General features: G+C 66.8%; 101 protein-coding genes, 6 pseudogenes and 2 riboswitches (2 of these 109 cut by a window edge). Of the genes and pseudogenes, 55 read left to right on the top strand and 52 right to left on the bottom strand.

The features are described 5' to 3' along the window. The 3 genes from ahcY to GO999_RS16225 form a co-directional block, all read right to left on the bottom strand. Positions 1-506, bottom strand: partial view of an adenosylhomocysteinase gene (gene ahcY / locus GO999_RS16235; RefSeq protein ID WP_011000060.1) — the start only. The gene continues 919 nt to the left of window position 1, outside the view; only the first 506 of its 1425 coding nucleotides appear in the window; its start codon is at positions 504-506; its stop codon lies beyond the left edge, outside the window. A gap of 123 nt (positions 507-629) precedes the next feature. Further along, positions 630-705, bottom strand: a riboswitch (S-adenosyl-L-homocysteine riboswitch). A gap of 49 nt (positions 706-754) precedes the next feature. After that, positions 755-1306, bottom strand: coding sequence for a hypothetical protein (locus GO999_RS16230; RefSeq protein ID WP_011000061.1), 552 nt, complete (start codon positions 1304-1306; stop codon positions 755-757). Then, positions 1303-1614 (bottom strand): L,D-transpeptidase, encoded by a 312-nt coding sequence (locus GO999_RS16225; protein WP_016722591.1) that lies wholly within the window; start codon positions 1612-1614, stop codon positions 1303-1305. Before GO999_RS16225 ends, GO999_RS16230 begins: the two co-directional genes overlap by 4 nt. 486 nt (positions 1615-2100) lie before the next feature. Here GO999_RS16225 and GO999_RS16220 point away from each other — a divergent pair, with 486 nt between their 5' ends. The 5 genes from GO999_RS16220 (at position 2101) to GO999_RS16200 (ending at position 7128) form a co-directional block, all read left to right on the top strand. Further along, positions 2101-3552, top strand: a complete 1452-nt coding sequence (locus GO999_RS16220) for an alkaline phosphatase (RefSeq protein WP_028852446.1) — start codon at positions 2101-2103, stop codon at positions 3550-3552. Positions 3553-3571: 19 nt separating this feature from the next. Further along, positions 3572-4975: an alkaline phosphatase gene (locus GO999_RS16215; RefSeq protein WP_211906405.1), complete on the top strand. Its 1404-nt coding sequence runs from the start codon at positions 3572-3574 to the stop codon at positions 4973-4975. 81 nt (positions 4976-5056) lie between these two features. Beyond that, positions 5057-5755, top strand: coding sequence for a hypothetical protein (locus tag GO999_RS16210; protein ID WP_211906404.1), 699 nt, complete (start codon positions 5057-5059; stop codon positions 5753-5755). A 70-nt stretch (positions 5756-5825) separates the two neighbouring features. Further along, entirely contained in the window at positions 5826-6731 is a 906-nt protein-coding gene (thiD, locus tag GO999_RS16205; RefSeq protein WP_011000067.1) for a bifunctional hydroxymethylpyrimidine kinase/phosphomethylpyrimidine kinase, read from the top strand. A 34-nt stretch (positions 6732-6765) separates the two neighbouring features. Next, the gene (locus GO999_RS16200; RefSeq protein WP_211906403.1) at positions 6766-7128 is read left to right on the top strand and encodes a hypothetical protein; all 363 of its coding nucleotides are present in this window, start codon (positions 6766-6768) and stop codon (positions 7126-7128) included. Between the two features lie 201 nt (positions 7129-7329). Here GO999_RS16200 and GO999_RS24785 read toward each other — a convergent pair whose 3' ends face one another. Both GO999_RS24785 and GO999_RS16180 read right to left on the bottom strand, forming a co-directional pair. Further along, entirely contained in the window at positions 7330-14205 is a 6876-nt protein-coding gene (locus tag GO999_RS24785; protein ID WP_408004889.1) for a beta strand repeat-containing protein, read from the bottom strand. 512 nt (positions 14206-14717) lie between these two features. Beyond that, complete coding sequence (locus GO999_RS16180) at positions 14718-15536, bottom strand: hypothetical protein (RefSeq protein WP_211906402.1); 819 nt, start codon at positions 15534-15536, stop codon at positions 14718-14720. A gap of 722 nt (positions 15537-16258) precedes the next feature. Between GO999_RS16180 and GO999_RS16175 the strand changes: the two genes are divergently transcribed. Beyond that, positions 16259-17866 (top strand): tetratricopeptide repeat protein, encoded by a 1608-nt coding sequence (locus GO999_RS16175; RefSeq protein ID WP_249215042.1) that lies wholly within the window; start codon positions 16259-16261, stop codon positions 17864-17866. Positions 17867-18037: 171 nt separating this feature from the next. Here GO999_RS16175 and GO999_RS16170 read toward each other — a convergent pair whose 3' ends face one another. The 6 genes from GO999_RS16170 to thiC all read right to left on the bottom strand — a co-directional run bounded on the left by GO999_RS16170 (position 18038) and on the right by thiC (position 23901). Continuing rightward, the gene (locus GO999_RS16170; protein WP_211906401.1) at positions 18038-18517 is read right to left on the bottom strand and encodes a VOC family protein; all 480 of its coding nucleotides are present in this window, start codon (positions 18515-18517) and stop codon (positions 18038-18040) included. Positions 18518-18643: 126 nt separating this feature from the next. After that, entirely contained in the window at positions 18644-19795 is a 1152-nt protein-coding gene (locus GO999_RS16165) for a thiamine phosphate synthase (protein ID WP_211906400.1), read from the bottom strand. Further along, entirely contained in the window at positions 19792-20619 is an 828-nt protein-coding gene (locus tag GO999_RS16160; protein ID WP_211906399.1) for a thiazole synthase, read from the bottom strand. The genes GO999_RS16165 and GO999_RS16160 overlap by 4 nt, the downstream gene beginning before the upstream one ends. A 9-nt stretch (positions 20620-20628) precedes the next feature. After that, positions 20629-20856: a sulfur carrier protein ThiS gene (thiS, locus tag GO999_RS16155; protein WP_013213874.1), complete on the bottom strand. Its 228-nt coding sequence runs from the start codon at positions 20854-20856 to the stop codon at positions 20629-20631. Next, entirely contained in the window at positions 20853-21992 is a 1140-nt protein-coding gene (locus GO999_RS16150) for an FAD-dependent oxidoreductase (protein ID WP_028860054.1), read from the bottom strand. Before GO999_RS16150 ends, thiS begins: the two co-directional genes overlap by 4 nt. Positions 21993-22005: 13 nt before the next feature. Beyond that, on the bottom strand, positions 22006-23901 hold the full coding sequence (gene thiC, locus GO999_RS16145) for a phosphomethylpyrimidine synthase ThiC (RefSeq protein ID WP_019717361.1): 1896 nt from the start codon (positions 23899-23901) through the stop codon (positions 22006-22008). Positions 23902-23994: 93 nt separating this feature from the next. Next, a riboswitch (TPP riboswitch) is annotated at positions 23995-24096 on the bottom strand. A gap of 222 nt (positions 24097-24318) precedes the next feature. Between thiC and GO999_RS16140 the strand changes: the two genes are divergently transcribed. Beyond that, the gene (locus GO999_RS16140; protein WP_211906398.1) at positions 24319-25509 is read left to right on the top strand and encodes an NAD(P)H-dependent flavin oxidoreductase; all 1191 of its coding nucleotides are present in this window, start codon (positions 24319-24321) and stop codon (positions 25507-25509) included. A gap of 39 nt (positions 25510-25548) precedes the next feature. Here the strand turns inward: GO999_RS16140 and GO999_RS16135 are convergent, their stop codons facing one another. Further along, positions 25549-30567: a putative Ig domain-containing protein gene (locus tag GO999_RS16135; RefSeq protein WP_211906397.1), complete on the bottom strand. Its 5019-nt coding sequence runs from the start codon at positions 30565-30567 to the stop codon at positions 25549-25551. A 503-nt stretch (positions 30568-31070) separates the two neighbouring features. Here GO999_RS16135 and GO999_RS16130 point away from each other — a divergent pair. The 7 genes from GO999_RS16130 to GO999_RS16100 all read left to right on the top strand — a co-directional run bounded on the left by GO999_RS16130 (position 31071) and on the right by GO999_RS16100 (position 36625). Further along, a complete protein-coding gene (locus tag GO999_RS16130) occupies positions 31071-31619 on the top strand; it encodes a phage tail protein (protein ID WP_071011961.1) in 549 nt (182 codons plus the stop codon). Positions 31620-31628: 9 nt separating this feature from the next. Continuing rightward, positions 31629-32162, top strand: a complete 534-nt coding sequence (locus tag GO999_RS16125; RefSeq protein ID WP_016722568.1) for a phage tail protein — start codon at positions 31629-31631, stop codon at positions 32160-32162. Positions 32163-32176: 14 nt separating this feature from the next. Beyond that, positions 32177-32698, top strand: a complete 522-nt coding sequence (locus GO999_RS16120) for a phage tail protein (protein WP_071011959.1) — start codon at positions 32177-32179, stop codon at positions 32696-32698. Between the two features lie 74 nt (positions 32699-32772). Next, positions 32773-33075, top strand: coding sequence for a DUF6916 family protein (locus GO999_RS16115; RefSeq protein WP_211906396.1), 303 nt, complete (start codon positions 32773-32775; stop codon positions 33073-33075). 20 nt (positions 33076-33095) lie between these two features. Beyond that, the gene (locus GO999_RS16110) at positions 33096-33590 is read left to right on the top strand and encodes a GNAT family N-acetyltransferase (protein WP_019717366.1); all 495 of its coding nucleotides are present in this window, start codon (positions 33096-33098) and stop codon (positions 33588-33590) included. An 86-nt stretch (positions 33591-33676) separates the two neighbouring features. Next, the gene (locus GO999_RS16105) at positions 33677-35350 is read left to right on the top strand and encodes an acyl-CoA dehydrogenase family protein (RefSeq protein WP_211906395.1); all 1674 of its coding nucleotides are present in this window, start codon (positions 33677-33679) and stop codon (positions 35348-35350) included. A gap of 375 nt (positions 35351-35725) precedes the next feature. Next, positions 35726-36625: an amino acid ABC transporter substrate-binding protein gene (locus GO999_RS16100; protein WP_016722564.1), complete on the top strand. Its 900-nt coding sequence runs from the start codon at positions 35726-35728 to the stop codon at positions 36623-36625. Between the two features lie 18 nt (positions 36626-36643). Here the strand turns inward: GO999_RS16100 and GO999_RS16095 are convergent, their stop codons facing one another. Continuing rightward, positions 36644-38368 (bottom strand): GMC family oxidoreductase, encoded by a 1725-nt coding sequence (locus GO999_RS16095; protein ID WP_211906394.1) that lies wholly within the window; start codon positions 38366-38368, stop codon positions 36644-36646. 460 nt (positions 38369-38828) lie between these two features. Between GO999_RS16095 and GO999_RS16090 the strand changes: the two are divergent. From GO999_RS16090 to relB, 4 genes and pseudogenes are all read left to right on the top strand, one after another. Then, a pseudogene (locus GO999_RS16090) lies at positions 38829-39193 on the top strand (type II toxin-antitoxin system RelE/ParE family toxin). After that, positions 39186-39275 (top strand): annotated as a pseudogene (locus GO999_RS25045) (helix-turn-helix domain-containing protein); the annotation flags it as partial. The pseudogenes GO999_RS16090 and GO999_RS25045, both read left to right, overlap by 8 nt. A gap of 63 nt (positions 39276-39338) precedes the next feature. Continuing rightward, on the top strand, positions 39339-40358 hold the full coding sequence (locus GO999_RS16080) for an IS110 family RNA-guided transposase (RefSeq protein ID WP_019719041.1): 1020 nt from the start codon (positions 39339-39341) through the stop codon (positions 40356-40358). Positions 40359-40638: 280 nt separating this feature from the next. Continuing rightward, positions 40639-40872, top strand: a pseudogene (gene relB, locus GO999_RS16075) (type II toxin-antitoxin system RelB family anti-toxin transcriptional regulator); the annotation flags it as partial. 120 nt (positions 40873-40992) lie between these two features. Here the strand turns inward: relB and GO999_RS16070 are convergent. The 3 genes from GO999_RS16070 to GO999_RS16060 all read right to left on the bottom strand — a co-directional run bounded on the left by GO999_RS16070 (position 40993) and on the right by GO999_RS16060 (position 43656). Then, positions 40993-41214 (bottom strand): hypothetical protein, encoded by a 222-nt coding sequence (locus GO999_RS16070; protein ID WP_211906393.1) that lies wholly within the window; start codon positions 41212-41214, stop codon positions 40993-40995. Between the two features lie 226 nt (positions 41215-41440). Then, complete coding sequence (locus GO999_RS16065; protein WP_111375310.1) at positions 41441-42889, bottom strand: lactonase family protein; 1449 nt, start codon at positions 42887-42889, stop codon at positions 41441-41443. A 308-nt stretch (positions 42890-43197) separates the two neighbouring features. Further along, a complete protein-coding gene (locus tag GO999_RS16060; protein WP_011000095.1) occupies positions 43198-43656 on the bottom strand; it encodes an Lrp/AsnC family transcriptional regulator in 459 nt (152 codons plus the stop codon). Positions 43657-43797: 141 nt separating this feature from the next. Between GO999_RS16060 and GO999_RS16055 the strand changes: the two genes are divergently transcribed. Beyond that, the gene (locus GO999_RS16055) at positions 43798-44406 is read left to right on the top strand and encodes a glutathione S-transferase (RefSeq protein WP_016722558.1); all 609 of its coding nucleotides are present in this window, start codon (positions 43798-43800) and stop codon (positions 44404-44406) included. A 13-nt stretch (positions 44407-44419) separates the two neighbouring features. On the opposite strand, the gene GO999_RS16050 is transcribed toward GO999_RS16055, so the two are convergent. Further along, positions 44420-45556, bottom strand: a complete 1137-nt coding sequence (locus GO999_RS16050) for an HPP family protein (protein ID WP_011000097.1) — start codon at positions 45554-45556, stop codon at positions 44420-44422. A 253-nt stretch (positions 45557-45809) separates the two neighbouring features. On the opposite strand from GO999_RS16050, the gene GO999_RS16045 reads away from it, so the two are divergent. Next, entirely contained in the window at positions 45810-47783 is a 1974-nt protein-coding gene (locus GO999_RS16045) for an acid phosphatase (protein WP_211906392.1), read from the top strand. A 20-nt stretch (positions 47784-47803) separates the two neighbouring features. Here GO999_RS16045 and GO999_RS16040 read toward each other — a convergent pair whose 3' ends face one another. Then, the gene (locus GO999_RS16040) at positions 47804-48685 is read right to left on the bottom strand and encodes an AraC family transcriptional regulator (RefSeq protein ID WP_071091699.1); all 882 of its coding nucleotides are present in this window, start codon (positions 48683-48685) and stop codon (positions 47804-47806) included. A gap of 264 nt (positions 48686-48949) precedes the next feature. Here GO999_RS16040 and GO999_RS16035 point away from each other — a divergent pair, with 264 nt between their 5' ends. The 3 genes from GO999_RS16035 (at position 48950) to GO999_RS16025 (ending at position 50664) form a co-directional block, all read left to right on the top strand. After that, on the top strand, positions 48950-49540 hold the full coding sequence (locus tag GO999_RS16035) for a hypothetical protein (RefSeq protein ID WP_231137498.1): 591 nt from the start codon (positions 48950-48952) through the stop codon (positions 49538-49540). Further along, entirely contained in the window at positions 49521-50126 is a 606-nt protein-coding gene (locus GO999_RS16030; protein ID WP_231137497.1) for a hypothetical protein, read from the top strand. Before GO999_RS16035 ends, GO999_RS16030 begins: the two co-directional genes overlap by 20 nt. Positions 50127-50370: 244 nt before the next feature. Next, positions 50371-50664 carry a GYD domain-containing protein gene (locus GO999_RS16025; RefSeq protein ID WP_011000100.1) on the top strand — a complete coding sequence of 98 codons (294 nt, stop codon included), beginning with the start codon at positions 50371-50373 and terminating at the stop codon, positions 50662-50664. Between the two features lie 72 nt (positions 50665-50736). Here the strand turns inward: GO999_RS16025 and metK are convergent, their stop codons facing one another. Further along, positions 50737-51927: a methionine adenosyltransferase gene (gene metK, locus GO999_RS16020; RefSeq protein ID WP_011000101.1), complete on the bottom strand. Its 1191-nt coding sequence runs from the start codon at positions 51925-51927 to the stop codon at positions 50737-50739. Between the two features lie 240 nt (positions 51928-52167). Between metK and GO999_RS16015 the strand changes: the two genes are divergently transcribed. The 4 genes from GO999_RS16015 to GO999_RS16000 all read left to right on the top strand — a co-directional run bounded on the left by GO999_RS16015 (position 52168) and on the right by GO999_RS16000 (position 55766). Further along, complete coding sequence (locus GO999_RS16015) at positions 52168-53016, top strand: lysophospholipid acyltransferase family protein (RefSeq protein ID WP_016726803.1); 849 nt, start codon at positions 52168-52170, stop codon at positions 53014-53016. A gap of 17 nt (positions 53017-53033) precedes the next feature. Further along, complete coding sequence (locus tag GO999_RS16010) at positions 53034-53927, top strand: lipid A biosynthesis lauroyl acyltransferase (protein WP_016726804.1); 894 nt, start codon at positions 53034-53036, stop codon at positions 53925-53927. A 78-nt stretch (positions 53928-54005) separates the two neighbouring features. Then, positions 54006-54884 carry a diaminopimelate epimerase gene (gene dapF / locus GO999_RS16005; protein WP_211906391.1) on the top strand — a complete coding sequence of 293 codons (879 nt, stop codon included), beginning with the start codon at positions 54006-54008 and terminating at the stop codon, positions 54882-54884. 54 nt (positions 54885-54938) lie between these two features. Further along, on the top strand, positions 54939-55766 hold the full coding sequence (locus GO999_RS16000; RefSeq protein ID WP_011000105.1) for a polyphosphate kinase 2 family protein: 828 nt from the start codon (positions 54939-54941) through the stop codon (positions 55764-55766). 118 nt (positions 55767-55884) lie between these two features. On the opposite strand, the gene pyrE is transcribed toward GO999_RS16000, so the two are convergent. Beyond that, entirely contained in the window at positions 55885-56565 is a 681-nt protein-coding gene (pyrE, locus tag GO999_RS15995; protein ID WP_016722549.1) for an orotate phosphoribosyltransferase, read from the bottom strand. A gap of 31 nt (positions 56566-56596) precedes the next feature. On the opposite strand from pyrE, the gene GO999_RS15990 reads away from it, so the two are divergent. The 4 genes from GO999_RS15990 to GO999_RS15975 all read left to right on the top strand — a co-directional run bounded on the left by GO999_RS15990 (position 56597) and on the right by GO999_RS15975 (position 59921). Continuing rightward, entirely contained in the window at positions 56597-57382 is a 786-nt protein-coding gene (locus GO999_RS15990; protein WP_011000107.1) for an exodeoxyribonuclease III, read from the top strand. 136 nt (positions 57383-57518) lie between these two features. Then, positions 57519-58019, top strand: a complete 501-nt coding sequence (gene yiaA / locus GO999_RS15985; RefSeq protein ID WP_011000108.1) for an inner membrane protein YiaA — start codon at positions 57519-57521, stop codon at positions 58017-58019. Positions 58020-58154: 135 nt separating this feature from the next. Continuing rightward, positions 58155-59168, top strand: coding sequence for an N-acetyl-gamma-glutamyl-phosphate reductase (gene argC, locus GO999_RS15980; RefSeq protein WP_016722548.1), 1014 nt, complete (start codon positions 58155-58157; stop codon positions 59166-59168). 225 nt (positions 59169-59393) lie between these two features. After that, positions 59394-59921: an SRPBCC domain-containing protein gene (locus GO999_RS15975; protein ID WP_237180284.1), complete on the top strand. Its 528-nt coding sequence runs from the start codon at positions 59394-59396 to the stop codon at positions 59919-59921. A 20-nt stretch (positions 59922-59941) separates the two neighbouring features. Here GO999_RS15975 and GO999_RS15970 read toward each other — a convergent pair whose 3' ends face one another. The 7 genes from GO999_RS15970 to GO999_RS15940 form a co-directional block, all read right to left on the bottom strand. Further along, on the bottom strand, positions 59942-60907 hold the full coding sequence (locus GO999_RS15970; RefSeq protein WP_011000111.1) for a LysR family transcriptional regulator: 966 nt from the start codon (positions 60905-60907) through the stop codon (positions 59942-59944). Continuing rightward, on the bottom strand, positions 60880-61098 hold the full coding sequence (locus tag GO999_RS15965; RefSeq protein WP_020830898.1) for a hypothetical protein: 219 nt from the start codon (positions 61096-61098) through the stop codon (positions 60880-60882). The genes GO999_RS15970 and GO999_RS15965 overlap by 28 nt, the downstream gene beginning before the upstream one ends. Continuing rightward, complete coding sequence (locus GO999_RS15960; RefSeq protein WP_028860075.1) at positions 61095-62003, bottom strand: prohibitin family protein; 909 nt, start codon at positions 62001-62003, stop codon at positions 61095-61097. Before GO999_RS15960 ends, GO999_RS15965 begins: the two co-directional genes overlap by 4 nt. Before the next feature lie 285 nt (positions 62004-62288). Further along, on the bottom strand, positions 62289-63044 hold the full coding sequence (locus GO999_RS15955) for a YdcF family protein (protein WP_071011947.1): 756 nt from the start codon (positions 63042-63044) through the stop codon (positions 62289-62291). Between the two features lie 78 nt (positions 63045-63122). Then, positions 63123-63479, bottom strand: coding sequence for a hypothetical protein (locus GO999_RS15950; RefSeq protein WP_011000114.1), 357 nt, complete (start codon positions 63477-63479; stop codon positions 63123-63125). A gap of 99 nt (positions 63480-63578) precedes the next feature. Beyond that, positions 63579-64187: a DUF6630 family protein gene (locus GO999_RS15945; RefSeq protein WP_071011943.1), complete on the bottom strand. Its 609-nt coding sequence runs from the start codon at positions 64185-64187 to the stop codon at positions 63579-63581. Between the two features lie 27 nt (positions 64188-64214). After that, entirely contained in the window at positions 64215-64727 is a 513-nt protein-coding gene (locus GO999_RS15940) for a MarR family winged helix-turn-helix transcriptional regulator (RefSeq protein ID WP_211906390.1), read from the bottom strand. Positions 64728-64839: 112 nt separating this feature from the next. Between GO999_RS15940 and GO999_RS15935 the strand changes: the two genes are divergently transcribed. Both GO999_RS15935 and GO999_RS15930 read left to right on the top strand, forming a co-directional pair. Continuing rightward, positions 64840-65484 carry a nitroreductase family protein gene (locus tag GO999_RS15935; RefSeq protein WP_211906389.1) on the top strand — a complete coding sequence of 215 codons (645 nt, stop codon included), beginning with the start codon at positions 64840-64842 and terminating at the stop codon, positions 65482-65484. Between the two features lie 20 nt (positions 65485-65504). Then, a complete protein-coding gene (locus GO999_RS15930) occupies positions 65505-66434 on the top strand; it encodes an EamA family transporter (RefSeq protein ID WP_211906388.1) in 930 nt (309 codons plus the stop codon). On the opposite strand, the gene GO999_RS15925 is transcribed toward GO999_RS15930, so the two are convergent. Both GO999_RS15925 and GO999_RS15920 read right to left on the bottom strand, forming a co-directional pair. Further along, complete coding sequence (locus GO999_RS15925; RefSeq protein ID WP_211906387.1) at positions 66435-67184, bottom strand: hypothetical protein; 750 nt, start codon at positions 67182-67184, stop codon at positions 66435-66437. Positions 67185-67300: 116 nt separating this feature from the next. Continuing rightward, positions 67301-68245, bottom strand: a complete 945-nt coding sequence (locus GO999_RS15920) for a M48 family metallopeptidase (protein ID WP_197369709.1) — start codon at positions 68243-68245, stop codon at positions 67301-67303. Positions 68246-68340: 95 nt separating this feature from the next. Here GO999_RS15920 and GO999_RS15915 point away from each other — a divergent pair, with 95 nt between their 5' ends. Next, positions 68341-69621: a muropeptide transporter gene (locus tag GO999_RS15915; RefSeq protein ID WP_016722536.1), complete on the top strand. Its 1281-nt coding sequence runs from the start codon at positions 68341-68343 to the stop codon at positions 69619-69621. Here the strand turns inward: GO999_RS15915 and GO999_RS15910 are convergent. Continuing rightward, positions 69613-70806 carry a class I SAM-dependent methyltransferase gene (locus GO999_RS15910; RefSeq protein WP_011000122.1) on the bottom strand — a complete coding sequence of 398 codons (1194 nt, stop codon included), beginning with the start codon at positions 70804-70806 and terminating at the stop codon, positions 69613-69615. The genes GO999_RS15915 and GO999_RS15910 overlap by 9 nt on opposite strands. Positions 70807-70823: 17 nt before the next feature. Between GO999_RS15910 and GO999_RS15905 the strand changes: the two genes are divergently transcribed. Further along, positions 70824-71627, top strand: coding sequence for an SDR family oxidoreductase (locus GO999_RS15905; protein WP_016726809.1), 804 nt, complete (start codon positions 70824-70826; stop codon positions 71625-71627). Between the two features lie 16 nt (positions 71628-71643). After that, complete coding sequence (locus GO999_RS15900) at positions 71644-72036, top strand: dihydroneopterin aldolase (protein ID WP_011000124.1); 393 nt, start codon at positions 71644-71646, stop codon at positions 72034-72036. 12 nt (positions 72037-72048) lie between these two features. On the opposite strand, the gene GO999_RS15895 is transcribed toward GO999_RS15900, so the two are convergent. Both GO999_RS15895 and rocD read right to left on the bottom strand, forming a co-directional pair. Continuing rightward, positions 72049-72978, bottom strand: a complete 930-nt coding sequence (locus GO999_RS15895; RefSeq protein WP_028852471.1) for an arginase — start codon at positions 72976-72978, stop codon at positions 72049-72051. Between the two features lie 41 nt (positions 72979-73019). Further along, on the bottom strand, positions 73020-74246 hold the full coding sequence (gene rocD / locus GO999_RS15890) for an ornithine--oxo-acid transaminase (RefSeq protein ID WP_211906386.1): 1227 nt from the start codon (positions 74244-74246) through the stop codon (positions 73020-73022). A gap of 140 nt (positions 74247-74386) precedes the next feature. Here rocD and GO999_RS15885 point away from each other — a divergent pair, with 140 nt between their 5' ends. Continuing rightward, positions 74387-75313 carry a LysR family transcriptional regulator gene (locus GO999_RS15885; RefSeq protein WP_016722531.1) on the top strand — a complete coding sequence of 309 codons (927 nt, stop codon included), beginning with the start codon at positions 74387-74389 and terminating at the stop codon, positions 75311-75313. Here GO999_RS15885 and amaB read toward each other — a convergent pair. Further along, positions 75310-76821, bottom strand: a complete 1512-nt coding sequence (amaB, locus tag GO999_RS15880; protein WP_071011935.1) for an L-piperidine-6-carboxylate dehydrogenase — start codon at positions 76819-76821, stop codon at positions 75310-75312. The two genes, GO999_RS15885 and amaB, sit on opposite strands and share 4 nt — an antisense overlap. A gap of 110 nt (positions 76822-76931) precedes the next feature. On the opposite strand from amaB, the gene GO999_RS15875 reads away from it, so the two are divergent. The 5 genes from GO999_RS15875 to GO999_RS15855 are packed head-to-tail and all read left to right on the top strand — an operon-like array spanning position 76932 to position 82223. Continuing rightward, positions 76932-77684 carry a TetR/AcrR family transcriptional regulator gene (locus GO999_RS15875; protein WP_016726814.1) on the top strand — a complete coding sequence of 251 codons (753 nt, stop codon included), beginning with the start codon at positions 76932-76934 and terminating at the stop codon, positions 77682-77684. 13 nt (positions 77685-77697) lie between these two features. Next, a complete protein-coding gene (locus GO999_RS15870; protein ID WP_211906385.1) occupies positions 77698-78669 on the top strand; it encodes an HlyD family secretion protein in 972 nt (323 codons plus the stop codon). Then, entirely contained in the window at positions 78666-79631 is a 966-nt protein-coding gene (locus tag GO999_RS15865; RefSeq protein ID WP_019717387.1) for an ABC transporter ATP-binding protein, read from the top strand. The genes GO999_RS15870 and GO999_RS15865 overlap by 4 nt, the downstream gene beginning before the upstream one ends. Continuing rightward, the gene (locus tag GO999_RS15860) at positions 79628-80773 is read left to right on the top strand and encodes an ABC transporter permease (protein WP_016726817.1); all 1146 of its coding nucleotides are present in this window, start codon (positions 79628-79630) and stop codon (positions 80771-80773) included. The genes GO999_RS15865 and GO999_RS15860 overlap by 4 nt, the downstream gene beginning before the upstream one ends. A gap of 7 nt (positions 80774-80780) precedes the next feature. Then, positions 80781-82223: an efflux transporter outer membrane subunit gene (locus GO999_RS15855; RefSeq protein ID WP_211906384.1), complete on the top strand. Its 1443-nt coding sequence runs from the start codon at positions 80781-80783 to the stop codon at positions 82221-82223. A gap of 81 nt (positions 82224-82304) precedes the next feature. Here the strand turns inward: GO999_RS15855 and GO999_RS15850 are convergent, their stop codons facing one another. From GO999_RS15850 to panE, 8 genes are all read right to left on the bottom strand, one after another. Continuing rightward, positions 82305-82730, bottom strand: a complete 426-nt coding sequence (locus GO999_RS15850; RefSeq protein ID WP_011000134.1) for a GtrA family protein — start codon at positions 82728-82730, stop codon at positions 82305-82307. Then, positions 82727-84010: an NAD(P)/FAD-dependent oxidoreductase gene (locus GO999_RS15845; RefSeq protein WP_016722525.1), complete on the bottom strand. Its 1284-nt coding sequence runs from the start codon at positions 84008-84010 to the stop codon at positions 82727-82729. The genes GO999_RS15850 and GO999_RS15845 overlap by 4 nt, the downstream gene beginning before the upstream one ends. 13 nt (positions 84011-84023) lie before the next feature. Continuing rightward, complete coding sequence (locus GO999_RS15840; RefSeq protein ID WP_011000136.1) at positions 84024-84962, bottom strand: NAD-dependent epimerase/dehydratase family protein; 939 nt, start codon at positions 84960-84962, stop codon at positions 84024-84026. Positions 84963-85043: 81 nt separating this feature from the next. Further along, on the bottom strand, positions 85044-86747 hold the full coding sequence (locus GO999_RS15835; RefSeq protein WP_111375097.1) for a hypothetical protein: 1704 nt from the start codon (positions 86745-86747) through the stop codon (positions 85044-85046). Positions 86748-86760: 13 nt separating this feature from the next. Then, entirely contained in the window at positions 86761-87501 is a 741-nt protein-coding gene (locus GO999_RS15830) for an SDR family oxidoreductase (RefSeq protein WP_011000138.1), read from the bottom strand. Next, positions 87498-88814 carry an FAD-binding oxidoreductase gene (locus GO999_RS15825; protein ID WP_019717391.1) on the bottom strand — a complete coding sequence of 439 codons (1317 nt, stop codon included), beginning with the start codon at positions 88812-88814 and terminating at the stop codon, positions 87498-87500. The genes GO999_RS15830 and GO999_RS15825 overlap by 4 nt, the downstream gene beginning before the upstream one ends. 3 nt (positions 88815-88817) lie before the next feature. Next, positions 88818-90242 carry a UbiA family prenyltransferase gene (locus GO999_RS15820; RefSeq protein WP_011000140.1) on the bottom strand — a complete coding sequence of 475 codons (1425 nt, stop codon included), beginning with the start codon at positions 90240-90242 and terminating at the stop codon, positions 88818-88820. 198 nt (positions 90243-90440) lie between these two features. Beyond that, entirely contained in the window at positions 90441-91382 is a 942-nt protein-coding gene (gene panE, locus GO999_RS15815) for a 2-dehydropantoate 2-reductase (RefSeq protein ID WP_211906383.1), read from the bottom strand. 159 nt (positions 91383-91541) lie between these two features. On the opposite strand from panE, the gene ttcA reads away from it, so the two are divergent. Continuing rightward, positions 91542-92480, top strand: coding sequence for a tRNA 2-thiocytidine(32) synthetase TtcA (gene ttcA, locus GO999_RS15810; protein WP_011000142.1), 939 nt, complete (start codon positions 91542-91544; stop codon positions 92478-92480). Positions 92481-92564: 84 nt separating this feature from the next. Here ttcA and GO999_RS15805 read toward each other — a convergent pair whose 3' ends face one another. After that, entirely contained in the window at positions 92565-93464 is a 900-nt protein-coding gene (locus GO999_RS15805) for a DUF6279 family lipoprotein (RefSeq protein ID WP_249215041.1), read from the bottom strand. A 255-nt stretch (positions 93465-93719) separates the two neighbouring features. On the opposite strand from GO999_RS15805, the gene glmU reads away from it, so the two are divergent. The 4 genes from glmU (at position 93720) to GO999_RS15785 (ending at position 98613) form a co-directional block, all read left to right on the top strand. Beyond that, entirely contained in the window at positions 93720-95087 is a 1368-nt protein-coding gene (gene glmU / locus GO999_RS15800) for a bifunctional UDP-N-acetylglucosamine diphosphorylase/glucosamine-1-phosphate N-acetyltransferase GlmU (RefSeq protein WP_028852482.1), read from the top strand. A gap of 113 nt (positions 95088-95200) precedes the next feature. Further along, the gene (gene glmS, locus GO999_RS15795) at positions 95201-97039 is read left to right on the top strand and encodes a glutamine--fructose-6-phosphate transaminase (isomerizing) (RefSeq protein WP_211906381.1); all 1839 of its coding nucleotides are present in this window, start codon (positions 95201-95203) and stop codon (positions 97037-97039) included. Between the two features lie 512 nt (positions 97040-97551). Next, positions 97552-98349: a hypothetical protein gene (locus tag GO999_RS24780; protein WP_249215040.1), complete on the top strand. Its 798-nt coding sequence runs from the start codon at positions 97552-97554 to the stop codon at positions 98347-98349. A 72-nt stretch (positions 98350-98421) separates the two neighbouring features. After that, positions 98422-98613: a hypothetical protein gene (locus GO999_RS15785; RefSeq protein WP_141638701.1), complete on the top strand. Its 192-nt coding sequence runs from the start codon at positions 98422-98424 to the stop codon at positions 98611-98613. A gap of 381 nt (positions 98614-98994) precedes the next feature. Here GO999_RS15785 and GO999_RS15780 read toward each other — a convergent pair whose 3' ends face one another. Beyond that, complete coding sequence (locus tag GO999_RS15780) at positions 98995-99897, bottom strand: LysR family transcriptional regulator (RefSeq protein WP_011000172.1); 903 nt, start codon at positions 99895-99897, stop codon at positions 98995-98997. 221 nt (positions 99898-100118) lie between these two features. On the opposite strand from GO999_RS15780, the gene GO999_RS15775 reads away from it, so the two are divergent. Further along, a complete protein-coding gene (locus GO999_RS15775; RefSeq protein ID WP_011000173.1) occupies positions 100119-101147 on the top strand; it encodes an alpha/beta hydrolase in 1029 nt (342 codons plus the stop codon). 61 nt (positions 101148-101208) lie between these two features. After that, positions 101209-102435 (top strand): MFS transporter, encoded by a 1227-nt coding sequence (locus GO999_RS15770; RefSeq protein WP_020830934.1) that lies wholly within the window; start codon positions 101209-101211, stop codon positions 102433-102435. Positions 102436-102513: 78 nt separating this feature from the next. Here GO999_RS15770 and GO999_RS15765 read toward each other — a convergent pair. The 4 genes and pseudogenes from GO999_RS15765 to GO999_RS15755 all read right to left on the bottom strand — a co-directional run. Next, positions 102514-102663 (bottom strand): annotated as a pseudogene (locus GO999_RS15765) (AraC family transcriptional regulator); the annotation flags it as partial. A 45-nt stretch (positions 102664-102708) separates the two neighbouring features. After that, entirely contained in the window at positions 102709-102852 is a 144-nt protein-coding gene (locus tag GO999_RS15760; RefSeq protein ID WP_020830935.1) for a hypothetical protein, read from the bottom strand. Between the two features lie 5 nt (positions 102853-102857). Further along, positions 102858-103004 (bottom strand): annotated as a pseudogene (locus GO999_RS25105) (3-oxoacyl-ACP reductase); the annotation flags it as partial. 256 nt (positions 103005-103260) lie between these two features. Beyond that, the gene (locus GO999_RS15755; protein ID WP_011000176.1) at positions 103261-103674 is read right to left on the bottom strand and encodes a DoxX family protein; all 414 of its coding nucleotides are present in this window, start codon (positions 103672-103674) and stop codon (positions 103261-103263) included. A 93-nt stretch (positions 103675-103767) separates the two neighbouring features. Between GO999_RS15755 and GO999_RS15750 the strand changes: the two genes are divergently transcribed. Then, a complete protein-coding gene (locus tag GO999_RS15750) occupies positions 103768-104163 on the top strand; it encodes a winged helix-turn-helix transcriptional regulator (RefSeq protein ID WP_011000177.1) in 396 nt (131 codons plus the stop codon). A 167-nt stretch (positions 104164-104330) separates the two neighbouring features. On the opposite strand, the gene GO999_RS15745 is transcribed toward GO999_RS15750, so the two are convergent. From GO999_RS15745 to GO999_RS15735, 3 genes are all read right to left on the bottom strand, one after another. After that, positions 104331-104912 (bottom strand): hypothetical protein, encoded by a 582-nt coding sequence (locus tag GO999_RS15745; RefSeq protein WP_211906380.1) that lies wholly within the window; start codon positions 104910-104912, stop codon positions 104331-104333. A gap of 266 nt (positions 104913-105178) precedes the next feature. Further along, complete coding sequence (locus tag GO999_RS15740) at positions 105179-105868, bottom strand: aspartate/glutamate racemase family protein (RefSeq protein WP_111374978.1); 690 nt, start codon at positions 105866-105868, stop codon at positions 105179-105181. 40 nt (positions 105869-105908) lie between these two features. Further along, entirely contained in the window at positions 105909-106643 is a 735-nt protein-coding gene (locus GO999_RS15735) for a glutamine amidotransferase (protein ID WP_249215039.1), read from the bottom strand. A gap of 70 nt (positions 106644-106713) precedes the next feature. On the opposite strand from GO999_RS15735, the gene GO999_RS15730 reads away from it, so the two are divergent. Then, on the top strand, positions 106714-107580 hold the full coding sequence (locus GO999_RS15730; protein WP_058908325.1) for a LysR family transcriptional regulator: 867 nt from the start codon (positions 106714-106716) through the stop codon (positions 107578-107580). A 75-nt stretch (positions 107581-107655) separates the two neighbouring features. On the opposite strand, the gene GO999_RS15725 is transcribed toward GO999_RS15730, so the two are convergent. After that, positions 107656-108483: an SDR family oxidoreductase gene (locus tag GO999_RS15725; RefSeq protein WP_011000182.1), complete on the bottom strand. Its 828-nt coding sequence runs from the start codon at positions 108481-108483 to the stop codon at positions 107656-107658. Between the two features lie 435 nt (positions 108484-108918). Between GO999_RS15725 and GO999_RS15720 the strand changes: the two genes are divergently transcribed. The 4 genes and pseudogenes from GO999_RS15720 to GO999_RS15705 all read left to right on the top strand — a co-directional run bounded on the left by GO999_RS15720 (position 108919) and on the right by GO999_RS15705 (position 112045). After that, a complete protein-coding gene (locus GO999_RS15720) occupies positions 108919-110106 on the top strand; it encodes a multidrug effflux MFS transporter (protein ID WP_211906793.1) in 1188 nt (395 codons plus the stop codon). After that, positions 110103-110666 (top strand): annotated as a pseudogene (locus GO999_RS15715) (aldo/keto reductase); the annotation flags it as partial. The gene GO999_RS15720 and the pseudogene GO999_RS15715, both read left to right, overlap by 4 nt. A 463-nt stretch (positions 110667-111129) precedes the next feature. Further along, positions 111130-111573 (top strand): DUF4430 domain-containing protein, encoded by a 444-nt coding sequence (locus tag GO999_RS15710; protein WP_011000185.1) that lies wholly within the window; start codon positions 111130-111132, stop codon positions 111571-111573. 112 nt (positions 111574-111685) lie between these two features. Further along, positions 111686-112045 (top strand): acylphosphatase, encoded by a 360-nt coding sequence (locus GO999_RS15705; RefSeq protein ID WP_197343392.1) that lies wholly within the window; start codon positions 111686-111688, stop codon positions 112043-112045. 33 nt (positions 112046-112078) lie between these two features. Here GO999_RS15705 and GO999_RS15700 read toward each other — a convergent pair whose 3' ends face one another. Further along, positions 112079-112428 carry the 3' portion of a cupin domain-containing protein gene (locus tag GO999_RS15700; protein WP_021155918.1) on the bottom strand. 121 nt of this gene lie beyond the right edge of the window, so 350 of the gene's 471 nt are visible here — the last part of the coding sequence; its start codon lies off the right edge, out of view; the stop codon is at positions 112079-112081.

Raw genomic sequence — 112428 nt, 5'->3', positions numbered from 1 at the left:
AACAGGAAGGTTTCTTCCTCGCTGCCCGGCTTGGCGATCACCGAGGCGTCCTGCTCAGCCTTGGCGCCCAGGTGCAGCAGCAGCGTGGCGTCGCCGCCGTCGTCCAGGATCATGTTGGGTGTGCCGCCGTCGGCCCATTCGAAGATGCGGTGCGTGAAGTCCCAGTATTCCTTGAGCGACTCGCCCTTGAACGCGAACACCGGCGTACCCGATGCAGCGATGGCGGCGGCGGCGTGGTCCTGCGTCGAGAAGATGTTGCACGAGGCCCAGCGCACGTCGGCGCCGAGCGCCTTGAGCGTCTCGATCAGCACGGCGGTCTGGATGGTCATGTGCAGCGAGCCGGCGATGCGCGCGCCCTTGAGCGGCTGGCTCGCGGCAAATTCGTCGCGGATCGCCATCAGGCCCGGCATTTCGGTCTCGGCGATGGCGATTTCCTTGCGGCCCCAGTCGGCCAGCTTGATGTCGGCGACGAGGTAGTCGTGTTTCAGATCGGTCACAGCGTTCATGGATCACTCCGGAAAAAAGGTGACCGCACGCTGGGGAGATCGCCCGGCCGCGGGTTGCGCGGGTGCCGGTGGAACGGGGCCGATGCCCCGGATGGATACGCTCTCGCCATCGTGTCAGCCACGATAGTGCGAGCGCCGTTTGAACTTCCGAGCCTGGCGGCCGGGCGGATGCCGGTCCGTTGCAACGCTCCTCGGAATGGGCTGGATTGTAGCGGAATCCCGCGCTGTGCGGCAGGTGCCGGAGCGTGTCAGTGGCGTTGAGCGCATAGGGCTTCCAGCTTTTGGAAATCGATCGGTGCAGCGACCTCGAAGGCCATTCCGGAGAAAACCGCCAGGACGGCGCTATTCGCCGCGGTGGTGCGGAATTCCACTGGTGAGATGAGCTCGACTGTCTCTCGATTCCTGAACTCCAATCTGCCAAGCGGTTTCGGAAATGCCACGGCAACCTGATCCAATGGAATTTGCCGTTTTGCAGTCAGCGTTGCCATGCCTGGCAACAGCCCGTTCAGCATTGGCGAGGCGATGCACTGCCGGGCAGGCGAACCGTCCGAAAATGTCACCTGGACGGCAAATCGATCGGCAGGTTTCGTTCTTTGCGCCGTCACCGTCAGGCGATGTGTCGCGTATGTGATGGACATGATTTCCTCGTCAAGGATGCTGAGGGCATCCGTCCCCGGATCGATAACATGCGACGTGGGATGGGCGGCACTGAATGCCCAATGGGCGACCCCTGCGCCGATCAGGCATCCCACCAGCAAGGCAACGCCAATCATGAGAAATCGCTTCATGGCGGTGATCATGAAACCTGGACGATGGTGCCGATGGATGCCCATGCAAACAGGGCTTTGGCGTCTGCCTCGGCCAATCGAACACAACCGTGCGAGCCGAACCATTCGCTGATGTTGCCGCGAGCTGCGCGTATCAGGGCGAGCGGGGCAACGCCATGGTATTGGTGCAGGGCTTTGCCGTCATTTGTGAAAAACAATGCGTAGTCCATTTGAACGTCGTATGCGCGGCTGCGATGGGACTCGGCCTTCCAGAGCACTCTGAAGATACCCCGGTCGGTCGGATGATCCCGATCGCCGCTGACGCATTCAAACCGAAACACCCGATTGTTGGAATCAAATGCCTCAACGATCTGCGATGTCAGATTAACTTTGATGGTTTTTAGCGTCCTTGGCGCCTTCGGCCGAGATTTGGTGCTCGGCTTTTTTGTTGGCGTGGGTATGGATTTTCTTTCGGCGCATTTGTTTGTGGGCGAAGGATTTTACGTCGCTGAATGGGGGTGAATAATGATTGTTGTGAAATGATAATGGTGGACGATTTTTTGTTTCATCAACTTCGATCGCGAGAGGTTCGCCCGCAGCGAGGCGTGGTGCTGGTCATGAGAAGGCAGCCGGTTTCGCCCATGGAGGCGCCGAGAATTGACCGCGAATCGCGCATGCAGGCTCGGGCGTGGTGCCCTTGCTTTATGGATCTGTCAATGAGCAGTTGCCGCGCAGACCTTTCGATCCGGTTAGGAAGCGGCGAACCACCATCACGGTGGTGCCACATGCATTGACCACAGTGGCGCCCATTGCAACGGGAGCCAACGATGCACCGACTTTCCCTTCTGTCCGTCGCCGCGCTGGCCGCGCTTGCCCTCGTGGCATGCGGCAGCGACGGCACTTCCACCGGCGTCGCCACGCCGGATGCCGGCGCGATCACCACCGGCCCGACCAGGAACGTGGTGTTCTTCCTCGGCGACGGCATGGGCCTGGCCACCATGACCGCCGCGCGCATCTACAAGGTGGGCGAGGATGGCGAGCTGACCATGGACACGCTGCCCGAGACCGGCTTCGTGCGGACCTTCTCCAACAACGCGCAGGTGACCGACTCCGCGCCGTCGATGTCGGCCTACATGACCGGCGTGAAGATGAACAACGAGGTCATCTCCATGTCGCCGGACACGGCGGCGTTCGATGCGGGCGGCAAGGACTACGTGTCCGGCGCCGACAGCACCTGCCCGGCCGGCGGCAACGGCAAGCCGGTGACGACGCTGCTGGAGCTGATGAAGGCCGCGGGCTACGGCACGGGCGTGGTCACCACCACGCGCGTCACGCATGCCACGCCGGCGGCCACCTACGCGCACATCTGCCACCGCGACGGCGAGAACACCATCGCCGCGCAGCTGGTGCCGGCCGGCGCGGGCTACAACGCCGCGCTGGGCGATGGCGTGGACGTGGTGTTCGGCGGCGGCCGCAAGCACTTCCAGCCGTCCGCCGCGGGCGGCGCGCGCACCGACGGCCGCGACCTGGTGGCCGAGCTGAAGGCGGCCGGCTACCGCTACGCCGGCAACAAGGCCGAGTTCGATACGCTGTCGGCCGGCGACAGCAAGGTGGTGGGCCTGTTCACCAGCAGCCACATGGCCTATGACCTGGACCGCGATGCGGCCAAGGAGCCGAGCCTGGTCGAGATGACCACCAAGGCCATCGACGTGCTGGCCGCCAAGAAGAAGGGCTTTTTCCTGATGGTGGAAGGCGGCCGCATCGACCACGCGCTGCACGAGACCACGGCGCGCAAGGCCCTGCAGGACACGGTGGCGTTCGATGCCGCCATTCGCGGCGCGCTGGACAAGCTCAGCACGATCGACCCGGGCCTGAAGAACACGCTCGTCGTCGTCACCGCCGACCACGACCACACGCTGGTGCTCAACGGCTACGCCAAGCGCACCGGCCCCACCAGCGACAGCAATCCGGGCGTTCTCGGCCTGCTCAAGAGCTACGTGAACGGCGCCACCGCCACCGACGTGGGCGGCAATCCGTACACCATCCTCGGCTTCGGCACCGGCGAGAACCGCCCGGCCGCGCGCACCGCGCTCACCGACGCGGCCGTCTACGACAAGGCCTACCACCAGGAAGCCGTGATCCCGACGTCGGCGGGCGGCGAGACGCACGGCGGCACCGATGTCTTTGTCGGCGCGCGCGGCCTGGGCGCGGAGCGCTTCACGGGCGTGATGGACAACACCGAGGTCTTCGGCCTCATCAAGCAGGCCGTCGGCCTGTGACACTCGACGGAACACTGCCATGACCAAGCAATCGAACCGCATCCTCCGCGCCGGCGCGCTCGCGCTGGCGGCGGCCGCAGCGTTGCCCGTGCTCCCGGCCCGCGCGGCCGGCGAGGCCAGGAACGTGATCTTCTTCCTGGGCGACGGCATGGGCCCGACCACCGTCACCGCCGCGCGCATCTACAAGGCGGGCGAGGCCGGCCAGCTGACCATGGAGTCGCTCAAGCGCACCGCGCGCATCAAGACCTACTCCAACGACGCGCAGACCACCGACAGCGCCCCATCGATGTCGGCCTACATGACCGGCGTGAAGATGAACAACGAGGTCATCTCGATGTCGGCCGACACCAAGGCCAGCGACAGCGCCGGCAAGGGCTACGTCAGCGGTGCCGATACCACCTGCCCCGCCGGCAACGGCACCCCGGCGACCACGCTGCTGGAGCTGGCGAAGGCCGCCGGCAAGTCGGTCGGCGCGGTGACCACCACGCGCGTCACGCATGCCACGCCGGCCGCCACGTATTCGCACCTCTGCCACCGCGACGGCGAGAACCAGATCGCCGCGCAGGGCGCGCCGGGCAACGCGCTGTACAACGCCGCGCTGAAGGACGGCCTGGACGTGCTGCTGGGCGGCGGCCGCCGCCACTTCCTGCCGCAGGGCACGGCCGGCAGCAAGCGCACCGACACCACCGACCTGATCGCCCAGTTCCAGGCCGCCAGCTACACCTACGTGTCGACCGGCACGCAGCTGGCGGCGGTCGACCCGGCCGCGACCACCAGGCTGCTCGGCCTGTTCAATCTCGACCACATGAACTATGAGCTGGACCGCGTGAACAAGCGTGTGGACGAGCCCAGCCTGGCCGACATGACGGAGAAGGCCATCCGCATCCTGCAGAAGAACGGCAACGGCTACTTCCTGATGGTCGAGGGCGGCCGCATCGACCACGCGCTGCACGGCACCAACGCCAAGCGCGCGCTGGAAGACACCGTCGCCTTCGACGAGGCCATCAAGCGCGCGCTGTCGCTGGTCGACCGCGGCAACACGCTGATCGTCGTCACGGCCGACCACGACCACACCATGACGATCAACGGCTACGCGCATCGCGGCAATCCGATCCTCGGGCTGTCCACCGACCTCAAGACCCGCCAGCCGCAGCTGGCCGCCGACGGCCTGCCCTACACCACCCTGGTGTTCGGCAACGGCGGCAACACGCGCAAGGCGACGCGCGACAACCTCGCGGCGGTCGACACCACGGCGGACGATTACTTGCAGGATGTCGGCGTGCAGCTCGGTAACCCCGGCTCGGAAACGCACGGCGGCGGCGACGTGATGCTGTTCTCCTCCGGCCCTGGCAGCGCGCCGCTGAAAGGCACGCTGGACAACACGCGGGTGTTCGGCGCGGTCCGGTCGGCCATGGGTCTCTGACGCTTGCGTTTCCTTTCGCGCGCATGCCGGCATAGGGTGGCATGCGCATGTTTTTCCTTTCCGGCGGTTGAGTTCCGAGCGATGCATCCGATCCGTCTGACCATCCTGCCGCTGCTGCTGGCCGCGAGCCTCGCGCATGCCGCCGACAATGCACCCGTGGCCCCCGCCGCACCGATGACCGCGCTGCGCGTGGAGCACCATCTCGCCTCGCTCGGCGCCGACGGCGTGCAGCGCGACGTCCGCTTCGCCGAGCGCGTCTACCGCCAGGGCGGCCGCGTGTGGATCGCACGCGAACTGCCGGCCGCGGCCCTCCACGCCGATCCCGATCACGACAGCCCGCATGCCGGCCACAAGCACGTCGAGACCGACACCGCGCCGCGCTGGATCGAGCGCGGCGCCGACGGTGCGCTGACCGTGCGCGTCGTCAGCGAGGCGCAGCAGAAGGCCTATCGCGTGGAGCCGGCCGAGTATGGCAACATCGGCTTCGACGGCGCGTGGGCGACCGCGTACCACCTGCTCGATCCGGCCTCGCTCAAGGCCATGCGGGCGGAGGGGCCGGTGCACAAGGGCGTGCAGACTTACCGCGCCCGCCAGGGCGAGCGGACCGTCACGGTGGACTGGGACGTCGCCGGGCAATACCCGCGCCGGGTGGAGTCGCGCAACGCCGACGGGACACAGCGCAAGCTCACGCGCGTCTCGGTGCTGCCCGCGCCTGTCGTCGCGCCGTGGACGCGCGCGCAGCGCTATCCCTCGGCGGACTACACTGACCTGATGGATTGACGCATCGGCGGAGCCACCGGTGGGACCGCGTCGGCGCTATAGTGCGGGTATCCCCAAGCCCGCCTCCGCCATGACGATCACCGACCCGACGCTCGCCATTGTCGCTCCCGCTTCGCACGTGCCGCGCGTGCTCACCATTGCCGGCTCGGACAGCGGCGGTGGCGCCGGCATCCAGGCCGACCTGAAGACCTTCGCCGCGCTCGGCTGCTACGGCATGTCGGCCATCACCGCCGTCACGGCGCAGAACACGCTGGGCGTGGCGGCGGTCGAGTCGCTCACGCCGGACATCGTCGGCGCGCAGATCGATGCCGTGGCACAGGACATCGGTGTCGATGCCGCCAAGACCGGCATGCTGGGCTCGCCGGCGGTGGTCGAGGCGATCGTCTCGGCGCTGGCGCGCCATCCGATCGCCGCGCTGGTGGTCGATCCCGTGATGGTCAGCACCAGCGGCGCCCAGCTCGGCAGCGATGCCACCGCGCAGGCCATGGCGAAATGGCTGTTTCCGCGTGCGCTGCTGATCACGCCCAATCTGCCCGAAGCGAGCGCGCTGCTCGGCCGCGCGGTCCGCACCGCCGACGACATGCTGCCCGCCGCGCGCGATCTGCTGACACTGGGGTCGCGCGCCGTGCTGCTCAAGGGCGGCCACCTCGCCGATGTGGCCATCCCCGGCGAGGACGGCGTGCTGCAGGATGTGCTGGTCACCGCCGACGGCATCGAGCGCATCTACACGCACACCCAGATCGACACGCCGCACACGCACGGCACGGGTTGCACGCTGTCGGCGGCCATCGCCGCGCACCTGGCGCGCGGCGAGCCGCTGGAGGCGGCGGTCGAGCTGTCGCTGGATTACCTGCTGCACGCCATCGGCGCCGGCCGGCACCTGGCCCTGGGCCGTGGCGCCGGTCCGCTGAATCACGGCTTTGCGCCGCGCCCGCTGGCCGCGCCACGCGCGGTGGACGTGGGCGACGCGGACTGATTCCGCCGATGCCGCGGGCAGCGATGGAGGCACCATGACATCCGCCCCGGTCACGTTTTCCCGCTGCCTTGCCGGCACCGCGCTATGCCTGCTGGCGGGCGCCTGCGACGTCGGCTTTGTCGCCGTCATCGGCAGCACGCTGAGCATCGGCGGCACCGTGACCGGCCTGCCCGCCAACCAGTCGCTGGTGCTGCTCGACAATGGCCGCGATGCGTTGACGATCACGGCCAACGGTTCGTTCGTGTTTGCCGCGACGCTCCCGTTCAATGGCGGCTATGCGGTGACGATCGGCACGCAGCCGTCGTCGGCGTCCTGCGCGGTGAGCAACGGTAGCGGCATCGCGACGGCCGATGTGACCAGCGTGGTCGTGACCTGCCAGCCGGTGGGCAGCGCTTAGGCGCGGGCGACCTGCGCGCACGGGCGGATGCGGCGGCGGCCATCCGGCTGGGCGGCATCGCGAACGCTGCAGGAAAGAAGAGAACGGGCGCGAGCGGGCTTGCCCGCGCCCCGGTGAGTCAATGCCTCAGGCCGTAGCGCCCGCCTGCTCCTGCGTCCACTTGTCCATGCGCCGCCGCATCGGGTGGCCGGCAATGTGGCTTCAGTGCCAGTTTGCGGCGATCACTGGCGCCAGCTTGTCCTGTAGCTCTGGCGTCAACGTGGTCTGGCCTGCGGGCGGCGCCGAGAACTGTGCCATCGCCTGCACCAGTGCATCGACCTGCTGACCGGTCAGCGATAAGCCATCTGTTGCGCGCAACTGCAGGTTCTGGTGAGTTGACATGCTGTACCAGTCCGTGAAGTCGGCTACGTCGTGGCTGCCGATGACGGACACAAGCAGATCATCGTCCTGCCGTTCAAACCACAGTTGGCGACTATTCGCCGTCTTGAAGTTGATGACGTCGGCCAATGGCTTATCGTCAAAGCCGGTGAGTGCCTGGATCTTGGTGGTACCGCTTGAGGCGTTGACGTTATAAGTGGCGACGAGACCGGTGGCGTCAATGGTCGTGCCGTCTGCGAACATCAGGTTGCGCAGACGATATTGCCCGCTTTGGAACCAGTTGGTGATGGTGATGGCATCGCCATTGGCGCCGATATTCAGGACCATGTCGTCGCCGACGCGGGTAGCGGAGAGGTTGGCTGCGGTGATGCCGCTGCCGAAGACGATGGTCTTGTTGTCGGCGTTGGCGGCGGAGGAGACGGTGTCATGGCCGTCGCCGCGGTTGAAGTGCAGGGTGGCGCCGTAGTAGCCGAGGCTGATCTGGTCGTCGCCAGTGCCACCGGTGATGTCGGCGCCTTGAGAGGCACCGTAGGTGTCGATCTTGATGATGTCGTTGCCGGCGCCGCCATCGATGGTGCTCCGGAAGGACCAGGCACCGATTTGGACGATGTCATCGCCGTTGCCGGCAGAGATGGTGGAGGTGGTGCCGCTGTCGGCGGAGATGGTGTCGTTGCCGTCGCCACCGTCGACAGAGGCGGTGGCGTTGTCGTTGACACGCAGGGAGTCGTTGCCGGCGCCGCCGTAAAGTTGGTCGTTACCGCCATTGGCGACTAGGGTGTCGTTGCCGTCACCACCGATGAGGATATCGTCGCCCTGCCAGCCGTTGATGGTGTCGTCACCGGCGGTACCGGTGACGGTGGTGACGAGGTGGCGGAAGTTGTTCTGGTCCCACTGGGTGCCGTCCGCAAAGGTAGCGTGGTCAATCCGGTAAGCGTCACCTTGGAACCAGTTGGTGACGGTAATGGCGTCGCCGTTCGTGCCAATGTTCAGGACTATGTCGTTGCCGAGGCGGGTGGCGGAGAGATCGGCAGCGCTGATGCCGGGGCCGAAGACGATGGTCTTGTTGCCGGCGTTGGCGATGGACGAAACGGTGTCATGGCCGTCGCCACGGTTGAAGTGCAGGGTGGCGCCGTAGTAGCCGAGACGGATCTGGTCATCGCCGGAGCCGCCGGTGATGTCGGCGCCCTGCGAGGCGCCGTAGGAATCGATGTTGATGATGTCGTTGCCGTTGCCAGCGTCGATGGTCGTGCGCATAGCCCATGCGCCGATCTGGACGGTGTCGTCGCCGTTGCCGGCGGAGATGGTGGAGGTGGTGCCGCTGTCGGCGGAGATGATGTCGTTGCCGTCGCCACCGTCGACGGAGGCGGTGGCGTTGTTGTTGACACGCAGGGAGTCGTTGCCGCCGCCGCCGTAAAGTTGGTCGTTACCGCCGTTGGAGATGAGGGTGTCGTTGCCGTCACCACCGATGAGGATATCGTCGCCCTGCCAGCCGTTGATGGTGTCGTCGCCGGCGGTACCGGTTACGGTGGTGACGAGGTGGCGGAAGTTGTCGGCATTCCATCGGGTGCCATCGGCAAAGACGGCAGTGTCGATGCGCTTCGAGCCATCCAACTGGAACCAGTTGGTGACGGTGATGGCATCGCCATTGGAGCCGACGTTCAGGACCATGTCGTCGCCGACGCGGGTGGCGGAGAGATCGGCAGCGCTGATGCCGGGGCCGAAGACGATGGTCTTGTTGCCGGCATTGGCGGCGGAGGAGACGGTGTCATGGCCGTCGCCACGGTTGAAGTGCAGGGTGGCGCCGTAGTAGCCGAGACGGATCTGGTCATCGCCGGAGCCGCCGGTGATGTCGGCGCCCTGCGAGGCCCCGTAGGAGTCGATGTTGATGATGTCGTTGCCGTTGCCAGCGTCGACGGTCGTGCGCATAGCCCATGCGCCGATCTGGACGGTGTCGTCGCCGTTGCCGGCGGAGATGGTGGAGGTGGTGCCGCTGTCGGCGGAGATGATGTCGTTGCCGTCGCCACCGTCGACAGAGGCGGTGGCGTTGTCGTTGATGCGCAGGGAGTCGTTGCCGGCGCCGCCGTAAAGCTGGTCGTTACCGCCATTAGCGACTAGGGAGTCGTTGCCGTCACCACCGATGAGGATATCGTCGCCCTGCCAGCCGTTGATGGCGTCGTCGCCGGCGGTACCGGTGACGGTGGTGATGAGGCGGCGGAAGTTGTCGGCATTCCATCGGGTGCCATCGGCGAAGACGGCAGTGTCGATGCGCTTGGAACCATCCAACTGGAACCAGTTGGTGACGGTGATGGCATCGCCATTGGAGCCGACGTTCAGGACCATGTCGTCGCCGACGCGGGTGGCGGAGAGATCGGCAGCGCTGATGCCGGGGCCAAAGACGACGGTCTTGTTGCCGGCGTTGGCGGCGGAGGAGACGGTGTCATGGCCGTCGCCGCGGTTGAAGTGCAGGGTGGCGCCGTAGTAGCCGAGACGGATCTGGTCGTCGCCGGTGCCGCCGGTGATGTCGGCGCCCTGCGAGGCGCCGTAGGAATCGATGTTGATGATGTCGTTGCCGTTGCCAGCGTCGATGGTCGTGCGCATAGCCCATGCGCCGATCTGGACGGTGTCGTCGCCGTTGCCGGCGGAGATGGTGGAGGTGGTGCCGCTGTCGGCGGAGATGGTGTCGTTGCCGTCGCCACCGTCGACGGAAGCGGTGGCGTTGTCGTTGACACGCAGGGAGTCGTTGCCGCCGCCGCCGTAAAGCTGGTCGTTACCGCCATTAGCGACTAGGGAGTCGTTGCCGTCACCACCGATGAGGATATCGTCGCCCTGCCAGCCGTTGATGGTGTCGTCACCGGCGGTACCGGTGACGGTGGTGACGAGGTGGCGGAAGTTGTTCTGGTCCCACTGGGTGCCGTCCGCAAAGGTAGCGTGGTCAATCCGGTAAGCGTCACCTTGGAACCAGTTGGTGACGGTAATGGCGTCGCCGTTCGTGCCAATGTTCAGGACTATGTCGTTGCCGAGGCGGGTGGCGGAGAGATCGGCAGCGCTGATGCCGGGGCCGAAGACGATGGTCTTGTTGCCGGCGTTGGCGGCGGAGGAGACGGTGTCATGGCCGTCGCCGCGATTGAAGTGCAGGGTGGCGCCGTAGTAGCCGAGACGGATCTGGTCATCGCCGGTGCCGCCGGTGATGTCGGCGCCCTGCGAGGCCCCGTAGGAATCGATGTTGATGATGTCGTTGCCGTTGCCAGCGTCGATGGTCGTGCGCATAGCCCATGCGCCGATCTGGACGGTGTCATCGCCGTTGCCGGCAGAGATGGTGGAGGTGGTGCCGCTGTCGGCGGAGATGATGTCGTTGCCGTCGCCACCGTCGACAGAGGCGGTGGCGTTGTTGTTGATGCGCAGGGAGTCGTTGCCGGCGCCGCCGTAAAGTTGGTCGTTACCGCCATTGGCGACTAGGGTGTCGTTGCCGTCACCACCGATGAGGATATCGTCGCCCTGCCAGCCGTTGATGGTGTCGTCACCGGCGGTACCGGTTACGGTGGTGACGAGGTGGCGGAAGTTGTTCTGGTCCCACTGGGTGCCGTCCGCAAAGGTAGCGTGGTCAATCCGGTAAGCGTCACCTTGGAACCAGTTGGTGACGGTAATGGCGTCGCCGTTCGTGCCAATGTTCAGGACTATGTCGTTGCCGAGGCGGGTGGCGGAGAGATCGGCAGCGCTGATGCCGGGGCCGAAGACGATGGTCTTGTTGTTGGCGTTGGCGGCGGAGGAGACGGTGTCATGGCCGTCGCCGCGATTGAAGTGCAGGGTGGCGCCGTAGTAGCCGAGACGGATCTGGTCATCGCCGGTGCCGCCGGTGATGTCGGCGCCCTGCGAGGCCCCGTAGGAATCGATGTTGATGATGTCGTTGCCGTTGCCAGCGTCGATGGTCGTGCGCATAGCCCATGCGCCGATCTGGACGGTGTCGTCGCCGTTGCCGGCGGAGATGGTGGAGGTGGTGCCGCTGTCAGCGGAGATGGTGTCGTTGCCGTCGCCACCGTCGACGGAGGCGGTGGCGTTGTCGTTGACACGCAGGGAGTCGTTGCCGCCGCCGCCGTAAAGTTGGTCGTTACCGCCATTGGCGACTAGGGTGTCGTTGCCGTCACCACCGATGAGGATATCGTCGCCCTGCCAGCCGTTGATGGTGTCATCGCCGGCGGTGCCGGTGACGGTGGTGAGGAGGCGGCGGAAGTTGTCGGCATTCCATCGGGTGCCATCGGCAAAGACGGCAGTGTCGATGCGCTTCGAGCCATCCAACTGGAACCAGTTGGTGACGGTGATGGCATCGCCATTGGCGCCGACGCTCAGGACCATGTCGTTGCCGACGCGGGTGGCGGAGAGGTCAGCAGCGCTGATGCCGGGGCCGAAGACGATGGTTTTGTTGCCGGCGTTGGCGATGGACGAAACGGTGTCATGGCCATCACCGCGGTTGAATCGTAGGGTGGTGCTGTAGTAGCCGAGGCTGATCTGGTCGTCGCCGGTGCCGCCCATGATGTCGGCACCTTGAGAGGCCCCGTAGGGATCGATTCTGATGATGTCGTCGCCAGCGCCACCATCGATAGAGGCCATGCCGCCGCCGCTGACCCGGATCGTATCGTTGCCTATCCCGCCATCGATGAGGCTGACGGCGTCGGCGTTCGACGTGATGGCGTCATCGCCACCGCCGCCGGAGAAGATGTTCAGCCCCGTGCCACCGATCATGGTGTCGTTGCCCTTGCCGCCCGTAAATGTGCCGGCTGATCCGAGGTGGCCATCCATCCACATGTCTCCGGCGCCGCCCTGGAAGCGGTTGGCTCCGGTGCCGCCAATGAACCGGCTTGGGCCATCGCCGCCGAAGAACTGCTGGTTGTCCCCCTTACTGGCATCCACGGTGGTGTTGCCGTGCAGCGCGAAGAACACGTTGCCTTGGCTGCCCTGTCCCGCGCTGGCCTGGACGGGGTCGGCTTTCTGGGTGGGACCGGTCAGAATGAACAGGCCGTTCAGTTCGCCAGTCTTGCCGATAGCGGCGGCTTGGCCGGGGGCCGTGTAGTGGATGCCCGGGTTGTCGGCGAGCCAGGTCGAGAGCAGGCCCCGGCTGTCCAGGTCTTGCGCCATGGACTGGAGCGTCGGCGCCAGGGAGACGCCGGCCTTGTCCAGCGCGGCGCGGCCATACTTGAGCAGGTCGATCGCATCCGATGCGCCGTTGACTGGATTCCGGTCATACGCGGCTTGTAGTGCAGCGAGTACATCTGCCGGGTGGTCGGACTGGAGGATGCGGACGTATTTGTCCAGGCGGGTCTGCAGGACCAGGCCGCCGTAGACAGAGTCCAGCAGGGCATCGTAGCTTTGCTGCAGGCGTGCCATCTGCTGGTCGGAAAGGGATATCTGCAGCACGGTGGCTTGGAGCAGCGCACCAGCCTGCGGGCTGGCACCGTTATAAGCACTGGTCGATCCGTCCGTGTTGACGGCGGACACGAAGGCACGGTTATGGCCCCACATCCAGCCGGAATCGACGGAAAACAGCGTCTGGCCGTTGAACTTCTCCAGGATGTCGACCAGATGGGTCCACTTGCTGTATTCGGCGGTCCAGTTGCTTTTGGCTATCAGCGCGTCATAGCCCAGGGTGGTCGACTGGTAGTGCGCAACACCTGCGAATGCGTATTCATAGTTGACGCTGTCATTGGCGTAGGTGTTGCGCTGCATGAGCGACTTGAACGAGCTGGTGGCTGCCCATGCATCGATCAGCGCAGGCAGCAGCGCGAGTTGCTCGGCACGGGTGTTTGCGGCGGCGTACTGCTGCAGCATCGCCGAGAAATCTGGGGAGCGTGCGGCAGCCTGCCGGGTATCCCGGACTTGTCCGCTGCCGCGAACGAAGGGCAGCGCGGCCTGTTCTGGTGTGAGCGTCACGTTATCGGTGAAGACCGTGTAGAAGCCGTTGGTGACGAGGTTGGCTTCGACGATGTCGGTCTGGTGGCCGTCGGCCCAGGTGATCTTCGCCTTGCCGGTGACGACGTTGCCGCCGCCGATGTTCTGGAAGGTGCTGGTCTCGCTGGTCAGGTCGATGTCTTGGATGCCGAGCTTGCTGAGCAGAAACACTTCGTCGGCTTGCTCGATGCCGTCCTGGTTGGTATCGGTCCAGATCGCGAGCTTGCCGAAGGCGGTGTCGCTGGCGTTGATGTGGCCGTCGGCGTTGCTGTCCAGCGGGGCGAGCGCCTGGAAGCCGTTGGCGGCGAGCGATCCGTCGGGCAATGCGCGGGCATCGCCAAAGAGTTGGGCGCCGCTGGTGACCGGGCCATCCGCAGTGTTGACGAGGAAGCCGCCGGAGGCGATCCATCCGACCGCTTCCTTCTGGCCGGCGTTGGCGAGGTCGAACAGGACCTTGCTGTCATCAACGCCGGTGGCTCGGATGCCCTTGCCCAGATCGACCACGAGCGGGTCGCGGCCGCTGTCGAATTGCACGCTGCGGAAGAGCTGGTTGACCAGATCGTCGATGGCGTTCAGTGTGGATTTGACGTCGGGAAGTCTGAGCAGCACCTTGATGCTGCGCATGAACTGCTCGGAACTATAGATGCCAGGTACCAACTCCATCCAGTTTCTGGCGAGTTTGCTGATGGCGGGGTCGGCGCTGTCGATGCTTTCGTGCATGTTGTACATCGTGCGGATGTTCAACAGCGTGGCCATCATCCCTTCGCCTTGGGTGTCGCGCAGGCTTTCCCAATAGGCTTCCAGTGCGTCGTCGCCTTGGGTCTGCTGGATGATTTTGAAGACGGAGTCTAGGGTCCAGTTTTCTATGCCTAGGCCGTTGTTTTTAAAAACTTCCTTGTGAAAATCCCAGACCTCCTGTGCCTGAATGTCTCGGCCGGCTTCGTAATTTCCAGTAAGTCTTTTATTTTCTTGTGCAATGGTGTCTAGGCGGTTTAGATATGCCTCTGCCATTTCCTGCTTGATCTTGTCTGATTTCCATTGGGAAATATTCCAGCAAGCTTCGCCACCCATGCCCATCAGGGCTGAGCCGGTCAGGTAGTCGATGGCAGAAATTCCTGCGATACTGTTTTCACGCGCAACTCCGCCTCCCCAGCCAGCATAGCTATAGCCTCGATCTTGTAGGTAAAAATAAAATTCGCTCACCTGTCCGTGGGCTAGCAAATCTTTTAGGTGAGTAAAGTCGTCTTTCCTGATTTTTTCTGGCATGGCTTCTAATTATTTTGATTGTTGGTTGTCTTGAATCCGAATATGATCTTTGATATCGAGGATTGGATTTCGCGCCAATCTTTCAATAGGCCTCGTCGATAGCTGACAGTTACGCTGGCCTTCATATCAGGAAAGAGATTGAAATGCTGCCGACAAACAGCCGCCTCATGTGTCACGTTGCTGCAGGTGATGTAGGCATCGATTCGGCCAGATGAGTTGCGGTAGTAATAGATGTTGTAATCAAACATATTGGCTGCCCCGCCCCCCTTTTTGCGTGCCTCTTGGTCAACGTTGATCGGGATATAGGTTTCCAAGCCGTGTTCACTTGCGCTGATCCGTTCGTACTTGTAGTGCCTATTGTCTATGCCTAGTACCTGGCCTTCCGGGTAATACTGCCCGGGATAATCATTGTTTGAGCTAATGCCAACGGTTAGCCACGTAGTTGTATAAATGCTCTCGTGCTTCTGCTTGTCTAGATTCGTTATGGATGCCACCTCCATATCCGGGTAATGCACCTCAAATCCAAAGCTTCGGATACCGGACTCAAACGTGCGCTCAGGTCGCGGTCCTTTCCGCGGTTCGGTAAAGCCCGGATCCCCGTCGTACTCCAGGAAATGGGCATAGGGCCGGGGAATGGAGACTGGAGTCCCCCCAAGATGGCCGATAGCCGGATCGGTCCGACGCTCCTCCTGGATCATCCAGTCCGCGAACAGGTGGCGTTGAATGGGCTTGGGCAGCAGCCGAGGCTTGAAGAGGGCCGTCCAGGCGGTTGCCAGCAGCAATACGATGAACAGCGGGATGACGACTTTCTTCTTCAGCTTCATTGGCGAGCGTTCCTGTTATTCAAGGTGCGATGGGAAGGGATTGGTGCAACGGGTTGTGTATCGAGGGCGTGGATTTCAGGCAGTGTCTTATACACGACGCTCAGCGAGGCTGATATGCCTCAAATGGCGTGGTGTTGATTTTTTGAAGTTTTGTTAATCATCCGATGGCGCATTCGTGTTCTGCGGCGGTCCGGCGGGAGTCCCAGTCGTCCATCGGGGTGGCGCTGGCTCTGCTGGTCAGGTCGATGTCGGGGATGTGCTCCCCTCAATGCAGAGCCGGCCAAGCGGTCGATGGCGGAAATATCAGCAACACTATCTTCCGCTTAGTTGCGTTGATCCTGAGTGTTGGTCGTCTTGAATCCAAAGATGCCCATACCTTGCGGATTGGATGAAGAATCGTCACCGCACACTCGTGATGGGGCGAGATGATCGGAGGAGTCACGCTTTCAGTCGATGTGTTTTCTTAGGGTTTCCTTTGTGCCGAGTCGATTCTGGAAGCGCCAGTGATAGGGGATGGAGCATTAAGGTTTGATAACAGAGGGACGGTTTTCGATCGGCTCGTTGTTTGCCAAAATACGCATATACCAGCGAAGGATTTTTGGAGCGATGCTGTATGAATCTCTCGTGAAGTCGGTGGGTTTTCGGGTTTTTTTTGGGCCATGAGCTGCAAATGCAAAAAATCTAGATAGAAATCGAGTTTTGATGTCGATGATTGCTGTGAGGTGGGTGATGGAATCGAAATTAAGTATTGTGAATTATATTCGATTGTTCATGTAAATAATCCAGTCGGCAACGACTTAGCATGTTTGTTGGGAGTTCAGGTGAAGAATTCAGTGCCGATGTGGGTCCCCATGTTGTTTGGTTCGTGTACTATCGCCATCGCACTTTCGTGCATGGCGGAATCTGCGCCGGTCAAGCCAAACAATGTCGAATCACTAATCCACAGGAACAAATGGAAGGAGGCGTCGCGAGCGATTTTTCTGGAAGCCAGGTCGGTAGATAAGTTTGAGTGGAGCATCCCCGCAGGGCAGGCACGGGCCGGCTTTCTCGAAGATGCCCTCGATACAATTGCTGACGTGGCGCCGAACTCACAGCCCGGGGCACTTCTAGCACTTGTTGCTGACGTTCCGTCAATTCCGCCGGAGAAGAAGGCTGAGTTGGTCAAGGCAGCACTCGATATGGCAAGGAAAGGATCCGGAAAGTCTTCGAACTATTCGAGGTCTGGAGACCTAACCGGGGTGGCGCTTTTCTATGCGCGGACAGGTGCGGTGCCTGAATCCCGCGTCGTCTTTGAAGAAGCACTAAGATGTGCCGAGAGCGGTATCGGTGAAAAAGGTAGTGGTGCGTATCGGCGGGTTACTGAAACCATGGCGCGCGAATCGACAGGTAACCAGGATTGGATGATCCAGCTAGCCATGCAGCACCTCCAGCGTGCAGGGAAAACCGCTGATTCTGCATATTCTTACCTAGACTTGGCCCAGGTTGCCGTGCGGCTCCAAAGAAAAGAGCTGGCCTCAGAACTTGTTGATCTGGGTATCTCGGCTGCGAAGGCTATCGATCGGGCGCTTATGCGGAAATCGGCGCTTGAACAATTGGCGAATGTTGCCATGGAGGCTGGATACACCAAGAGGCTGCCGGAGCCATCCCCTTCTACCTTGGCCGTTCAAGAGGCAAGATCCGGTCATCCTGAAAAGGCCCTCGCCATCGCTTCAGGGCTTTCGGAGACTTTATACGTTGATTCCGGGTTGGAGGCATACCGGCGCGTTTTCGACGATGCTGTGAAGCGCGAAGACCTGGAAACGGCCCGCTACTTTGCCGAGCATCCGATAAAAAAGCTTGCGTCAATGAAAATCGTTGTCTGGCGGCGGGTTGCTGAGTTGCAGGTAAAGAAGGGATTGCAAAAGGATGCTGCGAATAGTTACCGGCGGGCAACGGCCACGATCTTGGATGACCTGGGAACGACTCGCTACGTTACGGAAGTCGAGGCGATAGCGGCGCTTGGCGAGTCCATGCGTCAGAATGGATTTGACGCAGAAGGCCGCAAAGCAATCCTTGAGGCAGTGTCCATGATTGACCAGATTCCGGAAAGGCAAGCGGACGGCCGCATCCAGGCTGGCATACTGCTGTCAAAGACCCTTTGGCGTTCGGGAATGCACGCCGATGCAAAGCAGCAGATTCTTCGGGCCTACCGTGCTGCCAATACATATAGCGACAAGGTTGGTATACGGAAAGGTGATTTGCTATCCGCAATCGGACAAACCACCTCCATATTTATTTCCGAAGTCAGTGCCAACGAGCCTACGAAGACACCTCGCAAGAGTCGGTTGTAGCGTGCGGAGCATACCTTCCAACAGTAGCGAGGAAACTCGAAGCGGCTGATGTTTCAGCATGAGGGGCTTGTGGCGCCCCTCTCGGATTTCTCGCTGCACGTCGGCCATTTCCCCAAAAAGAAGCGCGAGCCAAGCGCTCGCGCTTAAGTCAATGCGTGCCGTGCTGGAATGTCAGGCCGTAGCGCCCGCCTGCTCCTGCGTCCACTTTTCCATGCGCCGCTTCATCTCGTCCGGCGCCACGTCTTCCACATGGGTGGAGATCGTCCACACGTGGCCGAACGGGTCTTTCAGCGTGCCGGAGCGGTCGCCGTAGAACTGGTTCTGCACCGGCCGCACTTCGGTGGCGCCCGTCTTGATGGCGTTGGCGAAGACCGCATCGACATCCTTCACATAGATCATCAGGCCGACCGACGTGCTCTGCAGCGTGTCGGGGCTGGCGCAGCTCATGTTAGGCATTTCGTCGGCCATCATGACCGGCGAATCGCCGATGCGGATCTCGGCGTGCGCGATGGCGCCGTTCGGGCCGGCCATGCGCATGATCTCGGTGGCGCCGAAGGCCTGCTTGTAGAAATCGAGGGCCTTGTCGGCGCCTTTGATGCTCAGGTACGGGGTGACGCTGTGGTAACCCTCGGGGATGGGTTTGACCGCCATGTCTGCCTCCTGCAGCGTGGTTGGGGATGCGTCGCCGCAACGACCGCTGCGGCGGCGCATGCAACAGGATAGGTCAGGCGGATGACCGTTGCGCGATGGGGCCGGGGGGCGTGGCGCGGGCGGTGCTCAGGCGCGCGCGTGCGCCGCGAACGTCGCCCGCAGCGCCTGCACGGCGGCGAGCACATCCTCCGCCTGGGTGATGGCGCGCACCACGGCCACGCCGCCGACGCCGCTCTCCAGCACGCGCGGCATCGCAGCCAGGTCGATGCCGCCGATGGCGACGAGCGGCGGTGCCGGCACGCGCGAGCGCATCGCCGCCGCATGGGCGAACAGCCGGCCCAGGCCCTGCGGCACGGTCGGCATGGTCTTGGTGGGCGTGGCGAAGACCGCGCCCAGCGCGAGGTAGCTCGGGTTCAGCGCGGCGACGCGCAGCATCTCGGCGTAGCCGTGCGTGCTGATGCCCAGGCGCAGGCCGGACGCGCGGATGGCCGCGAGATCCGCATCGTCGATGTCTTCCTGGCCGAGGTGGATGCCGTAGAGGCCGTTGTCGGGCGTCTGCGCATGCACGTCGAGTGCAATGCGCCAGTGGTCGTTGATGAACAGGCGCGTCTGGCTGCCGCGCGCGGCAGCGGCGGCGCGGCGCACCTGCCCGGCGACGGCCCGCGCGTCGTCCGATTTGACGCGCAATTGCACGGTCGGCACCTTGAGCGCAACGAGGCGCTCGACCCATTCCGCGTCCGGCACCACGGCATACACGCCGAGCCGCGCCGGGCAGGGCGCGAAGGCGAGGTCCGGTGAGGCCGCGCACGGCAGCGCAGGTTCGAGTACGCGGGGCAGCGCGTCGAAGCGGGCGGGCCACGCCAGCGCATCGGCGGCGGCCTCGGCGATCCACGCACGCGCCACGCACAGCGCGTCGCGCGGCTCGAAGGCCAGCGCCAGTGCAGCGCCGAACATGGCGACGAAGCGTTCGTCGAACACCGCGCCCGTCGCCGGGGCGGCGAAGCGGTAGGTGCCGAGGCGGTCGTGCACGGTGTCGATGCGCTCGCCGTTGCGCGCCTCGCTCAGCACGACGGCGGCGCCGGCGGCGCGGGCGCGGTCGGCCTGCGCGGCGTCGGTGGTCAGCAGGACGGCGGCGGTCGCGGCGTCATCGGCGCGGTCGGTCACGCTCCAGGCGTGCGGCGCGCGGCCGAAGGCATCGGCGTGGCGATCGATGAGGCGGTCGGCCAGCGCGGCGGCATCCGGCCAGGCGCTGGCAAAGCGCGGGGCGGATGCGCTCATGCGCTGTTCTTGTCGGCATGCCAGAACGGCAGGCCGACCACCGGCGTGCTCGCCTGCGCGACATCGCGCTCCGGCATCGGGCCCGACAGCCGCGCCAGGCGGCCGGCCTGCGTGGCCATCGCGAACGCGCGCGCCATCGCCACCGGATCGCCCGCCTGCGCGACGGCGGTGTTGAGCAGCACGCCGTCGTAGCCCCACTCCATCACCTGCGTGGCGTGCGACGGCACGCCCAGGCCGGCATCGACGATCAGCGGCACGTCGGGCAGGCGCTCGCGCAGCAGGCGCAGGCCGTACGGGTTGGTCGGCCCACGCCCGGTGCCGATGGGGGCGGCCCACGGCATCAGCGCCCGGCAGCCGACGTCGAGCAGGCGGCGGCACAGCACGAGGTCTTCGGTGCAGTACGGCAGCACCTTGAAGCCGTCGCGGATCAGGCGTTCGGCGGCCGCCGGCAGCGCCAGCGTGTCGGGCTGCAGCGTGTAGTCGTCGCCGATGACTTCGAGCTTGATCCAGTCGGTCTCGAACACTTCGCGCGACATCTGCGCGAGCGTGTAGGCCTCGTCGGCGGAGTAGCAGCCGGCCGTGTTGGGCAGCACGGGCACGCCCAGCACGCGCAGCATCTTCCAGAAGCCCGCGCCGCCTTCGGGTGTGCCGGCGCTCTGGCGGCGCAGCGCCACGGTCAGCATGGCCGGGCCGCACGCGCGCACCGCGTCTTCCAGCGATTGCGGCGACGGATAGCGTGCGGTGCCCAGCAGCAGCCGCGAGCCGAAGACTTCGTCATACAGCCGCAGCGGATCGGCCAGCGCGGAAAGATTCGTAGTGGTCATCAGGGACTCCTAGCCGCCCACGACGGGCTGCACCAGCGCAATGCGGTCGCCGCTGCGCAGCGCGTGCTGCGCGTGCCGTGCCTTGGGCACGAAATCGCCGTTGACGGACGCGGCGAACGGCGGCGCGATCTGCAGTTGCGGCGCGGCCGTCGTGGTAACGAAGGCGATGGCGTCGGCCAGCGTGCTGCCGGCGGGCAGCGCGAGCGACAGGTCGTTGAGGGTGACGTTGAGCGTCATGGCAAAACAGGTTCGGGCGATGCGGGCGCGGCGAAGAGTCCGGGCCACGCGCTCGCGGGGGCATCGATGGCGCGGCCGTCCAGCAGCGCGTGCGCGGCGGCCACGGCCGCCTGCGCTACGGCGGGCGCGATCATGTAGCCGTGCCGGTACAGGCCATTGACCGACAGCGTGCCCGCGCCATCCCAGCGGATCGCCGGGCGATGGTCGGGCAGTGTCGGGCGGCACTGCGTGCACAGCTCCAGCACGCGCGCTTCGCCAAAGGCCGGGTGCACCGCATACGCGGCGGACAGCAGCTCCAGCGTCGAGCGCACGCTCACGGGCGACATGTCGTCGCTTTCGATCTCCGTGGCGCCGATCACATAGACATGGCCCGGCTTGGGCGCGATGTAGATCGGATAGCGCGGATGCAGCATGCGCACCGGCCGCGTGAGCGTGACATCGGGCGCATGGATGCGCGCCACCTCGCCGCGCAGGCCGCGCAGCTGCGGCCATTGCGGCTTGGCGCCGAGGCCCCGGCAGTCGAGCACGAGGCGCGCGCCGAGTCCGGCGGCGGCCAGCGCTTGCGGATGCGGATCGGCAACCGCCGTGTTCCAGCGCAACTGCACGCCCAGGGCCTCCAGCTCGGTCGCCAGCGCATCGAGCACGGCCCGGTTGTCCAGCTGGCCTTCGCCCGCCAGATACAGCCCTTGCGAGAAGCGCTGCGCCAGCGCCGGCTCCAGCGTGCCGATGCCTTCCGCGTCCACGGCCCGCAGATCGGCGGCGATGCGCTCGGGCGGGGTCGCGGCCCGCACGTGGTTGGCGAACAGCGACGCCTCGCCGCGGTCCGCCGGATGCCACACCACCAGCGTGCCGGCCTGCTGGAAGAACACCGGCGTGCGCAGCATCGGCAGCCAGTCGCGCCACAGCGTCAGGCTCGCCAGCCCCAGTTCGACGACGAAGCGGTCGGCCACCGCGGCTTCGGCCAGCGGCGCCAGCATGGCGGCGGCGACATACGCGGCGCTGCCGCTGCCGTCGCGCGCGCCGCGCTCCACCACGGCAATGCGCGCCGGCGGTACCCCCGTCTGCGCGAGTTGCCATGCACACAGGCGGCCAGCGAGGCCGCCGCCGAGGATCGTTACGTCAAATGGGGTTGGCATTGCATCGGTTGTGTCAGCTGTAAATCTTTGCGCCGGCCTTGCGGAACTCGATCGACTTTTCTTCCATGCCATGCTCCGCGGCGGTGGCGTTCGCGTCGAGCGAGGCGGCGTAGTCGCGCACTTCCTGCGTGATCTTCATCGAGCAGAATTTCGGCCCGCACATCGAGCAGAAGTGGGCGATCTTGGCGCCTTCGGCCGGCAGGGTCTCGTCGTGGAAGGCGCGCGCCTTTTCCGGGTCGAGGCCGAGGTTGAACTGGTCTTCCCAGCGGAACTCGAAACGCGCCTTCGACAGCGCGTTGTCGCGCAGCTGCGCGCCCGGCCAGCCCTTCGCAAGGTCGGCCGCATGCGCGGCGATCTTGTAGGTGATGATGCCTTCGCGCACGTCTTCCTTGTCCGGCAGGCCCAGGTGCTCCTTGGGCGTGACGTAGCACAGCATGGCCGTGCCGTACCAGCCGATGTTGGCCGCGCCGATGCCGCTGGTGATGTGGTCGTAGCCCGGAGCGATGTCGGTCACCAGCGGGCCCAGCGTGTAGAACGGGGCCTCGAAGCAGTGCTTGAGCTCTTCGTCCATGTTGGCCTGCACGCGCTGCAGCGGCACGTGGCCCGGGCCTTCGATCATGACCTGCACGTCGTGCTCCCACGCCTTCTTGGTCAGCTCGCCCAGCGTGTACAGCTCGCCGAACTGCGCGGCGTCGTTCGAGTCGGCGATGCAGCCCGGGCGCAGGCCGTCACCCAGGCTGAACGACACGTCGTACGCCTTCATGATTTCGCAGATCTCGTCGAAGTGCGTGTACAGGAAGTTTTCCTTGTGATGCGCCAGGCACCACTTGGCCATGATCGAGCCGCCGCGCGAGACGATGCCGGTGATGCGGTCGGCCGTGAGCGGCACATAGCGCAGCAGCACGCCGGCGTGGATGGTGAAGTAGTCCACGCCCTGCTCGGCCTGCTCGATGAGGGTGTCGCGGAACATCTCCCACGTCAGGTCTTCGGCCACGCCGCCGGTCTTGTCCAGCGCCTGGTAGATCGGCACCGTGCCGATGGGCACCGGCGAGTTGCGCAGGATCCATTCGCGCGTCTCGTGGATGTGCTTGCCGGTGGACAGATCCATGATCGTGTCGGCGCCCCAGCGGATCGACCACACCATCTTTTCCACTTCCTCGGCCAGCGACGAGGTGACCGCCGAGTTGCCCAGGTTGCCGTTGATCTTCACGCGGAAGTTGCGGCCGATGGCCATCGGCTCCAGCTCCACGTGGTTGATGTTGGCCGGGATGATGGCGCGGCCGGCGGCGATTTCCTGGCGCACGAATTCCGGCGTGATGTCTTCCGGGCGCTGCGGCAGGTTGGCGCCGTACGAGAAGCCCGGATGCTGCTTGAGCAGCTTGCGGTACTCGGGCTTGTCTTGCAGCGCCTGCAGGTTCAGCGATTCACGCAACGCGACATATTCCATCTCGGGCGTGATGATGCCGCGGCGCGCGTAATGCATCTGGCTCACGTTCGCGCCCGGCTTGGCGCGGCGCGGGTTGGTCAGTTGCGCAAAGCGCAGGTGGGCCGTGGCCGGGTCATGCGCGCGTGCCTGGCCGTATTCCGACGACAGGCCCGGCAGCACCACGGTGTCGCCGCGCTCGTCGATCCACTTGGCGCGCAGCGGGGCAAGGCCCGCCTTCAGGTCGATGTGCACGTCGGGATCGGAGTACGGGCCCGAGGTGTCGTACACGGGAATCGGCGGGTTCAGCATCTCGCCCTGGTCGGTGCGCGTGGCGGTCTGCTTGATGGTGCGCATCGGCACGCGCAGGTCCGGGCGGCTGCCGGCGATGTAGGTCTTGCTGGAGGCCGGGTAGGCGAATTTCTGGTCGAGCTCGGTCTGCAGCGAGTCGAATGAGGCGGCGGGGGCGTTTTTGGCTTGGGGCATGGTCTCGTCCTTGATTCTGTGGCCTGGCGGGGCAGGCTGTGGACGAAACCGGGAGGGAGCGGCGAGGCCCGGAAGGACGGGCTGCCAAGTACACGGTGTTCTGAAGAAACTTCCCACGCCGGTACGAACCGGATCGGGTGCGAAGGGACTCTCTCAGCCGCGCGGCCCATCCGCACGGCACCCCTGTTTCATCCAACGAGCCTGAATTTAAGCACAGGCTGGCAAACGGTGCCAAGGTAAAAACCCCGATGCCACCCGCGACGCCGGGTCACTTCTGACCTGACCGCGCTGCAATGTGCCCTTTGGTGCACCGAGGCGACGTGCCTTGACTTGGCGCAACCCCGCACCGTTTCACCTGTGCGACGCTCACTCCCATTTTCTTAGTGCAATGCGGCAGCGCCGCGAGGGAGTTTTGTCATGCTGAACCGTCGGTTCACACTCGCGGGGCGCAGCCTCGTACCCATCGTGCAGGGCGGGATGGGCGTGGGCATTTCGGCACACCGGCTGGCCGGGGCCGTGGCACGCGAGGGCGGCGTCGGCACCATCGCCAGCATCGACCTGCGCCACCACCATGCCGACCTGGCCGCCGCCACCGAGAAGTCGCACGACAAGGCGGCCATCAATGCCGCCAACCTGGTCGCGCTGGACCGCGAGATCCGCGCTGCGCGCGAGGGTAGCCAGGGCAACGGCCTGATCGCCGTGAACGTGATGAAGGCCGTGGAATCGCATGCCGCGCTGGTGCGGCAGGCGTGCGAGAGCGGCGCCGATGCGATCGTCATGGGCGCGGGGCTGCCGCTCGATCTGCCGGAGATGACGGCCGAGCATCCCAAGGTCGCGCTGATCCCGATCCTGTCCGATGCGCGCGGCGTGGGCGTGGTGCTCAAGCGCTGGATGAAGAAGGCGCGGCTGCCCGATGCCGTGGTGATCGAGCACCCCGCGCACGCGGGCGGGCACCTGGGCGCGGCGCGTATCGAGGATCTGAGCGACGAGCGGTTTTCGTTCTCGCGTGTGCTGGACGAGTGCCGCGAGCTGTTCGTCAAGCTGGGGCTGGCCACGGAACAGATTCCGCTGATCCTCGCGGGCGGCATCGATTCGCATGCCAAGGTCCGGCACTGGCTCGACAAGGGCGCCGCCGCCGTCCAGCTCGGCACCGCGTTCGCGGTGACGGAAGAGGGCGATGCCCACCCCCGCTTCAAGCGCGTGCTGACCGGCGCGGAGGACGGCGATATCACCGAGTTCATCAGCGTGGCGGGACTGCCGGCGCGCGCCGTGATGACGCCCTGGCTGTCGCGCTACCTGTCGCGCGAGACCGCGCTGCAGGCCAAGGCCAAGGTGCGCGATTGCCTGCAGGGGTTCGATTGCCTGCAGACCTGCGGCTTGCGCGACGGGCTCGGCAAGGTCGGGCAGTTCTGCATCGACCTGAAGCTGGCGCAGGCGCTGCGCGGCGACGTGGAGCGCGGGCTGTTCTTCCGCGGCGCCGGGAAGCTGCCGTTCGGCCAGGCGATCCGGCCGGTGCGGGAGCTGATGCATTACCTGCTGACCGGCGAAAAGACGTTCGCCGAGTCGCAATCGCAATCGCAATCGCAAGAGCCTGCCGTGGCAGGCTGATCCGGCGCCGGCGGCCCTGCGCGCCGGCGCCGGGGCGCCTCAGAACGGCGCCGCGAAGGTCAGCCGCACGCCCTGCTGCAGCCCACCCATGCCGACCATCACGCTGTAGTCCAGGCCGAACGTGAGCGGGCCGGTGCGGAACTTGGTGCCCAGGCCCACCTGCATGCGGTCGCGGCCGTACGGGCTGCCCATCACATAGTAGGCGGGGCCCGCCGATGCCAGGTCCGCATAGGCGAGGCCGGCGTTGCTCTGGCCGTTGAAGTCGTGCTGATACTCCACGCGCGCATAGGGCAGGAACGTGCCCCAGCGCGTTTTCTGCGCGTATTCCGTGCGCAGGCCCAGGGTGCCGGACACGGTCGTCACCGTCTGCTGGAAGTACGTCAGCGCGTTGAGCCCGGCGCTGGTCTCGCTGAACGGGTCCAGCGTCGATTCCGACACCGACAGGCGTCCGTATGGCGAGAACAGCCAGACGCTGTCGCGGTGCTCATACCCCGCCGAGACCGAAGCGAAGACCTGATGCCCGTTGCGCGAGCCCATCGCGTAGTCATTGGCATCGCTCACCCAGCGGCGCGAATCGAAGCTCAGCGTGCCGAAGCCGGCCACGCCATCGACGAACAGCGTGGGCAGCGGACGATAGCTGCCGTAGAGCGCGACGCTGTAGCTGTCGCCGGTGCTCTTGGTGCCGGCGTTGCCGATGTCGGTCGAATCGCGCCCGTAGCCGAAGCCCGCGCCCACGGAGAGCCGATCGGATACGCGGTAATCGGCGCCCGCCGTGATGCCGCCGGTCGTGAAGCGGAAGCCCGAGCGCTGCGCGCTGGTGTTGGCGAAGCCGAAATCGAGCGTGCCGGCGGTCCAGAAGGCGAGGTCCGGCTGGCTGGCGTCGGCGGTGGCGTCGGCTCCCGGCAAGTCGGGGCCGGCATCCGCGTCGCCCCGACTTGCCTGGAGGTCGGCGTTGCGCTTGCCGCGCGTGAAGGCCGGTTTGCCGGCGGTGCTGTCGCCGCGCAGGCAGGCGTCGCGGGCGGCAATGCCGAAGACGTCCTGGCAGCGCGCCTGCGCATCGCCGCGCGGGCCCGGCAGCGCCACCGTGAGGCCGTTGCCCGACGGTGCGCGGCCGGTGCCGTGCAGGGCTTCGAGCCGCTGATGGTAGTTGGCGATCTGGGTGGTGGCGAAGCGGCGCGCGGCCTGGATCTGCGCGTTGATCAGGCCGTTGACGTCCGGATCGGTGGACGGATCGCGCCGCGGTGCCACGCTCACCTGCACGACGGCCGGCGTGGAGGTGGAGACGGCGTTGGACAGCGTGTAGGTCAGGGTGGCCGTGCCGCTGAAGGCGCTCGCCGGCGTAAAGCTGAGCAGGTAGACCGGTGCGGCCGCCGCGAGCGCCTTGACGCCCGCCGTCGTCTGCGATGTCTGCTGCATGATGGTCGCCGTGCCGGCATTGGCCGGTACCACCGACACGATGGCCGCGCCGGTGAACGGCCCGCCGGTGGCGCCGTCCGTGAGGTCGACATTCACGGCCTGGCCTGCCGCCGTGCTGGCCGTCTTCTGCGCCACGGCGATCGGCACGGCATTGACGGTCACCGTCGCCTGGATCGGCGCGGAGGTGCCGGCCGTGTTGACCAGCGCGAAGGTGAAGGCGACGTTGCCCGAGGTGGTCGGGGTGGGCGTGTAGACGATGTCCATGCCGTTGACCACGGCCGTGCCGCTCGCGGGCGCGGCGACGATCACCACCGACGAGAACGGCCCGCCGGTCGCATTGGCCGTGGGGTGCAGCGTGACCGGCGCGGTGGATGTGGTGGTCGCGGTCACGGGCGGCGCGGTCCCGATGGTCTGCCCGACCACGAGCGTGTAGCCGCGCGTGCCGGTGTAGGGCGCGCCGGCGCCGGTGCTGCTGTCGGTTGCCCGGATGCTGAAGGTGCTGCTGCCCAGGGCGGTGGGCGTGCCGCTCAGTACGCCGGTGGTGCTGTTCAGGCTCACGCCGGCCGGCAGCGTGCCGGAGGCCACGGCGTAAGTGTACGGACCGATGCCGCCGCTGGCCGTGAACGTCTGGCTGTAGGCCGTGTTGAGCGTGGCGCCCGGCACGGTGGCCGGATTCAGCGCGACGGTCGCGGCGCCGATGGTGATGCTGTAGGCGCGGCTGGCGGTGAAGCTGTTGGCATCCGTTGCCGTGATGGTGAAGCCGAAGCTGCCGCCCGCCGTCGGCGTGCCCGACAGCACGCCCGCGCTGCTCAGCGACAGGCCGGCCGGCAGCGCGCCGCTGGTCACGGCATAGGTGTACGGCGCGGTCCCGTTGCTGGCCGTGATGGACTGGCTGTAGGCCGTGCCGATGGCCGGGTTGGGCAAGGTTGCCGGGGCCACGGTCAGCGTGGGGGCGCTGACCGTCAGCGTGTAGGTGCCGGACACGGCATAGGGGCCCGCGCCCGAGCTGCCGTCGGTGGCGGTGACGGTGAAGCTGACCGTCCCGGCCGTGGTCGGCGTGCCGGACAGCGTGGCCGAGGCCGCATGGAACGACAGGCCGGTGGGCATCGTGCCGGTGTTGACCGTCAGCGCGTAGGTGTAGGGGCTGACGCCGCCGCCGGCGCTGAAGCTCTGGCTGTAGCTCGTGCCGGCCATGGCGGTCAGCCCGGCGGTGGAGGCCGGCGAGATGGTCAGCGTGGGCGAGCCGACCGTCAGCGTATAGGCCCGGCTGCCGGTGAACGGACCCGAGCCCGTGGTGCTGTCGGTGGCGCTGATCGTGACGCTGAAGCTGCCGCCCGCGGTCGGCGTGCCGGACAGCACGCCGGCGCTGCTGAGCGACAGACCCGCCGGCAGGGCGCCGCTGGTCACGGCATAGGTGTACGGCGCGGTGCCGCCGCTGGCTGCCACGCTCTGGCTGTAGGCCGAGCTGACCGTGGCGCCGGCGAGCGTGGTCGGCGTCAGCGCGATGGTGGGCGCGGCCACGGTGAGGCTGTAGCTGCGGGTGCCGCTGAAGGCGTTGGCGTCGGTGCCGCGCACCGTGAAGCTGAACGTGCCGGCGGCGGTCGGGGTGCCGGTGAGCGCGCCGGTGCCGGTATTCAGGCTGAGCCCCGCCGGCAGCGCGCCGCTGGTGATGGCGTAGGTGTACGGCGTCGCGCCGCCGCTGGCCGTCACGCTCTGGCTGTATGCCGTGCCGACCGTGGCGCCGGTCAGCGTGGCGGGGGCGAGCGAGATGGTCGGCGCGGAGGTGGTCAGCGTGTAGGTTGCCGAGACCGTGTAGGGGCCGGTGCCGGTGCTGCTGTCGGTGCCCGTGACGGTGAAGTTGGCCGTGCCGGCCGTGGTCGGTGTGCCGGACAGCACGCCGGTGGCGGTGTTGAACGACAGGCCGGTCGGCAGCGCGCCGGAGTTGACCGACAGCGCATAGGTGTACGGCGCCGTGCCGCTGGCCGCGACGAACGCCTGGCTATAGGCGACGCCGCTGGTCGCGCTCAGGCTGCCCGCCGCGGGCGTGATCGACAGTGTCGGGGCGTTGACCGTGAGCGTGTAGCTGCGGCTGCCGGTATAGGGGCCCGTGCCGCCGGTGCTGTCGGTGGCCGTTGCCGTGAAGCTGAACGCGCCGCCCGCCGTGGGCGTGCCCGACAGGGTCCCGGCCGACGACAGGCTCATGCCCGCCGGCAGCGCGCCGGCCGTGACCGCATAGGTGTAGGGGGACGTCCCGCCGCTGGCGCTGACGGACTGGGAGGAGGCCGCCCCGACCGTCGGGCTCGTCAGCGTGCTGGGCGATACGGTGATGGTCGGCGCTGCGATCGTCAGGCTAAGCGTGCCGCTGGTGGCCGAGAACGGCCCCGTGCCGGTGCTGCTGTCCGTGGCCGTGACCGTGAAGCTGAAGGTGCCGGCGGAGGTGGGCGTGCCGCTGAGCGTGCCGCCGGTGCTCAGGGTCAGGCCCGGCGGCAGCGAGCCGGACGCGAGCGCATAGGTGTAGGGCGAGGTGCCGCCGCTGGCGGAGGCCACCGACTGGCTGTACGCCGTGCCCACCGTGCCGGCCGCCGGTGATGCGGGCGCATAGCTGACCGTGGCGCTGGACACCGTGATCGTCACCGTTGCCGCCGCGGACGTGCCGCCGGCATTGCTGGCCGTGTAGGCAAAGGTGTCGGTGCCCGAATACGAGGCCGTGGGCGTGTAGGTGATCGACGTGCCGCTGGCGGTGGCCGTGCCGTGGCTGGCGGCCGTCGAGACGGCCACGCTGGTGGGCGTGCCGCCGCTGATGCTCAGCGTGATGGCGTTGCTGCTGCTGCCGTGGGCGACGGTGGCGCTGCTCGCATTGGCCGTGGGCGGGGCGACATAGGTGAACTGGTCGGCGGAGCTGGTCGCGCTGGTGCCGCCGGAGGTGGTCACGGTGAGATCGACCGTTCCCGCCGAGCCGGCGGGCGAGGTGGCCGTGATCGATGTGGCGCTGTTGACCGTGAAGCTGCCGGCGTTCGTCGAGCCGAACTTGACGGCGGTCGCGCCGGTGAAGCCGGTGCCCGTCACGGCGACGCTGGTGCCGCCGCCGGTGCCGCCCGAGGACGGCGAGATGCCCGTCACGGTCGGCGCGGTGCTGGTCACCGTGATGGACACCGTGCCGTTGGGCAGCCAGGTGACCCCATCGTTGCTGGTGTAGAAGGTGGCGGTGTCGGTGCCGGAGAAATTGGTGGGCGGGGTGTAGACGAAGCCGTTGGTATTGGGGTCGCCCGACGGCGGCACCGAACCGTTGTAGATCGCGATCGTGCCGCCCTGCGACGTCGCTGTGTTGAAGACCGGCCCGGTCGAGCTGTTGGCGTCGCCGGCCGAATCGTAGGCGATGCCGATCAGGAACGGGTCGCAACTGGATGTGTTGCCGCTCGTGAAGACGTAGGACTTCTGCGTATTGGCGGTGGTCGAGAAGGAGACCGTACACGCCGCCGCCCATGCCGGGGACGACAGCATCATCTGACAAGCCCCCAGCGCCAGCATCGCCAGCACACCCTGGCGGGTCCGGGCGCACGGGCGCGCCATGAGGTGTCCGAGCATCGGCAGCCCGGCAAGCAAGCGCCAGCCGAGCAGGATCGTTTGTATCAGCTTGCGCATTTTCTCCCTCGTGGCGCCCATTCTGGAGGGCGCTTTATCGTTGGCGTTTCTGGAAAATCAGCCCGGATTGCCGACGGGCTTCCCGTGATGCTGGGGAGAAATGGGTGTGGATAATTGGCGCCGGTGTTTTTTGGCGCAGGGGAAACCCTGTGCGGCTCGCTGGCGTAAACCCGTGTAAATACTCCCTCCGTGAAGCGACATGGCCATTTTGTTGATTTGGGCTGCCATGTCGATTTCGATGCGATGCTAGGAAAAGCCGATCGCACCGTCAAGGCCACTGTTTGTACGTGTCTGGCTTCAGGTAAGGATCGATGCGTGCTCGATTGCCATGACATCAGGTTTTCACGGGCGCTGGAAAAAATCATGGCCATCCGTGTCTGATTCACGCAACGAGGCCGGCGACGGAATCAAATTGCAGTATCAAACCTGTCGGTGGTAAAAATGCCGGCAGCCGCTGCAAAAAAATCCAATATCGTGGCACCGCCACATTGCGAGGAGAAGCTGTGGATCAATATCTCGGCGAAATTCGCTTATGCGCGTTTTCATATCCACCAAAAGGATGGGCGGCATGCAACGGTACACTGTTGCCGATTGCGCAAAACACAGCGTTGTTTTCGCTGCTGGGCACGCAATATGGCGGCGACGGTGTTCGCACCTTCGCGCTGCCGGATCTGCGGGGCCGCACCCCCTTGCACCGTGACTACGTCAACTCGGTCGTGGGTAGCGTGGGCGGCGCGGAGACCGTGACGCTGGTGTCCTCGCAGCTGCCGGTGCACAGCCATCTCTTCAACGCATCGTCCAGCCCGGCCACCTCGACGAACGTGGGGGCGACGCAGAACCACGTGCTCGCCGCCAGCAACCTCTACAGCTCGACCGATCCCACCATCAGCGGCCCGGGCACCGCGCTCTATGCCGTGCCCGGCCCCGTGGCCGCGCTGTCCGGCGAGGCCTGCGGCAGCACGGGCGGCGCGCAGCCGCACGAGAACATGCAGCCGTCGCTGGTGCTGAACTACATCATCGCGCTGACCGGCATTTTCCCGTCGCGCAACTGAGGACGCATCATGGAACCCTTCATCGGCGAGATTCGCCTGTTTGCCGGCAACTATGCCCCGCAGGGCTGGCTGCTGTGCCAAGGCCAACTGATCGACATTTCCAGCAACGAGATCCTCTACGCGCTGCTCGGCACCACCTACGGCGGCGACGGCCGGACAACGTTCGCGCTGCCCAACCTGCAGGGCGCGCTGCCGGTCGGCCAGGGACAGGGCCCCGGCTTGACCGCCCGCACCATCGGCCAGCACCTGGGCGTGGAAAACGTGACGCTCACCCAGGCTCAGATGCCGGCGCACAGCCACGCCCTGTTCGCGACCAGCGATACGGCGACCACCATCACGCCGGGCCCCGGCGCGATGCTCGCCACCGTGCCGAATCCGCAGGGCTTCTACGATGCCGGTACGGCCAATCCGCCGACCAAGGCGGCGTTTTCCAGCCAGGCCGTCGGCGTGGCCGGCGCCAACCTGCCGCACTCGAACCACATGCCGACCGCGTCCATCAACTACATCATCGCCATCACGGGCATCTACCCGTCACAGAACTGAACAGGGGGAGACACATGTCAGATCAATTCATCGGCGAGATCCGGATTTTCGGCTTCAATTTCGCCCCCGTGGACTGGGCGGCCTGCGATGGCGCGCTGATGCCGATTTCGCAGAACGCCGCGCTGTTCTCCATTCTCGGCGCCACGTATGGCGGCAACGGCTCCACGACCTTCGGCCTGCCCGACCTGCGCGGCCGCGCGGTGATGGGGCCGGTGGGCGGCGCGCTGAATGACCAGCAGGGCGCGGCGACCATTTCGCTGAAGCAGGGTGAAATGCCCATGCATACGCACACCGCGTATGGGGACAACGCCCGGGCGGCGTCTACGGCGGCGGCGGGCCGGCTGCCGGCGCGCTTCATGGTGGCGCACAACCAGTCGTTCATTGCCACGGACGCGACGCCGGCGCCCGTCATGACCACACTGGCACCGCAGACCGTCGGCCCGGCCGGCGGCAGCACCGCGCACGAGAACTGCCAGCCCTACCTGGCTGTGAACTACTGCATCGCGCTGCAGGGCGCCTGGCCTCCCCATCCCTGAGCCCGGCTGTCCTGTTCCGAGCGGGCGGCGCCGTGCCGTCCGCATCCGCTTTCCGCATGCGATCCGCCGCTTCCATGACCGTTTCCGCCGAGCTGTTCCTGCCGCATGTCGGCACCGCGTTCTCCGTGTGCCGGCAAGCCGGCGAGGCCGCCGACCCGCCCTTCACGCTGCGTCTCGATGAGGTCGCGCTCGCCAAGGCCGCGCGCGCGGGGGACCGTGCGTTCTCGCTGTTCTTCGTCGGCGATGCCGCGTTCATCCTGCAGCAGGGGACCTATTTCCTGCAGCATGCCGTGCTGCCGGAGCAGCCGATCTTTCTCGTGCCGATTGCCGGGCCGCGCGACGGCTACCGCTATCAGGCCTGCTTCAACCTCGCCTGAACCGCGCCCGCCGAGCCAGCGTGCCCATCCTCCCGATCGACCGGCCCGGCGCGGCCCTGCGTCCCGTGACACCGGACGACCAGCCTTTCCTGCTGGGCCTGTACGCGTCCACGCGCGAAGCGGAGCTGCGCCTGACCGACTGGACCGACGCGCAGAAGCAGCAGTTCGTGCGCATGCAGTTCGAGGCGCAGCAACGTGCCTATTTCAGCTACCCCGAGGCGGCGTTCTTCCTGATCCTGCAGGACGGCGCGTCCGCGGGGCGGCTCTATCTGCAGCACCGGCCCGATGCGATCCTGGTGATCGACGTGTCGTTGCTGCCGGCGTTTTGCGGCCAAGGCATCGGTAGCGCGGTGCTGTCGGCGGTCTTCCGGCTGGCGGCCGATGCCGGCAAGCGCGTCCAGATCCATGTGGAACGGTTCAACCCGGCGCAGCGGCTGTATCGGCGTCTGGGGTTCCGGCTGGTCGAGGACAAGGGCGTTTACCTGTTCCTGGAGTGGGGCGGCGCGGCGGCTTGAGCGTCTGGAGTCCGCGCTGCGCTGCCGTGCGCGAGGGGTGGTCTACCATGGGGGTCGGCCATGACGATCTGCCCAGGAGACTTCCCATGCCCGCCGACGCCACCCATCGCGTCTTCAACCAAGTCCCCGATCTCGCGCATTTCAATCCGTTCACGTCGGACGCCACGCTGCAGGGCGCGCTCGACCGGCTCGGTGGCGGCTGGCATGCCGATGCGCTGCGGGCGTTCGGCGAGACGCTGGGGTCCCCCCGGACGCTGGCCTGGGCGGCCGAGGCCAACCGGTACCCGCCGGAGCTTCACACCCACAGCCGCACCGGCGAGCGCATCGACAGCGTGCGCTTCGATCCGGCCTGGCATGCGCTGCTCGGGCTGATGCGCGGCCAGGGCCTGCAGGCGCTGCCGTTTGCCGAGCCCCGCGCCGGCGCCTGGGCCGCGCGTACCGCCGGGTATTTCATGCAGGCGCAGATCGAGTCCGGCTCGCTGTGTCCGGCCACCATGACCTTCGCCAGCATCCCCGTGCTGCAGAAGGAGACCGCGCTGTTCGCCGACCTGGCGCCGCGCCTCTACGCCCGCGAGCATGACGCGCGCGATCTGCCGTGGCGGCAGAAGACCGCCATCCTGGTCGGCATGGGCATGACGGAAAAGCAGGGCGGCTCGGACGTGCGCAGCAACACCACCGTGGCGGTGCCCTTGGGTGGCAAGGACGGGGGCGAGGGGCGCGGCGCCACGTACGCGCTCACCGGGCACAAGTGGTTCTTCTCCGCGCCGATGTGCGATGCGCATCTTGTGGTGGCGCGCATGGGCGCGGAGGATGGGCCGCTGTCGTGCTTCTTCGTGCCGCGCTGGCGCGACGACGGCGGCAAGAACCCGGTCCAGATCCAGCGGCTCAAGGACAAGCTCGGCAACTGCTCCAACGCGAGCAGCGAGGTGGAGTTCCGCGCGGCGCAGGGCATCCTGATCGGCGAGGCGGGGCGCGGCATCCCGACCATCCTCGAGATGGCGACGCACACGCGGCTCGACTGCGTGATCGGCAGCGCGGCCCTCCTGCGCCACGCGCTGATGCAGGCGCTGCACCATGCGCGCCACCGCATGGCGTTCGGCCGCCTGCTGGCGGACCAGCCGCTGATGCGCAACGTGCTGGCCGACCTCGCGCTCGAATCGCAGGCCGCCACGCTGCTGATGATGGAGCTGGGCGATGCGTTCGAGCGGGCCGAGGCCGATCCGGTCGCCGCCGCCTGGAAGCGCATCGTCACGCCGGCCGCCAAGTTCTGGGTCTGCAAGCGCGCCATCGAGGCCACCGGCGAGGCGATGGAAGTGTGGGGCGGCAACGGGTACGTGGAAGAGGGCCCGATGGCCCGCCTGTACCGCGAGGCGCCGGTCAATTCCATCTGGGAAGGCTCGGGCAACGTGATGTGCCTGGACGTGCTGCGCGCCATCGGCCGCGTGCCGGACGATGCGCTGCGGCTGGTGCAGGACATCGGCGAGCGCGCGCGGGGCCATCGCGCCGTGCGGGCCGAGCTGGCGGCGCTGCAGGCCATGCTGCACCAATCCGGTGATATCCAGGAGGCCTCGGCGCGGCGCATCGCCCAGGGACTGGCGCTGACGGCCCAGGCCGCGCTGATGCTCGCCCATGCGCACGCCGACGACGCCGAGCGCTTCATCGCCAGCCGCTTCCATCATCAGCACGGCCGCGTGTTCGGCACGCTGGAGGGCAACGCGCAGGAACTGGGGGCGGCGCTGCAGCGCGCGTGGCCGGCCTGATGCCCGGGTCCGGACGGTCAATAGTGGTACTGCGGCCACATGTCGCACTGATTGGCCGCCCATGGCGACGGCCTGCCCGGCACCACGGCGTGCTCCATATGGCGTGGTACCGCCAAATTCCCGTCTGAACAGGTCAATGGTTGTGTTGTCAACTTACTGTGAGGTAAGTTGAGGATTGTTACCGAGTCGCCGCATAATGCATGCCCCATGGCTCGGGCGTGACGTCGCCCAGCGCCTGGCACCCGCCAGGGCACCGCGACACCTCCACCCATGCCATCCCGCGCCACCGGGCACCCGGATTCGCGCGGGCCGCCGTGTCGCAAGGGCAGCGAAACGGCGTGCCCTAAACCAGCCCTAAAATTCGAGGATCTCACAATGCTGTTCTCCGCGCGCACGCGGCGGCTTGCCATGCTTGCCGTTCCCCTGGCGGTTTCCGCTTTCCACGCCATGGCCTCCACCCCGACGCTGGATCGCATCCGCGAAACCGGCACCATCCGGCTGGCCTATCGCGAGGACTCGGTCCCGTTTTCCTACACCGACGGCGGCAAGCCGATCGGCTATTCCATCGACATCTGCTCGCGCGTGGTCGATGCCATCCGCACCTCGCTCAAGCGGCCGGAACTGAAGGTGCAGTACCTGCCGGTGACGGCGGCCAACCGGATGGACACCATCGCCAGCGGCAAGGCCGACCTCGAGTGCGGCTCCACCAACAACGCGCCGGAGCGCCGCGAGAAGGTGGCCTTCACCATCCCGCACTACATCACCAAGGGCCGCATGCTGGTCAAGGTGAGCTCGGGCCTGCAGCAATGGGACGACCTGCACGGCAAGACGGTGGTGGCCGCGCGCGGCTCCAGCGCCTCCGACGTGATGCACAAGCTGAACGACGCGACCGGCCTGGGCATGCGCACCGTGGACACGAACGACCTGAAGACCGCGTTCGCCATGCTCAGCACCGGCAAGGCCGATGCCTTCGCGGGTGACGATGTGCTGCTCGCGGGTATGCGTGCCACCTCCGACAACCCGTCGGACTACGTGGTCGCCGGCAAGACGCAGCTGGTGTCGTCGTACGCCATGATGATGAGCAAGCAGGATGCGGACTTCAAGAAGCTGGTCGACCAGTCGATGACGCGCCTGATCGTCGACGGCGAGGTGCAGAAGCTCTACAAGAAGTGGTTCCAGCAGCCGATTCCGCCCAACAACCTGAACCTGCAGATTCCGATGAACCATCTGCTGCGCGACTCCTTCAGCATCCCCACCGACAGCGCCGGCAACTGACGCGCCGCGCCCCCCCGCCTAGTGCCCCTCGGCCGGCACGGGCGGTGCCGGGGCCTGCGTCACCACGTTGAGCACCGGCCGGCCGCTCCGGCGGATCAGGTCGGCCGCGCGCTCGGCGATCATGATGACGGGCGCGTTGGTGTTGCCGCCGATGAGCGTCGGCATCACCGAGCCGTCGATCACCCGCAGGCCCTCGACGCCGCGCACGCGCAGCTCGGGGTCGACCACCGCCGCGGGGTCGCCCGCGCCGCCCATGCGGCAGGTGCCGACCGGGTGGTAGATGGTGTCGGCATGCCGGCGGATCAGCGCGCGCACGGCTTCGTCGTCGGAGCCGTCGCCGCGAATCCCTTCTGAATACAGCTCGCGCCCGCCCAGTTCGGCCAGCGGCTGCTGCGCGAAGATGCTGCGCACGGCGCGCAAGCCTGCCATCATGCCCGCCATGTCGGCCGGATCGGACAGGAAGCGCGGATCAATGAGCGGCGCCTGCCGCGTATCGGCCGATGCCAGGCGCACCTCGCCGCGGCTTTCCGGGCGCAGCACGCATGCGTGGCACGAATAGCCGTGGCCGTAGTTGAACGTGCGGTTGTGGTTGTCGGCCATGGCGACCACGAAATGCAGTTGCAGGTCCGGTTCAAGCAGGCCGGGCCGGCTCTTGATGAAGCCGCCCGCCTCGGCGAAGTTGGTGGCGATCATGCCGCGGCGCTCGCGCCGGTAGCGCAGGATCTCGCCCAGCATGCGCACGCTGCCGCGCAGCGAATAGCCGACCAGGTCGAGGTTGAACAGCTTCTTGTGCAGGATCACGTCGAGGTGGTCCTGCAGGTTCTGGCCGACGCCGGGCAGGTCCTGCGCCACCGGAATCCCCAGCGCGCGCAGATGCGCGGCCGGACCCACGCCCGAGGCCATCAGCAACTGCGGCGAACCGAACGTCCCCGATGACACGATGACCTCGCGCCGTGCGTGCAGCGTCTCGGTGCGGCCGGCGCGGTCCACCACCACGCCCGTCGCGCGCCTGTCCTCGAAGACGATGCGCAGCGCCTGCGTGTCGGGCAGCACCGTCAGCCGGCGCCGTCCGCGGTTGAACGTGGTGTCGGCCCTGTCACCGCCGTGCAGGTAGGCGCGCGCGGCGTTCCAGCGCTCCCCGTTGTATTGCGTGACCTGGTAGAGCCCGACCCCTTCCTGTTCGGGGCCGTTGAAATCATCGTTGCGGCGGTAGCCCGCCGCCACCGCCGCTTCCACGAAGCGCTGCGCGATCGGGTTGTCGGTGCGCAGGTCGCTCACGTGCAGCGGGCCGTTGCCGCCGTGCAGCGGATCATCGTCGCGGCCCGCGACACGCGCGTTGCATTCCGACCGCTTGAAGTAGGGCAGCACGCTGTCCCAGCCCCAGCCGGTGCAGCCGAGCGCGGCCCAGTGGTCGTAGTCGTGCCGGTGGCCGCGGGTGTAGATCATCGCGTTGAGCGATGAGCTGCCGCCCAGGCCGCGCCCGCGCGGCTGATACCCCTGACGCCCGACCAGTCCCGGCTGCGGCGTGGTCAGGTAGGCATAGTTGCGCCGGCTCCGGAACGGCAGCGAGGCCGCGTAGCCCGCCGGCACCCACACGGAGAAATGATGATCGTGCGGCCCGGCCTCCAGCAGCGCGACCGTCACGTCGGGGTCTTCGGTCAGGCGGCTCGCCAGCGCGCAGCCGGCCGAGCCTGCGCCGACGATGACGTAGTCGAAGGTGAGCGGGGCGGCGGGCGTGGCCATGGGGGGCTCCGGATGGACGCTGCTGCGAGGCGGGCGACGCTCGCGGGCGCGCCATCATTTTTGATGGCTCCATCGTAGGCCGCGCCTCGTGTTTCAAACACCGGTGGGCGCGGCATTAGAGGCATTGTTCGATGGCATGCAGCAAGCGGATGCCCGATCACCGCGCGGATGGCGCCGGCAGTGCCGATCCGGCATGGCGCGGTGCGGAAGCGGGTGCGCGACGGGCAGGGCTGATGCAATCTTTTTGCCGTGGCGTGAAATGCGGCGGATTCCGATGGTGGTGAGGGAGCGGACTGGTTACGTTGATGGCCTGGTCCTTTTTTCGGTGCGCTGGGCGGCGGATGGTTGCCCTTGCGTCGGCGGCCGCGCGCAGGTTCGCGCCGCGCCTCACCGGGAAGGTGAAGCCTTCCATCTATACCACTCAGTGGTATGGTCTGCCTATCCGCCTTCCCGGAGCGACATGCCGCTATCCGCGCAACGCGTATTCAAGACGAAGTGGTTCAACAAGGCAGCACAGGCCGCCGGCATTTCCGACGCAGAACCGCACAAAGCGGCAAGACAGCTGATGCAGGGGTTGGGTGACGACCTTGGCGGCAACGTGTGGAAAAAGCGGCTGGACCAGAACAGAAAACGCAGCATCGTTCTGAACAGGGCCGGCTGCTGCTGGTTTTTTGTCTTTCTCTTCGCGAAGAGCGATCGGGACAATATCGACGCGCCGGAGTTGGCGGCATTCAGGAAGCTCGCCTCCGACTTCGGCCGGTGTGCGAGCGCCGACCTCGCCGGCTGGTCGAACTGAAAGCGCTTGTGGAGGTTTGTCATGACTGAGACCCGCTTCAAGAGCGATGCCTCGGAGGCCGTTCATAGCGCCGCTTCCGGCCTGCACCGCGCAGGCCTGACCGGCAAAAAAATGGTATGGACGCCTCCGCCGCAGCAATAATGGTGCGTCACCACCTTTCCAGGGAGAGCGGAAATGGAACCGACCATCATTGGCGTTGACATTGCGAAGCAGGTCTTTCAGTTGCACTGGATTGACCGCGAGACGGGGGAAGTGGTTGACCGGCAACTCAAGCGAGGTGCCTTCTTGGAACATTTCGCAAATCGTGAACCCTGTCTGATTGGCATGGAAGCGTGTGGCAGCTCACAACACTGGGCACGGCGGTTAAGCGAACTTGGACATCAGGTCAAACTGATGCCGGGCAAGCTGGTCAAGGCGTTTGTGACAGGCAACAAGAACGACGTTGCTGACGCGCGCGCCATCTGGGCTGCAACGAGTCAACCTGGCATCAAGACAGTGGCAATCAAGACCGAAGCGCAGCAGGCCGTTCTAGCGCTGCATCGCATGCGCCAGCAGCTAGTGATATTCCGGCGCTCTCAATCGAATTGCTTGCGTGGACTGCTGAGCGAGTACGGCGAAGTCATGGCATTGGGGCGGGCCGCGATGAGCCGAGCGATGCCCGACGTGCTCGCACGGCTGGAGTCGCGATTGCCGGCAGTCCTGATAGATTCCCTCAGAGAGCAATGGCAACGTCTGAGCAACATGGACGAGGAGATTGCCCGTATCGAGCGGCGCTTGAGGGCATGGCTACAGGAAAGCGATGCGTGCAAGGCAATTGCGGATATTCCAGGCGTCGGCTTCTTGACTGCGACTGCGGCAGTTGCCGCAATGGGCAATGCGAAGGCCTTCAAATCTGGTCGTGAGTTTGCAGCTTGGCTCGGCTTGGTGCCAGCGCAGATTGGGACGGGAGGGAAGGTGCGCCTACTTGGAATCAGCAAACGAGGCGACCGCTACTTGCGCACCTTGCTCATTCACGGGGCGCGCTCGGTCATGAAGCACGTGAAAGATGCAGAGTCATGGGCAGCAAAGCTCAGGCAGCGGCGACCGCTCAACATTGTGATAGTGGCCTTAGCAAACAAGATGGCGCGGACGATTTGGGCATTGCTTGCGCACCGATGCTCATACCGAGCTGACTATACGGCGGCAATTGCATGACGGCACCATGTATGGCATCCGGATGCCCTTGATGTTGCACTGAACGCGAACTTCCCAGGTTGCGCAAGGTATCGATTGTGATGGCAAACAGGTTAGACCGGGGCTCACCAAACCTGCATCGTCTTCTGGACATCATGGTCCGTGGCAAAAATGAGGCGTGAGTCAGCGGATTCCATAGGGGCCAGCGGGGTTCGTCCTGTATAGGCCGGATATAAAACCGCAGCCTTCTTACTTGTTCGACAACTCATCGACATCTTGCCAAACAGGAGGCGTCCATATAAAGACCATGCGCGAATACGACGCGCTCTGTATCGAGGCCGTGCCGGCTTTCGATGCGCCGGCCATTGCCCGTATCCGCCAGTCGGTCAACGTCAGTCAGAGCGTGTTTGCGGCCTATCTCAATACGACCACGTCAACGGTCCGGCAGTGGAAGCAGGGTGACAAGAAGCCGAGCGGCATGGCTGCACGCCTGCTCCAGCTTGTGCAAAAGCACGGATTGGCCTTGTTTTCGTGAGCGAAGCCTGCCGCGGGCAGGCACGTCCACGCGTTGTGGAGGTTGCCGCGGTCCCGCCCGGCGCCGCATCAACAAAAACCCCGCCAACCGGCGGGGTCCCTGTCACGGCACGCGGCGCATTCAGGCCTGCGGCGTCGAGCCGTCCGGCGTGGCCGCCGGATCCTCTGCCTTGGCGTCCTCTTCCTTCTTCTCCAGCATGCCTTCCAGCGCGCCGGCGCCCTTGAAGCCCGCGATGGCCGCGATGCCCTTGGTCAGCAGCGAGGCATCCGGGTCGAGCTTTTCCGTGGCTTCTACTGCCGCCACCGCGCCTGCGATCTTGCCGACTTCATCCAACAGTCCCATGGCCATTCTCCTTCCGGGTTGGGGGACGTTCATGGTGTCACGAACGCCCGGACCAAAGTACACCGAATGTAAGGATTTTTGAGCCGACCGCTGGCGAGCGGATCGTGCGTCACGCAGTCACCGTCACTTGACGCCGTCGGCTGCGGCCAGATGTGACGATGCCTCGCGCGGGCAGGGCATCGTCGTTTCTTCGGCAACCGGCACCAGGCCGGTGAGCTTGCCTGATTTACGGCACCGCCACGATGGCGAACGCGCGCGGCAGCAGCCCGGTCTGCGCGGTAGCGACCGAGGTCAGCGCACCGGTGCTGCTGTCCACCGCGTAGGCGACCACGTCATGGTCCACGCCGTTGACGATGTAGGCGATGCTGCCGGCATCGTTGAGCGTGATCGCCAGCGGATCGTTGCCGGTGGCGAGCGTGCTCTTGAGCGTCAGCGCGCCGGTGCTTGTGTTGATGGCGTAGAGGCTGACCGTGTTATCGAACACGTTGCCCACGTACGCGAACAGGCCGGACGGATGGATGGCGATCGGGATCGGCCCCTGCCCGGTGGCCACCGGCGAGCCCACGGCGGTCAGCGCGCCGGTGGTCTGGTTGATGGCATATACCTGGACGGTGTTGTCCTGCGAGTTGGCCACGTAGGCGAACGTGCCGGCCGGATGCAGCGCGATGTAGAACGGTGCGTTGCCGGTGGCGACCGGGCTGCCCACCGCTGTGAGCGCGCCGGTGGCGCCGTTGATCGAGAAGACCATGGCCGATGGCGTGCCCGCCCCGCTGGCCGCGTTCACCACGTAGGCGAAGGTGCCGGCCTTGTTGATGACGATGGTGTACGGATTGGTGCCCGCCGCGATGGTGCCGATCGAGGTGAGCACGCCGGTCGTCGCGTTGATCGAGAAGCCCGACAGCGTGTTGTCGCCGAAGTTGGTGGTGTACGCGAACGTGCTGGCCGGCGTGCGCGCGATGTTGAACGGCTGCATCCCCGTTGCGGCCGGCGTGCCCGAGATGGTCAGCAGGCCGGTCTCCGAATCGATCGCCAGCGTGGTGACGCTGTTGTCGTTGCCGTCGACGACGTAGACGAACTTGCCGGCCTTGTCCGCGATCAGCGACAGCGGCCCTTGGCCTACCGAGATGGGTGTGCCGATCAGGGTCGGTGCGCCGGTGGTCGGGTCCAGCGTGTAGGCGGAGACCGTGTTGTCGTTCGAGTTGGCCGTATAGGCGAACAGCGGCCGCGTCGAACAGGTCACGGCGATGTTGGTGACGTTGGCCGAGCCCATCGTGCCGCTGTCGTTGCCGATCGTGCACTGTTGCCCCGATGGGCGCGTGCCCACGGTCGCCGCGTATTGCGCGCCGCTCGCCAGCGCGGTGGGGAACTGGAAGTTGCCGTTGGCGGTGACGGTGACCGCGTCGCCGCCGTTGTTCAGCAGCTTCACCGACAGGCCCGAGCCCAGGCCGGCTACCGTGCCGCCCACCGAGTAGGTCGGCGCGGGCGCCGGTGAGGGTGACGGCGTCGGCGTCACGGCGTTGCTCGACGGCGGCGTCGTGGTGGCCGCGGCCGTGTCATCGCCCCCGCCGCCGCAGGCGGACAGCACGAGCGACAGCGTGGCCGCGAGCGCCAGCGCCATGCCGCGCCGCGTGAGCGCATGCAGGACGCGCGGCGCCTCCGAAGGACAGGGTTGCACCGCCCACCGACCTGCCGTTGCTGATTGCCCCGTCTGGGCGGGATGCTCTGCGGTCATGGCGGCCCCCGTTCTTCGCGCGCTGTTTGGGGAAGCATAGGAGCCGGGGCAGGCTCGTCGACATAGGTCAATTGACCGAAACATGCCTTGGCCACACGTCCTATTGCGTGCGGTGCTCGCCGCCGGCATGCCGTTTGCGCACGCCATACGCGGCCGATGCTGTCTCGGGCACCGGATTGCGCAGGCTCACGTTCAGCCTGGGGCCTGCGGGGCTTCCGGCCGGACGGCCTGTCATGGGCAACGGCGTGGGCTCAGACTCCTTGCCTGCGCGCCGTCCGGACCGTCACCGCCTTGGCCACCGGGGTTGACAGCACCAGCGACGTGGTGACGGCGCCGTGCACGGCCAGGCTGTCCACCACGCGCTCCAGGTCGCCCGGCTCGGCGATCGCGCAGCGGACGATGAAGCAGTGCGCGCCGGTCACGCGGCTGGCTTCCAGCACCTCGGGCATCGCTTCGAACAGCTGGATGTATTTGCGGATGTGGGCATGCGTGGTCTCGATCTGGATGATCGCCTGCAGGCCGATGCCGATCCGGCGCAGGTTGACGCGCGCGCCGTAGCCTTCGATCACGCCGGCGTCCTCGAGCTTGCGCACGCGCTCGCTCATGGCCGGCTGCGACAGCCCGATGCGCTTGCCCAGCGCCGCCAGGCTCTGCCGCGCATCGGTCTGCAGCGCTTCGAGGATCAGCCAGTCCTTCTTGTCCAGTTCCATGCCCGACTCCACAAGGGGCCGATGCATCATCGGCCGACCGGCCCGATTTTGGATGTAAACGCCTTTCGGCGTGCGGGCGCGGCTGCCTATCATACGAGGCGCTGTCTTCACACACCTGACCAGACCCCTTCCGGAGAGGCAATGAAACTGATCGGCATGCTCGATTCGCCCTACGTGCGCCGCACCGCCATTTCACTCAAGCTGCTCGGGTTGCCGTTCGAGCATGCGCCGGTGTCGGTGTTCCGCCATTTCGATGCGTTCCGTGCCATCAACCCGGTGGTGAAGGCGCCCACGCTGGTGTGCGACGACGGCACGGTGCTGATGGACTCGACGCTGATCCTCGACTACGCAGAGGCACTGGCCGGCCGCAGCCTGATGCCGGCCGCGCTGCCGGCGCGCCGGCAGGCATTGCGCGTCGTCGGCCTGGCGCTGGCGGCCTGCGAGAAGGCGGTCCAGATCGTCTACGAATGCAACCTGCGCCCCGCCGAGAAAAGGCACGCCCCGTGGGTCGAGCGGGTGCAGGGCCAGTTGAACGCCGCTGTCGGGGCCCTGGAGGCCGCGCTGGGCGAGGCGCCCGTGCCGGTCGATCAGCGCGCCCTGTCCCAGTCCGACCTGACCGCCGCCGTGGCGTGGGGCTTCATCCAGCTGATGGCGTCCGACCGCGTGCCGGCGGCGGACTATCCGCGGCTGGCAGCCTTCTGCGTCGCGGCGGAGCAGCTGGACGTCTTTCGCGAGACGCCGATCGAGTAAGGCGGCCGCGCGCTCAGACCGCCTGCCGCTGGAGCGATGCCTGGCGGTACAGCGCATGGATGACGTCGGCCTGCGTGAGGATGCCGGCCAGCCGTCCGTGCGCATCCACCACCGGGATGTGGTGGTGCCCGGCGCTGGCGAACATCGGCACCAGGTCGGCCATCGGTGCATCGGCGCGGATGGTGAGCACGCGCGGGTTCATCACGCCGCGCACGCGCGGCGGCGTCATCGCGCCGATGGCGAACCAGTCGCGCAGCCGCTGGCGCGGCGCGCGTGGGGCCGTACCGGCCAGGTCGGCGCGCGTGACGATGCCGATCAGCCGGCGACCGTCGTCGATCACGGGCAGGGCCTTCACGCCGTGCCGCTGCAGCAGGCGCAGCGCGTGCGGCACCGAGGTGGCCGCCGATGCCGTCACCACCGAGGGCGTCATGATGTCTGCGCAGGTGAGCGTGTGGAAGGTGCGGGCATAGGCCTGCTGCTGCATTTCCTGCAGCAGCGCGGTCAGGTCTTCGGGGTCGATGTCGAGCCACTCGCCCTGGCGCCGCAGGGCGGCGAGCACGTCCGCGCGGGTCAGCCCGCCTGGCGGCGGCGCATGCTCGGTGGCCGCGCGCCGATGGGCATGCGGATACCGGTGTCCGGTCACGGCGTGGTAGGCGATCGCGGCCACCAGCAGCAGCGCCGACTGCAGGGCCACCGGCTCCAGCACGAAGCGATAGCCCAGCGCATGGACGGCCGGCCCGCCGAGGACCGCCGTCAGCGCCACCGCGCCCGAGGGCGGATGCACGCAGCGCAGCGCGAACATGCCGCCGATGGCCAGCGACACCGCCAGCGCGCAGGCCAGCACCGGGTCCCCGATCATCCGCGCGCAGGTCACGCCCACCACGGAGGCCACCAGGTTGCCGCCGATGATGGACCACGGCTGCGCCAGCGGGCTGGCCGGTACGGCGAACAGCAGCACCGCCGACGCGCCCATCGGCGCCACCAGCAGGGGCACAGGCACGGGGGCGACCGGCACGTAGCGCATCGCCACGCCGGTGAACAGGATGCCGATCAGCGCGCCGGCCGCCGAGCGCAGGCGCTCGGTCCAGCGGACGGTCACGGGAGCGGGTGCGAAGCTGGCGAACCAGCGCAGCAGGGCAAGGCGGTACACGATGGGTCTTGGGGGATGGCGGCGATCGCCTGCGGCAGGCCTCACCGTGACTAGGACGATGCCCGGGGCGCCGGGCAGGGAAACGGACTATATCACGTTGTGACATAAATCGCGGCGCGACCGGACACCGCCCGGATCGGGGCAAGCCGATGTGTGACAACGGTCGTCACCAAGATGTCACGCGCGCGTCACCGACGCTGCCGATACTCCGGTGCTTTGCCCTTCACCTGGGACCAGTCGGTCCGGTTGCTCCATGTCCATCAACACCACGCGTTTCCAATCCGGCCTCGTCGCGGTCTGCGGCGCTCTGGCCCTGACCGCCTGCGGCGGCGGCGACGACACCGCCGCCGGCGACAACTCCGTCGCCACCGTCCAGGCCATTCCCGCGCCGCCGGCCGATCCGGGCTTCGTCGATTCGGCACCCGTGGCGACCTCGGTGCCGGCCTTCGTCGACAACATCGCCACCAACCAGCGCGGCGATGCGCGCTATGCGACGCTGGGCACCAACGCGGGTGTGCGGCTGTTCACGCGCTTCCTGGACCTGTGGCAGCCGCTGACGGAGATCGTTGACGCCGGCGTGTCGGCGCCCGCCAACGGGTCGTTCCCCGCCGTGGTCGCGTCCACCTGGACGGGCCTGCCCAACGACGGCACGGCAGGCGGCACCCAGCTCAATCTGCCGGTGCTCAACGCAAACGTTCAATATGTCGTCAGCGCCACCACCGGCCGCACGCAGGCCCAGGCCGACGCCGCCTACTTCGACGACCGGCGCGGCAAGGGCTACAGCGTGACCGACGGCATGGGGCCGCTGACCACCACCTGGCGCACGCTGACCCAGCAGACCACCTCCATCACCACCGTGCCGGCCGATGCCACCACCGTGCTGTACAACGACTCCGGCAACAACACCGGTGTTAGCACCGCGAGCGGCAACACCACCTTCGGCAAGGTGGTGGACCTGATCAACACCATGGGCAACAACGCCTCCACCGAGCCGGCCAAGCGCTTCTACAAGTACGCGCGGCCGTACCGCTGGAGCAGTAGCGTGGTCGTCGTGCCGACGCTGGTGCCGGCCGAAAGCTCGAACCCGGCCACCGACGGCGGCTTCATCAGCGGCCACTCCGCCGAAGCCGTGCGCGATGCCATGGCGATGGCCTATCTGGTGCCGGAGCGCTTCCAGCAGATGCTGGCCCGCGGCCTGGAGCTGGGCGAGAACCGCATCTTCGCGGGCATGCATTCGCCGCTGGACGTGATCGGCGGGCGCATGCTCGGCCTGGCCGCGGTGGCCGCCAACCTCTATGACCCGGCCAACGCCACGCTCAAGGCCACCGCCTACACCCAGGCGCACACCGCCCTGATGGCGCAGACCGGCACCGATGCCACCACGTTCGCTGCCTTCGCGCAGTCCGGCACCCTCACCACCGACCGCTTCGCCGACTACGCCACCAACCAGGCCAACTTCACGCGGCGCATGACCTTCGGCTTCTCGCAGATCAACAGCACGGCGCTGGCGCCGGTGGTGCCCAAGGGCGCCGAGGTGCTGCTGGAAACGCGCTTCCCGTACCTGAGCGCCGACCAGCGCCGCGTGGTGCTGAAGACCACCGAGCTGGCCTCCGGCTACCCGGTGATGGACGACGCCGAAGGCTGGGGCCGCCTGAACCTGTTCGCGGCCGCCGACGGCTATGGCGCGTTCAACGGCAGCGTGGTCGTGTCGATGGATGCCTCGCAGGGCGGCTTCAATGCCGCCGACACCTGGCGCAACGCGGTTGCCGGCGCGGGCAAGCTGACGCTGCAGGGCACCGGCATGCTGCGCCTGGCCGGCAGCAACACCTACACGGGCGGCACGCAGGTCGCGGGCGGCGTGCTGGAGGCCGACTCGGCCACCGCGTTCGGCACGGGCGACGTGTACCTGGGCGGCGGCACGCTGGTCGTCAACGCACCGTCGGCGCTGAATGTCGCCGGCAAGTTCACGCAGCTGCAGGGCACCACGCTGGAGCTCGACATCGGCGCGAACGGCCAGGGCAAACTGAGCGTGGCGGGCCTGACGACGATCGCGGGCGGCACGCTGCACGTCAAGTTCGCGAGCGGCTACACGCCCAAGGTGGGCGACACGATCACCGTGATCGACGGCGCCGGCAGCAACCGCCAGTTCACCTCGGTCGTGGTCGACGGCTTCAAGGCCACCGCGCTCTACACGTCGACCGGCATCCAGATCCGCCTGGACGCCTGAGCCCGGCCCGCGCGCCGCTGTCAGCGCAGCGGCAGCAGTACGTCCGTCACGGCCTCGTGCTCGGGCACATCGGGGTAGAACCGCACGCGCTGGAACAGCAGCGGCGCATCGCGCGGTTCTTCCCCGCTGGCCGGCAGCCATTCGGCATACAGGTAGGCGACGGTCTGGTCCAGCGTGTCGTCCGAACCGGCATGGCGCAGCACCGCGTACCGGCCGCCGGCCAGGGTCTTGCCCACCACCCCGGGCGCGTTCGGCGCCACCGGTGCGGGCGTGGCCGCGCAGATGTCCATGCGGAACGCCTCGGGCGGCGTGTCGTCCGGGTTGTCGTAGACGATGTTGTAGGTGGCGCTCACCGCGGGCGGCAGGCGGTTCGCCCTGCGCCAGGCGATGAAGGCGCGGAGGGTCTCGCCCAGGCGCGCCGGATCGCCGCGATGCTCGATGGCGGCGACGGGCACGTCCTCGCGTTCGATGATCTCGACGGCATGGGGTTGCGGTTGTGCGGGCATGTGTTCGCTCCTGAGGGCGCGCAGCGCCTGTAGATCGGTGGCCCAGGTGCCCCACTGCGGCGCCGCGCGGAACGCCGACGGCGATTGCCCCGACTGTTTGCGGAACGCACGCGCAAAGGCCTCCGGCCCCTCATACCCGCATGCCAGCGCGATGTCGGTGATGCGCGCGGCGTCCCGATAGGCGAGCTGGTGCGCGGCGCGCTTGAGCCGCAACAACTGCACATAGCGTCCGACGTTCACGCCGAACAGCAGCGTGAACTGCCGATGAAAGTGGTACGGCGAGAACGCCGCCACCTCGGCCAGCCGCGCCACGTCCAGCGTCTCGTCCAGATGCGCGTCGATGTGCGCGAGGACGTTGCGCAGGCGGGCGAGGTAGCGGTCGGCGGCGGTGGTCAATGCGAACTCCTGGTTTGCGATACGGTAACGGGGCGGGGTGATGTGCGCCTGATCGGGATTGCTCGATTGTGCTGCCGGGGCACCCCTCTTCAACGGGACGCGATGTGCCCTTTTCCTCTGATAGCATCCCGGAGCCCCATCGGGGCGCCGTCCGCCGGGCTGACCGGTACGCAGACAGCCTGTGCAGACGTATCCGAGTCGACCGTACACAAGAAGAATCAGGGTATGCAAAACAACAACAGCAAGTTTGGGGGCGGAGCTTTCATGCGCCGCATCGTCATGGCAACGGCACTGGCCGGCGCGGCCTTGTTGACGGGTTGCGCAAGCGTCTACGTCGATACGGCCACCAAGGAAGTCCCGGTATCGGAGATGAAGAAGGTTGCCGATCCGAAGCCGGTGCAGCTGGTGTTCGAGTTCCAGACCAAAGGAGGGCCCAACCAGCGGGCCACCACGCTCCTGAAAGACACCGTCGCCAAGGAAGTGATGGATACCGGCATGTTCTCCAAGGTCGCTACCGATCCGACGCCGAACATCGGCATGCTCAGCGTCACGCTGAACAACGTGCCGCTCACGGAGAATGCCGCGGGCAAAGGCTTTGTCACGGGCCTGACCTTTGGCCTGGCCGGCAGTGCTGTCACCGACGGCTACATCTGCACGGTGAGCTATCTGCCGGCAGGGCAAGCCACCCCGATCGTGAAGACGGCACGCCATGCCATCCACACCACGATGGGCAACGCCAACCCGCCGGCCGGCGTGCAGAAGTCGGCATCGATGCTGGATGCCGTCCAGCAGATGACGCGCGACGTGCTGAGCAATGCGTTGAAGGATCTGTCCTATGACCCGGCGTTCAACTGATTCCGGCATGGCGCGCGCAGGGGGGATGGCGTTGCTGGCCGCCGCCTCGCTGCTGGCCGGCTGCGCAGAAATGCCGATGAACCCGCCCAAGCCGACCATCGAGAACGCCGCGAAACTACGTAGCGGCAGCCCCGCCATCGGGCCGGTCGAGGTGGGCAAGTTCACGCTGGACACGGCACAGTCCGCGAGCCTGGACAAGGGGGTCAACATCCGCAGCAACATGGTGCGCTCGCCGGTGGAGGGCTCGTTTGCCCAATACCTGCGCGAGACCTTGCGCGTGGAACTGCAATCGGCAGGCCTTCTTGATGCCAAATCCGATGTGGTGATCACCGGCACGCTGCTCGACAGCACCGTGGAGACTCCGGTCGGGACCGGCAAGGCGGCGCTGGCGGCGCGGTTCGTGGTCACCCGGGCCGGCACGGTGCGCTACGACCATGCGCTGCGCGCGGAGGCGTCGTGGGATTCTCCGTTTATCGGAGTCGCCGCGATTCCGCTGGCAGCGGGGCAGTACGAGGCGCTGTACCGCAAGCTGGTCGGCGCTTTGCTGGACGACGCCGCGTTCCGGGCCGCTGTGGCCACGCCCTAGATACACGCGTTGCGCCAGCAACAAGAAGCCGCCCTTTGGGGCGGTTTTTTGTTGGGCGCGCCGATGTATCGCGCCTGAAACCGTTTCGCTTGCGCGGGCCTGCGCGACCGGGTGTCTGTCGATGCCATGTGCTCACGATGGCCGGCGTCGCGCCGCATGGCGCGTTCATTGCAGGTGACTTCTTCCTGCGCGTTTCGGCGGCGCGCGATGCTACCCCCGACTCCCGCCGATCAGGAGACGCACCATGGCCACTTTTCTCGCCCTGCTGAACTTCACCGACCAGGGCATCCGCAGCGTGAAGGACACCACCAGGCGGGCCGCCGCGGCCCGCGATCTGGCCAAGTCGTTCGGCATCGAAATGAAAGAGATCTACTGGACGCTGGGCCAGTATGACCTCGCGGTGATCTTCGAGGGGCCGGACGATGCCACCATGACGGCGTTCGGACTGGCACTGGGCATGGCCGGCAACGTCCGCTCGGAGACGCTGCGGGCGTTCTCCCTGGACGAGATGAACCAGATCCTCAGCAAGATGCCTTGATGTGCGGATTCGCGCGGCACATAAAAAGAAACCGCCCCGGTGGGCGGTTTCTTCCGTGCGGCGGCGCCGTGCTTACGCGAACGCCTTGACCGGCTCGCCGGCCAGCCCGGCTGCCTCGCGCAGCAGTTGGGCCTTGTCGGTGGCTTCCCAGCTGAACTCCGGCTCTTCGCGGCCGAAGTGGCCGTAGGCGGCGGTCTTGCCGTAGATCGGGCGCAGCAGGTCCAGCATCTGCACGATGCCCTTCGGACGCAGGTCGAAGTGCTCCTGCACGAGCTTGGCGATCTGCTCGTCCGGGATCACGCCGGTGCCTTCGGTGTACACCGTGATGTTGATCGGACGCGCCACGCCGATGGCGTAGCTCACCTGCACCTGGCACTGGCGCGCCAAGCCCGCCGCCACCACGTTCTTGGCCACGTAGCGCGCGGCGTAGGCGGCCGAGCGGTCCACCTTGGACGGGTCCTTGCCCGAGAACGCGCCGCCGCCGTGCGGGGCCGCGCCGCCATAGGTGTCGACGATGATCTTGCGGCCGGTCAGGCCGCAGTCGCCCTGCGGGCCGCCGATGACGAAGCGGCCGGTCGGGTTCACCAGGTACTTGGTCTCGGCCAGCATGTGCGAGGGCAGCACCGGCTTGATGATCTCTTCGATCACGGCCTCGCGGATCTGCTCCTGCGAGATCTCCGGCGCGTGCTGGGTGGACAGCACCACGGTGTCGACGCTGTGCGGCTTGCCGTTCACGTAGCGCACCGTCACCTGCGACTTCGCGTCGGGGCGCAGCCAGGGCAGGCGGCCGTCGCGGCGCAGCTGCGACTGGCGCTCGACCAGGCGGTGCGCGTAGTAGATCGGGAAGGGCATCAGCTCAGGCGTTTCGTCGCAGGCGTAGCCGAACATCAGGCCCTGGTCGCCGGCGCCCTGGTTCAGGTAGTCGTCGGACGCGCGGTCCACGCCCTGGGCGATGTCGGGCGACTGCTTGTCGTAGGCGACCAGCACCGCGCAGCCCTTGTAGTCGATGCCGTAGTCGGTGTTGTCGTAGCCGATGCGCTTGATGGTCTCGCGCGCGACGTGGATGTAGTCGACGTTGGCGGACGTGGTGATCTCGCCGGCCAGCACCACCAGGCCGGTGTTGCACAGCGTTTCCGCGGCGACGCGCGCATATTTGTCCTGGGCGAGGATCGCGTCCAGGATGGCGTCGGAAATCTGGTCGGCGACCTTGTCCGGATGGCCCTCGGAGACCGACTCCGAGGTGAAGAGGAAGTCGTTTGACACGGCTGTTAGCTCCAGATCGGCTATCACGTTGCCAATCCGTTTGTGCCACGGCCGGCGACGCTTTAGCGGTATTTATCAACCTCATCCAGGTTTGTGGCCGGACAAGGATTCGCCCCGCAAGTTGTCAGTTAACTCAGCGAATCGCGCTATTATACGCGGCACTTCGGGGTCTTGCCGGACGGCGATTCGAGGCCCTTTTTTCCCCTGTCTCACGCGACCAACACTCCCGCGCATGCACGCATGACCTTCCTGTTCTGGCTGTTTTCACGCTGGCCCTTGTCGTGGCTGCAGGCGCTGGGCGGCTGGCTGGGAGCCTTGGCGGCACGGGTGCCGGGCCGCTATCACGACCGGCTCGTCGCCAATTTCCGCCACGCCTATCCCGACGTCACGCCCGCCATGCTCAAGGAAGCGGGGCGATCCGCCGGCCGCATGGTGTTCGAGATGCCGTACTTCTGGATGCGCAAGAACGGGACGGACATCACGCCGGACCTGATCGACGACTGCTGGCCGACTTGCGAGCGCCTGCTAGAGAACGGCCGCGGCGTCATTTTCTTGACCCCGCACCTGGGTTGCTTTGAAGTGCTGCCGCAGGCTTACGCGCGGCGCCTGCCGGTCACGTCGATGTTCAAGCCGCCCCACCAGGAAAGCTTGCGCGCCTGGATCGAGCGCATGCGCACGCGGCCGAACATGCAGATGGCGCCCGCCGACTCGCGCGGCGTGCGCATGGTGGTGCGCGCACTCAAGCGAGGCGAGGCTGTGGGCATCCTGCCCGACCAGACGCCCACGGCGGGCGAGGGCGTCTGGGCGCCGTTCTTCGGCAAGCCCGCCTATACGATGACGCTGGTGCACCGCCTGCACCGGCTGACCGGTGCCCCTGTGGCCGTGGTGTTCAGCGAGCGCCTGCCGCGCGGCAAGGGCTATCGTCTACACCTGCGTGTGATCGGTGATTTACCCGAAGACGCGACTGCCGCCGCCACCCGCATCAACGCCGAAATCGAACAGTTGATTGCCCTGGCACCGACGCAATATCTCTGGGGCTATAACCGCTACAAGCGACCGAAGGGCGTGGACGCCCCGCCCGCTGCCTGACGCTGCTGCCGCACTTTATGGAACGTTTCACTGCCAAACTCGGACTCGGCTTCCTGTGGCTGCTGTCCTTCTTCCCGTACGGTTTCGTCGCCCGCTTCGGCGAAGGGCTGGGCGGGCTGCTGTATCGCATCCCCAACGGCCGCCGCCGCGTGGTGCTGGCCAACCTGAAGGCGTGCTTCCCCGAAAAGTCCGACGCCGAGCGCGAGGCCATCGCGCACGAGGTCTTCCGCAAGGTGTTCCGCAGCTTCGCCGAGCGCTCGTTCGCGTGGTTCGCGTCCGAGCAGCGGCTCAAGCGCGTGGTGAAGATCGACGACCAAGCCAACCTGCCCGCACTGCACGGCTCGCCGCACATTCTCGTCACGCTGCACCTGTCGGGCGTGGAGATCGGCGCGCTGGCGCTGACGGACTACCTGCGCGAGCACGTCGGCAACGCCGGCTGCTCGCTCTACACGCGCATGGCCAACCCGGCGCTGGATGCGGCGATCAAGGCGCTGCGCAGCCGCTTCGGCGCGACCATGGTGTCGCGCAACGAGAACATCCGCCAGATCATGCGCACCATCAAGCGCGGCGAGGCGCTGCAGCTGATCTCCGACATGGACTTCGGCGAGCGCGACGCCGAGTTCGTGCCGTTTTTCGGCGTGCAAGCGCTCACGCTCAACGCCATCCCGCGCATGGCCGCGCTGACCGGCGCCAAGGTGGTCCCGATGTACACCGAGATCCTGCCGGACTACCAGGGCTACGTGCTGCGCATCCTGCCGGCCTGGGACGACTATCCGACCGGCGACCTGAGCGCCGATACGCGCCGCATGAACGCCTTCTTCGAAGACGCCATCCGCCCGCGCATCACCGAGTACTACTGGGTGCACAAGCGCTTCAAGCATCGCCCGCCCGGCGAGCCGGGCATCTACTGAGCGGGCCGCTGCGTTCGGCCGGCTCGTTTTAGAATGGGCGCTTTCCGAACGCTGACCGCCGCCCCCGCGCGGCCTGCCATGAAACTGCACTTCACCAAGATGCACGGCGCCGGCAACGACTTCGTCGTGCTCGACGGCATCGCGACCCCGATCGATTTCACCCCCGAACAGTGGCGCGCCATCGCCGACCGCCACTTCGGCGTGGGCGCAGACCAACTGCTGCTGGTGGAGCGCTCCACCCGCCCCGACGTCGATTTCCGCTACCGCATCTTCAACCACGACGGCGGCGAGGTGGAGCAGTGCGGCAACGGCGCGCGCTGCTTCGTCAAGTTCGTTACCGACCGTGGTCTGACCGACAAGCGCACCATCCGCGTCGAAGTGATGAACGGCATCGCCACGCTGACGATGCAGCCCGACGGCCAGGTGACGGTCGACATGGGCGCCCCGGTGTTCGAGGCCGCGCGCCTGCCCTTCGTGCCCGATGCCCTGCCCACCCGCGTGGAAGGCCGCGACACGCAGCACGCCCTGCAGATCAACGGCCGCGCCGCGTGGCTGTCCACCGTGTCGATGGGCAACCCGCACGCGGTGCAGGTGGTCGATGACGCGGAAGCCTTCCCGGTGCTGGAAGACGGCCCGCTGATCGAGTCGCACGCTGTGTTTCCGAGGCGCGTGAATGCCGGCTTCATGGAGATCGCCGACCGCCACGCCATCCGCCTGCGCGTGTACGAGCGCGGCGCCGGCGAGACGCTGGCCTGTGGCACGGGCGCCTGCGCGGCGGCGGTGGCGGGGATCCGGCGCGGCCTGCTGGATTCGCCCGTCAAGGTGACCACGCACGGCGGCGACCTGACCATCGCCTGGGCCGGCGAGGGCGAGCCGGTGATGATGACCGGCCCGGCCACGACCGTGTTCGAAGGCACGCTGGACCTGGACGCACTGAAGCAGACCGCCGCGCACTGAGCGCGGCAGGCCGCGGCGCCGGCCGCTGCGTCAGAACGACAACAAGGAGGCTCGATGGGATCGAACGGCAAGACCCCGTTGGACGATTGGCGGTTCGACGGCAGCGGCAGGTTCAAGATCGCCAAGGCCGACCCCGCGGCCAAGCCCTGCACCACCGGCACCAAGGCCGGCGACATTGCGCGGCTGGCCGAACTGTCCGTCCGGCTGGATACCTTGCAGGACATCCTCTACGCCGAGCACCACCGCAAGCTGCTGGTGGTCCTGCAGGGCATGGACACCTCCGGCAAGGACGGCACCGTGCGCGGCGTGTTCCGGGCCTTCGATCCGCTGGGCCTGCGCGTGGCCGGCTTCAAGGCCCCGACGCCGCAGGAACTGGCGCGCGATTTTCTCTGGCGCGTGCATGCCCAGGTGCCGGCGCGCGGCGAGATCGTCATCTTCAACCGCAGCCACTACGAAGACGTGCTGATCACGCGGGTGCACGGCGACATCGATGCTGCCGAATGCAAGCGCCGCTATGAGCACATCAGGGCCTTCGAGCGGATGCTCGAGGAGACCGGCACGACCATCGTCAAATGCTTTCTGCACCTCTCCAGGGACGAGCAGCGCGCGCGCCTGCAGGAGCGCATCGACGATCCGCACAAGCACTGGAAATTCGATCCCGCCGACATCGAAGAGCGCCGATACTGGGACGACTACATGGTGGCCTACGAAGACGCCATCAACGCCACCGCGACGCCCGAGGCGCCCTGGCATGTCGTGCCGGCGGATTCCAAGTCGCACCGCAACCTGATGGTGGCGGAGATCATGCTGCACGTCCTGGAGCGGATGAAGCCGGAGTATCCGGAGGGGAATCCGGCTTTTGAGGTGGTGAAGATCGAATGATCTTCTTGGGGGGGCTTGGCGTTCGTCCCGGCCCTGGCGGGGGACGAAATCGGGGGAGCCGCCAAGCTCCACCCCCAAAGCAAGCGCCAAAAGCACTCAGCCCAAAACGCAAAACCAATCAAACAACAGCGCTGACGCCGTACTTGTCCCGATACGCCGCCGCCTTGGCACGATAACCCGCCAGCGCCGGATCGCCGGCATGGTCGAGATACCCCAGCAGATCATCCAGGTTGGCAATCGACACCACCGGCATGCCGTATTGCGCCTGCACGTCCTGCACCGCCGAGCGCTCGCCGATGTCGACGGCGTTGCCGCTGCGCTCCATGCGGTCCATCAGGATCAGCACGGCGGCGGGGGTGGCGCCCGCGTTGCGGATCAGCTCCACCGATTCGCGCACCGAGGTGCCGGCGGAGATCACGTCATCGACGATCACCACGCGGCCCTGCAGCTTGGCGCCGACCAGGCTGCCGCCTTCGCCGTGGTCCTTGGCTTCCTTGCGGTTGTAGGCGAAGCCTACGTTGCGGCCCATGCCGGCCAGCGCCACGGCGGTGGCCGAAGCGAGCGTGATGCCCTTGTAGGCGGGGCCGAACAGCATGTCGAACTGCACGCCCGAGTCCAGCAGGGTTTTCGCATAGAATTGCGCGACCTGGCCGAGCAGCGCGCCGTCGCTGAACTTGCCGGCGTTGAAGAAATAGGGCGACGTCCGCCCCGCCTTGGTCACGAATTCCCCGAACGACAGTACGCCGGCTTCCACCGCGAAGCGGATGAAGGATTGGCGCAACTCGCTGTTTTGGCTCATCTTTTTTCTCTGGTCTGCAAAAAGTCCCGCCATGTTACGCATCATTTCCGCCAACCTCAACGGCGTCCGCTCCGCCGCCAGCAAGGGCTTTTTCGAATGGATGGGCAAGCAGGACGCCGACTTCGTCTGCGTGCAGGAACTGAAATGCGCGCAGGACGACATGACCCCGGAATTCCTGGCGCCGCACGGCTACCACGGCGTGTTCCAGCATGCCGTCAAGAAGGGCTATAGCGGCGCGGGCCTGTACGCGCGGCATCAGCCGGACGACGTGATCGTCGGCTTCGACGGCGGCGAGTTCGATGCCGAGGGCCGCTACGTCGAGGCGCGCTACGGCAAGCTGTCGATCATCTCGGTCTACGTGCCGTCCGGCTCCAGCGGCGAGGAGCGCCAGCAGGCCAAGTACCGCTTCATGGACCTGTTCATGCAGCACCTGACCGACCTGCGCCACGAGAAGGGCCGCGAGGTCGTCCTGTGCGGCGACGTCAACATCGTCCACAAGGAAATCGACATCAAGAACTGGAAGGGCAACCAGAAGAACTCCGGCTGCCTGCCCGAGGAGCGCGCATGGCTGACCCGGCTGTTCGACGAGGTCGGCTACGTGGATGTCTTCCGCACGCTGGACCCGCGCCCCGAGCAGTACACCTGGTGGAGCAACCGCGGCCAGGCCTACGCAAAGAACGTCGGGTGGCGCATCGACTACCAGATCGCCACGCCGGGCATCGCCGCCACGGCGCGCAGCACGTCGATCTTCCGGGACATCAAGTTCAGCGACCATGCCCCGCTGACGGTCGACTACGACGCCAAGCTGCACGGGTAAGCAGCACTGCCGCGCGGCTCCGATCCGCCCGGCGGCGATCGGGGCGTTGCTGGCCGTGTGCGTGAAGCTTAACCATGCGGCGCCGGGCGGATGGTAAATTGGCGCGCCAATAACACCATTGCCCGAGGGAGTCCTGATGAAGCCGCAAGTCCAACCGCCGTCGTTCGCATTCGTTGCCGTCTCGTGGACGGCCTTGCTGCTCGGGTTTGCCGCCTACCTGATCGGTGTGTGGAACGCGAACATGCAGCTCAACGAGCGCGGCTATTACTTCACCGTCCTCGTCTACGGGCTGTTCGCGGCGGTGTCGGTGCAGAAGTCCGTGCGCGACCGGGTCGAAGACGTTCCGGTCACCGGCATTTACTACGGCCTGTGCTGGCTGTCCGCGCTGCTGGCGGTGGGGCTGCTGTGCGTCGGCCTCTACAACGCCACGCTGGCCCAGAGCGAGAAGGGCTTCTTCGGCATGGCCTACGCGCTGGCGCTGTTCGGCGCCATTGCTGTCCAGAAGAACACCCGCGACATCACCGCAACCAAGCCGGTGACCCTGGAGGCACGCCTGGCACAGTTGCGCGAGGAGGCGCCCAAGGCGCCGGCGTTGAACCCGGCCGCGGCATCCGAGACGCCGGTGCGCCGCGGCTGATCCGGCACGGGCGGTCGGTCCGCCACATTTTTGCGGCGATGCGGCAATTTCCACCACAGCCGCTACAATGCAAGGCTCACGCGCCGGCACGGGGCCGGCGCGGCGTTTGGCTCCTTTGTTATTAGCGAGATCGCCATGGCATTCAAGGTTTTCGTCGACGGTCAGGAAGGCACCACCGGCCTTCGTCTGCTCGATTATCTGTCGCAGCGCGACGATATCGAGCTCCTGCGTATCGCCGAAGACCGACGCAAGGACCCGGCCGAGCGCGCCAAATTCCTGAACGCCGCCGACGTGGCCTTCCTGTGCCTGCCGGACGTCGCTTCGCGCGAGGCCGTGTCGCTGGTCGACAACCCCAACACCTGCATCATCGACGCCAGCACCGCGTTCCGCACCTCGGACGACTGGGCCTACGGCCTGCCCGAGCTGGCGCCCGGCCAGCGCGAGCGCCTGCGCAACAGCAAGCGCATCGCCGTGCCCGGCTGCCACGCCAGCGCCTTCGTGCTGCTGATGCGCCCGCTGGTGGAGGCCGGCATCGTTCCGGCGGATTACCCCATCACCGCGTTCTCGCTGACCGGCTACAGCGGCGGCGGCAAGAAGATGATCGCCGACTACCTCGCCGCCGATAACCCCAAGCTGCAGAGCCCGCGTCCCTACGCGCTGGCGTTGACGCACAAGCACCTGCCCGAGATGCGCGTGCAGAGCAAGCTGGCCCTGCCGCCGATCTTCACGCCGGTGGTGGGCAACTTCCTGAAGGGTCTGGCCGTGACGATCGGCCTGCATCCGCAGCACCTGGCGCGCAAGGTCAGCCCGGCCGATATCGCCAAGGTCTTCGCCGACTACTACCAGGGCGAGCAGTTCATCCGCGTCGCCCCGGCCGACAACGTCGAGACGCTCGACAACGGCTTCTTCGACGTGCAGGGCGCCAACGACACCAACCGCGCCGACCTGTTCGTGTTCGGCTCGGACGAGCGCATGGTCGTCACCGCCCGCCTGGACAACCTGGGCAAGGGCGCGGCCGGCGCCGCCGTGCAGTGCATGAACGTGCACCTGGGCGTGGACGAGGCGACCAGCCTGCACGTCGAAGCCCCCGTCAAGGCCGAAGGCCCGGCGCACCCGGTGCGCGAGGCCGCGCCGGATTTCGCGACCTGACGCTCGACGCCGCCGCAGCATGTGGAACGCGCCTTCGGGCGCGTTTTTCTTGGGCGGCGCGCGCATCCTGTTATCAGATATCCGTATGACAGAAATATCCAATGATGATTGGATTGATGACTGCCGGGCCCGCATCATTCCAGGCAACGCGATGCCTGGCAGCGCCAGCCGGCCGGCCACCGCGTCCTTCTGTTTCTGCTGGACTGAATGCCAAGGATGCATGCCATGAGCGAGATCGTCTGGCCCGAGCGGTTCCTGCCGGGCACCACCGACAACTATGTTTCCAACGAGACCATCGTGGCCGGCCTGCGCGCGGCCGACGTATGGCCCTGGCTGAACGACACCGCGGCCTGGCCGGCCTGCTACGGCAACGTCTCGGACATCCGCTTCCATGACGGCTCGGGGCCCGGGCTGCGCCATGGTGCCCGTTTCCGCTTCACGACCTTCAGCTTTCCCGTGGAGGCGGAGGTGACCGAGTACGAGCCGCCCGCTGGCGGCAAGCCGGCCCGCATCGCCTGGCACGGCTGGGTCGAGGGCGATGCGCAGGCGCGGCTGGACGTGCACCATGCCTGGCTGTTCGAGGACCTGCCCGGCGGCCGCGTGCGCATCCTCACGCAAGAGACGCAGATCGGCGAACCGGCCCGGGGACTGGCGCGGACGCTGCCCAACCCCATGCTCAATGCCCACCAGGCGTGGGTCGACGGCCTGGCGCGCAGCGCGGTCGAGGGCGTGCGCGCGGCAGCCGGTCGGTAACCTGGTGGCTGGCTGGCGGGTCAGGTACCCGCAGGGAAGTGGAGGTCCGATCCGCTTTCCGCGGGCACTTGCGAGGGGGCCGTATCCGGCGTGCCGCACGTCTCGAACAGCAGCGCGCGCAGCCAGCGGTGGCCGGGATGCCGATGCGTGCGCGCATGCCAGGCGACGACCTTGGTAAAGCCCGGGATCTCGATGGGCGGATCGAGCAGCGCCAGGCCCTCCACCTGCGCAACCAGCCGCCGCGGCACCACGGCGACCAGGTCGCTCGCGCGCAGGATCTCGGGCAGGATCAGGAAACTGCCCACGGACAAGGTCACCCGGCGCGTCCGGCCGAGCCTGGCCAGCGCTTCATCCGTCACGCCCGCGAAACCGCCCCCCACGTACGACACCAGCGCATGATCGAGGGCGCAGAACCGGTCGAGCGACAGGCGGCCGTCTCTCGCATCCGGATGGTCCCGGCGCAGCGCGCAGACGTAGCGCTCTTCGAACAGGTGGCGGGCGTACAGGTCGGCCGGCGTGCTGTCCGGCGTCAGCAGGGCGAGGTCGAGCTCGCCGCGTTCGAGCTGCGCCTGCACCAGGGCATCCTTGACCGGCCGCGCTGCCAGCCGGACGTGCGGGGCGCGCTGCCGGAGCGCCAGCAGGAACGGCACCACCACGGCCCGCAGCCCATAGTCGGTGGCCGCCACGGACAGCGTGAGGCTCGCCGTCGACGGGTCGAAGGTCGGCGGCTGAAGCAGCGCGTCGACTTCGCCCAGCACCTGCTTGACCGGTCCGGCCAGCTCCAGCGCACGCTGGGTGGGCACGACGCCGCGCTGCGTGCGCACGAAGAGCGGGTCGTCGAAGCTGTCGCGCAGCCGCGTCAGCATGCCGCTCATCGCCGGTTGCGTGATCGCCAGCCGGACCGCTGCGCGCGTGACGTTGCGCTCGTCCAGCAGCGCGTCCAGCGCTTTGAGCAGGTTCAGGTCCAGGGTTCTGATATCGCGCATGCTGATTTCTTGGCGATGAGGAGGGCTTCCGTCTTATAGCGCTCGGCCTTCGGTTGCACAAGGAGCGCCGGCAGCACAATCCAACGATGCTGGGCCGCGTCGCGCGGGCGGAAAAAACGCGCCCGAAGGCGCGTTCCTGTAGCCGGATCGTGCGGATGGTGGCCGACCGGCAGGTCGGCCGGCGGGCTCATCGGCTCTGCGGTCCCATGGGGATGTTGAACAGCATGCCACCTCCGCTCGTGCCGCCCATGACGCTCGGCGTCACGCCATTCCATTTCTCGATGGCGGCGCGCTCCAGCTTCAGGCGCTCCCAGGCCAGCAGGCGGTCATCCAGCGAGGACGCCAGCGCGTGGTTCGCGGCCGCTTCGCCTTCGGCGATCGCCACCTTCTTCTTGGCCTCGGCCTGCGCGGAGCGGACTTCGTTCTCCGTGCGGATCGCATCCTGGATGGCCTTGGTCTTGGCGCTGACCGCATCGAGCAGCGCGCGCGGCGGCCGCAGCGAACCGACGATGCCGAACTGCTTGATCGACACGCCCAGCGGCATCAGCCGCGTATCCAGTTCCCTGGTCAGGCGCGAGACGAACTCCTCCTTCCTGGCGCCGTTCACGTCGTCGAAGCTGTATTCCGAGCCGATGGCGACGATGACGTTGCGCGCCGTGTCGCGCAGGTAGCCGTGTGTGAAGCTGTCGATGCGGTCGGCGCGGAAGTTCGTGTAGAAGTCGGGCACCTTGTCGCGATCGAGCTGGTACGACACCGCCACGTCGACATTGACCGGCACGGCGTCTTTCGTGTTGAAGGTCAGCTCCTCGTTGAGCGCGTGGCCTTCGTTGACGTCCTGCGTCCAGATGACCCGCTGGACGAAGGTCGGGTACTGGATGAGCGCGGTCTGCACCGGGTTGTAGAACACGAAGCCGGTGACCACGTTCTCGCGCGTGATGCCGCGGTCCACGAGCCGGTTGATCTTGATGCCGGTGTAGCCCGGCGGAATGATCTGCCAGGTCAGCAGGAAGGTGCGCGCGACCGCGAGCGCCAGCACGGCGCCGAAGACGAGCGCGAGCAGCTTGAGCGGCAGCTTGCTTGCCGTGACTTGAGGCATGTGGATTCCCCTTGCTTGTTGTATGGGTGGTGTAGCTGGCGGGCCGGGCGGCATGCCCGGTGGCTGGCGCAGGAAGGGTCAGCGATTCCCGTCAGGGATGGCCGCGCCCGGTGGGCGGGTGATGGCGGCAAGCGTGCTTGCCGATGGGGGCGTCAATACGACCGAGGTGCCGCATTGCAATGTCGGGGATGTTGCAATGCAGCAAGTATAGTCCGGCGCCGGATTTTTGCCGGCTGTCCGGAAGCTTTAGAGGCTTGTGTCAAACGCGCTAGGCGCGCGGCGGGCTCAGGCCTGGCCGGGGCTCACGCGCGCGGGGTTCCATCCCAGCGCGTTGTAGACGTGATAGCGCGCGATGCCGATCCATTCATGCAGCGCGTAGTCCGTCATCGCAAAGTTGAACGCCAGCGGCAGCGGGGAGGGCGTGGCCTGCAGGTCGTCCGCGCGCACCGGCGTCGGCATCATGCCGAAGTGCGCGAAATACAGCAGGCTGCGGCGCAGGTGGATGGCCGACGACACCAGCACCGTGCGCTCGGGCGCGTAGGCGGCCAGCGCCGTGCGCGAGAACTGCGCGTTCTGCCAGGTGTTCATGCTGTTGGGTTCGAGCAGCACGTCGTCCGCGCCGATGCCGATGGCCAGCAGCGCGCGCTGGTAGACCGTGGCTTCCGGATCGCCGTGGTGCCGCGCGTCGCCGCCGCTGACCAGGATCTTGCAGTCGGCGCCCGTCTTGCGGCAGGCCTGGTACTGCTGCGCCGCTTCCATCAGGCGCGGATAGGAGAAAACGCCCGGCTCAACTCCGCCCTCGACGCGCCGCGTGCCGGCGCCCAGCAGCACGATGGCATTGCGTTTGCCCCAGATCACCGCGGGCCGCGCCTCGAACGGGCCCTCCAGCGAATCGAGCAGCCACGCCGGCACCGGCCCGCAGCCGATGGCGATGACCAGCGCGAGCGAGACGGCCGCCAGCCCGCGCGCGGTCCGGCGCCGCCGGCGCAGTGCGCAGATCGCGGTGACGATGACAAGCAAGAACAGCACGGGCAGGCTCACGGGTTCCTCCGGTTCGGTAGGCCAGGGTGGATGGCTCGCCATCGTAAAGAGGAATCAGCGTTTGCGCGACCTGCCGGCTTACGGGTTGGTTGCGGACGGCGGCCCATCGGGAGGCGGTGCGTCGGACGGCGGCGGGCCATCGGGCGGGGCGGGCGGCTTGCCGTCTGCGTTGGCGCTGTCGGGCGGCGGCTTCCGGCCACGTCCCGGAGCGCCATCCGGGCGTTTGCCCGAGGGCCTGCGGTGCTGCTGCAGGTCCTGGTTGATGGACTGCATCGTGCGCGGCGGCGGGGCCATGCGCGCGAAGTTGCTCTGGATGTTGCGCAGGGCTTCGTCGTCCGCCGCCGGGGCGGAGGCCGTCTGGGCGAGGGCTGACGGCGGCAGCGCCGTGGTCAGGGCGGCAGCGCAGGCCACCGGAAGCAGGAGGTAGCGGAGCATGGGCGACTCACCAATCGGGCTGAACAGGCATGCGCGATTGTGGTGCCGGAGGGCGGTGACGAGTTTGAGGTTTGTGTTGCCGGACGTTACCGGATGCCGCTAGGGCTCGATGTGCTGCGATACGCGGAAGGCCTCGGCCTGTTCGACCTTGAGCCCCGCGCGCCCGGCGTGCGCCAGCGCTTCGTCCAGCAGCGTGGCCCGGAGGGGAACGGCGAAATAGTCATCGCCGCCCGTGTCCACGTGCAGCAGGTGATAGCCGTGCGGGCGCAGCCAGTCGCCGAAATCGAGCAGGCCGATGGCCACGGTGTGTTCGCTGGGGTCGCGCGTCCATTCCCAGCGGGCGGTGATGCCGAGCGTGTCGAGCAGCGCGTTCGCCTGCCATGCGATCTCGTCGGACGCTTTCCAGTCGACCCCGATGGCGAGCGTCCAGGCGACGTCCGCTTCGGGATCGCGCGCGATGGCTCCCACCAGCAGATCGGCGACGTCATCGCCGGGCTGGCCGCCCGCGCGGACCCGCGTGGCCAGCCGGTCCGCCTCGGTGTTCCCGAGCGGCGCCGCCACCCGGCGCGCGAATTCGGCCAGCGCCTCGATGGCCTCGGCCGGCGGCGAAAAAGACTCGCGCAGGATGTCGTCGTCGGACAGCGCGTCGGCCTCGGCGTCCCGTGCCGGTGCCGGCCGGCTGAACAGGCGCTTGAACCGCTTCAGCATGGATGTTTCCCTTCCCCGGTCGTGTGATCAGGCCACCGGCCCGCCAATCTTCTCCAGCAGCTCGCGCAGCATCGCGCGCTCGGCCTGGCTCAACGCCGCCAGCATGCGCTCCTCCGTCACCAGGTGCGAGGCGACCAGCCCATCGACCAGCGCGAAGCCTGCATCGGTCTGCACGATGCGCAGGCCGCGACGGTCGTCGGGGTCGGTCTGGCGGGCGATCAGTCCGCGCTTTTCGAGCCGGTCGAGCCGGTTGGTCATGGCCGAGGTGGACAGCATCATGTCCTTGGCCAGCGCGGATGGCGAGAGGGCGTTGCCGCGCCCCTGCCGGCGCAGCGTCAGCAGCACGTCGAAGCCTGCCGGATCCAGGCCGGCGTCGGCGATGTTCGCGACCACGCCCTGGCGCAGGCGTTCGCCGGCGCGCCAGACTTCGCCGCACACGGCCATCGGGCTGGGGTCGAGGTCGGGGCGCTCGCGCCGCCATTGCGCAAGGAGGCTGTCCATCGGTGCCCCTTGTGCGGTCATGGGATCGGGTTGACCCATCGGATGCCTCGCCCTAGTATTTCGACATCAAACTATTTGATGTGAAGATTCATCGGATCGTATCGGAGTTTCCGGCGCGGGGCAATTGACCGCCTGCTTCACTGGAGCCCCCATGCACGAACGCATTGCCGATCACCCCATCGACCCGCTGTTCCTGGCGCGCTGGTCGCCGCGTGCCTACGACGCCCGGCCCATGCAGCACGCCGATCTGCTGTGCCTGCTGGAGGCCGCGCGGTGGGCGCCCTCGGCCTACAACCATCAGCCGTGGCGCTTCCTTTATGCCCGCCGCGACGACGCGCACTGGGCCGACTTCCTCGACCTGCTGGTGAGCGCCAACGGCGCCTGGGCGCAGCATGCGGCCGCGCTGGTCTTCGTGCTGTCCGATACGCGGCTCGATCGCGATGGGGCGGTGGACGCCGTGCCGTCACGCAGCCACAGCTTCGATGCGGGCGCGGCGTGGGTACAGCTGGCGCTGCAGGCCTTGCGGCTGGGCTACCACGCGCGCGCCATGGCGGGCGTCGATTACGCGCGGGCGCGCACCGTGCTGAAGGTGCCGGAGCGCTTCCACATCGAGATCGCCGTGGCGGTCGGCCGCCGGGGCGCGCTCGCGTCGCTGCCGGCGCCGCTGCAGCCGCATGAAGGGCCGACGCCGCGCCGCGCCGCGCGCTCGACGAACTGGCGTTCAGCGGGCCTTTTCCTGCCTGAAGGCGGCGCAATGCCGGGCCCCGGCTTGCCCAATTATTTCGATTTCAAATAATCAAATATGGAGTGAATGCCATGCCATCCCACCGTCTTGCCACGATCCTGGCCACCGCGCTGGCGCCATGCCTGTGGGGCACGACCTACATCGTCTTCACGCAGACCCTGCCGGTTTCGCATCCGCTGCTGGTGGGTGCCCTGCGCGCGCTGCCGGCGGGCATCCTGCTGATGCTGCTCGGCCCCGACCTGCCGCCGCGCGACAAGCTGGGACGGCTCGCGCTGGTCGGGCTGGCGAACATCGGCGTGTTCTTCGCGCTGCTGTTCGTGGCGGCGGCGCGGCTGCCCGGCGGCGTGGCGGCAACCGTGATGTCGGTGCAGCCGCTGCTCGTCGGGCTGCTGGCGTGGCCCGTGCTGCGGCGGCGCCCGCGTCCGGTACAGCTGGCGGCGGCGCTGGCCGGGTCGTTGGGCGTGGGGCTGCTGATCCTGGGGCCGGCGGCGCGGCTGGATGCGATCGGCGTGACGGCGGCCCTGGGCGCGGCGGCATCGATGGCGACCGGCACCGTGCTGATCGAACGCTGGGGCCGCGTCGGCACGCCGCTGGCCTTGGCCGCCTGGCAGTTGGCGCTGGGCGGGCTGGTGCTGCTGCCGGTGGCCCTGGCGGTGGAGGGGCTGCCGCCCGTGCCCACGCTGCGCAATGCCGCCGGCTTTGCCTACCTGATCGTCATCGGCACGGCGCTGGGCTACTGGCTGTGGGTGCGCGGCATCGGCAGGCTCGGGGCCGACGTGACCTTCCTGTCGCTGCTGAGCCCGCTGACGGCCACCGTGCTCGGCGCGCTGCTGCTGGGCGAGTGGTTCAGCCCCGTGCAGGCGGCGGGCGCGCTGCTGATCCTGGCGGCGACGGTAGCGGGGATGGCGCTGTCGCGGCGCGCGCGCATGGCGGGCACGCCGGAGCAACGCCCCGCGAGGCCGGTGCACCCTGAAGGGCCTCGCGTCGGGGCATCCAGGTGACTACTGGACCGACGTCGCCACCTGCGAGAACGTCTTGGTGAAATTGGACGGCGCGCCCGCGGGGTACGTGTACGTGAAGTCGCACTTGACGATGCGGCCGCCGTCCACGTCCCACCAGCAGCGGTAGTCCTGGCTGTAGGCGGCCGAGCCGGTGGAGCCGCCCGGCAATTGCGAGTCGTTCGAGTTGGTGATGGCCAGCGCGTAGTGGATGCGCAGCGCATTGAAGGTGCCCGCCGGGATCGCCAGCACCTCCAGGGCTTCCACCGCCGCATTCAGGGTGGCGAACTCCCGGTAGCCGGCAGCGCAGCTGTACTGCCACGTCGCCGTCCAGGTCTTGCCCACTGACAGGGGGAAGTTGAGCATGTCGCGCTTGGGCGCGTAGGTGCAAACGTTGCCGTTGTTGAGATACGTGCGGGTCAGGCGATTGCCGTCGGCATCGCTGCTGTAGCGCTCCACTGCCGTGCCGCCCTCCGACGCATCCACCGTGGCGATGCCGTTGGCGACGGAGGTCGTGACGTTGGTGCGGGTGCGGGTCGACACCGCGCTGTTCAGGCGCGTGGTGGTCTCCGACCAGACCAGTGTGGCGCCGGCGGTCTGTGCCTTCGGGTAGTACTGCTGCGCCGGTTCGGTGCCGGACGCGGTCGTCTGCACACCGGTGCCGACGACGCTGATCGTTTCAGCGGCGGCGCCGGACGCGGCCAGCGCGCAGGCGATGGCCGCCATGGTCAACCCTTGACTCATGATGTTCATCTTCTGATTCCTCGCGGTTTGCGGTGGTGTCGAATGCAGCCACGCTGCGCCGCAGAGCCTACAGGAATGTCGGGATATGCCTGCCCGTGATCGCCGGAATATGCGGCGACGCTGATCTACTGCTGCACCATCGGCCGCATCGGTGCCTCGTCCCCGTTGTCGACCGGGGCCGCGCCGAGATATTGCATATTCGACCGGTACTCCGGCAGTTTCGCCATCGGCATCCGCAGGGCGTCGGCGTACAGCGGCAGCGTTTCCGGCAGATGGCGCGACAGCACGGTCATCCGTGAACGCCCGGACGGGTGGGTGGACAGGAACTGCTTCTGCTCGGCGCCCCCGATCGAGCCCATTTTCTGCCACAGCGTGAGCGCGGCGCGCGGATCGAAACCGGCGCGCGCGGCGATATCCATGCCGATCAGGTCGGCCTCGGTTTCCTCGGCGCGGGAAAATGCCAGCAGGTGCATTTTGGCGCCCTCGCCGAAACCGGCGTCGCCGCGGTTGCCGAAGCCGAACAGCTGCGAGATGACATTGGCGCCCAGGTTGGTGATCTCGCGCTGGCCGGCGCGGGCGCGGGCGTGTTCGCGCAGCGCGTGGGCGATCTCGTGGCCGAGCGCCATGGCGAGCTCGTCGTCGGTCAGCCTGAACCGCTCCAGCAGGCCGGAGAACACGGCGATCTTGCCGCCCGGCATGCAGAACGCGTTGACCTGCGCGGCGCCGATCAGGTTGACCTCCCACTGCCAGTGCGCGGCGTCGGGGTTCCAGCGCGGCGCGTGCGGCACCAGGCGCTGCACGATGGCGCGGATGCGGGCGAGGTCCGGCACGCTGTCCGGCGCGAGGGCGCCCTCGCGGGCGGCGTTGTCGATGATCTGGCGGTATTCGGCCAGCGCGCGGCGCTCGATTTCCTCGGCGGGGATCACCAGGCGGATGTTGGGCGAGGCGGTGGTCGGCGCTTCCAGCTTCACGCCGTCGGCGGGCACGGGCAGCGGGCCGTCCGTGGCGCCGGCCCAGGCGGCCAGGCCGAGTCCGAGCAGGAGGGGCAGGGAGCGCGCGAGGCGTGGCATGCGGAGGGAGGCTGGGTCGACTGGGTAATAATATCGGTCAATGCGTCCTGCCGCGCTTCGCGGCAACCCCTATCGTCCGCCAGCCCTCCCGCCGCATGACCTTCCACGATTACCTCGACGTGTTCCGCAACCGCCGCATCGGCGCGATGCTGCTGCTGGGCTTCGCCTCCGGCCTGCCGCTGGCGCTGACCTCCGGCACGCTGCAGGCATGGATGACGGTGGAGGGACTGGACATCCGCACCATCGGGCTGTTCTCGCTGGTGGGGCAGGCGTACATCTTCAAGTTCCTGTGGGCGCCGCTGATGGATCGCTTCACGCCGCCGCTGATCGGCCGGCGGCGCGGCTGGCTGGTGCTGACGCAGGCCGGGCTGGCGGCGTCGATCGCGGCCATGGCGTTCTGTCCGCCGCATGCCGCGCTGTGGGCGCTGGCGGGCCTGGCGGTGCTGGTGGCCTTCCTCTCGGCCTCGCAGGACATCGTCTTCGATGCCTACAGCACCGACGTGCTGCATGCCAGCGAGCGCGGCGTGGGCGCGGCGGTCAAGGTGCTCGGCTACCGGCTGGCGATGCTGGTCTCCGGCGGCCTGGCGCTGTGGCTGGCCGATCGCGTGATGGGCTGGAGCAGCATGTACCTGCTGATGGCCGGGCTGATGGCGCTATTTGTCCTGGCGACGCTGTGGTCGCCCGAGCCGGAGGCGGCGGCGCGGCCGCCCCGCAGCCTGCAGGAGGCGGTGGTCGGGCCGCTGCGGGATTTCTTCGCGCGCCGCGGCGCCTGGGCGCTGCTGGCGCTGATCGTGCTCTACAAGCTGGGCGATGCGTTCGCCGGCAGCCTGTCGACCACGTTCCTGATCCGCGGCGTCGGCTTCTCGGCGGGCGAGGTGGGCATCGTCAACAAGACGCTGGGCCTGGTCGCCACCATCATCGGCGCGCTCTACGGCGGCACGCTGATGGTGCGGCTGGGGCTGGTGCGCGCGCTGCTGCTGTTCGGCGTGCTGCAGGCGGTGTCCAACCTGGGCTACTGGGTGCTGGCCGTCACGCCGCAGCACTTGTGGACCATGGCGCTGGCCATCGGCATCGAGAACCTCTGCGGCGGCATGGGCACGGCCGCCTTCGTGGCGCTGCTGATGGCGCTGTGCAACCGCTCGTTCTCGGCGACGCAGTATGCGCTGCTGTCGGCGCTGGCCTCCATCGGCCGCGTCTATGTCGGGCCGACTTCCGGCTACCTGGTGGAGGCCTACGGCTGGCCCGCGTTCTACCTGATGACGGTGGCGTTCGCCTTCCCCGGGCTGGCGCTGCTGTGGTGCATGCGCGGCACCATCGGCCGCTACGAGGCCGAGCAGGCGGAGCGTGCCTTGGCCGCGAAGCCGGCGTCAGCCTAGCCGGTCCGAGCGGTCCGCATCGGCAAAGCCCGCCAGCGGCAGCGCCGCGTCGAGGCCCCGGCCGAGCGCGATGGCCTTGAACAGCTCGCCCATCTCCGCTTCCGACAGCAGCTTCTGTACCGCGTTGGCGGCCGGCAGGAAGCGGACCGGATCGGCGGGGTCGAGCGTCATCAGCAACTGCCCCACGCCGGCGCCCAACAGGAAGCGCGCCTGGCTTGCATAGCCGAGCACTTCCAGCCCTGCCTCGCGCGCCGCCAGCGCAATGCCGGAAAAGTCGACGTGCGCGGTGATGTCCTGCAGCCCCGGCAGCCAGAACGGATCGTCGTGCGCGTGCTGGCGGTAGTGGCACATCAGCGTGCCGTTGGCGCGGTGCGCGTGGTAGTACTCGCCGGCCGGAAAGCCGTAGTCGAGCAGCAGCAGCAGGCCGCGCTCGAGCGCCGCGCCGGCGCTGCGGATGAAGCCCTCGGCGGCTTCGTGCGCTTCGGTGACGAAGTCATCGCGGCCGGGCAGGGCGGCCAGCTTGGGCGGGACATCGGCCGGATCGGCCACGCGCTCGGACCACCGCAGGCCGTGGTCCGCATCGAAGGCCACGCCGCGCCGGTGCCAGACGCCGCCGCGCCGCGCCCACAGCGACACGGGCATCGCATCGAGCACCTCGTTGCCGACCATCACGCCGGTGAAGCGCGCGGGCAGCGCATCGTGCCACCGGGCCAGGCCGGCCAGGTCCGGGCCGAGCGCGGCCAGGGCCTGTTGCTGGCGCTGGCGCAGTTCGCCCGAGAGCTCGACGATGCCGTAGCTGTCCGGCCGCATGCCGAGCGTCTCCAGCTCGGTCAGGATGTCGGCCGCGAGCCTGCCGGTGCCCGCGCCGAACTCCAGCACATGGCGCTGGCCGGGCGGCAGCGTCTGCAGGACCTGGGCGATCTGGTGCGCGACGGTGCGGCCGAAGAACGGCGTCAGTTCCGGTGCGGTGATGAAGTCTCCGCCGTCTTCCACGCGGCGGCCGAACTTGGCCGCGCCGCCGCTGTAGTAGCCCAGGCCCGGCGCGTACAGCGCCAGTTCCATGTAGCGCTCGAACGGGAGCCAGCCGCCGGCGGCCTCGACGGCGCGGACGATGGTGGAGAACAGGCGGTCGGACTGCGCCTGCGCGGCCTCGCTGGGAAGCGGTAAACTTACGGTTTTGCTCATCGCCGGATTGTAAACAAATGGCGCAGACGCCGAACGAATCGCCCGTATTGCCCCGCATTGCCCTCGTGACCGGCGCCGCCCGCCGCGTAGGCCGCGTGATCGCGCTGGCGCTGGCCCGGCAGGGCTGGGATGTCGCCGTGCATTGCCACCGCTCCCGCGCCGAGGCCGACGCGGTCGCCGCCGAGATCATCGCCATGGGCCGGCGCGCCGCCGTGCTGCAAGCGGATCTGGCCGACGAGGCGGCCGCCGGCCGGCTCATCGCCGACTGCACCGCAGCGCTGGGTACGCCCACGTGCCTGGTCAACAATGCCTCCCTGTTCCAGTACGACGTGGCGACCAGCTTCAGCTACGCCTCGCTCGACACGCACATGCGCATCAACGTGGCGGCGCCGCTGCTGCTCGCACGCGAGCTGCACCGGGTGCTGGCGGCCGAGGACGGCGGCGCGGGCGAGGTGCGCGGCGTGGTCGTCAACCTGCTCGACCAGAAGCTGGACAACCTGAACCCGGACTTCCTGTCGTACACGCTGTCCAAGGCGGCGCTGGCGACCGCGACGACGCAATTGGCCCAGGCGCTCGCGCCCACGCTGCGCGTGGTGGGCGTGGCGCCAGGGGCGACACTGGTGTCCTGGAAGCAGTCGGAGAGCGGGTTCGAGCGCGCGCACAAGATGGCGCCGCTGGGGCGCTCGTCCACGCCGGAAGACATTGCCGAGGCGGTGTGCTACCTGACCACCGCGCGGGCCGTCACCGGCACCACGCTGTTCGTCGACGGCGGCCAGCACCTGATGCCGCTGGCCCGCGACGTGATGTTCCTGACCGAATAAGACCCCTCATCGCCTTATGCCTTTCCTGCTTTCCCATCCGCGCCTGGCGCACTGCCGCCGCCTGTTCCTGCGCAACTACGAGGTGCAGATCAACATCGGCGTGCACGAATTCGAGAAGAAGGGCGAGCAGCGCGTCCTCGTCAATATCGATCTGTACGTGCCGCTGGCGTACTCCACGCCCCAGCACGACAAGCTGCACGAGGTGGTCGACTACGACCTCATGCGCGAGACCGTGGCGCGCCGCATGGCGCAAGGCCACGTGCACCTGCAGGAAACCCTGTGCGACGACGTGCTGGCGGGCCTGCTCGCGCATCCGCATGTGCTGGCCGCGCGGGTCTCGGCGGAGAAACCGGACGCTTATCCGGATTGCGAGTCGGTGGGCGTGGAAGTGTTCCGCATCAAGGACTGAGCGCCGGCCGACTCAGGCCGCACTCGCATATTCGCGGCGCTGGGCGTGCAACGCGCCCGCGACGGCGCCCAGCAGGTCCAGCGCCAGCCGTGCCGTGATCCCGCCCTTGTCGTGGCGCGGGTTGTATTCCACCAGCTCGAACGCCGCGAAGCGCGCATGGCGGGCGCAGGCGGCCAGTGCCTGCGTCATGTCCTGCCCCGTGAGGCCGCCCGGCTCCGGCGAGCCGACGCCGGGTGCCACCACCGGATCGAAGGCATCCAGATCGACCGTCACCCCGAAGGCCGCGGTGTCGGCCGCGGCGATGCGGATGGCCTCGGCCATCACCGCGCGCAGACCGCTGCGAGCGACTTCCGCGGCGTCGATCACGCGCACGCCCAACTGGTCGATCAGCGCGCGTTCGGCCGGCTCGTAGCTGCGCGCGCCGATCACCACCACGTGCTGCGGCAGCAGCTTGGGATGCGTATCGCGCACCTGCGTCAGTTCGCGCGCGCCGTGGCCGAGCAGCGCGGCCAGCGGCATGCCGTGGATGGCGCCGGAATCGCTGCTCTGCGGGGTGTGGCTGTCCAGGTGGGCGTCGATCCAGATCAGTCCGAGCGGCCCGGCCGGCCGCAGCGCCGAGGCCACGCCGGACCACGTGCCGATCGCGCACGAGTGGTCGCCACCGATGACCACCGGCACGCGCCCTTCGTGCACGCTGTGCGCCGTCGCGTCGGCCAGCGCGCGCGAGAAGCCGGCCACGCCGGGCAGCGCCGCCAGCCGGGCCGCGCGGCTGTGGCCGGCCGGCGTCGCCAGTTCGATGCCGTGCACCAGGCCGCCGTGCGTGTCGGGCGTCTGCAGCCGTTGCTGCGCGCCGGCCTGGAGCAGCGCGCGCGGGCCGTCCTTGCAGCCGTCGTCCCGCGCTCCGCAGCCGATGGCCGCGCCGATCAGGTCGATGATGGTCATGTCGATTCCCCGTGAATCCGGATGCGGTGCGATGCGCCGGCTCAGGCCGCCTTGCGGCGCGGCCAGTCGGCCAGCGTGCGGCGGATGACGTCCCGCGCCAGCTCCAGCTCCTGCTGCGCGATCACCAGCGGCGGGGTCAGGCGGACCACGTTGCCGTAGGTGTCCTTGGTCAGCACGCCGTGCCCGGCCAGCGCGGCCGTGAAATCATGCGCATCGATGTCGGCGTCGAGCTGCAGGCCGATCATCAGGCCGCGCCCGCGCACCTGCCGCACGCCGTGCCCGATCAGCGATTGCAGTTCGGCGATGAAGGCTTCGCCCAGGCGGGCCGCGTGCTGCGGCAACTGCGCTTCCTGCAGCAAGGCCAGTGCCGCGCGGCCGATGTGCGCGGCCAGCGGGTTGCCGCCGAAGGTGGAGCCGTGGTCGCCCGGCTGGAATACGCCGATCACGTCTTCCCGCCCCGCGATGGCCGACACCGGCACCATGCCGCCGCCGAGCGCCTTGCCCAGCACCACCAGGTCGGGCTGCACGTCCTCGTGCCAGCTGGCGAGCACGTCGCCCGTGCGGCCCAGCCCGGTCTGCACCTCATCGCAGACGAGCAGGGCGTTGTGCTGCGTCGCCAGGTCGCGCGCGAGCTTCAGGTAGCCGGGCGGCGGCACCACGATGCCGCCCTCGCCCTGGATCGGCTCGATCAGGATGGCGCCGGTATGGGGGCCGATGGCGGCCTTCAGCGCCTCGGCATCGCCGAACGGGATGCGGCGGAAACCCGCCGCGAACGGGCCGAAGCCGTAGCGGTACTGCTCGTGCGACGAGAAGCCGACGATGGTGGTGGTGCGGCCGTGGAAGTTGTTGTCGAAGACGATGATCTCGGCGGCGTCCGGCGGGGTGCCCTTGACCTCGCGGGCCCATTTGCGGGCCGCCTTGATGGCGGTCTCCACGGCCTCGGCGCCGGTGTTCATCGGCAGCGCGCGGTCCATGCGCGTGATGCGGCACACGTCGGCCAGGAACGGCCCGAGCTCGGTGTTGTGGAAGGCGCGCGAAGTCAGCGTCAGCCGGCCGGCCTGCTCGACCAGCGCGGCGACCAGCCTCGGGTGCGAATGGCCGAAGCTGACGGCGGAGTAGGCCGACATCATGTCGAGGTAGCGCCGGCCCGCCGTGTCGAACAGCCAGACGCCTTCGCCGCGTTCCAGCATCACCGGCAGCGGCGCGTAGTTGCGCGCGCCGTAGCGTGTTTCCAGGGCATAGCTGGGGTGAGTGGCTGCGGTCGTCATGATGGCCTCCGGCTGGGATGGGATCGGTCTCGCTGCTCGCTTGCGACGGATTGTGCGATCTGCCAAACTCAAAATCAAATCGAATGTTTTTCGTTTTTCGATCCAAAAATTTGATGATTTGATGCGCTGTTCCCGTCGCCATGTCCCATTCGCCGCTGCGCTATCTGCATAGTTTCCTGATCGTCGCCAACGAGGGCAGCTTCGTGCGCGCGGCGGATCGGCTCGCCGTGTCGCAGCCGGCGCTGTCGTACCAGATGCGCCAGCTGGAGCAATGGCTGGGCGTGCCGCTGTTCGAGCGCGCCGGGCGCAAGCTGGTGCTCACGCGCGCCGGCGCTTCGGTGCGGGCGTGGTGCCGCGACGCGTTCGCCGGGCTGGACGAGCTGCGCGCCGCATTGCACAGCGGCGAGATGGAGCGCGTATCGCTCAAGCTGGCGAGCGGTTCCAGCTTCGGCCGCCACGTGCTGATGCCGGCGTTGCTGGACCCGGCCCCCGAGTCCGACGCGCCGCTGCTGGACGACGTGCGGCTGGAGCTGGCCTTCGGCAGCGACGACGAGGTCTTCGCCCATGTCGAATCGGGCCGCGCCGACCTGGGCTTCGTCTACACGCCGCGCACCTCGCGGCTGTTCGAGCACCACGCCGTCTATACCGAAGAATTCGTGCTGGCCTGCGGCGCCCGCGCGCTGCGCGAACGCGAGGCGCCGCGCACGCTGGCCGACTGCGCGGCGCTGCCCTTCGTCACCTACGACGAATCCGATGCGGTGTACGGCCTGTGGTTCCGGGCGCTGTTCCGGCGCATGCCGGAGACCACCGTCAGCGCGCACCACGTCTCGGAACTGGAGGAGGTCGCCACACTGGTGGCGGCCGGCATGGGCTGGTCGGTGCTGCCGCTGCATGCGATTCGCGACGCGGTGGCGAGCGCCCGGCTGCAGGTGGTGCGGCCGGTATCGACGCGGCGCTGCCTCAACACCGTGTTCGCCGTGCGGCGCACCTCGAGCTTTCCCAGCGAGGCGCAGGATCGCTTGCTGGTGCGATTGGCGCAGCTGGAGGCGGCCGCGGCGACAGCCTAGCCCCCCACCTCGAACCGGATGCCCTGCGCCAGCGGCAGCGCCGTGCCGTAGTTGACGGTATTGGTGGCGCGGCGCATGTAGGCCTTCCAGGCATCCGAGCCGGCTTCGCGGCCGCCGCCGGTGTCCTTCTCGCCGCCGAATGCGCCGCCGATCTCCGCGCCGCTCGGGCCGATGTTGACGTTGGCGATGCCGCAGTCGCTGCCGGTGGCCGAGACGAAGCGCTCCGCCTCGCGCATGTCCAGCGTGAACAGGCTCGACGACAGGCCATGCGGCACGGCGTTGTTCAGGGCGATGGCTTCGTCCAGCGAGTCGAACGGCATCACATAGAGGATGGGCGCGAAGGTTTCCTCGCAGACCACGCCGTCCTGCGCGGGCATCTCCACCAGGGCAGGGCGCACGTAGTAGGCGCCATCGCCGGCGCCGACCGTGACGCGCCCGCCGCCGTGCACGGTGCCGCCTTCCGCGCGTGCGCGGGCCAGCGCGGCCTGCATCCGCTCGTAGGCATGGCCGTCGATCAGCGGGCCGACCAGGGTGCCGTCATCGCGCGGATCGCCAACCTGCACGCGCGCATACAGCGTCGTCAGCCGTGGCACCAGCGCATCGTAGACCGGCCGCTGCACGAACAGGCGGCGCAGCGACGTGCAGCGTTGCCCGGCCGTGCCCATCGCCGCGAAGGCGATGGCGCGCTCGGCCAGCGCCAGGTCCGCGCTGGTGCAGACGATGGCGGCGTTGTTGCCGCCCAGCTCGAGGATGGTGCGCGCAAAGCGGGGCGCCGCGGCCTGGGCGACCGCGCGGCCCATCCCCGTGCTGCCGGTGGCCGACACCAGCGGAACGCCCGGGTGGCACGCTAGCGCCTCGCCCAGATCGTGTGCGCCGATGGCCACCTGCGCCAGGTGCGGCGGCGCCTCGCCGAAGCGCTGGCAGGCGCGCAGGAACAGGCGCTCGACCGCCAGCGCCGTCAGCGGCGTCTTCTCCGAGGGCTTCCAGATGACGGGGTCGCCGCAGACCAGCGCCAAGGTCGCGTTCCACGCCCACACGGCCACCGGGAAGTTGAACGCGGTGATGACCAGGCACGGCCCCAGCGGATGCCACGTTTCCATCATGCGATGCGCGGGCCGCTCGCTGGCGATGGTGAGCCCATACAGCTGCCGCGACAGACCGACGGCGAAGTCGCAGATGTCGATCATCTCCTGCACTTCGCCCAGGCCCTCTTGCGTGATCTTGCCGGCCTCCAGCGTGACCAGCGCGCCGAGGTCCGCCTTGTGCGCGCGCAACTCCTCGCCGAGCAGCCGGACCAGTTCGCCCCGGCGCGGCGCGGGCACGGTACGCCAGTTCCGGAACGCGGCATGTGCCTGGGCAACGATGCGGTCGGCGTCGGCGGCTGTTTCGACCGGCAGGCGGGCGAGCACCGCGCCGTCGATGGGCGAACGCGCGGCGAGCGGTCCGTCGCCGCCGGTCAGGGTGTCGAGATGCAGGCGCTGCAGCAGGGTTTCTGGCGAGGGGGGCATGGTGCGTCGGGGTGGGAAAGGTCACATCCAGCATGCGCCGGGGGTGACCGATCCGCAAGGCGACGCCGCTCGGGTTGAAATTAATTAATTCAACAATTAATATCCAGCGCATGGTGACACGAAGACCTTCCCCACGCGGCCCGGGCCGCCCGCGCGGGCCGGTGCGCGAGGATCTGCGCGACCGCCTGCTCGACATCGCCGTGCAGCGGTTCGCGCGCGACGGCATCGACGCGACCACGATGGCCGCCATCGCCCGCGAGGCGGGGGTGACGGCGCCGATGGTGCACTACCACTTCGCCACGCGCGACCAGTTGCTGGACGCCGTGGTGGACATGCGTCTGAAGCCGTTGATCGACGAGGTCATGGATCCGGCGCTGACCGCGATCCCCGACGATGGCCACGCGCCCGACCTGGCGCGTATCGTGGCCGGAGCGGCGCAGCGCATGGTGGCGGTGGCCTCGGCCACGCCGTGGTTCCCGACGCTGTGGATCCGCGAGATCGCCAGCGAGGGCGGGCAACTGCGCGAACGCGTGTTCGCGCGCATCGCGCTGGAGCGCGCGACGGTGCTGGTCGAGCGCATCGCCCGCGCGCAGGCGGCCGGCGCGGTCAACGCGGCATTGGAGCCAACGCTGGTGATGGTCTCGGTGATCGGGCTGGCGATGCTGCCGCTGGCCACGCGCGCGCTGTGGGGCCGCCTGCCCCACGCGGAGACGATCGACGCGCAGGCCATCGGCCGGCACGTGGCGGCGCTGCTGCTGCATGGCGTGGGGCCCGCCCCGGCGAGCAGCGGCAACGCCGCGGAAAAGGCGGGCAAGGCAGGGCGCAAGGCAAGGCGGCAGCAGGCGGATCAATCTAACCGGTGAAGTGGAGGACGGCATGCGTCCAGCGAACGGAATCGACAGGGCGGGGTGGATGGCAGCGGTGGCGATGGCAGCGGCGGTGACCGGTTGCGGCAACCCGGACACCCAGTCCTACCAGGGCTACGTGGAAGGCGAGTTCGTCTATGTCGCCTCGCCGGTGGGCGGGCGGCTGGAGCACCTGGGTGTGCAGCGCGGCCAGACGGTGAGCGCCGGCACGCCGTTGTTCGTACTGGAATCCACCGATGAAGCGGCCGCGCGCCAGCAGGCCGCTGCCCAGCAGCAGGCCGCCGAGGCACAGCTGGCCGACCTGAACCTCGGTCGCCGGGTCCCGGAGGTCGATGCGGTGCGTGCGCAGCTGGCGCAGGCGGTGGCGGCCGACCAGCTCTCGGCCACGCAGCGGGTGCGAGACGAGGCCCAGTTCCGCGCCGGCGGCATCCCGCAAGCGCAGCTCGATGCCAGCCGTTCGACCGCGCAGACCAACGCCCAGCGCGTGCGCGAGCTGACCAACCAGCTGCGCATCGCCCAGCTGCCGGCGCGCACCGACCAGATCCATGCGCAGTCGGCGCAGGTCGAGGCGGCGCGCGCCGCCGTCGCGCAGGCCCAGTGGCGGCTCGACCAGAAGGCGCAGAAGGCCACGCAGGGCGGCCTGGTGTTCGACACGCTGTATCGCGAAGGCGAATGGGTCGGAGCCGGCAGCCCCGTGGTGCGCATGCTGCCGCCGGCCAATGTGAAGGTGCGCTTCTTCGTGCCGGAAGGCGTGGTGGGGCGCCTCAAGCCGGGGCAGGCCGTGCGCATCCGCTGCGACGGCTGCGCCGCCGAGGTGAACGCCAGCATCAGCTATGTCGCCAACGAGGCCGAGTACACCCCGCCGGTGATCTACAGCAACACCCGGCGCGACAAGCTCGTCTTCATGGTGGAGGCGAGGCCGGCTGTAGAGGATGGCACCAAGCTGCGCCCCGGTCAGCCCGTCGAGGTCGCTTTGCCATGAGCGCGCCGGCCGCCCGCCCCGCCGGCAGCGATGGCGCCTACGCCATCGACGTGCACGGCCTGAACAAGCACTTCGGCGACAAGCACGTCGTGCGCGATCTCACCATGCAGGTCGCGCGCGGCGAGATCTTCGGTTTCCTCGGCCCCAACGGCAGCGGCAAGACCACGTCGATCCGCATGATGTGCGGGCTGCTCACGCCCGACAGCGGCAGCGGCACCTGCCTCGGCTACGACATCCTGCGCCAGTCCGACCAGATCAAGCGCCGGGTCGGCTACATGACGCAACGCTTCTCTTATTGGGACGATCTCTCCATCCGCGAGAACCTCGACTTCGTCGCGCGCCTGTACGAGATGCCGAACCGCCGCGAGGCCGTGGACCGGGCGCTGGAGAACCTCGGGCTGGCCTCGCGCGCCCGGCAGCTGGCGGGCGCGCTGTCGGGCGGCTGGAAGCAGCGGCTGGCGCTGGCCGCCTGCATGCTGCACCAGCCCGACCTGCTGCTGCTCGACGAGCCGACCGCCGGCGTGGACCCGAAAGCCCGCCGCGATTTCTGGGAAGAGCTGCACCGGCTGGCCGCGCAGGGCATCTCGGTGCTGGTGTCGACGCACTACATGGACGAGGCCGAGCGCTGCCACAAGCTCGCCTACATCGCCTACGGCGAGCTGCTCGCGCAGGGCACCGCCGCCGACGTCATCGCCAGCCAGCAGCTGTCGACCTGGGCGGTGAGCGGCGGCAACCTGGTGGACATCGGCCGCAGGCTGGAGGGCCTGCCCGGCGTCGACCAGACCGTCGCGTTCGGTGCCGTGCTGCACGTGACGGGCGCCGATGCCCAGGCGCTGGAGGCGACCCTGCGCGAACTCGCCGGCCAAGCGCACCTGCGCGTCGAGCCCATCGAGACCGGCCTGGAAGATGTCTTCATCCACATGATGCGGGGCTCGTCCGACAACTACGGAGCGCAGTCATGAACCTCAACGGCACGCGGTTCTCCCTGCACCGCTGGTGGAGCATCGTCCTGAAGGAGTTCCTGCAGCTGCGGCGCGACCGCGTGACCTTCGCGATGATGATCGGCATCCCGATCATGCAGCTGCTGATGTTCGGTTTCGCCATCAACACCGACCCGAAGCATCTGCCGACCGGCGTGATCGCGGCCGACCGGAGCGAGTTCACGCGCAGCTTCCTCGCCAGCCTGCGCAATACCGACTATTTCCGCCTCGACGAGACGCTGCCCGACGAGGCCGCCGGCCGCCAGGCGCTGGCCGAGGGGCGGCTGCAGTTCGTCGTCAGCATTCCGCCCGACTTCACCCGGCGGCTGGTGCGCGGCGAGCGCCCCGCGCTGCTGGTCGAGGCCGACGCGACCGACCCTTCGGCGACGGGCCTGGCGCTGGCCTCTGTCACGCAGCTCGCGCAGGGCGTGGTCAGCAAGGACATGAAGGGCGTGCTCGCGCCGCTGGCGGGCGGCCAGCCGCCGTTCGAGGTGCGCGTGCACCGGCTCTACAACCCGGAAGGCATCACGCAGTACAACATCATCCCCGGTCTGATGGGCGTGATCCTGACCATGACCATGGTGATGATGACCGGCCTGGCCATGACGCGCGAACGCGAGCGCGGCACCATGGAAAACCTGCTTGCCACGCCGGTGCGCCCGCTGGAGGTGATGACGGGCAAGATCGTGCCCTACATCTTCATCGGGCTGGTGCAGGTGAGCATCATCCTGCTGGCGGCCCGCTTTATCTTCCACGTGCCGTTCGTCGGCAGCGCGTGGATGGTCTACCTGGCCGCGCTGCTGTTCATCGTCGCCAGCCTGACGGTGGGCATCACGCTGTCGTCGCTGGCGCAGAACCAGTTGCAGGCGACGCAGCTGACGTTCTTCTACTTCCTGCCCAGCATCCTGCTGTCGGGCTTCATGTTCCCGTTCGCGGGCATGCCGAAGTGGGCGCAGGTGATCGGCGACGTGCTGCCGATGACGTATTTCCACCGGCTCACGCGCGGCATCCTGCTCAAGGGCAACGGCTGGGTCGAACTGTGGCCGAGCATCTGGCCGCTGCTGGTCTTCACGGCGGTGGTGATGGGCATCGCGCTGCGCTTTTATCGCAAGACGCTGGATTGAGGTGGCCATGTGTACATCGACATCGCTGATCCTGTCCGCCGCGGCCGCTGTCGCACTGGGCGGCTGTGCCGTCGGCCCGGACTTCAAGGCGCCGGTGCCGCCGGCCGCATCCGGCTACACCGCGCAGCCGCTGCCGGCGGCGACCGCCTCGGCCCCCGTGCCCGGCGGCGAGGCGCAGCACCTTGCCGAGGCCAACGTGCCGGCGGACTGGTGGCACCTGTTCCAGTCGCCCACGCTCGATGCGCTGGTGGACGAAGCGCTGCGCGCCAGCCCCACCGTGGCGCAGGCCGCCGCGCGCCTGCGCGAGGCCCAGGCGCAGGCCGATGCGCAGTTCGGCGCGGTGCTGCCGTCGGTGGACGGCTCGGCCTCGGCGGTGCGCCAGCAGGTGAACCCGGAAGCGTTCGGCTTCAATACGCCCAAGCCGGGGCCCTTCACGCTGTATTCGGCGTCGCTGTCGGTGTCGTATGCGCTGGACCTGTTCGGCGGCGTGCGGCGGGCGCTGGAGGCTTCGCGCGCGCAGGTCGATACGCAGCGTTACGAGCTGGAGGCGGCACGGCTGTCGCTGGCCGGCAATGTGGTGACGGCCGCAGTGCGCATCGCCTCGCTGGATGCGCAGATCGCCACCACACAGCGCCTGCTGGCCGCGCAGCGCGATCAGCTGGTCATCACCGAGCGGCGCTTCGGCGCGGGCGGCGTCGCCCGCGTGGATGTGCTGTCGCAGCGCACCCAGGTCGCACAGACCGAGGCCACCTTGCCGCCGCTCGCCCAGCAGGCAGCCCAGGCACGGCACCGGCTATCCGTACTGTTGGGCCGCGAGCCCGGGGCGGGGCTGCCGGATCTGCCGCCGCTCGACGCGCTGCGCTTGCCCGATCCGCTGCCGGTGTCGCTGCCGTCCACGCTGGCCCAGCGCCGCCCCGACATCCGCGTCGCCGAGGCCATGTGGCACGAGGCCAGCGCCAACGTGGGCGTGGCCACGGCCAACCTGTTTCCGCGCATCACGCTGTCCGCCGAATTGGGTTCGCAGACCACGGGCTTTCGCAACCTGCTGGGCGCGGGGTCGAGCATCTGGAGCCTGGGCGGTTCGCTGACGCAGCCGCTGTTCCACGGCGGCACGCTGCGCGCCCGCAAGCGCGAGGCCGAGGCGGCCTACGACGCGGCCGGCGCGGCCTACCGGCAGGCGGTGCTGCAAGGGTTGCAGGAGGTGGCCGACGCGCTGCACGCGGTGCACAACGACGCGCGCACGCTGCAGGCCCGCGCCCTGGCCACCGACCAGGCCACGCAGACCCTGCGCGCCGAGCAGGCCCGCTACGCCGCCGGCGGCATCAGCACACTCGCGCTGCTCGACGCCCAGCGCCAGGTCGACCAGGCGATGCTGCAGCAGGTGCAGAGCCGTGCGGACCGGCTGCTGGATTCGGCTGCGCTGATGCAGGCGCTGGGGGGCGGCTGGTAGCGGTTGCCGGGCGCGCCCGCGGGGGCGCCCGTCACATCGGCGTGGCAGCCCGTTGGGACCCGTCACAGGCTCCGTTTGAGCCTAGTGTTTGAAGCTCCATCGCTTGTGCCCGATGTAGCTCGTGAACACGGGCACCGCCACGCCGACGAGGTGTGCGATTTCCCGCGCATGCCAATCCAGGCCCAGCCGGGGAAACACGTAGTAAGCGAGGCCGACGCTCACGCCCCAGGTCTGCAGCACGGCCACCAGGTTCACCAGCGTGAAGAAGACGATCGATCGCGCGGTGGACTGCGTGCTCTCGGTAAAGACGAACAGCTTCGCCAAAACGAACGCCGTGATCATCCCCGTGACATAGGCGACGACGATCGCGGCGGAGTAGGGCATCCAGAGGTTGTAGGCGATCCGGCTCCCCCAGTTGACCGCGGCGGCGATGCCGCCGGTCAGCAGGAACAGCAGGAAATGCCTCGACAGGAAGATCGGCTTGACGGCAGCCGACGCGCGCGTCACAGCATCCTCGCCATCTTGCGCGACAGTCCGATGCTCTCCGAGATGCCCCGGTCCTCCGGATAGTAGTACGACGTGTCGGCAACCAGCAGACCCTTGATCGGCAACTGGATCGGCGGCAGGCGGTCGAGATAGCCGGGTTCGCAGATCGGCTGCGCGAAGCGGTAGCGGCTGGCGCGCACGTCGATGAAATCGTCCGCGGTCAGGTCCGGATTGACCTTCATCAGGTAATGCTTGACCTTGTCGATGAAGACGGCGTCGGCTTCCTGGTATTTCGGATGCTCGCCGGGCATGTAGAACGGCACGTAGACGATGTGCTGATCGAGCGGCCGCAGGTTGGTGTATTCGACGATGCCGGGGATGTCCATGTCCGGATCGTTCGTGTTCAGCCAGAAGTTCTCGGTGACGCGCTTCTTCAGCTTGGCGATCACACAGACCACGGCGATGTTCTTCACGCGCCCGAACGCATCCAGGATGTCGGTCGGCAGGTCGGGCATGACCCTGGGCACATAGGGCAGCGGAATCGTGCTGATCACCTTGTCGAACGGCTCGAAGCCGCCCTGCGTTTCGATGCCCTTGACCGCACCGCCTTCGATCACGACTTTCTGCACGGGCGTGCCGAGCCGGAATTCGCCGCCGTTGGCTTCGATGTAGCGGCGCATGCCTTCGAGCAGCGTGTCGGAGCCGCCCTCCAGATAGCCGAGCTTCTCGCGGAAGAGGTCGTAGCGCGAGCGCCCGATGCGGCGGATCCGGCTCCAGATCCAGGCCGCAGACAGGTTGTACGCGTGGTCGTAGAACTTGTAGTCGAACAGGCGCCGCCACAGCACTTCCCAGGCCTCCTCGCCGATCCAGCGGCGGATCCAGCCCGAGGCTTCGATGCGGTCCAGCGGCTTCCAGTTGTTGCGCTTGGTCGACAGGAAGGCGTGCAGCCCGTAGCGGATCTTGGCCGACAGGCTCAGCCCCTTGAACTTCAGCAGCGCGATGGGGTTGCCCCAGGGCTGCACACGGCCCTGGTAGAAGTAGCCCATCTTCGTCTCGCGCCACTGCATCTTGTCTTCGATGCCGAGTTCCCGCAGCACTTCCAGGAAGGCATGATCGGAAATCGCGTGGAAGTGGTAGTACCGCTCGATCGAGAGCCCGCCGAAGTCGAAGCAGGCGGCCATGCCGCCCACCCTGTCGTCGGCCTCGAAGATCACGGGCTTGCGCCCGTCCTTGACGAGCTGATAGGCCGCGCCGAGGCCCATCGGCCCCGCGCCCAGGACTGCAATGCGTTCCGTACTCATGGTCGTCGTCCCGTCAGAATTCAAGCGCGATGTGGCTGTAGGTCGGATCGTTGAACGTCTCCTCCATCGCCTGGGCAAACGGTGTCGCGCGGATGGCGAAGATGCGTTCCCAATCGATCACGTCGAACTCGTCGCCGGCCGTCAGGGCCTTGAGCTGGTCCGCCGTGAATGGCGGGTTCTTGCTGAAGAGGGCATAGACCTTCAGCAGGATATGGAACAGGCCGTAGGGAATGCGCACGATCGCGCAGCGTGCGCGGGTCACGCGCTTGATCTGGCGGATGATGTCGATGTAGTCGATGCGCTCCAGCCCGGTGATGTCGAAGGTCTGCCCCTGGATCCGCGAATCGATGCAGCTGATGATCACGTTGCAGAAGTCGCCGACGTAAAGCGGCTGGCGCATGTAGCGCCCGCTGCCCGGAATCGGAAACACCGGCACGCGCTGCATGAAGCGCGACAGCCAGCCGAGATGCTTGCGGTCGAACCAGCCGAACATGAGCGTCGGCCGCAGCACGACACATCCGATGCCCGAGGCGAGCACGATCGCTTCCTGCTCGCGCTTGGTCTCGGTGTACCAGTCCTCGCCGACTGATTTGACGACGGACGAGCTGATATGGACGGTGTACGGAATGGCATGCTGCTTGATCACCTCGAGCACGCAGCGCGTCGAGTCGATATTGTTGCGGACGAAAGGCTCGCGCGTCGGCGCACCGATCTGGGCCTGCAGCATCACGACCACATCGGCGCCTTCGAAATGCCTTGCCCAGTCGCCCGGTTCCGCCAGGTCGGCGAAGACGGCGGTGATATCCGGGTGGACCGAGCGCAGCACATCGAGGTTGGCCTCGTGCTTGTCGAGCACGACGAGGTTGGTATAGCCGCGTGCTTTGAGCCGTGCCACGAGGTTCTGGCCGACGAGGCCGGCGCCGCCTGGGAGGACAATGCGGGTTGGGTTCATGCGTTTGCTCTGGAAATGCTGAGGGTGTCTTGCCTGCTCATCGATACGTGATACGGGCGGCTGATGCAGGGCGGCAGTGGGTCATGGTGCGGAGGTCTTGTCGACGTTGTACGCCGTCCCGGTCTCCTGCAGCTTGCAATAGGTACCCTGGCTCGTCGGGGCAACGATCAGAGGGGTGATCAAAGTCGGTGCTTTAAAAAGGGCACTCCAACCTCTGTATAGCGCATTCGGGTCCTTGATTTCGAGTGCGCCATAGTATTCTTTGCCCGTGACTCCCGTGCCTAGCGTCGCGCCATCCGCATCCGTCACGACTACATCCCGCGGCACACGTTTTTCGCCTGCATCGAAAATCCAGCCTTCCGCACGATACATACCGGGCGTTGTCGTAGCCGCAATCTTGTCGATGTGTCCGTCGCAAATCGACGTAGCGGTGACATGCGAAGGCGGAACGAAATAATCTGGCTGGTCTGGCGCAAAAATCGATACGTTCGCTTGCTCAGCGGCCTGGCTGATGATGCTCAGTGGTTCCGGTAAGGGATAGACGGCGCCAGTGATGTCCAGATCGTAGACATGTGATCGCAGAGCAAGGCCGGCGAAACGGCGGCTGAAGGCAGCGTGATTGCTGTTTACGCTGGTGAATCGCTGGCCCGATGCCACGAAGAGCGAGACGATCACGGCCGTGACCAGCACGGACTTCCGCCCTTTTTGCGAATCAAAATTGAGTGTCGCAAAGAGGATCAACGCAAGCCATGCCGCCAGCGAAGCTGTCGTATAGCGTGACTGCAACGCATGTTCGACTCCGATCGAGAGTCGGCCGCTTGCAGTGGTCACTGCATTGCTGATTGCAAACAAAGCAAATGCAAGCAGCGAAATCGCGGGTGCCGGCGCACGCGATCGTAGTGCTTTGAGCACGAGACATGCAAATGTGAGGAGTACGGTTGCACCGCCCGCATAAGCAATTGGCTCGCTGCGAGACAGAAGATACGCGGGGGCACCAAGATATAGCAGCACATATTGCAGCGCTTCGGCCGGGTGTTCGCGCAGTGCAGTGAGCAGGTGGGCATTGCCCGATAGACCCTTCCAGTCAAAGAAGTATGCGATCCACGTGGCGGCGGTCGTTGTGACGAGCAACCAGACGGTGCGCCTGCTAAACCGCAGATACAACGCCTGAACGACCAAAATCGGGAACACGAGCAGGCCGCTCGCCATCGAAAGTGCCGCAACGCTGCCGCTCAGCAGCGCTTTCGCGAGCAAAGCGTTGCTTTCCGGCGAGGAACCTCTCCGGTAGGCATCTCCCGCCAGTTCTAAATAATGAAATGCCAGCAGCGAGAAAAGATTGACGGCAAACCACTGGTTCTGAAAGCCCCAGGCAAAATTCGCCCCCTGGACCCATGAAAATACAAAGACCAAAATGAGCCCGGCCAGGCCGATGCGCGTTTCCCGGTCTTGCGGTGCGCCGTTCCGGATGACTACATGAAAAAATACAGCCGCGAGAAGTCCCGCCAATACGACATTGGCGACCAGTAGCAGCACGTTTCTTCCGCCGAAGTAGCGTATATCAGCGTAAAAAAAAAGCCGCGAAAATGTCAGGCGATGTTCGTTGTGCAGTTCAAAGAATGCCTGCCACGGATTCTGCAGCGCCCGGAGGTAGAAGCCGATTGTGCCGTCCCACTGATCAGCGTACGGCACGGGCGAGAAGTGGGTCCAGACCGCGTACACCGTGGTGGTGAGCGTAATGATGCCGAGGAGGAAAATCAGATACCCGCCGTCGAACCGCGTTTTCATTTGCATCCTGCGTTTACAGCGATGTCCGTTTGAAAACAGGCTTCGGCACCGATCGGATGATCAGCATGATGATCGCCCAGAACCACGGTGTGTACAGCGTGTCCTTGCGCTTGTCGATGGCGCGCACGATATCGCGGGACACCTTCTCCGGGGACGCGACCAGCGGGCCGGGCAAGGGCAGCCCGGCGGTCATCGGTGTCGAGACGAAGCCCGGCTTGATCGTCAGGACGTGCACGCCGGCTTTGAACAGGCGCGCGTTCAGTCCTTCGCAAAAGGCCGAGAGGGCGGCCTTCGCGCTGCCGTACAGATAGTTGGAGGGGCGGCCGCGATCCGCCGCCACCGACGAAATGACCGCCAGCGCGCCGCTGCGCTGGGCCTCGAGCGCATTGGCAATCCGCGTCAGCAGGGCGATGACGGCGGTGGCGTTGGTGTTGAACTCTCGCACCGCGATCGCCGGATCCGCCTGGCAGGCCGCCTGGTCCGGCAATGTTCCCGGGGCGACCAGGACGATGTCGATCGTGCCCAGCGCGGCCAGGCACTGTTCGAACATGGCCGCATGGCGCTCCAGGTCGGTGATGTCGAGCTGGTGGCGGCTGGCGAGTTGCGCGCCGCGCGCGCTCAGGTCGTCGGCGACCTGCTCGAGGCGCTCGCCGTTGCGTGCCACCAGAAAGAAGCGGGCGCCCTCGGCGGCCCATTGTCGCGCACAGGCGATCGCGATGGCGGAGGTGGCTCCAACGATCAGGATGTTCTTCATGTTCGAGTGGTTCGTTCCCAGAAGCGTGACAGCATGGCGGGGTCCCGGAGCGCTTCGAGCTGTTGCCATTGCGGATAGGCTGCACGGAAGTCCGCGCCGGACATGTGTGCATCCTTGGCCGGATACATGCGCCCGCCCGCTTCCCGCACGATCGCGTCGATCCGTGCGAACAGGCGCGTGTTCAACGCTTCGCGCTGCGGAAAGTCGAGGGCAAGCGACGTCCCTTCCATCGGAAAGGACAGCAGGCCGGGCGACGCCACATTGCCGCAGCGCTTGAGCACGGCCAGGAACGAGCCGGTGCCGCTGGCCGCGATGGCGTCGAGAATCGCGCGTACCGCGTCCCGCGCCGCGTGCGGAGGGACCACGGACTGGTGTTGCTGGAAGCCCGCGCGGCCATAGATGCGGTTCCACTCGAGCAGGCTGTCGAGCGGATAGAAATAGCGGTCGTAGCTCACCCGCGAGCGGACTTCACCGCTGCGCCGGCCCCGAAAATAGAGCGCGTTGAAGCCCTGCAGCGTGACGCGGTTGAACAGCGGGACGGGCAAGGTGAACGGCACGGTGCGCTTGGGGCGGCGATCGACTGCGAGCGGACCGTCGGTGGCGTGGTCGCCCACCATGAAAACACCGCGCCCGAGCGCGTTGCCCCGGCTCCGGCAGTCCACCCAGGCCACGCTGTATTCGTGCAGCGGATCGAGGCGCTCGGACAGCGCGAAGAACGCGTCGAGGTTGTCGAAGCGAATGCTGGTCACGTCGACCAGGCTCGAGCGGATCGGCATCAGCTGGATCTCGGCCCACAGGATGAGGCCGGTCAGTCCGAGTCCGCCGATCGTCGCCGCGAACAGTTCGGCGTGGCTGTCGCGCGCGCACTCGAGGTGCGTGCCGTCGCTGCGGGCCAGGCCGAAGCGGCGCACATGCCGTCCGAACGTGCCGCGGACATGGTGGTTCTTGCCGTGGACGTCATTGGCGATGGCGCCGCCGAGCGTCGCGTATTTGGTGCCCGGCGTCACCGGCAGCATCCAGCCGCGCGGGATCGCGACCTCCAGCAGCTGTTCGAGCGTCACGCCGGGCTCTGCGCGCAGGATGCCTGTGCTCCAGTCCGCTGCGATCAGGCGGTCGAGCGGCCGCGTTTGCACGACATGGCCGGATGCCGCCAGGCAGCTATCGCCGTAGCTGCGTCCGTTGCCGAACGCGAGCGTTGTGCCATGTTCGCGCGTCGCCGCAAGCCAGGTCGTATCCAGGGCATCGCGCCACGCGACCGCGTGCGCTTGCTGCGGTTCGTATGGGTAGCGCCCCCACGACTGAACGGTTCCCATTGTTCAGATCGCCGCCCAGAAGATAAAGCCGCACAGTGCCACGACGGCGAGGCTCACCCGGTCGCGTACGGCGAACACGATGGGGTCGTCGTGCATCTGGCCGCGGTGTGTGATGATCCAGGTCCGGCTGACCCAGTACAGCATCAGCGGACAGGCGAGCCAGATCGCCTGCGGATGCCGGTAGAGGCTCGCCGTCTTGGCGTCCTGGATATACAGCGCGAGCACGAGCACGGCCAGGTAGCCCGCCGCCGAGCCGAGTGACGACAGCATCGGCAGATCGCTTGCCTCGTAGCCGCGGCCGCGTGTCTTGACGAGTCCGCGTGCTTTGATGGCATGCAGTTCCGCATAGCGCTTGACGAGTGCCAGGCTCAGGAAAATGAACATCGAGAAGGCGAGCAGCCAGAAGGTCAGGTGCGCGCCCACGGCGGCCGCGCCGGCGATGATGCGCATGGTGTAGAGCGTGGCGAGCACGACGACATCGATCATCACGCGGCGCTTCAGGAACGCCGAGTAGGCGAGCGTCAGCGCGTAGTAGCCCAGCAGCACGGCCGCGAACCGCCATGGCAGGCACAGCCAGGCCAGCAGGAACGCCGTGACAAGCAGGACCGGGAACATCCCCCCGCCCCACAGCAGCGGAAGCGCGCCGGAAGCAAACGGCCGCTTGCGCTTGACGGGGTGATGGCGATCGTCTTCGAGATCGAGCAGGTCATTGAGCAGGTAGACGCTCGACGCGCACAGGCCGAACGTCAGGAACGCCAGCAGTGCCGCGAGCACCTGTTCGGGCGAGCCCAGCAGGTGACCGGCCAGCAACGGCACGAAGATGAGCAGATTCTTCAGCCACTGATGCAGCCGCAGCGACTTGCTCCAGATTTTCAGGGGCGCCGGGCGTGCATCGATCACGCGCTCGACATTGCCGATCTTGCGTGCCGCGCGCTCCACGCCGCCATGGGGATTCACCACGTAGGCGCGTTCGGCCGCCTGCCACACGATGACATCGTCGTGGGAGTTGCCCGCGTAGTCGAAGCCCTTTTCGCCATACTCGGCCACGAGCCGATCTCGCTTGTTGCGGGCGGACAGGTTGGTGCTGCCGTCGGTGGCGAACGTCTTGTCGAAGAGCCCCAGGTGCGCGGAAATCGCCTCGGCGTAGCGCACGTGGCTGGCCGTGGCAAGCACCAGCGTGCGGCCGGAGGCGCGCTCGGTGTGAAGCCACTCGAGAACGGCGTGGTCGTAAGGCAGAACGGTAACGTCGAGATCGGTCGCCTGCGCCAGGCGCGCTTTCAAGACAGGCTTGCCGCCGCGCGCCAGCCACAGCAGTGGCTCGTAAAACCGGTGTGGCGCCGATTTCAGGTATGCGAAACCGGATTCGATCAAGATGTCCGAACGAATTAACGTGCCATCAAGGTCGACAACCAGGGGTTTGCTGCACATGCGGGTGGATTCGGGCGGGCCGATATTGGCGATATGGGTGTGGGCGCGTGTGCCGCGAGGTGCGAGGTTGCCGGAGCGGGGCGCATGCCCAGGCTGGGGGCCTCGGAAGACGGCGCAACTGTACTAGGTTGTTGTTTTTTCTACAACCTTGAGCCGTCGGGCGCACAAATCGTGCGCTTGCAACCGCTTGCCGAGGGACTACTGGCGACTGACCCGCCCCAGCCGCTGCTGATACGCCTGCAAATGCGCATGCGCCACGCGCAGCAGCCACACGTCCACGCCCGCCGCGCGAGCGCGCCGCAGCATGTCGCCGACGATATGGTCGGCTTCCACGCGGCCGCCGCTTTCCAGGTCGCGCAGCATCGAGGCCGTCATCGGCGAGCCGGCCTGGGTCAGGAACGCCAGCCCGCGTGTGCGCGCCTGCGCACGGATGGGGTAGCCGGCCGCCGCCGAGACGGCGGCGCACATGCCGTACATCGCCTCGTTGAGCGCGCGGCCTTCATCTGTGGCGACGATCTCGCCGACGCTGGCGCGCATCAGGCACGTCATCGACGCCAGCGAGGTGATGAAGACGAACTTCTCCCACATGTCCTGCATGACGTTGTCGGCCAGCACCGAGTCGAACCGCGCGGCGGCGAACACGTCGCGGATGGCCTGGGTACGCGCGCGCGGCGCGGCGGAGTCGCGCTCGCCGAAGGTGATCGAATGCAGCGGGGTCAGGTGTAGCACGGCGCCGTCCGGCGCGCTGGCCGCGCTGATGTGGCAGAGGCCGCCCAGCACGCGCGCCGCGCCGAAGGCCGCATCCAGCCGGTCCAGGTGCGACAGCCCGTTCAGGACCGGCAGCACGGCCGTGCGCTCGCCCACCGCGGGGCGGATGGCGGCGATGGCGTCGTCGAGGTCGTAGGCCTTGCAGCTGAGCAGGACGAGGTCGGCATGGCCCCAGGCGGCGGTCTCGCCCGCGGTGATGACCTGGACGGGGAAGCATGCGTCGCCCAGCGGGCTGCGGATCTCCAGGCCGTGCTCGCGCAGTCGCGCCGCGCGTGCCGGGCGCACCAGGAAGGTCACGTCCGCGCCGGCCTGCGTGAGGCGCCCGCCGAAGTAGCCGCCGGTGCCGCCGGCACCCAGTACCAGAATCCGCATTGCCGTCTCCGAGGAAGGGGGGAGCGGACGATTCTAGTGGAGTCCGGGCGCCCATGCCGGCGCGCGCCCACGGCTGGCCGTGGCACGCTAAAATGCTGATTTTCCAGACAATTTGACGCCCGATCGGCCATTCTTCAGCGCCGGCGGCGTGCTTGCGCCATGACGTTCTCCAACAATTTCCACCGCCTCGAAACCCGCCTGCAGTCGCAGGCCGGCCGCGCCATCGGCGACTTCAAGATGATCGAGGACGGCGACACCGTGCTGGTCTGCCTGTCCGGCGGCAAGGATTCGTACACCATGCTGTCGGTGCTGATGGCCCTGCAGAAGCGCGCGCCGATCGACTTCAAGCTGATCGCGATGAACCTCGATCAGAAGCAGCCGGGGTTTCCGGAGGACGTGCTGCCCGGGTATCTGAAGAAGGTGGGCGTGGAGTACGTGATCGTCGAGGCCGACACGTATTCGATCGTCAAGGAGAAGGTACCCGAGGGCAAGACCACGTGCTCGCTGTGCTCGCGCTTGCGCCGCGGCGTGATCTATCGCACGGCCAAAGAGCTGGGCGCCAACAAGATCGCGCTGGGCCACCACCGCGACGACATCGTCAACACGTTCTTCCTGAACATGTTCTTCGGCGGCAAGATGAAGGCGATGCCGCCCAAGCTCGCCACCGACAACGGCGACCACATCGTGATCCGTCCGCTGGCCTACTGCGCGGAGAAGGAGATCGCCGCCTACGCCCGCGCGATGGAGTTCCCCATCATCCCGTGCAACCTGTGCGGCTCGCAGGAGAACCTGCAGCGCAAGAAGGTCAAGGAGATGCTGCTGGAGTGGGAGCGCCAGGCGCCGGGCCGCATCGACAACATCTTCTCGGCGCTGCAGAACGTGGTGCCGTCGCACCTGGCCGATACCGACCTGTTCGACTTCAACGGCCTGACCACCGGCCTGGCCAAGATCGGCGAGGAGGCGCTGTTCGGCCAGACCGCGTACGACCAGGCGCCGCTGGTGTTCGCCGGCTCGCACGACGATCGCATCGAGTTCGTGCGCTTCGAGCGCAATCCGGCGGGCAAGGCGCCGGAGGGCGCCGAGCAGCCTGCGGCCTGACGCACCGCATCGGCAACACGGACAGCGTGCCGGGTCGTGGGGCCGGGCACGCTGCCCTGTTTTGGAAGGCTGGCGCGCTGCCGCTCAGCGGTTGCGCGGCGGCATGCCGGTCATGGCCTCGTCGGGGTGGCCGCCGTCCGCGGCGGTCTCGGTGCCGGAGCGCATCAGGTCATGGGCGTCGTCGATCCAGCCCTGCAGGCGGTCGCGGGCGTGCTGCTTCTGTTGCAGCGTGGTGAGGTTGGCGATGGTCACGGAAACGTCGACGCTGGCATCGAGATAGGCGTCGTGCCGGGCGCCGCGCTCGCCGGGCGGATGCTCCCATTGGTCGGCATAGGCGGTCAGCCATTGCATGACGGTCGGCTTGTCGGGGTGTTCGGTGCGCACACGCTCCAGCAGCGCGAGCCATGCCTGCTGGCGCTGGAGGCGCTCGGCGTAGCGGGCCGGCGCGGCTGCGACCAGCGGCGCGACGGCGGGCCGGATGACGTCCTCCTGTGCGCTCGAGAAGCGGCCGTAGACGAGGCGGGCGTTGTCCATGACGCGCTTGAAGCGTTCGCGCGAGCGGTCATCGCCGTCGCGCTGCAGATACCGCTGGCGATAGGTCTCGTTGACCGCGTCGAACCGCTGCCGCACGTGCCCGATCTGCTCCGGCGTGACCGTGAGCAGCAGGTTGGCGATATCGGGCTTGGCGCGCTCGAAGGCCGCGCGGCCCAGCGCGTGATAGGCGTTCTGGTAGTCGCGGATCTGCGCGGCGCTGACCGGCTGCTGCAGTTCGCCCTGGGCGCGCTCGAGCAGCGCGGCGATGCGCGGCAGCTGCTCGCGCCGGTGCCACGCAAAGAAGCGCGCGATGGCGCCCCGCGCCGCGTCGGCCTGAGCGTCTTGCATGTCGAAGTAGCGGTCGATCCACAGATAGACCAGGCGGTCGCCCTGCTGGTAGCCGAGCTTCACGGTGCTGCAGGCCGCCAGGCCGGCGAGCGCGGCGAGCATCAGCCAACGGGCTAGCCTGGCGGGCCAGGGCGTGCGTGCGACAGGTCCGCCGGTCGGCCGGTTCGGTGGCAGGGTGGGCCGCATGCTAGAATTTTTTACCTGTGTTTTATACGCCGCAAAAGGGCCTCGCAGAAGGCTTCCGAGGCGGTCAGGCCAACCCGATGGCAGGCGGCGGACGGCCGCTCCAGGACGGTTGGTCCGGTCCGTGAACGCAAGCCGCAGGCTATCGCTTCGAGTCACTCTAGGAATCTCCTTGTGAACATCGTCATCCTTGCCGCCGGGCTGGGCAAACGCATGCGCTCCGCCCTCCCGAAAGTCCTGCATCCCCTGGCCGGCAAACCGCTGCTGGCACACGTCATTGAGACGGCCCGATCATTGTCGCCGACACGGCTGGTGGTGGTGGTCGGCCACGGCGGCGACCGCGTGCGCGACATGGTCGGCGCGCCCGATGTCACCTTCGCGACGCAGGACCAGCAACTGGGCACCGGCCACGCCGTCATGCAGGCACTCGACCAGCTTGACGACACCGTGCCCACCCTGGTGCTGTACGGCGACGTGCCGCTCACCCGCGCCGAGACGCTCAACGCGCTGGTCGGCGCCGCCGGCCAGGACCACCTGGGCGTGCTGACCGTCCACCTCGACGATCCGACCGGCTACGGCCGCATCGTGCGCGACGCCACTGGCCGCATCACGCGCATCGTCGAGCAGAAGGACGCCAACGAAACGCAACTGGCCATCCACGAAGTCAACACCGGCATCCTGGTCTGCCCGACGGCCAGGCTCAAGACCTGGCTGGCCACGCTACGCAACGACAATGCCCAGGGCGAGTACTACCTGACCGATGTGATCGAGCGCGCCGCCGGCGAGGGCCTGCCGATCACCTCCGCGCATCCGCTGGCCGAGTGGGAGACGCTGGGCGTCAACAGCAAGGTGCAGCTGGCGGAGCTCGAGCGCATCCACCAGCGCAACCTCGCGCAGCAACTGCTGGAAGACGGCGTGACGCTGATCGACCCGGCGCGCATCGACATCCGCGGCAAGCTGACGTGCGGGCGCGATATCGTCATCGACATCGACTGCATTTTCGAAGGCAACGTGACGCTGGGCGACGGCGTGCGCATCGGTGCCCATGCCGTGATCCGCGACGCCGCCATCCAGGCCGGCGCCGAGATCCTGCCGTTCTGCCACATCGAGCAGGCCACGGTGGGCGCGCAGTCGCGCATCGGTCCGTACGCGCGGCTGCGCCCGGGCACCGAGCTGGCCGAGGATGTGCACATCGGCAACTTCGTCGAGGTCAAGAACAGCCAGATCGCCGCGCACAGCAAGGCCAACCACCTCGCCTACGTGGGCGATGCCACGGTGGGCTCGCGCGTGAACATCGGCGCGGGCACCATCACCTGCAACTACGACGGCGCCAACAAGTTCCGCACCATCATCGAGGACGACGCCTTCATCGGCTCGGACACGCAGCTGGTGGCGCCGGTGCGGGTGGGACGCGGCGCCACGCTGGGCGCCGGCACCACGCTGACCAAGGATGCGCCGGAAGGCCAGCTGACGGTCTCGCGTGCGCGGCAGACCACCGTCAACGGCTGGCAACGGCCGGTCAAGCAGAAGAAGGACGCCTGAGCAGCGGTTTTCCTGCGCCGAACAGCGGATGCCGTTGCGGCGCCTGAGCATCGATACTGAATGAAGATCGAGTGCAGCGCGCTGCGCGCTGTGCTCCAACCGGAGAAATCAACATGTGCGGCATCGTCGGCGCGGTTTCCACGCGCAATATCGTTCCCGTCCTGATCGAAGGCCTGCGCCGCCTGGAGTACCGCGGCTATGACTCCTGCGGCGTGGCCGTGCAGCGCGACGGCCAGCTGGAGCGCGCCCGCACCGTCTCGCGCGTGGCCGACCTGGACACGCAGGCGCAGTCGAGCCACCTGGACGGCGCCATCGGCATCGCCCACACCCGCTGGGCCACGCACGGCCGGCCGGACACCGTCAACGCCCACCCGCACTTCTCGGGCGACACCATCGCCCTGGTGCACAACGGCATCATCGAGAACTACGAAACGCTGCGCGAAGAGCTGAAGGCCGTCGGCTACGGTTTCGAATCGCAGACCGATACCGAGGTGGTCGCCCACCTGATCCACCAGGCCTACACCTACCCGAGCAGCGCCACGCGCGGCCACCTGTTCGCCTCGGTGCGCGCGGTGGTCAAGCGCCTGCACGGCGCCTACGCGATCGCCGTGTTCGCGCGCGACAACCCCGACGTGGTGGTGGGCGCGCGCGCCGGCTCGCCGCTGGTGGTGGCGCTGGGCGACAACGAATCGTTCCTGGCCTCCGACGCACTGGCCGTGGCCGGCACCGCCAACCGCATCGTCTACCTGGAAGAGGGCGATGTGGTCGAGCTCACCCGCGAGGGCCTCACCGTGGCCGACGCGCGCGACCACGTGGTCGAGCGCGAGGTCAAGGTGGTCGAGGCGCACGCCGCCGCCGTGGAGCTGGGTCCGTACCGCCACTTCATGCAGAAGGAAATCTTCGAGCAGCCGCGCGCGCTGGGCGACACGCTGGAAGGCGTGCAGGGCTTCGCGCCCGACCTGTTCGGGCCGCGCGCCGCCGAGGTGCTGCCCAAGGTCGACAGCGTGCTGATCCTGGCCTGCGGCACCAGCTACTACTCGGGCTGCACCGCCAAGTACTGGCTCGAATCGATCGCCAAGATCCCCACCCAGGTGGAAGTGGCCAGCGAATACCGCTACCGCGACACGGTGCCCAACCCCAACGCGCTCGTCGTCGTGATCTCGCAATCGGGTGAAACCGCCGACACGCTGGCCGCGCTGCGCCACACGCGCGAGCTGGGCCACACGCACACGCTGGCCATCTGCAACGTGGCGACCAGCGCCATGGTGCGCGAGACCGAGCTCAGGTTCCTCACGCGCGCCGGCACCGAGATCGGCGTGGCGTCCACCAAGGCCTTCACCACGCAGCTCGCCGCGCTGTACATGCTGGCGCTGACGTTCGCCAAGCTGCGCGGCCACTTGAAGGCCGAGGCCGAGGAAGTCGCGTTGCGCCAGCTGCGCCACCTGCCGTCGGCGCTCAACGCGGTGCTGGCGCTCGAGCCGCAGATCATCGCGTGGTCGGAAGAATTCACCCGCCGCGAGAACGCGCTGTTCCTCGGCCGCGGCCTGCACTTCCCGATCGCCATGGAAGGCGCGCTCAAGCTCAAGGAGATCTCCTACATCCACGCCGAGGCGTACCCCGCCGGCGAACTCAAGCACGGCCCGCTCGCGCTGGTGACCGAGCAGATGCCGGTGGTGACGGTCGCGCCCAACGACGCGCTGCTGGAGAAGCTCAAGTCCAACATCCAGGAAGTGCGCGCGCGCGGCGGCAAGCTCTACGTGTTCGCCGATGCCGACACGCATATCCAGTCGAGCGACGGCATCCAGGTGATCCGCATGCCCGAGCACTATGGGCAGCTGTCGCCGATCCTGCACGTGGTGCCGCTGCAGCTGCTGGCGTATCACACCGCCGTGGCGCGCGGGACGGATGTGGATAAGCCGCGGAATTTGGCTAAGTCTGTGACGGTGGAGTGAGGGGCTGGTGGAGTCAATACAGTCCAGCGGGTTCGAATCGAGTCGGTTCGATCATGACTTCAAGGAAGGGGGCGGAGGGCCCCCTCCTTTGTTTTGAACGAGGTCGTTCACCTCACTGATTGCCGAGGTGGGTAGCGGCTGCTGCACTCGGTCGGAAGCCAGCGATCAAATATTCCTGGCAGAAGGCGCCGGTTGAGGTAGGCGCACTCCGCGCCATACGGACTCGCATTCGCTGAGCCGTTCGCTACTGCCAAGAAGCGGACGGTTGGTGGCGCTCGGGAGAGCGAGACATGTCGTATCTGAGAGCGCGCGTGCCCGCTTTCACTCTCGGCTGCAAGCAGACCTGGTTGGACGCTGACCTTGAATACGGCAAGTTTTCGCTGCGAGGTGCTTGCGACGAGCGATCGAAACAATGGTGGAGCCTTCCCCATTGTTGTCATCAATGACGCCCCCTCATCGACACTAACCAACGAAGATGCTCAAGGCTCGCGTCTGAAACGCTACGCATCCCAATGAATCAAAGGATTGCGATCGATTTCGAAATTTTTTTTGATGAAATATTTAAAGTAAAGATGTTTGAAGTTGAAAAAATGAATGCCGGTTTCAAAAGAAATAGAAGGTTGGTGTCGATCGCGGCGCTTTCATTCCTCGTCAGCGGGTGCGCGCGCTATGCTCGCTATCAGGATCAGCAGAAGATTTTTGAAGAAAGGAATCGCCGTGATTTGGAGTTGGTGCATCGTCTAAAGACTGTCACGGTTCTGGCGCCAAAGACCGATCGGGATATCAATGTTTCTGTAAGAAAGTCATTGATTCCGATGAGGGAGCACGTGGAGGATCTGAAGCGTGCTAAGCCGAAATATATCAAAGCACTGCATGCGGCAATGACCAACTCGACCATTACTGCAGAGCTTGCGGATGCGGTTGCGCGTCGGCTGGAGCGCATGGGGTATACCGTGAACCAGGTCTTCAGCGACGAACAGACGCACGACAGGCAAGCCATTGGCGAGGCGGATTTCGGTACCGATCTGGTTTACTCAATTTCAGCACCGCAGTTTTCCGTTGACATCGATGTGCAAAGCGTTGGGCCGGATAACTATTTTTTCAGCTTGAGAACGGGGAGCTCGATCGTACACGCAAAGAATTTTTTGAGCCTGGGTAAGCACAGCGTTTTGGCTGCTTCACCTATTTACGGTTACAACTATTATCTGCTTCCCCATCAATGGGACGATCCAGCGGCAGTTCGAGGCTTGCTGAATTTCTATATTGAAGATGCGGTCGATCTGCTCTTCTGGCCCATCGAGCCGGGCTGATGCCGAATCGGGCTCTGCGGGAGTGATCTGGAATTCGCCGGGGGCTCCCCGAGCCCGTTTGGAAATGCACGGATGCGGGCGAAAACCGGCTCGGCAACGCCGGCGTTGGCAGACCGAACTGTGGCGCATCAGATTGGCTTGATTTCTGTGCAAATGGCGCTCGGCATCGCCGGCTGGCTCGACGAGGGCTTCGGCTGGCTGCAGGTGATGGCGAGCCGCAGGCAGGCGGGGTGCAAAGTGGCCGTCGCCAAACACATGCCGTGACTTCCGCAGTGGATGGCGCTTCCTTATTCGGGGCGGAACGCTTGCGGCTGCCTTGAAGTGACGAAAGGGATGAATGTCCGGGTCCCGCAGCTTGGCTCCAGGAGCCGCAGCGGTCGTCCGCTCCCCCGTCAGATGCGCGTGCCTGTTGCTGTGGGGGATGGGTTGTGGCCGTTCGTACTGCGCTCGTCGAAGAAGTGGCTACAGCGGCGCAATCGCTCGAAGCGCAAGCGAAAACGCTCCAAGAAGCGGTGTCCCTGTTCAGGGTAGGCGGCGTCGGCGTGCCAGCGGGGACAGCAGCTTCGCAAAGCGGATCGCTCGTTGCGGCTTGAAAGCCGCAAAGCCGCCAGACTCTTTGAAGATCAGATCGTCTGGTCGACCATCTCACTTCACCTGACGCCCCATACGCAGTGCGTCGAGAACGAGCGCAAACGCGGGCGATGGCTGCCGACGGCTTGGGTAATACAGGTGATAGCCCGAGAAGGGCGGGCACCAGTCTTCCAGTACGCGCACCAGGCGTCCTTCTTCGAGGTGGGGCCAAAACTCATCCTCCGGCAGATAGGCCACGCCCAAGCCGCCCACCGCAGCCGCGGCAATATGGGGGGTCGTATTGACGACAAGCTGACCGTCGACACGGATCTTCAGCTTGCGTCCACGACGCTCAAACTCCCAGACATCCAGTCCCCCGTACGTCGGAAACCGAATGTTGATGCACTGGTGATGCACTAGATCGCGAGGGGTTTTCGGCGCAGGGTGCTTGGCGAAGTAGGCAGGCGAAGCGACCACCGCCATGCGCATGTCGGGTCCGATGCGTACAGCGATCATGTCCTTGTCGACCGTGCCGCTGAAACGTACCCCTGCGTCGAAGCGGTCAGCAACGATGTCTCGGAATCCGTAGTTGATGTCGAGCTCCAGCTTGATGTCGGGATATTCGTGTAGCAATGGCATCAGCTTGGGCAACAGCGTTGTCCTAATGATCTGATCGCCACACGTGATGCGCACCGTCCCGGCCGGCTTGTCGCGCAGCTCCGTCAATGCCTCCAGTTCAGATTCGATCTCATCGAAGCGATGACCGATGGCTTGGAGCAGACGTTCGCCGGCAGCGGTGGGTGAGACGCTGCGTGTGGTGCGTGTGAGGAGCCGGATCTTCAGCCGTGTTTCCAGGCCCGATACCGTTTGGCTGAGCGCCGATTGGGTCACGCCCAGCTTAGCTGCCGCCCGCGTAAAGCTGCCTTCGCGCGCCACTGTCACGAACGCCAGCAGATCGTTGAGGTTGTGTCTGGGCATCGCTCAGTGTCCCATCGAACATTGATTAGCTCTGCTTATAGAGCAATTAAGCATTCATTAGCTTATCAGGCTTACCCCGTTCCGCAAGAATGTCGATGCGTCAGAGCGAGCAGGCGCTGTGCTCGTGCCGGGGCCAATCTGCGCCCCTTTACGCACCCGCCTGCCGTCCCGCTTCTGGTCGATTGCGGCCCTGACCGCCAACCTCGATGAAGGAACGTCCAATGAAGACACTCTTCGTTTTGCTGGGACTGCTGATCAGTTCATTCACCGCAATGGGAGCAGACATGTCCAATGGTGCAGACAACTTTTACAAGAGCAGCAAGGTGACCGCGCGGAAGGTCACCTTCAAGAATCAATACCAAATGACTGTCGCGGGGAATCTCTTCATTCCCAACGGCTTGAATGCGAACGCCAGGACTCCCGCCATCATCGTTGGGCATCCCATGGGCGCGGTGAAAGAGCAGAGCTCGAACCTGTATGCCCAGAAGCTGGCCGAGCAGGGTTTCGTCACGCTGTCGCTGGATCTGTCGTTCTGGGGGGAGAGTGAGGGCCGGCCACGCAATGCCGTGTCGCCAGACATCTATGCCGAGGACTTCAGCGCCGCGGTGGATTTTCTCGGCACCCGGCCGTTCGTTGACCGCGAGCGGATCGGCGTTCTCGGCATCTGCGGCAGCGGCAGCTTCGTCATCAGCGCAGCGAAGATCGATCCGCGCATGAAAGCCATCGCGACGGTCAGCATGTACGACATGGGCGCTGCCAACCGCAATGCGCTTCACCATTCCCTGCCCCTCGAGCAGCGCAAGGCGATCATTGCGCAGGCCGCCGCGCAACGTTATGTGGAGTTCACGGGCGGTGAGACGCAATACACCAGCGGCACAGTGCATGAACTGACCGCAGATACCGACCCGATCCAACGCGAGTTTTTTGACTTCTACCGTACGCCGCGCGGCGAATACACCCCCAAGGGCTCGTCGCCGAAGCAGACTACGCACCCGACGTTGACCAGCAACGTGAAGTTCATGAACTTCTACCCGTTCAATGACATCGAGACGATTTCTCCGCGTCCGGTGTTGTTCATCACGGGCGATCAGGCTCACTCCAAGGAGTTCAGCGAAGAGGCATACCGCCTGGCCGCCGAACCCAAGGAACTATTCATTGTTCGTGGCGCGGGTCACGTGGATCTGTACGACCGCGTCAGCCTGATTCCCTTCGACAAGCTGACCGCGTTCTTTCGGGCCAACCTGAGATAACGGGTAGGCATTCCGGCGCCACTCAAGTCATCCTTGACGTTCAAAGAGGTCGATCCAGAAAATGGAAGGACACACGCACGCTGATCCGCATCACGCGGAGGTCTCCGGCGGGCGACCAGCATGGGGCGCGGTGTTCGCGCTGTCGCTTGCCGCATTCATCCTGGTTGCATCGGAATTCATGCCGGTGAGTCTGCTGACACCCATCGCGGGGAGCCTTCATCTCACTGAAGGTCAAGCGGGGCAGGCTATCTCCGTTTCCGGGGCGTTTGCCTTGCTGACCAGCCTGTTCATCCCGGCGATGGCGGCCCGGCTCGATCGCAAAGTGCTCCTTCTGCTGTTGACGCTGTTGACGGTCGTCTCCGGTGTAGTGGTCACGCTGGCGCCCGACTACTGGACATTCATCATCGGTCGGGCACTGATCGGTGTGGCCATTGGCGGTTTCTGGTCAATGTCGGCAGCTACGGCCATGCGGCTCGTGCCGCATCATGACGTGCCGCACGCTTTGGCGATCGTCAACGGTGGTAACGCTCTCGCAACGGTGTTGGCCGCGCCGCTTGGCAGCTTGCTTGGCGCCGTCGTTGGCTGGCGCGGTGCGTTTTTCTGCATCGTGCCTGTGGCGACGATCGCGCTGGTCTGGCAATGGATGACCCTGCCCGCGCTGAAAGCTGACAGCAGCCCTGGCGCCGCCGGTGATGTCTTCACGCTGTTGAGGCGGCCTGCGGTGGCGTTGGGCATGGCGGCGGTTGGCCTCTTCTTCATGGGCCAGTTCATGCTGTTCACCTACCTGCGGCCCTTTCTTGAAACGGTGACCAACACCAGGGCTTCCACACTCTCGTTCGTGTTGCTTGTCATCGGCGTGGCGGGTTTCGTGGGGACCGCCGTGATTGGCACGTTTCTAAAAGACGGCCTCTACCGGACGCTGGTCGTCATTCCGGTGTTGATGGCAGGGATTGCACTGGCGCTTGCGTCGTTCGGTGGCTCACTGGCCGCCTCCACGATCCTTCTCGCCATTTGGGGGCTGGTCGCGACCGCTGCTCCGGTCGGCTGGTGGACATGGCTGGCTAGAACACTGCCGCAAGACGCGGAGACCGGCGGCGGACTCATGGTGGCGATCATCCAGCTGGCGATCACGTTGGGCGCAGCCGGCGGCGGCGCAATGTTCGACGCGGGCGGCTACCGCGCGACCTTTGGCATGAGTGCGGCTGTGCTGGTCGCGGCAGCGGTGCTTGCCATACTGGCCGCACGTGCGGGCACGCGAACGGTTCGGGCCGGCGCAGCCGTCGCTTGACGTGCTGCTCACGTGCCGTAGATTCGCTCGTCAAACCTGGAGTTTGCCCCGAGCGCGCAACAGGTTGGATGTTGAGTGTCACCTGCTAGCGGCTGTTGTATGCGCTTGCTGGCGTAACCCCGCAATGTCGCGCTTGGGCGGCGCGCCAAACATGCGGCTGTACTCCCGGCTGAACTGAGAGGGGCTTTCGTCCCCAACCTTGAACGCCGCGCTGGCCGCATCCAGGTGTGAGCCATGCAGCGACTGATGCTGCGCGGATGCATCCTGATTGCGCTATGGGTCCCGTTTCTGGCCACCGGTGCTTCTGCTGCGCCCCGTGCGGCCGAGCGGGTTGGTCGGCGCCGGCACGCTGACGCCCTTGCCCCAGGTTTCAGCGATAGGCAAGACATTGTTCTCGGTGATCTTGTCGGTGCCCATTCTTTCGCTGCGGTGCGCGTCAGAGCGCGGACAGCCTCTTTCGCCATGTTGTCAGGGCCGTAATCCGTGAGGCCGACGACGCCTGCCGTCGAGCCAACATGGATGATTCGGCCCTCGCCGCTGGCTTTCAGGTGAGGATAGCAAGCCAGCATGGTGCGCAGATAGGCAATGGGAGCGACCTCGAAATTGCGATGTAACGGCTCTCCACCGAGAGATCAATGATGGACGAGACGGGCGCAGTGGGATCGAAGGCGTTGTTCACGAGGATGTCGATGCCGCCGTAAGCGCCTACGACCGATTCCACCGCGCCTTCCTCTGCGAACAGCTTCGCGGTGGCGCGGCCGATGCCCCGACCGGTGCCCGTGACGATGGCGACTTTCCGTTAAGTCGGCTCATGAATCTCTCCGTTCAACTGAGGGGTTGCTGGATTGACTGCGCCGGGCTCGGCGCATAGGGTGACGGAACCTCACGCGCAGCGTTTTGCGTGACGAAGGAGGTGACGAGGAGCACCAGGCCCACGGCCGCAGGCAGAGCGGCCTTGGGATTGCGCACACCGAGGTGCGCCATGCCGGACAAGATGAGGTGATAGAAGAGCCCGGCATACGCGAGATCGCTGAGCGGGACACTGAACCGCGAGAGGATCGCGGCAGGTCCAAGGATCTTCACGACAATCATGAATGGCACCAGATGCGCGGCGGAGTAGCCCAGCTGGGCCTGGGCCTGCATAACGTAGTCCCGCTTTGTCACGTACATGTAGACGGAAGCCAGATACAGCAGCGACAACAGCGCCGTGCTGATCCAGTACGCGTAGGTCGTAACCATGGAGTTCTCCTTTGCGAATAATTCAATCGACTTGGCGCTAGGATGTCGGCCAAGATGAAGCATCGCAAGTAGGATGAAAAAACGGCGCTTAGTATGAAAAAACAGACTAACGGCGAGGAAGAGATCAACATGCACGACGAGATGCGGCGCGCTTTCGCTCTGCTCTCGGGCAAGTGGAAGCTGGAAATCATGTGGTTGCTCAGCCAACGGGTCTATCGCTTCGGCGAACTGAGGAAGGCAATCCCGGGCATCACACAGCACATGCTGACGGCGCAGCTTCGTGAACTGGAGGCGGACGGTTTGGTGTCGCGCACGGTCTTCGCGGAAGTGCCCCCGCGGGTCGAGTACGAGATCACGCAGAAGGCCCGAGGGCTCGGGCCAACGATGGAGGCGCTCACGGCCTGGTGGAGCGAGTACGGACGAAGCATCCCGGTAAAGTCGACTTCGCGTGGGCGCAAAGCCAAGGTATCCAAGCCGAAGGCAGCATGACGATAGCGGGGCACCGTCTGACGTCGATGATCCTCGGCACGTAGATGATGTTAAGGGTACGGCTGACACGCGGTCAGGTCGATGCCCTTGTCTCAATTGATGCGCATGCCAGTTGCTGTGGGGGATGGGTTGTGGCCGCTCGTACTGCGCGCGAGGAGGGATTCGGCTCAGCGGACCTCCCGTGCCGCTTCCCATAAGCCGCGTGCCCCGAGCCCCGCGTGCCATGCTTCAAAGCGCGATCGCCATTGTTCGAAGGGCTCGCCCAGGGGATGCCTCGGGTCGCTACTCAGCGCATAGGCCATGCCCTCGATCAGCCACTCGGGCTTGGTCGCCACGGCGAGATTGCCCAGCGATTCCGCCTGTCGGTAGTGGATCAGCTCGTGTGCCACATAGAAGGACGTCCACCCGCGCGGCGCGACCACGAGGCCCAGATTGCCCACGGCTTCCGCCGCGCGCCGCCCGATGCCGAACGCATCGGCACATGCGGGCGTCGTGCAGAACACCATGCGCGGTGTGTGGCTGAACGGCCCGACCGCATCGACGGCCTTGGCGTAGCCCTCCTGGTACAGACGTTCGGCATCGCCCAGGCGGGCAGCGTCATCGGTGCAGATGCCGGGGCGCGGGCAGGCGATGCCCGGCACGAGCGACGGCGCAATGACTCGCAGCGGCTTGATGAAAGCCAGCGTCGCCATGGGCAACGCAACCAATGCAACAGCACTGGCGATCAGCAGAATCCGGTTGAGCTTCATGGGTTCGCGTTGATGTGATCGACTGCAAGCGATACGGCGGAAGGGGGATTGGACTCGAACGGAAAGCGGTGTGGTCTCCACATCGTACAACGCGGCGTGATCGACCCGATGGGGCGAATGCGCAAGCGGCGCCCCGTCGTCCAAACACCCTCGCAGCCGATCGCTATCATGCCCAAGACATCATCACTGCGGGCGTGCGGATGCGGCGGCGGCGACGTTATCGCGATTGAGTGAGTGTGTCACCGACGCTCACTACCCAGCGTGGGTCATAGAACGGCGTCTATCAACGCCCGGACGTGAATCTCCACCGTGTTCAAGCAGGGCACCGGACTGGTCTGGTCGCTCAGAATCAACGGCAGCTCCGTACAAGCCAGCGCTACCTGGTCGATGCCTTCACGCGTCTGGAGATCCTTGATGATGGCGATGAACGCGTCCCGGGTTTCATCCGTCACGATGCCATGCTCCAGCTCCGATTCGATCTTGTGCTGTATCTGAGCAATCTGAGCGTCATCAGGGACAACCACCTGGATCGAACGATCCTCAAAGGGCGCCTTGAAAAAGGTGTTGGTCATGGTGAAGACCGTGCCGAGCAAGCCAACGCGCCGCACTCCGCGCCGCTGCGCTTCCGCGCACGTTGCCTCGATAGCGCTCACGATTGGAATGGGCGACATCGGGCGCACCCGGTCCATCACGATGTTCGGGGTGTTTCCGGTCAAGGCGGCAATGTCTGCACCTCCGGCGGCCAGGCTGCGCAGTGCGCCCAGCACGTATTCAGCCAACTGATCGAACTGCTTTGCCCGGCAAAGATTGAAGACGGTGAACGCACTGAGGCTTTCGATGGACAGGCGCGGCAGGTTTTCCCGTCCGGCTTTTTCCTGCACGCCATGGATGATCTTGCGGTAGTACGCAACGGTTGATTCGGGGCCGATGCCGCCGATCAGGCCAAGCTTTTTCATTGGAACACTCCTTTCTGTGACGAACGCTGCTGCCACTCACTCAGGCGTAAGCCTCAACAAACCGCCTGAGCATCAGCAAGGGGGTTGGCGTGTCGTCCAGCTGGCTCAGCATTGCCGTGGGGTCGAGTCCTTCCTCGCGCAGCACATGCCTGCGTGTGCTGATACATGCCGACGAAATTGCCGGCGTGAACTCTGGGTGGAACTGCGTCGAAATCGCTGTTGGGCTGTAACGCACGACTTGATGTGGATCATGGGCCGAGCGGGCTAAAACCTCTGCGCCGGCAGGCAACTGCACGACGGTCTGCAGGTGAGTTAGATGCGCCTTGAATCGCTGTGGGGCGCCGGCAAGCAAGGGCTCCGTCTGCGCCAAGGGCAGCCGCTCGATGTCCATGCAGCCCATCTCCCGACCACGCGGGTGATAGCCGACCTTGCCGCCCAATGCGTGCGCCATCAGCTGGTGCCCGTAGCAAACGCCAAACACAGGTGTATTGATCGCCACGGCTCGCCGGATCCAGTCGGCGGTGGCTTCGCTCCAAGCGTGCAGGTCGGTGACCATCGACCATGAGCCGGTGATGATCGCGGCCCGGTGCACGTCGGGTTCGGGAAGCGGCGCCCCTTCAAAGACCCTGACGATCTCAAATGCTTGCGAATCTCGATCCATGGCCGCGCCGAACCATCGCGGCAGGTCTCCGACTTGCGCGCGAATGGCATCGGGTGGCGTACCCGCTTGAATCAGCAGCAGTGGTCTAACGGTCACGAGCGAGGGGGCAGTCAAACAAAGCTGTTCACTTTAGATGCGGCGTGATATTACGAAAAATTAATAGTTGAGATGGTGGATTCACAAAATGAGAAAGCTTGATCTTGAATCCCTGCTGTTCTTCAAGTCGGTCGCAGATCTCGGGAGCATCACCCAGGCCGCCAGGCAGCTGAACCGCGTGCAGTCGAACGTCACCACGCGCGTCAAGAATCTGGAAGAGCGCCTTGGCGTGAAGCTGTTTCTGAGGCACGGGAATCGGCTGACGCTCTCCGCAGACGGGGAACGGCTGCGGGGCTACGCCGAAAGGCTTCTCCGCCTCTCGGCAGAAGCGGAATCCGCCATGCTGGTTCGTGCCCCGCAAGGGACATTGAAGCTGGGCACGCTGGAAAGCACCGCTGCCGCTCGATTGCCGCCCGTGCTGTCTCAATTTCACCGGCGCTACCCTGACGTGCTCATCGAGCTGGTGACAGGCTCATCAGCGAAGCTGCTCGACATGGTTCAGCGATACGAGGTTGACGCGGCGCTCATCTCTGAGCCGTTCCATGCTCCTGGGCTGGCAACGCAGGAGGCGTTCGATGAGGTGTTGGTGCTGATTGCGCCACTGACCGCCACCCATGTCTTGAGCCACGATCATCTGCAGCGTTGCACCGTGGTCGCCTTCTCGGCGGGCTGCTCGTACCGGCGCATCTTTGAGGAATGGCTGGCAAGCAACGGCATTGCGCCTGCCCGGATCCTGGAGCTGGCGTCATATCACGCGATTGTGGCCTGCGTGGCCGCCGGAACGGGCATTGGCATCATGCCAAGATCCGTGCTGAAGGCCGTGCATGCGGAGCCTCAGCTACAGCTGCTCCCTCTGCCACCCAGGTATGCCGAGGTCAAAACGCATCTCGTATGGCAGCCGGATCATGACTTTGCGGCGGTGGATGCGCTTCGACAGCACCTTCTCGAGTTCTGAGTCGGGCAGTCGCGAATCTTCAGCCAACTGCCGATACCCGAGCTGAGCCAGGACGTCATGCGTGATACCGCCCAATCACCCCGCCCCCAACTCCCCATACCAATAAGCCGCAGTCACCCCCCCATCAATGAGGAAGTCGCTGCCGGTAATGAACGTCCCATCCGGCCCCATCAGCAGTGCGCCGAGGTTGCCGATCTCGTCGGGGGTGCCGGCGCGTCCGGCGGCGCACAGTTCGATCATCCGGCGGTATCCCGCGCCGCGCGGGCCGGAGAGTTCGTCGTTCGCCAGCGGCGTGATGATGATGCCGGGGCTGATGGTGTTGACCCGCGCGCCGCGCTTGCCCCAGCGCACGGCCTCGGCCATGACCCGCAGTGCGTTCCCGCGCTTGGAAAGCTGGTAGGCGTGCAGCGGGTCCGTCACCTGGTCGGGCTGGAGCATGGGGAGCGCGAGCAGGGCGTCGGTCGGTGTCAGGGCCAGGGCCTTGTCCTGTTCCGGCGTCAGCGCGGGCAGGCGGTGTCCGGATTGCGAGGCGATGACGATGCCGGCGCCGCCGCGGGCAATCACGTTGCCGAACGCTTCCAGCACCAGCGCGGTGCCATAGAGGTCGACCTTCAGGATGGTGGCGGGGGAGGCCTGCGTCGGCGACACCCCTGCGGCATGGATCACGCCGGTGACGGGACCGATGGCCTGGGCCGTGTCGGCCAACGCCTGTACGGACTCGCGCAGCGCAACATCGACACAGGCGGTGCTCACTTCAAAACCCGCGTCGCTGAGCGTCCTGGCGGCCGCGTTTGCGTTCTCTTCGCGCAGATCGGCGAGCAGCACATGCTTGCCCGTACTCACACGCCTCGCGATCGCCTGGCCGATGGCGCCGGATCCGATCACTACGACAACATCCTTCATGGGTTCTCCTGTCCGGCCGGTTGAGGCCAACGATCATGTGCGCAAGGCAGCCACGGCGCCAGGCCTTGGACGCGTGGGCCGATCGCTGCGCCGGCGGTGCTGGCCAATCCGGTCATGTTAGGCGGCGACGGCAGGTGGGCCTAGGGCCGCGGGGCTTGAAACATCATCAAGCCCAAGTTGATGATCGGGCACTGCGGGATGGCCTCTTGCGATGAGGGGGCGTTGCCGACGGTTTTTTTTCGGCCCGATGTGCACGGCTTGTGGATTCGCATGGCGCGCGTCCGTCGATGCCGGATTATCAATTGTGGCTTGTCACTGGAGAAAGCCAGGCTGGGCTATTCAGTTGACAGCGCGGCGCATACAGTCCGAGCCATCCCGCGCTCCCTGGACGCCATGCAGCCCACCGCCTCGCCCCCGCAAGACCGCAGTCTCTGGATGCTGGCCGTCCTGAGCCTGCTGATGGCCTTCGCCTCCATCTCCACCGACCTGTACCTGCCGGCGATGCCGGCCATGCAGGCCACCCTCGGTGCGAGCGCCGGTGCGCTCGAATGGACCATCTCGGGCTATCTGGTCGGCTTCAGCCTGGGGCAGCTGCTGTGGGGCACAATCGGTGACCGCATCGGCCGGCGGCTGCCGATTGCGCTGGGCCTGCTGCTGTTCATCGGCGGCTCGGCCGGCTGTGCGCTGGCCGCCAGTGCCCCGGCCCTCATCGCATGGCGGGCGGTGCAGGCCGCGGGTGCTTGCGCCAGCGTAGTGCTGGCGCGCGCCATGGTGCGCGATCTGTACGAGGGCGAGCGTGCCGCGCGCATGATGTCCACGCTGATGACGGTGATGGCGATCGCGCCGCTGGTGGGGCCGAGCGCCGGCGGCCTGATCCTGAAGCTGTGGTCGTGGCGCGCGATTTTCTGGACGCTGGTGATCGTGGGGTTGGCCACGCTGGCGGCGGTCGGCACGCTGCCCGAGACCCTGCCGGCCCACCGCCGCAACGATGCGCCGCTGCATCGCACGCTCGCGCGCTACGGCGTGCTGCTCCGGCATCCGCGGTTGCTGGGCTACCTCGGCGTCGGCGGCTTCTTTTATGGCGGGATGTACGCCTATGTCGCCGGAACGCCGTTCGCGTACATCGATGACTACCACGTCCCGGCCCAGCACTATGGGCTGCTGTTCGGGCTCGGGATCGTGGGCATCATGGCCACCAACCTGCTCAACGCGAACCTCGTCGGGCGTTTCGGCGGCGACCGCCTGATGCGTGCCGGCGCTGTTGCCGCCGCGCTGGCCGGCGCGGCTGTCGCGCTGGCTGCCCGCATGGGCTGGGGCGGGTTGATGGGCCTGGTGATTCCGCTTTTCGTGTTCGTCTCCACCACCGGCTTCATCGTGGCCAACGCGATGACCGGTGCCCTGGGCACCTTCCCGCAGTTTGCCGGCTCGGTCTCCGCGCTGGTCGGCGCCACGCAGTACGGCACCGGCATCCTCGGCTCGGCCCTGGTCGGCGCGCTGGCCAACGGCACGCCCGTCCCCATGGGGCTGGTGATTGCGGCATGCGGGAGCGGCGGTGCGCTGGCCGCCGTCCTGCTCGTGCCGGCGCGCCGGCCGATGCCCGTGGCCCCAGCGGCGGCGGGCTGATGGCCGAAGGCAAGGTCAGGCATTTCGGCTTGTCGGAGGCGGGTCCGCGCACCATCCGCCGCGCCCACGCGGTGCATCCGGTGAGCGTGCTGCAGACGGAGTATTCGCTGTGGACGCGCGATCCCGAGGGCGGCGTGCTGCAGACCTGCGAGGCGCTGGGCATCGGCTTCGTGCCCTGGAGCCCGCTCGGCCAGGGCTATCTGACCGGCAAGGTGCGCGCGGACACGGCCTTCGACGCGACCGACCTGCGCAGCACGTTTCCCCGGTTCACGCCCGAGGCCATGCAGGCCAACCAGGCGTTGCTCGCCGGGATCCGGACGATCGCTGACCGCAAAGGCGCCACGCTCGCGCAGATCGCACTGGCCTGGCTGCTCGCGCAGAAGCCGTGGATCGTGCCGATTCCCGGCACGCGCAGCGCGGCCCGCCTGGCGGAAAACCTCGGGGCGGCCGACGTGTGCCTGGATGCGGCCGACCTGAGCGAGATCGACGCCGCGCTGGCCAACGCGCCGGTTGGGCAACCTCGCCTGTCCGACGCGCATCTGCGTTTCATCGACCCATGAGCCCGGGCCGCCGGCCGCTGCCGGAAACAACGATGACCCGAGTCCTGAGACTGGGTGCCAATGGGCCGCTTGCCCGCAATACCACCCGCGTGTTCCTTGCGCATCCGGCGGTCGTGCTGACGCGCTGCCTGCGGCGCGCCGGCCGCCTCTAGAACCGCGACCCAAGCCGGGCAACGATCGTCGATGGCGAGCGGCTCGCGGCGGCGATGCCGCGCCGGGACGTCGGCGCGCCCCGGCCTCAAGGCCTGAGCAAGGACGTCTGACGCTGCCGGTCGCCTCGGATTTGCGGCCCCATCCCCCATCACCTAGCCTCGAAAAGGCTTCCGCCATGAGCCCCGTCCGTGTCTGGGACACCTCAGTGTCGGTCGCGGCCAGGGCTGGGCGCGCGCGGCCCTTGAAACGGCCGGGGCTCGTCTCATCAACCGTTCGACCGTCCGGACCGGACACGCAGGGGGGATACGATATGAGCACCATCACCATCGCGGCATACGACGACAGCAACAACCAGCTGTTCAGCTACCAGGTCGGATTCGCGTTCGAGATCAACGTCCAGCAGCTGCTGCAACTGGCGTTCGTGAACGCGCAGAGCGCCAGCCAGCCGGACCCGTTCAGCTACACGCTCGAATACTACGGATACAGCCAGAGCGCGCAGTATCCCGGCTATCTCGGCTACGAGCTGGAAAGCATCAACACCTTCGACGCCGATGCGGATCACTACTGGGAGCTCGCGGTCAACGGCCAGCCGTCGCCGAGCGGCATCGACACGACCTTCCCGAATCCAGGCGCGACGGTGACGCTGACCTATCAGACGGTCACCTCGAAAAGTCTCGCCGCGAACAGCCGCCAGAAGGCCATCCAGGAGCGGCGCGCCGCGCGCAGCGGTGCCCGGCTGCCGGAGCCGGCATGATGTGCCGCGCCGCGTGAGGCGCGACCGGGCGGGTCCGGCGATCGGAAGCCGCTGACGCTGACATTGGGGGAGCCGGTATGCGGTTCCCCCAATTGTTTTGGTGACGGCGGATATGCGGCACCCGCCGACGATCGCGGCGTATCGTGTCGGCATGACCGCAGACATGGGTACCGCTTCCGATGCCGCCGCGCTCGTCACCCGGCTGGTGCGCGTGCGTGGCCGCGTGCAGGGGATCGGCTATCGGGAGGCCTGCGTGCGCCGCGCCCGGGCGCTGGGCGTCACCGGCTGGATCCGCAACCGGATGGACGCGTCGGTGGAGGCGATGCTGCAGGGCTCGCCGCTGCAGCTCGAGGCCATGTGCGCGTGGCTGGACGAAGGCATGCCTGCCGCGCTGGTCGAGGGCATGGAGGTCATCGAGGTGCCGGCGCCGTTTCCGCGCTTCGACCGCTTCGAGCAACTGCCGACCCTATGAGACGTGCGCCGGAGCCGGGGCGCCCGTGCCGCCTCACGGATGCGGATGGATGGGGTCGACCCAGTACACCGTCTGCGGCGGCTCGGCCGGCGTGATGTCCAGGTTGACGACCACGGGCTCCTGCCCGCTGCGCACGATCACGCAACTGAGGGTCTCGGTCGGGCTCGCGTTGATCTCTTGATGCGGCACGAAGGGCGGCACGTAGATGAAGTCGCCGGGCCCGGCTTCGGCGGTGAACTCCAGGTGGTTGCCCCAGCGCATGCGGGCCCGGCCGCTGACCACGTAGATGACGCTTTCCAGTTCGCCGTGATGGTGGGCGCCTGTCTTGGCATTGGCGTCGATGGTGACCGCGCCCGCCCACAGCTTGCTGGCGCCCGTGCGCG

The sequence above is a fragment of the Ralstonia nicotianae genome (assembly GCF_018243235.1).
Lineage (GTDB): Bacteria > Pseudomonadota > Gammaproteobacteria > Burkholderiales > Burkholderiaceae > Ralstonia > Ralstonia nicotianae.
The sequence above is the reverse complement of the archived record's forward strand: the minus strand, read 5'-3'. Positions and strand labels throughout refer to the sequence as shown.

Bases quoted from the DNA above. Each gene is read 5' to 3' on its own strand.
- GO999_RS16230 (WP_011000061.1), bottom strand. From the start codon at position 1,306: ATGATCACCGCCATGAAGCGATTTCTCATGATTGGCGTTGCCTTGCTG.
- GO999_RS16220 (WP_028852446.1), top strand. From the start codon at position 2,101: ATGCACCGACTTTCCCTTCTGTCCGTCGCCGCGCTGGCCGCGCTTGCC.
- GO999_RS16215 (WP_211906405.1), top strand. From the start codon at position 3,572: ATGACCAAGCAATCGAACCGCATCCTCCGCGCCGGCGCGCTCGCGCTG.
- GO999_RS16210 (WP_211906404.1), top strand. From the start codon at position 5,057: ATGCATCCGATCCGTCTGACCATCCTGCCGCTGCTGCTGGCCGCGAGC.
- thiD (WP_011000067.1), top strand. From the start codon at position 5,826: ATGACGATCACCGACCCGACGCTCGCCATTGTCGCTCCCGCTTCGCAC.
- GO999_RS16200 (WP_211906403.1), top strand. From the start codon at position 6,766: ATGACATCCGCCCCGGTCACGTTTTCCCGCTGCCTTGCCGGCACCGCG.
- GO999_RS24785 (WP_408004889.1), bottom strand. From the start codon at position 14,205: ATGATGGCCACGCTGTTGAACATCCGCACGATGTACAACATGCACGAA.
- GO999_RS16180 (WP_211906402.1), bottom strand. From the start codon at position 15,536: ATGAAGCTGAAGAAGAAAGTCGTCATCCCGCTGTTCATCGTATTGCTG.
- GO999_RS16170 (WP_211906401.1), bottom strand. From the start codon at position 18,517: ATGGCGGTCAAACCCATCCCCGAGGGTTACCACAGCGTCACCCCGTAC.
- GO999_RS16165 (WP_211906400.1), bottom strand. From the start codon at position 19,795: ATGAGCGCATCCGCCCCGCGCTTTGCCAGCGCCTGGCCGGATGCCGCC.
- GO999_RS16160 (WP_211906399.1), bottom strand. From the start codon at position 20,619: ATGACCACTACGAATCTTTCCGCGCTGGCCGATCCGCTGCGGCTGTAT.
- thiS (WP_013213874.1), bottom strand. From the start codon at position 20,856: ATGACGCTCAACGTCACCCTCAACGACCTGTCGCTCGCGCTGCCCGCC.
- GO999_RS16150 (WP_028860054.1), bottom strand. From the start codon at position 21,992: ATGCCAACCCCATTTGACGTAACGATCCTCGGCGGCGGCCTCGCTGGC.
- thiC (WP_019717361.1), bottom strand. From the start codon at position 23,901: ATGCCCCAAGCCAAAAACGCCCCCGCCGCCTCATTCGACTCGCTGCAG.
- GO999_RS16140 (WP_211906398.1), top strand. From the start codon at position 24,319: ATGCTGAACCGTCGGTTCACACTCGCGGGGCGCAGCCTCGTACCCATC.
- GO999_RS16135 (WP_211906397.1), bottom strand. From the start codon at position 30,567: ATGCGCAAGCTGATACAAACGATCCTGCTCGGCTGGCGCTTGCTTGCC.
- GO999_RS16125 (WP_016722568.1), top strand. From the start codon at position 31,629: ATGGAACCCTTCATCGGCGAGATTCGCCTGTTTGCCGGCAACTATGCC.
- GO999_RS16120 (WP_071011959.1), top strand. From the start codon at position 32,177: ATGTCAGATCAATTCATCGGCGAGATCCGGATTTTCGGCTTCAATTTC.
- GO999_RS16115 (WP_211906396.1), top strand. From the start codon at position 32,773: ATGACCGTTTCCGCCGAGCTGTTCCTGCCGCATGTCGGCACCGCGTTC.
- GO999_RS16105 (WP_211906395.1), top strand. From the start codon at position 33,677: ATGCCCGCCGACGCCACCCATCGCGTCTTCAACCAAGTCCCCGATCTC.
- GO999_RS16100 (WP_016722564.1), top strand. From the start codon at position 35,726: ATGCTGTTCTCCGCGCGCACGCGGCGGCTTGCCATGCTTGCCGTTCCC.
- GO999_RS16095 (WP_211906394.1), bottom strand. From the start codon at position 38,368: ATGGCCACGCCCGCCGCCCCGCTCACCTTCGACTACGTCATCGTCGGC.
- GO999_RS16080 (WP_019719041.1), top strand. From the start codon at position 39,339: ATGGAACCGACCATCATTGGCGTTGACATTGCGAAGCAGGTCTTTCAG.
- GO999_RS16070 (WP_211906393.1), bottom strand. From the start codon at position 41,214: ATGGGACTGTTGGATGAAGTCGGCAAGATCGCAGGCGCGGTGGCGGCA.
- GO999_RS16060 (WP_011000095.1), bottom strand. From the start codon at position 43,656: ATGGAACTGGACAAGAAGGACTGGCTGATCCTCGAAGCGCTGCAGACC.
- GO999_RS16055 (WP_016722558.1), top strand. From the start codon at position 43,798: ATGAAACTGATCGGCATGCTCGATTCGCCCTACGTGCGCCGCACCGCC.
- GO999_RS16045 (WP_211906392.1), top strand. From the start codon at position 45,810: ATGTCCATCAACACCACGCGTTTCCAATCCGGCCTCGTCGCGGTCTGC.
- GO999_RS16035 (WP_231137498.1), top strand. From the start codon at position 48,950: ATGCGCCGCATCGTCATGGCAACGGCACTGGCCGGCGCGGCCTTGTTG.
- GO999_RS16030 (WP_231137497.1), top strand. From the start codon at position 49,521: ATGACCCGGCGTTCAACTGATTCCGGCATGGCGCGCGCAGGGGGGATG.
- GO999_RS16025 (WP_011000100.1), top strand. From the start codon at position 50,371: ATGGCCACTTTTCTCGCCCTGCTGAACTTCACCGACCAGGGCATCCGC.
- GO999_RS16015 (WP_016726803.1), top strand. From the start codon at position 52,168: ATGACCTTCCTGTTCTGGCTGTTTTCACGCTGGCCCTTGTCGTGGCTG.
- GO999_RS16010 (WP_016726804.1), top strand. From the start codon at position 53,034: ATGGAACGTTTCACTGCCAAACTCGGACTCGGCTTCCTGTGGCTGCTG.
- dapF (WP_211906391.1), top strand. From the start codon at position 54,006: ATGAAACTGCACTTCACCAAGATGCACGGCGCCGGCAACGACTTCGTC.
- GO999_RS16000 (WP_011000105.1), top strand. From the start codon at position 54,939: ATGGGATCGAACGGCAAGACCCCGTTGGACGATTGGCGGTTCGACGGC.
- pyrE (WP_016722549.1), bottom strand. From the start codon at position 56,565: ATGAGCCAAAACAGCGAGTTGCGCCAATCCTTCATCCGCTTCGCGGTG.
- GO999_RS15990 (WP_011000107.1), top strand. From the start codon at position 56,597: ATGTTACGCATCATTTCCGCCAACCTCAACGGCGTCCGCTCCGCCGCC.
- yiaA (WP_011000108.1), top strand. From the start codon at position 57,519: ATGAAGCCGCAAGTCCAACCGCCGTCGTTCGCATTCGTTGCCGTCTCG.
- argC (WP_016722548.1), top strand. From the start codon at position 58,155: ATGGCATTCAAGGTTTTCGTCGACGGTCAGGAAGGCACCACCGGCCTT.
- GO999_RS15975 (WP_237180284.1), top strand. From the start codon at position 59,394: ATGAGCGAGATCGTCTGGCCCGAGCGGTTCCTGCCGGGCACCACCGAC.
- GO999_RS15970 (WP_011000111.1), bottom strand. From the start codon at position 60,907: ATGCGCGATATCAGAACCCTGGACCTGAACCTGCTCAAAGCGCTGGAC.
- GO999_RS15965 (WP_020830898.1), bottom strand. From the start codon at position 61,098: ATGAGCCCGCCGGCCGACCTGCCGGTCGGCCACCATCCGCACGATCCG.
- GO999_RS15960 (WP_028860075.1), bottom strand. From the start codon at position 62,003: ATGCCTCAAGTCACGGCAAGCAAGCTGCCGCTCAAGCTGCTCGCGCTC.
- GO999_RS15950 (WP_011000114.1), bottom strand. From the start codon at position 63,479: ATGCTCCGCTACCTCCTGCTTCCGGTGGCCTGCGCTGCCGCCCTGACC.
- GO999_RS15945 (WP_071011943.1), bottom strand. From the start codon at position 64,187: ATGCTGAAGCGGTTCAAGCGCCTGTTCAGCCGGCCGGCACCGGCACGG.
- GO999_RS15940 (WP_211906390.1), bottom strand. From the start codon at position 64,727: ATGGGTCAACCCGATCCCATGACCGCACAAGGGGCACCGATGGACAGC.
- GO999_RS15935 (WP_211906389.1), top strand. From the start codon at position 64,840: ATGCACGAACGCATTGCCGATCACCCCATCGACCCGCTGTTCCTGGCG.
- GO999_RS15930 (WP_211906388.1), top strand. From the start codon at position 65,505: ATGCCATCCCACCGTCTTGCCACGATCCTGGCCACCGCGCTGGCGCCA.
- GO999_RS15925 (WP_211906387.1), bottom strand. From the start codon at position 67,184: ATGAACATCATGAGTCAAGGGTTGACCATGGCGGCCATCGCCTGCGCG.
- GO999_RS15920 (WP_197369709.1), bottom strand. From the start codon at position 68,245: ATGCCACGCCTCGCGCGCTCCCTGCCCCTCCTGCTCGGACTCGGCCTG.
- GO999_RS15915 (WP_016722536.1), top strand. From the start codon at position 68,341: ATGACCTTCCACGATTACCTCGACGTGTTCCGCAACCGCCGCATCGGC.
- GO999_RS15910 (WP_011000122.1), bottom strand. From the start codon at position 70,806: ATGAGCAAAACCGTAAGTTTACCGCTTCCCAGCGAGGCCGCGCAGGCG.
- GO999_RS15905 (WP_016726809.1), top strand. From the start codon at position 70,824: ATGGCGCAGACGCCGAACGAATCGCCCGTATTGCCCCGCATTGCCCTC.
- GO999_RS15900 (WP_011000124.1), top strand. From the start codon at position 71,644: ATGCCTTTCCTGCTTTCCCATCCGCGCCTGGCGCACTGCCGCCGCCTG.
- GO999_RS15895 (WP_028852471.1), bottom strand. From the start codon at position 72,978: ATGACCATCATCGACCTGATCGGCGCGGCCATCGGCTGCGGAGCGCGG.
- rocD (WP_211906386.1), bottom strand. From the start codon at position 74,246: ATGACGACCGCAGCCACTCACCCCAGCTATGCCCTGGAAACACGCTAC.
- GO999_RS15885 (WP_016722531.1), top strand. From the start codon at position 74,387: ATGTCCCATTCGCCGCTGCGCTATCTGCATAGTTTCCTGATCGTCGCC.
- amaB (WP_071011935.1), bottom strand. From the start codon at position 76,821: ATGCCCCCCTCGCCAGAAACCCTGCTGCAGCGCCTGCATCTCGACACC.
- GO999_RS15875 (WP_016726814.1), top strand. From the start codon at position 76,932: ATGGTGACACGAAGACCTTCCCCACGCGGCCCGGGCCGCCCGCGCGGG.
- GO999_RS15870 (WP_211906385.1), top strand. From the start codon at position 77,698: ATGCGTCCAGCGAACGGAATCGACAGGGCGGGGTGGATGGCAGCGGTG.
- GO999_RS15865 (WP_019717387.1), top strand. From the start codon at position 78,666: ATGAGCGCGCCGGCCGCCCGCCCCGCCGGCAGCGATGGCGCCTACGCC.
- GO999_RS15860 (WP_016726817.1), top strand. From the start codon at position 79,628: ATGAACCTCAACGGCACGCGGTTCTCCCTGCACCGCTGGTGGAGCATC.
- GO999_RS15855 (WP_211906384.1), top strand. From the start codon at position 80,781: ATGTGTACATCGACATCGCTGATCCTGTCCGCCGCGGCCGCTGTCGCA.
- GO999_RS15845 (WP_016722525.1), bottom strand. From the start codon at position 84,010: ATGAGTACGGAACGCATTGCAGTCCTGGGCGCGGGGCCGATGGGCCTC.
- GO999_RS15840 (WP_011000136.1), bottom strand. From the start codon at position 84,962: ATGAACCCAACCCGCATTGTCCTCCCAGGCGGCGCCGGCCTCGTCGGC.
- GO999_RS15835 (WP_111375097.1), bottom strand. From the start codon at position 86,747: ATGAAAACGCGGTTCGACGGCGGGTATCTGATTTTCCTCCTCGGCATC.
- GO999_RS15830 (WP_011000138.1), bottom strand. From the start codon at position 87,501: ATGAAGAACATCCTGATCGTTGGAGCCACCTCCGCCATCGCGATCGCC.
- GO999_RS15825 (WP_019717391.1), bottom strand. From the start codon at position 88,814: ATGGGAACCGTTCAGTCGTGGGGGCGCTACCCATACGAACCGCAGCAA.
- GO999_RS15820 (WP_011000140.1), bottom strand. From the start codon at position 90,242: ATGTGCAGCAAACCCCTGGTTGTCGACCTTGATGGCACGTTAATTCGT.
- panE (WP_211906383.1), bottom strand. From the start codon at position 91,382: ATGCGGATTCTGGTACTGGGTGCCGGCGGCACCGGCGGCTACTTCGGC.
- ttcA (WP_011000142.1), top strand. From the start codon at position 91,542: ATGACGTTCTCCAACAATTTCCACCGCCTCGAAACCCGCCTGCAGTCG.
- GO999_RS15805 (WP_249215041.1), bottom strand. From the start codon at position 93,464: ATGCTCGCCGCGCTCGCCGGCCTGGCGGCCTGCAGCACCGTGAAGCTC.
- glmS (WP_211906381.1), top strand. From the start codon at position 95,201: ATGTGCGGCATCGTCGGCGCGGTTTCCACGCGCAATATCGTTCCCGTC.
- GO999_RS24780 (WP_249215040.1), top strand. From the start codon at position 97,552: ATGAATCAAAGGATTGCGATCGATTTCGAAATTTTTTTTGATGAAATA.
- GO999_RS15785 (WP_141638701.1), top strand. From the start codon at position 98,422: ATGCGGGCGAAAACCGGCTCGGCAACGCCGGCGTTGGCAGACCGAACT.
- GO999_RS15780 (WP_011000172.1), bottom strand. From the start codon at position 99,897: ATGCCCAGACACAACCTCAACGATCTGCTGGCGTTCGTGACAGTGGCG.
- GO999_RS15775 (WP_011000173.1), top strand. From the start codon at position 100,119: ATGAAGACACTCTTCGTTTTGCTGGGACTGCTGATCAGTTCATTCACC.
- GO999_RS15770 (WP_020830934.1), top strand. From the start codon at position 101,209: ATGGAAGGACACACGCACGCTGATCCGCATCACGCGGAGGTCTCCGGC.
- GO999_RS15760 (WP_020830935.1), bottom strand. From the start codon at position 102,852: ATGGGCACCGACAAGATCACCGAGAACAATGTCTTGCCTATCGCTGAA.
- GO999_RS15755 (WP_011000176.1), bottom strand. From the start codon at position 103,674: ATGGTTACGACCTACGCGTACTGGATCAGCACGGCGCTGTTGTCGCTG.
- GO999_RS15750 (WP_011000177.1), top strand. From the start codon at position 103,768: ATGAAAAAACAGACTAACGGCGAGGAAGAGATCAACATGCACGACGAG.
- GO999_RS15745 (WP_211906380.1), bottom strand. From the start codon at position 104,912: ATGAAGCTCAACCGGATTCTGCTGATCGCCAGTGCTGTTGCATTGGTT.
- GO999_RS15740 (WP_111374978.1), bottom strand. From the start codon at position 105,868: ATGAAAAAGCTTGGCCTGATCGGCGGCATCGGCCCCGAATCAACCGTT.
- GO999_RS15730 (WP_058908325.1), top strand. From the start codon at position 106,714: ATGAGAAAGCTTGATCTTGAATCCCTGCTGTTCTTCAAGTCGGTCGCA.
- GO999_RS15725 (WP_011000182.1), bottom strand. From the start codon at position 108,483: ATGAAGGATGTTGTCGTAGTGATCGGATCCGGCGCCATCGGCCAGGCG.
- GO999_RS15720 (WP_211906793.1), top strand. From the start codon at position 108,919: ATGCTGGCCGTCCTGAGCCTGCTGATGGCCTTCGCCTCCATCTCCACC.
- GO999_RS15710 (WP_011000185.1), top strand. From the start codon at position 111,130: ATGAGCACCATCACCATCGCGGCATACGACGACAGCAACAACCAGCTG.
- GO999_RS15705 (WP_197343392.1), top strand. From the start codon at position 111,686: ATGCGGCACCCGCCGACGATCGCGGCGTATCGTGTCGGCATGACCGCA.